The sequence below is a fragment of the Streptomyces sp. NPDC093591 genome (assembly GCF_044764885.1).
Taxonomy (GTDB): domain Bacteria; phylum Actinomycetota; class Actinomycetes; order Streptomycetales; family Streptomycetaceae; genus Streptomyces.
The window spans coordinates 57,160-172,502 of record NZ_JBIWIY010000023.1 but is presented as its reverse complement, the minus strand read 5'-3'; the positions used below and the strand labels follow the sequence as shown (position 1 = coordinate 172,502).

The 115,343-nt window shown below is 70.1% G+C and carries 96 protein-coding genes, 4 pseudogenes and 1 riboswitch (2 of these 101 only partly in view); of the genes and pseudogenes, 36 read left to right on the top strand and 64 right to left on the bottom strand.

Translation table 11 applies throughout. The features are described 5' to 3' along the window. Positions 1–585: the 3' portion of an SDR family NAD(P)-dependent oxidoreductase gene (locus ACIREI_RS39610; protein WP_403343927.1), read on the top strand. It extends 387 nt beyond the left edge of the window; 585 of the gene's 972 nt are visible here — the last part of the coding sequence; its start codon lies off the left edge, out of view; it ends in the stop codon at positions 583–585. A 128-nt stretch (positions 586–713) separates the two neighbouring features. Further along, on the top strand, positions 714–1,667 hold the full coding sequence (locus ACIREI_RS39605) for an alpha/beta fold hydrolase (RefSeq protein ID WP_403343924.1): 954 nt from the start codon (positions 714–716) through the stop codon (positions 1,665–1,667). A 666-nt stretch (positions 1,668–2,333) separates the two neighbouring features. Here the strand turns inward: ACIREI_RS39605 and ACIREI_RS39600 are convergent. Together ACIREI_RS39600 and ACIREI_RS39595 are read right to left on the bottom strand one after the other, a co-directional pair. Continuing rightward, the gene (locus ACIREI_RS39600; RefSeq protein ID WP_403343921.1) at positions 2,334–3,308 is read right to left on the bottom strand and encodes an NmrA family NAD(P)-binding protein; all 975 of its coding nucleotides are present in this window, start codon (positions 3,306–3,308) and stop codon (positions 2,334–2,336) included. Positions 3,309–3,392: 84 nt separating this feature from the next. Further along, the gene (locus ACIREI_RS39595; RefSeq protein ID WP_403343989.1) at positions 3,393–4,208 is read right to left on the bottom strand and encodes an oxidoreductase; all 816 of its coding nucleotides are present in this window, start codon (positions 4,206–4,208) and stop codon (positions 3,393–3,395) included. 94 nt (positions 4,209–4,302) lie between these two features. On the opposite strand from ACIREI_RS39595, the gene ACIREI_RS39590 reads away from it, so the two are divergent. Beyond that, complete coding sequence (locus ACIREI_RS39590) at positions 4,303–4,827, top strand: TetR/AcrR family transcriptional regulator (RefSeq protein ID WP_403343986.1); 525 nt, start codon at positions 4,303–4,305, stop codon at positions 4,825–4,827. Between the two features lie 25 nt (positions 4,828–4,852). On the opposite strand, the gene ACIREI_RS39585 is transcribed toward ACIREI_RS39590, so the two are convergent. The 4 genes and pseudogenes from ACIREI_RS39585 to ACIREI_RS39570 all read right to left on the bottom strand — a co-directional run bounded on the left by ACIREI_RS39585 (position 4,853) and on the right by ACIREI_RS39570 (position 8,820). Continuing rightward, complete coding sequence (locus ACIREI_RS39585) at positions 4,853–5,422, bottom strand: TetR/AcrR family transcriptional regulator (protein WP_403343919.1); 570 nt, start codon at positions 5,420–5,422, stop codon at positions 4,853–4,855. Positions 5,423–5,622: 200 nt separating this feature from the next. Then, a pseudogene (locus ACIREI_RS39580) lies at positions 5,623–6,920 on the bottom strand (SNG1 family protein). Then, entirely contained in the window at positions 6,917–8,041 is a 1,125-nt protein-coding gene (locus ACIREI_RS39575) for a 4Fe-4S binding protein (RefSeq protein WP_403343917.1), read from the bottom strand. The pseudogene ACIREI_RS39580 and the gene ACIREI_RS39575 overlap by 4 nt, the downstream one beginning before the upstream one ends. A gap of 152 nt (positions 8,042–8,193) precedes the next feature. Next, complete coding sequence (locus ACIREI_RS39570) at positions 8,194–8,820, bottom strand: TetR/AcrR family transcriptional regulator (protein WP_403343915.1); 627 nt, start codon at positions 8,818–8,820, stop codon at positions 8,194–8,196. A gap of 139 nt (positions 8,821–8,959) precedes the next feature. Between ACIREI_RS39570 and ACIREI_RS39565 the strand changes: the two genes are divergently transcribed. Beyond that, on the top strand, positions 8,960–9,889 hold the full coding sequence (locus ACIREI_RS39565) for a haloalkane dehalogenase (protein ID WP_403343913.1): 930 nt from the start codon (positions 8,960–8,962) through the stop codon (positions 9,887–9,889). A gap of 30 nt (positions 9,890–9,919) precedes the next feature. Next, positions 9,920–12,103 (top strand): MMPL family transporter, encoded by a 2,184-nt coding sequence (locus tag ACIREI_RS39560; protein WP_403343911.1) that lies wholly within the window; start codon positions 9,920–9,922, stop codon positions 12,101–12,103. 72 nt (positions 12,104–12,175) lie between these two features. Here ACIREI_RS39560 and ACIREI_RS39555 read toward each other — a convergent pair whose 3' ends face one another. Further along, a complete protein-coding gene (locus tag ACIREI_RS39555; protein ID WP_403343909.1) occupies positions 12,176–12,706 on the bottom strand; it encodes a hypothetical protein in 531 nt (176 codons plus the stop codon). A gap of 130 nt (positions 12,707–12,836) precedes the next feature. On the opposite strand from ACIREI_RS39555, the gene ACIREI_RS39550 reads away from it, so the two are divergent. From ACIREI_RS39550 to ACIREI_RS39535, 4 genes and pseudogenes are all read left to right on the top strand, one after another. After that, the gene (locus ACIREI_RS39550; protein WP_403343908.1) at positions 12,837–13,538 is read left to right on the top strand and encodes an SDR family oxidoreductase; all 702 of its coding nucleotides are present in this window, start codon (positions 12,837–12,839) and stop codon (positions 13,536–13,538) included. A gap of 31 nt (positions 13,539–13,569) precedes the next feature. Next, entirely contained in the window at positions 13,570–14,448 is an 879-nt protein-coding gene (locus tag ACIREI_RS39545; RefSeq protein WP_403343906.1) for an alpha/beta fold hydrolase, read from the top strand. Positions 14,449–14,479: 31 nt separating this feature from the next. Further along, positions 14,480–16,171, top strand: coding sequence for a CocE/NonD family hydrolase (locus ACIREI_RS39540; RefSeq protein ID WP_403343903.1), 1,692 nt, complete (start codon positions 14,480–14,482; stop codon positions 16,169–16,171). Positions 16,172–16,183: 12 nt separating this feature from the next. Then, positions 16,184–16,297, top strand: a pseudogene (locus tag ACIREI_RS39535) (alpha/beta hydrolase); the annotation flags it as partial. 222 nt (positions 16,298–16,519) lie between these two features. Here ACIREI_RS39535 and ACIREI_RS39530 read toward each other — a convergent pair. Both ACIREI_RS39530 and ACIREI_RS39525 read right to left on the bottom strand, forming a co-directional pair. Next, positions 16,520–17,356: an alpha/beta hydrolase gene (locus ACIREI_RS39530; protein ID WP_403343983.1), complete on the bottom strand. Its 837-nt coding sequence runs from the start codon at positions 17,354–17,356 to the stop codon at positions 16,520–16,522. A 203-nt stretch (positions 17,357–17,559) separates the two neighbouring features. Beyond that, positions 17,560–17,865 carry a nitronate monooxygenase gene (locus ACIREI_RS39525; protein WP_403343901.1) on the bottom strand — a complete coding sequence of 102 codons (306 nt, stop codon included), beginning with the start codon at positions 17,863–17,865 and terminating at the stop codon, positions 17,560–17,562. A gap of 312 nt (positions 17,866–18,177) precedes the next feature. Between ACIREI_RS39525 and ACIREI_RS39520 the strand changes: the two are divergent. Next, positions 18,178–18,813: pseudogene (locus ACIREI_RS39520) on the top strand (IS701 family transposase); the annotation flags it as partial. 11 nt (positions 18,814–18,824) lie between these two features. Here the strand turns inward: ACIREI_RS39520 and ACIREI_RS39515 are convergent. The 7 genes from ACIREI_RS39515 to ACIREI_RS39485 all read right to left on the bottom strand — a co-directional run bounded on the left by ACIREI_RS39515 (position 18,825) and on the right by ACIREI_RS39485 (position 30,056). Next, positions 18,825–19,409, bottom strand: a complete 585-nt coding sequence (locus ACIREI_RS39515; protein WP_403343898.1) for a DinB family protein — start codon at positions 19,407–19,409, stop codon at positions 18,825–18,827. A 129-nt stretch (positions 19,410–19,538) separates the two neighbouring features. Continuing rightward, a complete protein-coding gene (locus ACIREI_RS39510; RefSeq protein ID WP_403343895.1) occupies positions 19,539–20,636 on the bottom strand; it encodes an NmrA family NAD(P)-binding protein in 1,098 nt (365 codons plus the stop codon). A gap of 636 nt (positions 20,637–21,272) precedes the next feature. Beyond that, complete coding sequence (locus ACIREI_RS39505; RefSeq protein WP_403343892.1) at positions 21,273–22,523, bottom strand: TIGR02679 family protein; 1,251 nt, start codon at positions 22,521–22,523, stop codon at positions 21,273–21,275. After that, entirely contained in the window at positions 22,520–26,653 is a 4,134-nt protein-coding gene (locus ACIREI_RS39500) for a TIGR02680 family protein (RefSeq protein WP_403343889.1), read from the bottom strand. The genes ACIREI_RS39505 and ACIREI_RS39500 overlap by 4 nt, the downstream gene beginning before the upstream one ends. Further along, a complete protein-coding gene (locus tag ACIREI_RS39495) occupies positions 26,650–27,927 on the bottom strand; it encodes a TIGR02678 family protein (RefSeq protein ID WP_403343886.1) in 1,278 nt (425 codons plus the stop codon). Before ACIREI_RS39495 ends, ACIREI_RS39500 begins: the two co-directional genes overlap by 4 nt. Beyond that, on the bottom strand, positions 27,924–29,477 hold the full coding sequence (locus ACIREI_RS39490) for a TIGR02677 family protein (RefSeq protein WP_403343883.1): 1,554 nt from the start codon (positions 29,475–29,477) through the stop codon (positions 27,924–27,926). The genes ACIREI_RS39495 and ACIREI_RS39490 overlap by 4 nt, the downstream gene beginning before the upstream one ends. A 243-nt stretch (positions 29,478–29,720) precedes the next feature. Beyond that, positions 29,721–30,056, bottom strand: coding sequence for a hypothetical protein (locus ACIREI_RS39485; protein WP_403344000.1), 336 nt, complete (start codon positions 30,054–30,056; stop codon positions 29,721–29,723). Here ACIREI_RS39485 and ACIREI_RS39480 point away from each other — a divergent pair. From ACIREI_RS39480 to ACIREI_RS39470, 3 genes and pseudogenes are all read left to right on the top strand, one after another. Further along, positions 29,938–30,252: pseudogene (locus ACIREI_RS39480) on the top strand (ATP-binding protein); the annotation flags it as partial. The gene ACIREI_RS39485 and the pseudogene ACIREI_RS39480 sit on opposite strands and share 119 nt — an antisense overlap. A gap of 386 nt (positions 30,253–30,638) precedes the next feature. Then, positions 30,639–31,460, top strand: a complete 822-nt coding sequence (locus ACIREI_RS39475) for a competence protein CoiA family protein (protein WP_403343881.1) — start codon at positions 30,639–30,641, stop codon at positions 31,458–31,460. Continuing rightward, positions 31,354–32,118 (top strand): hypothetical protein, encoded by a 765-nt coding sequence (locus tag ACIREI_RS39470; RefSeq protein ID WP_403343997.1) that lies wholly within the window; start codon positions 31,354–31,356, stop codon positions 32,116–32,118. Before ACIREI_RS39475 ends, ACIREI_RS39470 begins: the two co-directional genes overlap by 107 nt. A 165-nt stretch (positions 32,119–32,283) precedes the next feature. Here the strand turns inward: ACIREI_RS39470 and ACIREI_RS39465 are convergent, their stop codons facing one another. Continuing rightward, the gene (locus ACIREI_RS39465; protein ID WP_403343878.1) at positions 32,284–33,006 is read right to left on the bottom strand and encodes a hypothetical protein; all 723 of its coding nucleotides are present in this window, start codon (positions 33,004–33,006) and stop codon (positions 32,284–32,286) included. A 111-nt stretch (positions 33,007–33,117) separates the two neighbouring features. Between ACIREI_RS39465 and ACIREI_RS39460 the strand changes: the two genes are divergently transcribed. After that, on the top strand, positions 33,118–35,661 hold the full coding sequence (locus ACIREI_RS39460) for a type ISP restriction/modification enzyme (RefSeq protein ID WP_403343875.1): 2,544 nt from the start codon (positions 33,118–33,120) through the stop codon (positions 35,659–35,661). 330 nt (positions 35,662–35,991) lie between these two features. On the opposite strand, the gene ACIREI_RS39455 is transcribed toward ACIREI_RS39460, so the two are convergent. The 10 genes from ACIREI_RS39455 to ACIREI_RS39410 all read right to left on the bottom strand — a co-directional run bounded on the left by ACIREI_RS39455 (position 35,992) and on the right by ACIREI_RS39410 (position 45,096). Continuing rightward, entirely contained in the window at positions 35,992–36,537 is a 546-nt protein-coding gene (locus ACIREI_RS39455; RefSeq protein ID WP_403343872.1) for a hypothetical protein, read from the bottom strand. Then, positions 36,534–37,715, bottom strand: a complete 1,182-nt coding sequence (locus ACIREI_RS39450; protein WP_403343869.1) for a helix-turn-helix domain-containing protein — start codon at positions 37,713–37,715, stop codon at positions 36,534–36,536. The genes ACIREI_RS39455 and ACIREI_RS39450 overlap by 4 nt, the downstream gene beginning before the upstream one ends. A 180-nt stretch (positions 37,716–37,895) precedes the next feature. Next, positions 37,896–38,066 carry a hypothetical protein gene (locus ACIREI_RS39445; protein ID WP_403343866.1) on the bottom strand — a complete coding sequence of 57 codons (171 nt, stop codon included), beginning with the start codon at positions 38,064–38,066 and terminating at the stop codon, positions 37,896–37,898. A gap of 43 nt (positions 38,067–38,109) precedes the next feature. After that, positions 38,110–38,322: a hypothetical protein gene (locus ACIREI_RS39440; protein ID WP_403343863.1), complete on the bottom strand. Its 213-nt coding sequence runs from the start codon at positions 38,320–38,322 to the stop codon at positions 38,110–38,112. Positions 38,323–38,517: 195 nt separating this feature from the next. Beyond that, a complete protein-coding gene (locus ACIREI_RS39435; RefSeq protein ID WP_403343861.1) occupies positions 38,518–39,612 on the bottom strand; it encodes a hypothetical protein in 1,095 nt (364 codons plus the stop codon). 31 nt (positions 39,613–39,643) lie between these two features. Then, on the bottom strand, positions 39,644–39,886 hold the full coding sequence (locus ACIREI_RS39430; RefSeq protein ID WP_403343858.1) for a hypothetical protein: 243 nt from the start codon (positions 39,884–39,886) through the stop codon (positions 39,644–39,646). Between the two features lie 34 nt (positions 39,887–39,920). Further along, on the bottom strand, positions 39,921–41,000 hold the full coding sequence (locus tag ACIREI_RS39425; RefSeq protein ID WP_403343855.1) for a hypothetical protein: 1,080 nt from the start codon (positions 40,998–41,000) through the stop codon (positions 39,921–39,923). 94 nt (positions 41,001–41,094) lie between these two features. Beyond that, complete coding sequence (locus tag ACIREI_RS39420) at positions 41,095–41,364, bottom strand: hypothetical protein (RefSeq protein ID WP_403343853.1); 270 nt, start codon at positions 41,362–41,364, stop codon at positions 41,095–41,097. 144 nt (positions 41,365–41,508) lie between these two features. Continuing rightward, on the bottom strand, positions 41,509–42,837 hold the full coding sequence (locus tag ACIREI_RS39415) for a class I SAM-dependent RNA methyltransferase (protein ID WP_403343850.1): 1,329 nt from the start codon (positions 42,835–42,837) through the stop codon (positions 41,509–41,511). A gap of 210 nt (positions 42,838–43,047) precedes the next feature. Then, complete coding sequence (locus tag ACIREI_RS39410) at positions 43,048–45,096, bottom strand: APC family permease (RefSeq protein ID WP_403343847.1); 2,049 nt, start codon at positions 45,094–45,096, stop codon at positions 43,048–43,050. Positions 45,097–45,601: 505 nt separating this feature from the next. On the opposite strand from ACIREI_RS39410, the gene ACIREI_RS39405 reads away from it, so the two are divergent. Beyond that, the gene (locus tag ACIREI_RS39405) at positions 45,602–46,273 is read left to right on the top strand and encodes a potassium channel family protein (protein WP_403343845.1); all 672 of its coding nucleotides are present in this window, start codon (positions 45,602–45,604) and stop codon (positions 46,271–46,273) included. Beyond that, positions 46,273–46,950 carry a potassium channel family protein gene (locus ACIREI_RS39400; protein ID WP_403343842.1) on the top strand — a complete coding sequence of 226 codons (678 nt, stop codon included), beginning with the start codon at positions 46,273–46,275 and terminating at the stop codon, positions 46,948–46,950. The genes ACIREI_RS39405 and ACIREI_RS39400 overlap by 1 nt, the downstream gene beginning before the upstream one ends. Before the next feature lie 192 nt (positions 46,951–47,142). Here the strand turns inward: ACIREI_RS39400 and ACIREI_RS39395 are convergent, their stop codons facing one another. The 7 genes from ACIREI_RS39395 to ACIREI_RS39365 all read right to left on the bottom strand — a co-directional run bounded on the left by ACIREI_RS39395 (position 47,143) and on the right by ACIREI_RS39365 (position 53,732). Then, entirely contained in the window at positions 47,143–47,874 is a 732-nt protein-coding gene (locus ACIREI_RS39395; RefSeq protein WP_403343839.1) for a DUF3159 domain-containing protein, read from the bottom strand. Positions 47,875–47,877: 3 nt separating this feature from the next. After that, complete coding sequence (locus ACIREI_RS39390; protein WP_301996244.1) at positions 47,878–48,276, bottom strand: OB-fold nucleic acid binding domain-containing protein; 399 nt, start codon at positions 48,274–48,276, stop codon at positions 47,878–47,880. A 77-nt stretch (positions 48,277–48,353) separates the two neighbouring features. Next, entirely contained in the window at positions 48,354–49,070 is a 717-nt protein-coding gene (locus tag ACIREI_RS39385) for a response regulator (RefSeq protein WP_403343836.1), read from the bottom strand. After that, positions 49,064–51,640 (bottom strand): DUF4118 domain-containing protein, encoded by a 2,577-nt coding sequence (locus ACIREI_RS39380; RefSeq protein WP_403343833.1) that lies wholly within the window; start codon positions 51,638–51,640, stop codon positions 49,064–49,066. The genes ACIREI_RS39385 and ACIREI_RS39380 overlap by 7 nt, the downstream gene beginning before the upstream one ends. A 190-nt stretch (positions 51,641–51,830) precedes the next feature. Beyond that, positions 51,831–52,589: a DUF3710 domain-containing protein gene (locus ACIREI_RS39375; RefSeq protein WP_403343831.1), complete on the bottom strand. Its 759-nt coding sequence runs from the start codon at positions 52,587–52,589 to the stop codon at positions 51,831–51,833. Between the two features lies 1 nt (position 52,590). Then, positions 52,591–53,151 (bottom strand): dUTP diphosphatase, encoded by a 561-nt coding sequence (gene dut / locus ACIREI_RS39370; protein WP_403343828.1) that lies wholly within the window; start codon positions 53,149–53,151, stop codon positions 52,591–52,593. After that, entirely contained in the window at positions 53,148–53,732 is a 585-nt protein-coding gene (locus ACIREI_RS39365; protein ID WP_403343825.1) for a PaaI family thioesterase, read from the bottom strand. Before ACIREI_RS39365 ends, dut begins: the two co-directional genes overlap by 4 nt. Before the next feature lie 58 nt (positions 53,733–53,790). On the opposite strand from ACIREI_RS39365, the gene ACIREI_RS39360 reads away from it, so the two are divergent. Continuing rightward, the gene (locus tag ACIREI_RS39360) at positions 53,791–54,252 is read left to right on the top strand and encodes a DUF3093 domain-containing protein (protein ID WP_403343822.1); all 462 of its coding nucleotides are present in this window, start codon (positions 53,791–53,793) and stop codon (positions 54,250–54,252) included. A gap of 120 nt (positions 54,253–54,372) precedes the next feature. Here ACIREI_RS39360 and ACIREI_RS39355 read toward each other — a convergent pair whose 3' ends face one another. The 4 genes from ACIREI_RS39355 to ACIREI_RS39340 form a co-directional block, all read right to left on the bottom strand. After that, positions 54,373–55,296, bottom strand: coding sequence for a hypothetical protein (locus ACIREI_RS39355; RefSeq protein ID WP_403343819.1), 924 nt, complete (start codon positions 55,294–55,296; stop codon positions 54,373–54,375). Between the two features lie 13 nt (positions 55,297–55,309). Next, positions 55,310–55,606 carry a DUF4193 domain-containing protein gene (locus ACIREI_RS39350; protein WP_005481602.1) on the bottom strand — a complete coding sequence of 99 codons (297 nt, stop codon included), beginning with the start codon at positions 55,604–55,606 and terminating at the stop codon, positions 55,310–55,312. A 405-nt stretch (positions 55,607–56,011) separates the two neighbouring features. Next, entirely contained in the window at positions 56,012–57,244 is a 1,233-nt protein-coding gene (locus ACIREI_RS39345) for a sensor histidine kinase (RefSeq protein ID WP_403343816.1), read from the bottom strand. Between the two features lie 6 nt (positions 57,245–57,250). Then, positions 57,251–57,904: a response regulator transcription factor gene (locus ACIREI_RS39340; protein ID WP_007385219.1), complete on the bottom strand. Its 654-nt coding sequence runs from the start codon at positions 57,902–57,904 to the stop codon at positions 57,251–57,253. Between the two features lie 417 nt (positions 57,905–58,321). Here ACIREI_RS39340 and ACIREI_RS39335 point away from each other — a divergent pair, with 417 nt between their 5' ends. Then, positions 58,322–58,495, top strand: coding sequence for a hypothetical protein (locus tag ACIREI_RS39335; RefSeq protein WP_164904867.1), 174 nt, complete (start codon positions 58,322–58,324; stop codon positions 58,493–58,495). Between the two features lie 61 nt (positions 58,496–58,556). Here the strand turns inward: ACIREI_RS39335 and ACIREI_RS39330 are convergent, their stop codons facing one another. Together ACIREI_RS39330 and ACIREI_RS39325 are read right to left on the bottom strand one after the other, a co-directional pair. Further along, entirely contained in the window at positions 58,557–59,372 is an 816-nt protein-coding gene (locus ACIREI_RS39330) for an inositol monophosphatase family protein (RefSeq protein WP_403343812.1), read from the bottom strand. A gap of 8 nt (positions 59,373–59,380) precedes the next feature. Continuing rightward, the gene (locus ACIREI_RS39325) at positions 59,381–60,508 is read right to left on the bottom strand and encodes a ferrochelatase (protein ID WP_403343809.1); all 1,128 of its coding nucleotides are present in this window, start codon (positions 60,506–60,508) and stop codon (positions 59,381–59,383) included. A 203-nt stretch (positions 60,509–60,711) separates the two neighbouring features. Here ACIREI_RS39325 and ACIREI_RS39320 point away from each other — a divergent pair, with 203 nt between their 5' ends. From ACIREI_RS39320 to sepH, 3 genes are all read left to right on the top strand, one after another. Then, positions 60,712–61,950, top strand: a complete 1,239-nt coding sequence (locus ACIREI_RS39320; protein WP_403343806.1) for an MFS transporter — start codon at positions 60,712–60,714, stop codon at positions 61,948–61,950. Continuing rightward, positions 61,910–63,229, top strand: a complete 1,320-nt coding sequence (locus ACIREI_RS39315) for a D-arabinono-1,4-lactone oxidase (RefSeq protein ID WP_403343804.1) — start codon at positions 61,910–61,912, stop codon at positions 63,227–63,229. The genes ACIREI_RS39320 and ACIREI_RS39315 overlap by 41 nt, the downstream gene beginning before the upstream one ends. 464 nt (positions 63,230–63,693) lie before the next feature. Then, on the top strand, positions 63,694–64,737 hold the full coding sequence (gene sepH, locus ACIREI_RS39310) for a septation protein SepH (protein ID WP_403343801.1): 1,044 nt from the start codon (positions 63,694–63,696) through the stop codon (positions 64,735–64,737). Between the two features lie 110 nt (positions 64,738–64,847). Here the strand turns inward: sepH and ACIREI_RS39305 are convergent, their stop codons facing one another. Then, positions 64,848–65,699, bottom strand: coding sequence for a sulfurtransferase (locus tag ACIREI_RS39305; RefSeq protein WP_403343798.1), 852 nt, complete (start codon positions 65,697–65,699; stop codon positions 64,848–64,850). 296 nt (positions 65,700–65,995) lie between these two features. Here ACIREI_RS39305 and ACIREI_RS39300 point away from each other — a divergent pair, with 296 nt between their 5' ends. Further along, the gene (locus ACIREI_RS39300) at positions 65,996–66,799 is read left to right on the top strand and encodes a VOC family protein (protein ID WP_403343796.1); all 804 of its coding nucleotides are present in this window, start codon (positions 65,996–65,998) and stop codon (positions 66,797–66,799) included. 62 nt (positions 66,800–66,861) lie between these two features. Here ACIREI_RS39300 and ACIREI_RS39295 read toward each other — a convergent pair whose 3' ends face one another. From ACIREI_RS39295 to ACIREI_RS39280, 4 genes are read right to left on the bottom strand one after another with little or no spacing between them, the layout of a single operon-like run. Further along, positions 66,862–67,509: a thymidine kinase gene (locus ACIREI_RS39295; RefSeq protein ID WP_403343793.1), complete on the bottom strand. Its 648-nt coding sequence runs from the start codon at positions 67,507–67,509 to the stop codon at positions 66,862–66,864. A gap of 56 nt (positions 67,510–67,565) precedes the next feature. Continuing rightward, positions 67,566–68,759, bottom strand: coding sequence for an alkaline phosphatase family protein (locus ACIREI_RS39290; protein WP_403343791.1), 1,194 nt, complete (start codon positions 68,757–68,759; stop codon positions 67,566–67,568). Between the two features lies 1 nt (position 68,760). Continuing rightward, positions 68,761–69,348 (bottom strand): DUF5998 family protein, encoded by a 588-nt coding sequence (locus ACIREI_RS39285; protein WP_403343788.1) that lies wholly within the window; start codon positions 69,346–69,348, stop codon positions 68,761–68,763. Positions 69,349–69,400: 52 nt separating this feature from the next. Continuing rightward, positions 69,401–72,250 (bottom strand): GNAT family N-acetyltransferase, encoded by a 2,850-nt coding sequence (locus ACIREI_RS39280; RefSeq protein ID WP_403343785.1) that lies wholly within the window; start codon positions 72,248–72,250, stop codon positions 69,401–69,403. A gap of 178 nt (positions 72,251–72,428) precedes the next feature. On the opposite strand from ACIREI_RS39280, the gene ACIREI_RS39275 reads away from it, so the two are divergent. After that, a complete protein-coding gene (locus ACIREI_RS39275) occupies positions 72,429–72,710 on the top strand; it encodes an HPr family phosphocarrier protein (RefSeq protein WP_016432192.1) in 282 nt (93 codons plus the stop codon). Between the two features lie 191 nt (positions 72,711–72,901). On the opposite strand, the gene ACIREI_RS39270 is transcribed toward ACIREI_RS39275, so the two are convergent. The 4 genes from ACIREI_RS39270 to ACIREI_RS39255 all read right to left on the bottom strand — a co-directional run bounded on the left by ACIREI_RS39270 (position 72,902) and on the right by ACIREI_RS39255 (position 77,717). Continuing rightward, positions 72,902–73,597 carry a GntR family transcriptional regulator gene (locus ACIREI_RS39270; RefSeq protein WP_403343782.1) on the bottom strand — a complete coding sequence of 232 codons (696 nt, stop codon included), beginning with the start codon at positions 73,595–73,597 and terminating at the stop codon, positions 72,902–72,904. Between the two features lie 186 nt (positions 73,598–73,783). After that, a complete protein-coding gene (locus ACIREI_RS39265; RefSeq protein ID WP_403343779.1) occupies positions 73,784–74,569 on the bottom strand; it encodes a M23 family metallopeptidase in 786 nt (261 codons plus the stop codon). Positions 74,570–74,582: 13 nt separating this feature from the next. Further along, a riboswitch (cyclic di-AMP (ydaO/yuaA leader) is annotated at positions 74,583–74,745 on the bottom strand. Positions 74,746–74,973: 228 nt separating this feature from the next. Continuing rightward, positions 74,974–76,362, bottom strand: a complete 1,389-nt coding sequence (locus ACIREI_RS39260; protein ID WP_403343776.1) for a M16 family metallopeptidase — start codon at positions 76,360–76,362, stop codon at positions 74,974–74,976. Then, positions 76,359–77,717, bottom strand: coding sequence for a M16 family metallopeptidase (locus ACIREI_RS39255; RefSeq protein ID WP_403343773.1), 1,359 nt, complete (start codon positions 77,715–77,717; stop codon positions 76,359–76,361). The genes ACIREI_RS39260 and ACIREI_RS39255 overlap by 4 nt, the downstream gene beginning before the upstream one ends. A gap of 478 nt (positions 77,718–78,195) precedes the next feature. On the opposite strand from ACIREI_RS39255, the gene ACIREI_RS39250 reads away from it, so the two are divergent. Continuing rightward, positions 78,196–80,652: a DNA topoisomerase (ATP-hydrolyzing) subunit A gene (locus ACIREI_RS39250; RefSeq protein WP_403343770.1), complete on the top strand. Its 2,457-nt coding sequence runs from the start codon at positions 78,196–78,198 to the stop codon at positions 80,650–80,652. Here the strand turns inward: ACIREI_RS39250 and ACIREI_RS39245 are convergent. Continuing rightward, the gene (locus ACIREI_RS39245) at positions 80,649–81,716 is read right to left on the bottom strand and encodes a CobW family GTP-binding protein (RefSeq protein WP_403343767.1); all 1,068 of its coding nucleotides are present in this window, start codon (positions 81,714–81,716) and stop codon (positions 80,649–80,651) included. The two genes, ACIREI_RS39250 and ACIREI_RS39245, sit on opposite strands and share 4 nt — an antisense overlap. Positions 81,717–82,106: 390 nt before the next feature. On the opposite strand from ACIREI_RS39245, the gene ACIREI_RS39240 reads away from it, so the two are divergent. The 3 genes from ACIREI_RS39240 to ACIREI_RS39230 all read left to right on the top strand — a co-directional run bounded on the left by ACIREI_RS39240 (position 82,107) and on the right by ACIREI_RS39230 (position 84,420). Continuing rightward, on the top strand, positions 82,107–82,586 hold the full coding sequence (locus tag ACIREI_RS39240) for a DUF6082 family protein (protein ID WP_403343763.1): 480 nt from the start codon (positions 82,107–82,109) through the stop codon (positions 82,584–82,586). 365 nt (positions 82,587–82,951) lie between these two features. Then, positions 82,952–83,188 carry a hypothetical protein gene (locus ACIREI_RS39235; RefSeq protein ID WP_403343761.1) on the top strand — a complete coding sequence of 79 codons (237 nt, stop codon included), beginning with the start codon at positions 82,952–82,954 and terminating at the stop codon, positions 83,186–83,188. A gap of 611 nt (positions 83,189–83,799) precedes the next feature. Continuing rightward, positions 83,800–84,420: a hypothetical protein gene (locus ACIREI_RS39230; RefSeq protein WP_403343758.1), complete on the top strand. Its 621-nt coding sequence runs from the start codon at positions 83,800–83,802 to the stop codon at positions 84,418–84,420. A gap of 133 nt (positions 84,421–84,553) precedes the next feature. Here the strand turns inward: ACIREI_RS39230 and ACIREI_RS39225 are convergent, their stop codons facing one another. Further along, on the bottom strand, positions 84,554–85,714 hold the full coding sequence (locus ACIREI_RS39225) for a citrate synthase/methylcitrate synthase (protein ID WP_403343756.1): 1,161 nt from the start codon (positions 85,712–85,714) through the stop codon (positions 84,554–84,556). Between the two features lie 109 nt (positions 85,715–85,823). On the opposite strand from ACIREI_RS39225, the gene ACIREI_RS39220 reads away from it, so the two are divergent. From ACIREI_RS39220 to ACIREI_RS39205, 4 genes are all read left to right on the top strand, one after another. Beyond that, complete coding sequence (locus ACIREI_RS39220; RefSeq protein WP_403343753.1) at positions 85,824–87,083, top strand: citrate synthase; 1,260 nt, start codon at positions 85,824–85,826, stop codon at positions 87,081–87,083. Positions 87,084–87,163: 80 nt separating this feature from the next. Then, positions 87,164–88,108 (top strand): sucrase ferredoxin, encoded by a 945-nt coding sequence (locus ACIREI_RS39215; protein WP_403343750.1) that lies wholly within the window; start codon positions 87,164–87,166, stop codon positions 88,106–88,108. Between the two features lie 224 nt (positions 88,109–88,332). Continuing rightward, on the top strand, positions 88,333–90,009 hold the full coding sequence (locus tag ACIREI_RS39210; protein ID WP_403343747.1) for an ATP-binding protein: 1,677 nt from the start codon (positions 88,333–88,335) through the stop codon (positions 90,007–90,009). Beyond that, the gene (locus ACIREI_RS39205) at positions 90,006–90,686 is read left to right on the top strand and encodes a response regulator (protein WP_403343744.1); all 681 of its coding nucleotides are present in this window, start codon (positions 90,006–90,008) and stop codon (positions 90,684–90,686) included. Before ACIREI_RS39210 ends, ACIREI_RS39205 begins: the two co-directional genes overlap by 4 nt. A 96-nt stretch (positions 90,687–90,782) precedes the next feature. On the opposite strand, the gene ACIREI_RS39200 is transcribed toward ACIREI_RS39205, so the two are convergent. From ACIREI_RS39200 to ACIREI_RS39190, 3 genes are all read right to left on the bottom strand, one after another. Then, positions 90,783–92,375 (bottom strand): cation acetate symporter, encoded by a 1,593-nt coding sequence (locus ACIREI_RS39200; RefSeq protein ID WP_403343741.1) that lies wholly within the window; start codon positions 92,373–92,375, stop codon positions 90,783–90,785. Beyond that, the gene (locus ACIREI_RS39195; protein ID WP_403343738.1) at positions 92,372–92,794 is read right to left on the bottom strand and encodes a DUF485 domain-containing protein; all 423 of its coding nucleotides are present in this window, start codon (positions 92,792–92,794) and stop codon (positions 92,372–92,374) included. Before ACIREI_RS39195 ends, ACIREI_RS39200 begins: the two co-directional genes overlap by 4 nt. A gap of 242 nt (positions 92,795–93,036) precedes the next feature. After that, positions 93,037–95,160, bottom strand: a complete 2,124-nt coding sequence (locus ACIREI_RS39190) for a type IIA DNA topoisomerase subunit B (RefSeq protein WP_403343735.1) — start codon at positions 95,158–95,160, stop codon at positions 93,037–93,039. Between the two features lie 447 nt (positions 95,161–95,607). Here ACIREI_RS39190 and ACIREI_RS39185 point away from each other — a divergent pair, with 447 nt between their 5' ends. Beyond that, positions 95,608–95,838 carry a hypothetical protein gene (locus ACIREI_RS39185; RefSeq protein ID WP_301996277.1) on the top strand — a complete coding sequence of 77 codons (231 nt, stop codon included), beginning with the start codon at positions 95,608–95,610 and terminating at the stop codon, positions 95,836–95,838. A gap of 124 nt (positions 95,839–95,962) precedes the next feature. Here the strand turns inward: ACIREI_RS39185 and ACIREI_RS39180 are convergent, their stop codons facing one another. Then, positions 95,963–96,823, bottom strand: a complete 861-nt coding sequence (locus tag ACIREI_RS39180) for a serine protease (RefSeq protein WP_403343732.1) — start codon at positions 96,821–96,823, stop codon at positions 95,963–95,965. 132 nt (positions 96,824–96,955) lie between these two features. Further along, positions 96,956–98,485, bottom strand: a complete 1,530-nt coding sequence (locus tag ACIREI_RS39175) for an RNA polymerase sigma factor (RefSeq protein WP_403343729.1) — start codon at positions 98,483–98,485, stop codon at positions 96,956–96,958. Here ACIREI_RS39175 and ACIREI_RS39170 point away from each other — a divergent pair. Further along, positions 98,427–98,648, top strand: coding sequence for a hypothetical protein (locus ACIREI_RS39170; protein ID WP_164904851.1), 222 nt, complete (start codon positions 98,427–98,429; stop codon positions 98,646–98,648). The two genes, ACIREI_RS39175 and ACIREI_RS39170, sit on opposite strands and share 59 nt — an antisense overlap. 264 nt (positions 98,649–98,912) lie before the next feature. Here the strand turns inward: ACIREI_RS39170 and ACIREI_RS39165 are convergent, their stop codons facing one another. The 5 genes from ACIREI_RS39165 to ACIREI_RS39145 all read right to left on the bottom strand — a co-directional run bounded on the left by ACIREI_RS39165 (position 98,913) and on the right by ACIREI_RS39145 (position 107,850). Further along, entirely contained in the window at positions 98,913–99,800 is an 888-nt protein-coding gene (locus ACIREI_RS39165; RefSeq protein WP_403343727.1) for a FadR/GntR family transcriptional regulator, read from the bottom strand. Positions 99,801–99,963: 163 nt separating this feature from the next. Then, the gene (locus ACIREI_RS39160) at positions 99,964–101,976 is read right to left on the bottom strand and encodes an ATP-binding cassette domain-containing protein (RefSeq protein ID WP_403343725.1); all 2,013 of its coding nucleotides are present in this window, start codon (positions 101,974–101,976) and stop codon (positions 99,964–99,966) included. Positions 101,977–102,143: 167 nt separating this feature from the next. Beyond that, positions 102,144–102,902, bottom strand: coding sequence for an NUDIX domain-containing protein (locus ACIREI_RS39155; RefSeq protein ID WP_403343722.1), 759 nt, complete (start codon positions 102,900–102,902; stop codon positions 102,144–102,146). Between the two features lie 131 nt (positions 102,903–103,033). Then, positions 103,034–104,953, bottom strand: coding sequence for a glycogen debranching N-terminal domain-containing protein (locus ACIREI_RS39150; RefSeq protein ID WP_403343720.1), 1,920 nt, complete (start codon positions 104,951–104,953; stop codon positions 103,034–103,036). Between the two features lie 1,082 nt (positions 104,954–106,035). Further along, positions 106,036–107,850: a DUF4192 domain-containing protein gene (locus ACIREI_RS39145; RefSeq protein WP_403343718.1), complete on the bottom strand. Its 1,815-nt coding sequence runs from the start codon at positions 107,848–107,850 to the stop codon at positions 106,036–106,038. Positions 107,851–108,196: 346 nt separating this feature from the next. On the opposite strand from ACIREI_RS39145, the gene ACIREI_RS39140 reads away from it, so the two are divergent. Together ACIREI_RS39140 and ACIREI_RS39135 are read left to right on the top strand one after the other, a co-directional pair. Beyond that, entirely contained in the window at positions 108,197–110,362 is a 2,166-nt protein-coding gene (locus tag ACIREI_RS39140; protein ID WP_403343716.1) for a RecQ family ATP-dependent DNA helicase, read from the top strand. Between the two features lie 456 nt (positions 110,363–110,818). Then, a complete protein-coding gene (locus tag ACIREI_RS39135) occupies positions 110,819–111,454 on the top strand; it encodes a hypothetical protein (RefSeq protein WP_403343713.1) in 636 nt (211 codons plus the stop codon). Positions 111,455–111,894: 440 nt separating this feature from the next. Here ACIREI_RS39135 and ACIREI_RS39130 read toward each other — a convergent pair whose 3' ends face one another. The 3 genes from ACIREI_RS39130 to ACIREI_RS39120 all read right to left on the bottom strand — a co-directional run bounded on the left by ACIREI_RS39130 (position 111,895) and on the right by ACIREI_RS39120 (position 114,012). Then, positions 111,895–112,536, bottom strand: coding sequence for a hypothetical protein (locus ACIREI_RS39130; RefSeq protein WP_403343711.1), 642 nt, complete (start codon positions 112,534–112,536; stop codon positions 111,895–111,897). Positions 112,537–112,604: 68 nt separating this feature from the next. Beyond that, positions 112,605–113,306, bottom strand: coding sequence for a ribonuclease HII (locus ACIREI_RS39125; RefSeq protein WP_403343709.1), 702 nt, complete (start codon positions 113,304–113,306; stop codon positions 112,605–112,607). Between the two features lie 82 nt (positions 113,307–113,388). Then, complete coding sequence (locus ACIREI_RS39120) at positions 113,389–114,012, bottom strand: TetR/AcrR family transcriptional regulator (RefSeq protein WP_403343980.1); 624 nt, start codon at positions 114,010–114,012, stop codon at positions 113,389–113,391. A 185-nt stretch (positions 114,013–114,197) separates the two neighbouring features. On the opposite strand from ACIREI_RS39120, the gene ACIREI_RS39115 reads away from it, so the two are divergent. Next, positions 114,198–115,343, top strand: the 5' portion of a protein-coding gene (locus ACIREI_RS39115; RefSeq protein ID WP_403343706.1) for an MFS transporter. It continues 402 nt past the right edge of the window; only the first 1,146 of its 1,548 coding nucleotides appear in the window; its start codon is at positions 114,198–114,200; its stop codon lies off the right edge, out of view.

Sequence of the window (115,343 nt, the reverse complement as noted above, 5' to 3'; positions counted from 1 at the left end):
GCCGTCAACCACTTCGGGCACTTCACGCTCGTCTGCGAGCTCTACCCCCTCCTCGCGACCGGTGCCGGTGCGCGCGTCATCGTCAACAGCTCCGCGGGGCACACCCTGACCGACATCCGCCGACAGGACCCGCACTTCCGCACCGGATACGACAAGTGGCTGGCCTACGGCCAGTCCAAGACCGCCAACTCCCTGTTCGCGGTGCGGCTCGACGCCCTCGGGCGCGACGACGGCGTCCGGGCGTTCGCCCTCCACCCCGGCAAGATCATCACTGGGCTCCAGCGCGAGATGACGCTGCAGGAGCAGATCGACCGCGGCTGGGTGGACGGGCAGGGCAACGTGATCGGCGCCGACTTCAAGACGCCCTCCCAAGGCGCCGCCACCGGCCTGTGGGCAGCCACCTCCGCGCTCCTCGACGGCCGCGGCGGGCTCTACCTCGAAGACTGCGACATCGCACGCGTCTCCCACCCTGCCGAGCCCATGGATGACGGCGGCGTCCGCGCGTACGCCATCGCCCCGGAGGCGGCCGCACGGCTCTGGGACCTGTCCGCCGCGGCGACCGGCGCCACCCCGATCCCTCGCTGAACCCGCACTTCACCCGGCACGCGTCCGAAACGTGAGGTCCGTCCGCCCGGCCAGGTTCGAACACCCGGGCAGACCAGACCCAGGAGGACGTGCCACGGCCCAAAGATCACAGCCGTACGCTCGTGCACATGATTCAGCATCGAACCGTCGACGTGAACGGGATCCGACTGCACATAGCCGAAGCGGGCGAAGGCCCCCTCGTAGTACTCCTGCACGGCTTCCCCGAGTCATGGCACTCCTGGCGCCACCAGTTCGGCCCGCTGGCCGACGCGGGCTTCCGCGTGGTCGCCCCCGACCAGCGTGGCTACGGCCGCAGCGACCACCCCGACGACGTCGACGCGTACAGCATCCTCCACCTGGTCGGCGACGTCGTCGGCCTCATCCACGCCCTGGGCGAGGAGACTGCGTACGTCGTCGGGCACGACTGGGGCGCGCCGGTCGCCTGGCACACGGCACTCCTGCGGCCGGACATGGTGCGCGCGGTGGCGGGCCTGAGCGTGCCCCCGCCGTCCCGGGGAGCGGAGCCTCCGCTGGCCGCCATGGACAAGATGTTCGGCGGCCGCTTCTACTGGAACTACTTCAACCGCCCCGGCGTTGCCGACGCCGAGTTCGCGAAGGACACGCGCACCACGTTGCGGAAGTTCTTCTACTCGGCTTCCGGCGACGCCCCCGGGGACGTCAAGCAGCCGCTGGTCGACCCCGAGCGGGGCTGGCTCGCGGACATGCCGGACCCCGAGGTACTGCCGTCGTGGCTCACCGAGGACGATCTCGACGTGCTGACCGAGAGCTTCTCCAAGGGCTTCACCGGCCCCCTCAACTGGTACCGCAACCTCGACCGCAACTGGGAACTGACCGCCCCGTGGCACGGCGCCGTCGTCACCGCGCCCGCCCTGTACATCTACGGCGACCGCGACCTCGTGCCCGCTTTCCCCGGCACCCCCGAATTCATCGAAAGCCTCCCCGCCCGCATGCCCAACCTGTGGCGCGAGCCCATCGAACTGACGGGTTGCGGACACTGGACGCAGCAGGAACGCCCGGACGAGGTGAACGCGGCGCTCATCGAATTCCTCAGGTTCACCTGACGCCAGGCCGGGCCCGGCCTGGCAGTTGGGGGCGACGAGGTCCATCCGGCTGCCAGGTGTGGCCGTGCGCTTGGTGCGCGGCATCGGACTGGGCGCGGCCATGGTCACGCTGGCGGGCGCCGCCTTCGTCGGGCTGAAGCCTCAGGAGATCCCCAGGGCTCCAGCATCAGCCGCGTGGCCCAGCAGGTCGGCGGCTCCGCGGGCACTGCGGCCCTCGCCATGATCCTTCAGCGCACCTCCACAGACGCCCACACGCCCGCTGCCCTGGCCTCGGGGTTCGGTGACGCCTTCTGGTGGGCAGCGGCGTTCACCGCCGCGGCTGTTCCGCTCTGCCTCCTGCTGCCGGCCCGCCCCAGCCCGAACCAGAGGTCCAGAGGGCCACGCCCGCCGAAGAGCCCACCGGAGCGTGAGCGATCGGGGCGTCTCAGGCCGGGCCGGTCGGGAAGAGCGCCGCGGGCTTCAGACCGCGGATGCGTTTCGTACCTGCGGACCGCGACAACGAGGCGGAGGCGGCAGTGCGGGCGGCGACGGTCCAGATTGCGGTGGTGAGGCCGTAGGCGTCGGCGAGGACTCCGGCGACCAGTGCTCCGACGGCGAACCCGCCGGAGTCCTCGAGCCGAAGACTCCGGCGGGGCGACCTCGTTCTGCTCCGGACCGCTCAGCGACTCAGGCAACCGCCAGCTTCTGGATGCGCGGGTGGTTCTCCAGAGCCCACCGCACGGTCTTCGCCGGGCGGCCGAGCAGGGTCTCCAGCTCGTCGGTGATACCGCCGTATCCTCCGCGGCCGATGATCCGGGTCAGGGTCTTCAGGTGCTCCGCGATGTGCGGGTACGCGGACATGTGGGTGTCCACGTAGGTCTTGTTCCAGGTTTCGATGTCTTCGGGAACATAGGTGACCGGGCGTCCCAGCACGGCCGCGAAGTCCTCCGCGATCCCGTGCATGTCCTTCAGCTCCGGGCCGGTGAGCGCGTAGGACCTGGAGATGTGCGGCGCCGGGTCGGCCAGGATCTTCGCGCACAGTTCGGCGACGTCGTATCCGGCGATGGGCGCGAGCCGGTGGTCGCCGAAGGGCAGGCGCAGTTCACCGTCGGCCAGAGTGCTCAGGGCCAGCCAGGTCATGATGGGGTTCTCGACGAAGAAGGCCGCCTGGATGTTGACGGTCGGGACGCCGGACCACTCCAGCACCTGCTCGGCGACCCAGTGGGCCCGCTGCTGCGGCGACCAGTTGGCGACGAGTCCACCGAGCCGCGCGCGCCGCTCTTCCTCCGGCGCGGTCATGTTGTCGAAGGTCATGAACGACTGCTCGTACTCGGAGATGTTGACGAACACCTCGATGTCGCCCTTGGCCCGCGCCGCCGCGGCCATCAGGCTGACGGCGTCGGTGTAGTACGGCGACAGGCTCATGCTGAAGTAGATGCGTCGCACGCCCTTCAGCGCGGCGGTCACGTCGGCGATGGTGAGCAGGTCACCGACGAAGACCTCCGCCCCGGCTTGGCGGAGCGATTCTGCGCGTTCGTCGTCCTGCCGCACGAACGCACGCACCGGGTGCCCTTGTTCGATCAGCATGTCGACCATCGTCCGGCTCACACCACCGATCTCGCCGGCGGCACCGGTGATCAGGATGGGGTTGCGCTCTGACATCAAGGTGTCCTCTTCTTGTTGGGGGGTGGGTCAGCTTTTCGCTGGTCAGGAGGCCCGGGGGGCGTTTCCGCGTAAGCCTGCGCGTCAGCCGGCCAGGCGGTTGATCTTGCGGATCTGCTTGTCGAAGGCCCGGGCGGGAACGAGACGGCGCAGTGTGCTCACCCGTCCGGCCGTGGGGCCGGCGGTGTAGCGCAGCTTCGGCCTGACGTCGGTCGCCGCCGCGACGATCGCCTTGGCGACGACGGCGGGGGCGTCGCCGCCCCTGACCGCCTCCGCCAGCACGCGGTCGACCGTCTGCCGCTGCTTCGCGTAGGCGTGCAGGGGCGTGTCCGGCTTCCCGCTGTTGGCCTCGAACGCGGTCCTGGTGTAGGCGGGTTGCACGAGAATCGACCGGACGCCGTACTCCCGGACCTCGTGGTCCAGGGACTCGGAGTAGCCCTCGATCGCGTGCTTGGAGGCGGCGTAGACGGCCATGTACGGCTGGGGCATGAATCCCAGTACGGACGAGATGTTGATGATGCGCCCGCGCCGCTGAGCGCGCATGTACGGCAGGACCTCCGTCACCATGCGCATGACCCCGAAGACGTTGGTGTCGAAGACGGCCTGGGCCTGCTCTACGGAGGTTTCCTCCGCCGCACCCGTCGAGCCGACGCCGGCGTTGTTGACCAGGACGTCGATCCGCCCGAACCGCTCGCTCACCTCCTGGACCGCCGCGGCGACCGAGGTGTCGTCGGCCACGTCGAGGTCGAGGAACGTCACACCGTCGAGCGGGGTGACGCGTGAGGTGTCCCGGCTCGTGCCGACCACGTCGAAACCCGCTGCTGCCAGTGCGAGCGCGGTTTCCTTCCCGATGCCGGATGAGGCACCGGTCACGAGCGCCACCGGCCGATCTGTTGTCATCATGACTCCCGCAAGCATTGAAAAACCGATCGGTTTCCATCACTGTAAACCGATCGGTTTCCGCATGCAAGCTCAGGCAGGGAGAAGGACGGCATTGGGCAGGATCAGTGCGCAGGAGAGGCGCGAGAGCGTCATCCGCGCGGCGATCGCCGAGTTCGCGATCGCCGGCTACCACGGCACCACCACCGCGGCGATCGCCAGGCGCGTCGGCGTCACGCAGCCGTATCTCTTCCGGCTCTTCCCGGACAAGAAGGCGATCTTCGTCGCCGCCTTGACTCGGAGCATGGAAGACACCCGCCTGGCTTTCGAGAGGGCGGCCGAGGGGGTGGAGGGCGGCGAGCGGGCCCTCCAGGCCATGACGAACGCTTACGTGCAGCTGATCTCGACGCGCCCCGAAACGCTCCTGATGCAGATGCAGGGATACGTCACCGTGGCGGCCGCCGAGGCGCAGGGTGATGACCTGATCGGCGAGGTCGTCCGGGCCGGCTGGATGAGGATCTGGGAGACCGTGCACCTGTCACTGGGGGCCGATGCCGACGACACCGCAGGCTTTTTCGCCTACGGCATGCTCGGCACCACTCGTGCGGCCATGGGGCTCCCCCCGAACGCCGTGCGGTGAGAGAGCGTTCCGGAGGGGTGATGCGTCAGCGCACGCCCGCCGCGTCGAGCAGAGTGATCACCGTGGGCGCGATGAGCCCTGTCAGCTGGTCCGCTCCGATGCCCGCGCGGGCGCTGCCCCCGTCGAAGACCAAGCTGAGCTGCCGGGCCAGCAGACCGGGGTCGCTCGCCCCGCCCTGCTCGGCCTCGGCGCGAAAGAAGGCGGTCAGGTTCTCCTTGACCCCATGGGCGACCCGACTCGCAGGGTGACTCTGGTCCTTGAGCTCGATCTGCGCGGCAAGGAAGGGGCAGCCGTAGAACTCGGGCGCGCCCGACTGCGATTCCACCTGTTCGAAGACATGCAGAATCCGCTCCCGGGGTGAACGGTCGTCGTCCGCCGCGGGCAGGAGTGTTGCCACGTAGGCGGAAGTACGCCGCTCCAGACTCGCCGCGAGCAGTTCGTCCTTGCTCTCGAACAGCTGGTACATGGAGCGCTTCGACACTCCCGCCGCCTTGCACAGGGCCTCGACGCCGATATTGACGCCGTCCCGGTAGGTAAGTGTGGCCGCCGCCTCCAGCAGCCGCTCCCTGGGGCTTTGTTTCACTTCGGTGGTCATACCGCGAGGTTAACCCAAAGGGAAGCAAAAGAAAACCGATCGGTTTCCCGGGTGGCGTCCTCGCGGAGGCTCGGCGACGGCCTGGGGGAAGGGCCGTCGCCGAGCCGTGATGGTGTGCGCGCCTGTCGTCCCCGGCAGGGCGGCACACACCGGGGCCACTCCGAGTAATGGCCCCGTCCCGGGGGTGCTGGGGGCTTTCGCTATGCCGGGGCCGCCGTCTTCTCGGGCGTCGTCTCCACCGGGATGCGGTGCAGCCCCTTGCGGTCGTACCAGCCGAGTACGGCGAAGCCGAAGAGAGCGGCCGCCACGAGGCCGGCGGCCATCATGACCCAGCCGCGGGTCAGACCCGCGTCGCCCTGGGCGTCGTAGTGAGGATCGAACGGATTCCGCCGGTGATCTGCCGCAGCGGCTCGAACTCCGCGAGGAAGCGGTAGAAGCCGGGCAGCGCCTCGATGGGGGTGGTGGCGCCGGCCGTCGGCACCGCCATCCCGATGAAGACCAGCGTGACCACCAGCATGCCGGGCGTGCCGAAGACGGCGAGGAGGGTGAGCGCTCCGATCACGGTGACGGCGATGGCGCACACCGAGTACAGCCACAGCAGCGGCAGATGGGAGGCGTCCATGCCCATGATGCCGACCGCGCCGGCCAGGACCAGAGTGCCCACCAGCAGGGACAGTCCGGCCATGAGGGTGCTGCTGATGGCGAGGGTCTGCACCCGGGTCGCCCGGATCAGTGGGCGGTGCAGGCGCAGTGGGCCCATGTCGTTGTGGGTGTAGCCGAGGGCGTGGTCGACCTGGCCGCTGATGACGTTGGCGGAGAGCATGCCGACGACCACCAGGGTGAGCGCGTAGTAGAACGCCGTCAGGCCCAGGCCGCTGTGCGAGTCGAGCGGATGGCCGTCCTCGACCGTGACGGCGGCCGGGTCGGTGAGCAGAACGCGTGCCGCGGCGGGCAGCTTCGCCTGCTGAGAGTCGGTCTGTGCGGTCAGCTCCCTGCCCACCTGAAGCGAGGCCTTCTCGGCCGCCTGGGTCGTCGCGGTCCGAGCCAGGCCGGAGCCCACGCTGCCGGCCGACTGGTTGGTCAGCACTGTCAGCGTCGGGCGGGCCGGGGTTCCGGTGGGCGACGTGCCGGTCAGTGCGGTGGTGGAGGAGGTGAAGTCGGCGGCGACGACGAGCGCGCCGAACAGCTTGCCCTCGCCGAGCTCCTCCTTCATCTCCTTCTCGTCCATCACTTTCCAGTCGATCTTGTCCCCGCTCGCGGTGGCCTTCTTGATCGACTCGGTGATCTGAGCCCCCAGGTTGACCTGCTTGCCGCCGACAGCGGCTCCCTTGTCCGCGTTGACCAGGCCGACGGGCAGCTTGGTCATGTGGCCGGCCGGGTCGATATTGGCGCCGACATAGAACACGGCGAACAGCAGCGCGAGTACGCCCGTGATGACACCGTTGGCGATCCACAGAGGTTTGGCGCGCAGGACGCGGAAGGGGTGAATGCCACTCATGGAGTACGTGTCTCTCGGTCGGTGGACGCGGAACGCTTCGCCGGGGGCTGCCATCCGCCGGTGACTTCCTTGACGGGCTTGTGGGGGAATCGGCGCTGGGCGTACTCCTGCGCGTGTGAGCCCGGCAGGACGTACAGGGTTTCCTTCTTGTCCTGGAGCGGTCGCAGCACGGTGTCCATGAACGACTTGCGGTCGTCCAGGTACGGGCCGAGGACGTCCTCGCCGGCGGGGCAGACGGCAAGGCAGTAGCCGGACTTGTAGCCAGGGGGCGAGGACAGGCTCTGCCACATGGAGGCGCTCTCGGCATCGGTGACCCGGGAGCGGTAGTCGGCGGCGTCCTCGCTGTCGGCCACGGTCTGGGCCCAGTCGGTGAACCCGCTCATGAACTCGCGGTAGTTGTGGGTGGTGCAGGCCAGCGCGTCGAAGGCGCCGTCCTTGGCGATGGCGCCGACCGGGCAGGCTGCGACGCACAGCTTGCAGTCGATGCAGGGGTTGTAGTCCAGCTGCTGCCCGTACTCGCTCACCTCCGCGTCCACCAGGACGGTGACCAGCAGCACGAAGCTGCCGAACTTCGGGTGGATGACGTTGCGGTGCAGACCCATCACGCCGAGTCCGGCGGCCACCGCGACCGTCTTGTGCGCCACCACCCAGATCCGCTCCCTGGGGAAGCGGTCCATCTCCTGCGGGAAGCCGACGGAGGGGTTGAGCGCTCGGTAACCGGCGTCCTGGAGCGCCTGGGTGACCCTGCGGGCGGCGTGGTTGGCCTGCTCGTCGGCCTGGTGGAACTCCTGGTTGGCCACACTGCGCGCCGGGGAGCGGCAGTTGTCGCGGTTCATCCGGACCGCCATCGCGATCAGGGTGCGGGTCCCCGGCAGCGCGGCCAGCGCGTACTCGCGCTCGCCGGCCAGATCGGGGTGGTCCAGGCTCACCGCGGCGGCGTCGTCCGCACCGGCCGCCAGGCACAGCTCGCGCAGCCATTCGGCGTCGATCACCGCCGGTGGGCGTGCCGCGTCACCGGCTGCACGCCGGGTGAGTACGGCCTGTACCGACGGGTGGGCGGCCAGCTTCGCCGGAAGCCTGGGACTGGGCAGTTGCCCCTCGGCGTCGCGCGCGGCAGTCATCCGTGCTCCTTGTGACTCGGGTCCGGAACCCGCCCACCCGCACGACGAGAAACCGATCAGTTTCATCACCGTAAACTGATCGGTTTCCGCATGCAAGACCGAGTTGCAAACCCCGAGTCGCGGGCCCGGGTCGCGCACCCCGCAGACAGCCCCTACAGGGCTGCGAGCCCCGCAGCCGACTCCCCGCCGTCCCGCCACCCCGCCACCAACGCCCGCAGTGCCCGCTCGTAGCAGTCGGCGACCGCGAGCTCCGGTGGCTCGTTCCCGGACAGCACCAGGGAGACCAGGCCGTGGGCCATACCCCAGACCGACAGCGCGATGACCTCGGGGTCGGACGCGGAACCGAACTGCCCGGCCCGCTGTCCGCGGCGCACGGCGTCGACGAGGGGCCGGTACGTCTCGACGACCTCACGCGGCCTGTCCGCATGGGACGGGCACTGGGCGCTGCGGTCGGAGAAGAGGATCGCGTAGAGGTGCGGGTTGGCCACGGCGTATTCGCGATAGGCCAGCCCGATACGGATCACATCACCGGCCGGGTCGTCCGTCGGGCGGACGGTGGCCAGGCGCTCGGCGAAGAGGCGCACGGCCTCCTGGTACAGGCTGCTGAGCAGACCGGCCTTGCTGCCGAACAGCGAGTAGACCGCCGTGGTCGAGGTCTTCACGTCCGCGGCGAGCTGCCGAAGGCTCAGCGCGGCTGTACCGCGGTCGAAAACCGTGGCGGCCGCGCGATGCAGGAGCCGGAGCCGCAGCGATTCGTCATGTGTCTTGGGTCTGGCCATGGCTCCAAGCGTATGACAACACCGTTACGAATCTGCCGCGAAGGCGGCAGGCCACATCCGTAGCTGGGCGAGGAGGCAGAGCCAGACGCCGGTAAACCGATCGGTGTCGAGCAATGAAAACACTGTTATGGTTTCTCGCATGGACATCGAACGCACACCTGACGAGCGCTTCGACGGCCTCTCCGACTGGCCGTACCGGCCCCGGTACGTCACGGTCGGTGAGGGCCTGCGCCTGCACTACGTCGACGAAGGGCCGCCCGACGGACCGGTCGTGGTCCTCGCTCACGGCGAGCCGACCTGGGGCTACCTGTACCGCCGGATGATTCCCGGCCTGGTGGCGGCCGGCCGACGCGTCCTCGTTCCCGATCTGATCGGATTCGGCCGCTCCGACAAGCCGGTCGACCGGGCCGCGTACACCTACGAGTCCCACGTGGCCTGGACCGGTGACTGGCTGGACCAGCTCGGCCTCACGGACATCACCTTGTTCGGTCAGGACTGGGGCGGGTTCCTCTTCCTCGTGCACGTCGGGCTCACCCCCGACCGTTTCGCGGCCGTGGTCGCCGCCAACACCGGCCTGGCCGCACCGGACGTCATGGCCTCGTTCACGCCGGAGCAGTTCGCGCCCGCGGCCGGTGCCTTCCTGCACTGGCTGGAGCAGTCCGAGTCATCGGACCTGACCGCCTCGTGGGCCGTAGGCAGCCCGGACAGCGCTCTCAACCAGACCGCCCATGTCCTCAACCCGGAGGACGCGGCCGCTTACGACGCTCCGTTCCCGTCCGATCGGCACTTCGCCGGAGTGCGGCAGTTCCCGCACCTCGTACCGCTCGACGCCACCGACCCGCCCGCCTCGATGCTGAGCCGCGCCTGGGCGGGGCTGACGGCCTTCGAAAAGCCGTTCCTCACCGCCTTCGCCGCACACGAGGACATCACGCGCGCCTTCGAGCAGGTCTTCCAGGAGCGCATCCCGGGCGCGAAGGGCCGGGGCCATCTGACGGTCCCCGACGCCGGCCACTTCCTGCAGGAGCAGCAGCCGGACCTGCTGGTCGAGGCGATCCTCAGCCTCGCCTGAAAACCAAGCAATTACCCAGGAGAACCACCCATGTTCGAAAAATTCGGGCGTCTGCTGCACCGCCGACGAAAGCCCCTGCTGATACTGACCGTGCTGTTCGCCGTCCTGTCCGGCGCCTACGGAGCCGGCGTCTTCGGCTCCCTGACACCGCTCGGCTTCCAGGACCCCGGCTCCGGCAGCGAGCGCGCGGCCCGGATCGCCGAGAAGGCGTTCCCGCAGCGGACGCCCGATGCGGTGATCGTCTACCGCGACGAGGACCGCACCGTCGACGACCCTTCCTTCCGGCATGCGGTCGTCAAGCAGGTGGAGTCCCTGCCGAAAGCGGACGTCACCAGCTACATGCACTACTGGCAGACCAAGATGCCGGCGCAGGTCAGCCACGACCGGCACGCCACCTACGTGGCACTGAACCTCCACGGCAGCAGCGAGAAAGCCAAGGAGGACGCGTACGAGGCGATCAAGGACAAGATTCCGGCACCCGGCCTGGAGACCCTCCAGGGCGGAACGGTGCCCACCGGCCACCAGGCCAGCGAGAAGATCGAACACGACCTGAGGATCGCGGAAATCATCTCGGCCCCCGTTCTCTTCCTGCTCCTGCTGGTCGTGTTCGGCAGTCTGACCGCGGCCTTCCTCCCCCTGATCGTCGGCGTGCTCTCCATCCTCGGGTCGATGGCCGTCCTGCGGACCATCGCCAACATCACCGACGTGTCCGTGTTCTCCATGAGCCTGGTCACGATCCTGGGTCTCGCGGTCGCCATCGACTACGGCCTGCTGATCGTGAGCCGCTACCGCGAGGAACTGGAGGCCGGCTACACCGGCGAAGAGGCGATCGGGCGCACCATCGCCACGGCCGGGCGCACCGTGGTGATCTCCGGCACCACGGTCGCGGCGGCGCTCGCCGGCCTGACCCTCTTCCCGTCGACGTTCCTGAAGTCGATGTCGTACGGCGGTGTGGCCGCGGTCGTGCTGGCGGTGCTCTTCTCGCTGGTCGCGCTGCCCGCGGTGCTCGCCGTGATGGGCCCGAAGGTCAACGCCTTCCCGCTGCGCCGCAAGAAGGCCGTGCGCGCGACGGCGGCGGGTGAGGGTTCCTGGTACCGGTTCGGGCACGGCCTGATGCGGCGTCGGTGGGTCGTGGTGGTGGGCGCGGTCGGCCTGCTGCTGACGCTCGCCCTGCCGTTCTCCAAGATCGAGTTCGGCTCCATCAACGCGCAGCAGCTGCCGAGCAGTTCCGAGGGCCGCCAGGTCTTCAACGCCATGGAGCACGACTTCGACGGCGACGCGGTGAAGTCCATCGACTCGCTGCTCGTGCTGAAGTCCGACGGGACCTCGAAGGAGCAGAGCGCGGCTCTGAAGGCGTACGCCGAGCGGCTCGGCGCCACCGAGGGCGCCACGAGCGCCCGGATCAGCGGCATCGAGGGCACCACGGCCCGGGTCTCCGTCACCTACGACGGCAATCCCATCTCGACCCACGCGCGCGACCTGGTGAACCGGATCAAGGAGGTACCGGCACCGCCGGGCGCCCAGGCCTACATCGGCGGCGAGTCGGCGATCTACGACGACACCCTGGACGCACTCGGCGAGACCCTGCCGTGGATGCTGCTCTACATCGCGGTGATGACGTACGTCCTGCTGTTCCTCGCGTTCGGCTCGGTGCTGCTGCCGCTGAAGGCGATCGCGATGAACATGCTGTCGCTGACCGCGACCTTCGGAGTCCTGGTCTGGATCTTCCAGGACGGCCATCTCAACGGCCTGCTCGGCTTCGATCCCACGGGCAACATCGAACCCAACATGCCGATCATGCTGTTCGCACTGATCTTCGGACTCTCCATGGACTACGAGGTGTTCCTGGTGTCCCGGATGCGGGAGCAGTACGACAAGCAGGGCGACAGCACGGAGGCCGTGGCGACCGGGCTCCAGTCCATCGGCCGGCTGGTCGTGAGCGCGGCGCTGCTGATGTGCGTGCCGCTCGCGGCGATCGGGATGAGCGATGTGCTGACCATCAAGCTGTTCGGCGTCGGCATGGTGTTCGCGGTCCTGACGGACGTGCTGGTCGTGCGCATCCTGCTGGGAACGGCCGTCATGAGACTGCTGGGGAGGGCGGCCTGGTGGGCTCCGGCACCACTGGCACGCTTCTACGACCGGTTCGGCATCAAGGAGACCGACGCGCCGGCCGACGACACCGCCGACAAGCCGGTCCCCGTCGGCGTGGGCTGACCTCTGCGAGCGGGGTGCCGGTGACACACGGGCACCCCGCCGGGGACTCACTCCGCCCGCCGTTCCGGAGGCTCACTCCGCCGACCGCTCCCCCGTCCCGCACGCACGGCGATCATGCCGACGATGGTTCGCGTCCTCCTGGGCCAGGCGCCGCAGAAGCCTGACGACCGGCTCGAACAGCACGGTGAGGACCACCGCCCGCTCGGCGAGGGCGATGCGGTCCTCGATCCCTTCGAACTGCGCGAAGTCCAGGTCCGCTGTGGAGGTGGCGAGCCGTGCGTAGGGGATGAGGTCCTCGGCCGTGTAGTCGGTACCGAGGCGGCTCAGCGCCGCGAGACTCTCGGCGAGTGCCGGACGGTGCGGTGAGGCGTCGGAGATCTGCCAGCCCATGTTCTCGATGAGAGCCTCGACCCGCGCGGCGGCTCCGCAGGGCGCCTCCCCCTGCCTCCCGTCCTCCGCCTCCATCTCACCCCCGACACCGTTCCGGAGTGGCTCTACGACACGGTCGGGAAACTCGGCCTCAAGCTCCGACTCGGCCTGGACGACGCCGACATCGACCAGGCCGGACAGACGGGTGGAGAGCTCACCATCCCCGGGATTCACGGATACGGAACGACACCCTGAAGCCACGACCCCACGCGACTGCTCCCTCCCATGAGCTTGCGCCCGGAAACCGATCGGTTTACCGTAGTGGAAACCGATCAGTTTCCAAGCGATTCTTGTGGAGGCAGTCATGACCGCTTTGAAGGGCGCCAACGTCTTCGTCACCGGCGGCAGCCGGGGCATCGGCAAGGCGCTGGTGGAAGAGCTGTACGCGCGCGGTGCCGCCAAGGTCTACGCCACGGCCCGCGACCCGCGCAGCGTTACGCACCCCGACGCGGTCCCGGTGGCGCTGGAGGTCACCGACCCGGCCTCCGTGGCGGCGGCCGCCGCTCAGGCGGAAGACGTCACCGTGCTGATCAACAACGCCGGTGCCGCGGTCGGCGCCTCCTTCCTCGACTCCCCGGTCGACGACGTACGCCGGGAGTTCGAGACCAACTTCTACGGCCCGCTGCTTCTCACCCGCGCCTTCGTGCCGATCATCGAGCGCAACGGCGGCGGCCACATCCTCAATGTGCACTCCGTGCTCTCCTGGCTGGCCCTCGGCGGCTCCTACAGCGCCTCCAAGGCCGCCCTGTGGTCGCAGTCCAACTCCCTGCGCCTGGAGCTTCAGCCCCGCGGCATCGCCGTCACCGGACTGCACGTCGGATACGTCGACACGGACCTGGCGGCGGGCGTCGACGCACCCAAGTCCAGCCCTCGTGACGTCGCCGCTCTCGCCCTCGACGGCATCGAGACGGGCGCGTACGAGGTGCTCGCCGACGACATCACGCGGCAGGTCAAGGCGGGCCTGGCCGGCGACCTGGCCGGGCTGTACGAGCAGCTGGCCAAGTAGGACAGGGAAGACAGGACAGGGAGACGGCGAGATGCCCAGCCAGGAGTCACGTCCCACGATTCACATCCCGGGGACCACCACACACACCATCGCCCCGCGCGCAGGACGTGCCGGCCGCGAGGGAACGCTCCGCTACCTCAAGGCGGGCAGCGGTGCCTCGCTGGTCCTGCTGCACACCGTGCGCACCCAGGCCGAGCACTTCCGTCTCCTCATCCCGCTGATCGCGGATCGGTACACCGTGTACGCCCTCGATCTGCCGGGGATGGGTTACTCCGAGATCGTGCCCGGGGCGTCGTACGACGAGCCCGCCATGCGCGCGGGCGTCGAGCGGCTTCTCACCGAACTCGACCTGCATGACGTGACGTTGGTCGGGGAGTCCATGGGGGCGGTGCTCGCCCTGACCACCGCGGCCGATCTCCCGGAGCGGGTACGGCGCGTCGTCGCGGTCAACACCTACGACTTCCGCGGCGGGATCGCCCGCTCCAGCCTCCTCGCCCGCGTGGTGGTCAGCGGTGTCCTCGCGCCCGGGGTGGGCCCGGTGATCGCGGGTGTGGAGCCCAAGCCCGCCCTCCGCGCAATCCTCCAGGGCGGCCTGGACGACAAGAGCGCGCTGCACGAGGACTACGTGGACGAGCTCCTCCAGGTGGGCAGCCGTCCCGGCTACCCGACCGTCGCCCGGGCCGTGTACCAGGCTCTGCCCAGCCTCATCGCGGCCCGCTCGCGCTACCCCGAGGTCAAGGCCCCCATCCACCTCGTCTACGGGGAGAAGGACTGGTCCCGGCCCTCGGACCGGGAGGCCAACAAGCGGCTGCTGCCGGCCGCCGACTTCACCCAGGTCCCCAACACCGGCCACTTCATCGCCCTCGAACGGCCCGACGTGCTGGCCGACCTGTTGAACGCGGTGGCCTGACCACCAGGACCACTGACCCAAGGAGCAGTGCGTGGCAGAGATACAGATCGAGTTCGATGTTCCGGCTGAGATGCGTGACGGCACGGTGCTGCGCGCGGACGTCTACCGGCCCGGCGGCCCGGGGCCGTGGCCGGTCCTGCTGAGCCGGCTGCCGTACGGCAAGCAGACGCCCATGATGACCAGCATGCTCGATCCGTTGGCGGCTGCCCGGCGCGGGTTCATGGTGGTCATCCAGGACACCCGTGGCCGGTTCGCCTCCGAGGGGGAGTGGGATCCATTCACGTACGAGGAGAGCGACGGCTACGACACCGTACGGTGGGCCGCCGCCCTTCCCGGCGCGAACGGCTCCGTCGGCATGATCGGCGGCAGCTATTTCGGCAACACGCAGTGGATGGCGGCGCTGTCCAAGCCGCCGGAGCTGAAGGCGATCGCACCGATGGTCACGTGGTCCGATCCGGACGACGGGCTGTGGACGCGCGGCGGCGCGATCGAACTCGGCCTCACCGTCCCCTGGTCCCTCCTGCAGGGCGCCGACACCCTGATGCGCCGTCACAGCGCGGACCTCGACGGGCTCGTGAGCGGCATCACCGGGCTCATACGCGATTTCGACGCCCTGGCGGACGGCAGTTACGGCGAACTCCCCGCCGGACGGTTCCCCGCGTTCGCCCGCCACGACCTGCCCGAACTCGGCTACGAACGCTCCCGCCGCGAGCCCGAGTGGGCGGCGTCGTGCCGTGTCACGGGCCGGCACGACGAGGTCGATCTGCCCACCTTCCAGGTCGGCGGCTGGTACGACGTCTTCAGCCAGGGCACGCTCGACAACTTCACCGCCATGCGCCGGGCCGGCCGGCCGGCCACGCTGATCATGGGCCCGTGGGCCCACACCAACTGGCGGCACGTGGTCGGGGACGTCAACTTCGGCTTCGGCGCGCACTCCGACTACATGGCCATGCGCGGGCGCCTGTCGGACATGCAGCTCGACTGGTACCAGCGCACGATCGGCGACGGCGAGGCACTGGAGCCGGACACGGGCAAGGTGCTGCTGTTCGTCATGGGCGTCAACCAGTGGCGCGAGGAGACGGAATGGCCCCTGTCGCGAGCCGTCGACACGGACTTCCACCTCCGCGCGGACGGACGCCTCACCCCTGAGCCGCCGTCCACCACCGAGCAGGCCGAGGAGTTCACCTACGACCCCATGGACCCGGTACCCACCACCGGCGGCGCGCTCCTCCTGGGCGGCGGGCTCCTGATGGCCGACGAGTCCCGGCCCGGCCCGCTCGACCAGACGGTCGTGGAGGCGCGCGAGGACGTCCTGGTCTTCACCACCGAACCCCTCACCGAGGACACCGAGGTGACCGGCCGCGTCAAGGCCGTGCTCTTCGCCGCCACGGACGGGTCGTCGACCGACTGGGTGGCCCGCCTGTGCGACGTCGACGAGAACGGCGTCTCCCGCAATGTGACCGACGGCATCGTGCGGGTGCGCGCGGCGACGCCGGGCGAGGCCGCCGAGCACGTCGTGGACCTGTGGTCGACCAGCATCGTCTTCCGGGCAGGTCACCGCATACGGCTCCAGGTCACCTCCAGCAACTTCCCCCGCTGGGACCGCAACCTGAACACGGGCGAGCCCGAGGAGAGCGCGACCACGGCCCGAGTGGCTCGACAGCAGGTCTTCCACGACTCCGCCCGGCCCTCCCGCATCGTCCTGCCGGTGGTCCCGGGCTGACAGGGACCGGCGGGCAGCCCCGTCGACCTCGTGGGCCATGACTGGGGCAGCGCCCTCACCGTCCGCGTCGCCTCGCTGCGTCCCGAACTGGCGAGGACCTGGGCCGGCGGAGACGAGGCGATCAGCCCCGCATGCCCGCCCATCACGCCGACCATCTCGCAAAAGTCCGGACCACGAACCTTGCCCTGCTGGACAGCGGTCACTGGCCGCAGCTCCAGCAGCCGCGGGAACTCGCCCCGGCTTAGTACTCCAGCCGGAGATGTGATCTTGCTGGTGGGGTGAGCCGAAGCGCGATAGGTGTCACCAAGGCAGCGTGTTGTCACAAGGACTCTCGACCCCTGTCAGCTGTCAGGCGGTGAGTGCCGTGCGCAGGGTGGTGGCCATCAGGTCGATGGCTTCCTTCCCGGCCGTTACCGGGCCGGTGTGGGTGAAGTAGTGGTCGGCGTCCTGGAAGCAACGATGGGTGACCGGAACGCCGGCAGCTTCCAGGGCCTTGGCATAGGCATCGCCCTCGTCGCGCAGGCGGTCGTTCTCCGCGGTGATGACCAGGGCGGGTGGCAGTCCGGCGAGGTCGTCGGCCAGCCCGGGCGACACCAGCGGATGGGCGAGGTCGGCGGGTTGCGGGACGTAGGCGGCGGTGAAGACCCGCATGAGCTGAGGGGTGAGCAGGGGCTTGGCGATGGGTGACTGCTTGGTGGCCGGGTCGGCGAGCTGGTCGAGTGGCGCGGAGTCGATGATCTGGAGGCGGGGCGTGAAGGTGCCGCGGTCCCGAGCCGTGCGGCAGACCGCGGCGGTCAGGTTGGCCCCGGCGCTGTGCCCGCCCACGGCGAGTCGCGAGCCGTCCCAGTTGTTGGCGGGGCCGTTCTCGGCCACCCAGGCGGTGACGTCGTATGCCTGGATGACGGGTACGGGGTACGGCCGCTGCGGGGCGACGGCGTAGTCCACGTTGATCACCACGCATTCAGCCGTGGCGGCTATGTAGCGGCAGATGTGGTCGTCCTGCTCGGGGCGAGCGACCACGAACCCGCCACCGTGGAAGTTGACGTACACGGGGGCAGGGGCTGCGGCGGCGGCCGGCGGGCGGTAGACGGTGCAGGTCACCGGTCCGGCGCTGGTCTCCACCCGGATGGCTTCCGTGCGCTTCGGGATGTCGGTGAAGCGCAAGTCCTTGTGCACGCGGCTCATCATTCGGCCCAGCAACAGCTGAACCCCTCTGGCCTGGATTCTGGTCCTGAATGACATGACTGACCCCATCGCTACAAACTTAAAGTAACAGGATTCCTGATAATGGAGACTCCTCGCTGATCACGCAAGGGGGAGCCACGAGCCGACTGCCGAAGGGTGGAGGGAAGCCCCCGGGCGTAGCGCCCCGCCTGTTCGTCCAGGCCTCATGTGGCTCCAAGCTCACCTGGCTGCGTCCATCGGAGGCAGCCGCGGCCGCAGCAGCGGCCTGAGCCCCGGTCGGGTCCGCTCTCCTGGCTCCGCACCAGAACGGTGTCGGCCATGGCGGCCACCGCGCCTGCGCGTAGCGCGGCCGTCACATCGGCGGCGGTGGCGATTCCGCCCGCGGCGATGACGGGCAGGGCGACCGCGTGGCGGACGGCGGCGACCAGGTCGGACAGCTGGACAGGGGCGGGCAGCCGGGCGGGGTGAGCGTGGCCGCGTGCCCGCCGGCGTCCGGGCCTTCCCGCCATACTCCATGGAATCGCCGGCCCCGAGATCCAGGGACTCTCGATCTTTGGTACTGGTGACAGAAGGGCCGTCGAATGAGCATTTGTGACAAGCCGAACGCCTCGTTGGCGCCGACCAGGCTGCCTCGCCCCGTCCTGTGGACCAGCTCATCCGGCTTCGCCGGTGACAAGCTCTGAGCTTCGGCGCATGGGGGCTGGTGGGGAGACGGCTGCAGCCACCGGTGATCATCGTCATGTGTGTGGACCAATGATCAAGCGGCGGCCGCGGGGCACAGCGTAGGGCCTGCCCGCTGGCAGGCGATGTTCGAGGGCTTGCTGGGACGGATCGCGGGCCGCTGCGGGCGGGTCGAACCCCGGTTTAGGGTCCGCCAGTTGGTGCTGGAGCTGCTGGCGGACCTGCCGCGCAAGAACTGCTGGACGATCGCCGAGCATGCCGGGGAAACCAGCCCGGACGGGTTGCAGCACCTGCTCGGCCGGGCCAAGGGGGACGCCGACCTGGTGCGGGACGAACTGCGCGCGTTCGTGGTGGACAACCTGGCCGACGACCAGGCCGTGCTGGTCGTCGATGAGACCGGCGACCTGAAGAAGGGCACCCACACCGTCGGCGTGCAGCGCCAGTACACCGGCACCGCCGGACGGATCGAGAACGCCCAGGTCGCCGTCTACCTCACCTACACCTCCCGGCACGGCCACGCAGGCATCGACCGCGCGCTGTGCCTGCCGAAGTCGTGGACATCCGACCCCGCGAGGTGCCGCCGGGCCGACATGCCCGACGGGGTCGGCTTCGCCACCAAGCCACAGCTCGCCGCGCAGATGATCGAGCGGGCACTGGACGCCGGCGTTCCGGCCGCGCGGGCGGCGGGCGACGAGATCTACGGCGACAACCCCCACCTGCGCGCTGTCCTGGAACGGCGTCAGCTCGGCATCATGCCGCACGAACATCAAGTCACGTGAGACACCCTCTAAGCCTTGATTGGTGCCACCGACCTGGCCGCCTGCTCGATCTTCGCGCAGTAGGCTGCACGGGCTTCCTCGTCGATCTGCTGCTCGTTTTCGGCGCGCACTCCGGTCCGGCCGTCGAGGCCCTCGCGCAGGATATCGGCGTGCCCGGCATGCCGGATGGACTCGCCGAGAACATGGACCATGATGGCGAACAGGTTCGTGTTGGGATAAGGCTCCGGCCACCACGGCACGTGGCCGGGAGCGTCGAGGGGAAGCTCGTTGATCGTCGCGTCCGAGTGTTCCCACGTGCGCCGGTAGAACCCGACGATCTGATCGCGGGTCTCGTCCTCGGTCGCCCACAGATCGCTGCCGTCGGAGTCCTGCCACCGGGGCAGCGGTTCCGGGGAAGGGCGGTCGAAGACCTCGCCGAAGTACCTGGCCTCGACGGTGGCCACGTGTTTGACCAGGCCTAGGAGGTTGGTCCCGGTCGCTGTCAAAGGTCGGCGGGCGTCGTATTCGGACAAGCCGTCGAGTTTCCAGAGCAGCGCCTTGCGGTCCCGCCGCAGTCTCCCGTGCAGGTTGTCTTTCGCGAATTCATCGATCATGCGGCATGAGCCTGCCATGGGCTGCTCGTGCTCTCAAGATCCCGTAAGTGGTCCGCAACGACTGGCAGAGCCGAGGCCTGGCCATGGCCGCCGCCCTGCGATACAGAGCACACCGTGAGACCGGTCCGTTTACAACTTTCCCGTCCTGAAGTCCGCGCTGCTCTTGAGGACCGCGGAGTCCATGCTCCAGTTCTCCGGCTGAACTCTTTCCCAGAGACTTCCCTTTCCGAGTTCCCTGCCCAACTGGTCCTCCCGACGGAACCACTGCTCAGCGCTTCTGATCCTGTCGGGGTGAATTTCGTCGAGCAGCGCGTAGTCCCTGGTGATGATCCCGTACTTCCACACATTCCAGAAGCCGGTGAAATTGTCACGGAAGCTCATGGTGCTTTTGTCGTCGGGGTCGGCGTTGTATCCGGCAGGGTGATCTGCGATCCCCGTCAGGTCCGGACTGTTCCAATATGCGTCCAGATCGGTGTCGATGTACTGCGCCGGATGTCCGGTGACCTTCTCGAATGCCGCGGCCATGTCGGCATAGGTCATGTGCTCGATGGCGACTTCGAGGTCCATGCCGTTGGCCCGTTCCGGGTGGTCGAAGAGCCAGCGGACATAGAATCCGCAATCATCCAGAGCCACGTGCGGGACCGCCCCCTCGCCGAGCGGGACTCGCCAGGTGACGACACCGTCCTCGACGGTGGGCGTCATGGGCGTGAGCGGCGAGATCACCATCTCGATATAGGGACCCGAGGTGAAGACCGCCGCCCCCATCCGGTCGCTGTTCTTTTGGTTCTGGAACAGCACCCATTCGGCCATGCGGCCCTTGCCGTCATAGTGGCCGGTGCGGAACCTGGAGTCGTAGCCTGATTTCTTGAGGGCGTAGTCGAGGTTTCCGTAGACGAAGAACTTGATACCTTCTTCGATCGCGATCTCATAAGCGCGGATGGCCCAGTAGGTTTCCGTTTTCTCGCCGGTGTTGAACCCATCGATATTGATGAACGCCCCGTCGCAGCCGCGAAATCCTTCGCGCAGTACGTCCTCATCGGCGAACGTCCCTTCGAGGATGGAGACGTTGCCGAGCGCGACAAGCGCCTGAGCTCGCGGCGAGCCGGCGTCCCGGGTGAGGACCTTGACGGAGTACTTCCTGTCGGCAACAAGAGCGCGGACTACGGGCATCCCCTGGGCTCCCGTGCCGCCGATGACGAAGATGGAGGAGGTTGCATGAGTAGGCATGGTTTTGACTCCAAGATGGAAACCGATCGGTTTCCAACACGGTACACCGATCGGTTTCCGCGCGGCAAGCGCCCGCGTCCGCTTCGTTCCCTGCGATGTCACGCAGACCGCGGTGGACCTGGCGAGCGAACGGGGCCCACTGCTCGTCGGCCACATGAACGGGCATGCCCGTGAAGCAGCCGAAAGGTCATTTGCGCAGCTCAGCAGCCCAGACCCAGCAAGCGCGGCAGGTCACGGACCTAGGGGTCCCTTCCGGGACATCTGACAAGCAAGAACAGGCGGCTCTGGTCTCAGCGTCGCCAGCACTCGACATGTCGCCGATTCCAGCCGACTTGAAAGTGCTCGAGCTGTCCAATGGACGCCTGACACCCCATCAGAAGGAGAGCGTCATTCCAGTGTCAGGATGTCGCCCGTAACGTCCGCACCGCATAATGCGCACACACAAATCCGCAGGTCAGGAGCCCTTTGCCGCTGGCTCAGGGATGGCAACGCACTCCACAATGCGTCATCGGAAAGACGTCACGATGCAAAAATCTTACATAATCGCAGTTCAAAGGCCGTTCTCGACGTAGCCGAAGGGCCTCTTGGGCACCCGGGGCGTCAGACAAGCGTCGGCGACCAGCCTGAGCAGCATCCTTACCGAACCGCTGCAGCGAGGTCTGCCAACAGGACGTCGGCCACCAGTTCCTCGACCACTGCGGTGCCATGTCCGGTCATGGCGCGGGTCAGTTCAGGGTCCCAGGGTGCCTCGGTGAGTCGGCCGGGCTGAGGGCCCTGCGGTGTGCGCGCGACCGCGACACGGTAGTCCGCGGCCGTCATGCGCCAGGGTCGGACCGGCGTCTTGTCCAGGAGATACGCGGCGATGCGAATGCCTTCTCCGTCGAAGTCGCCGTGGTACCGGAGGGTGGCGCCCTGGTCCGCGAGAAGGCGGAGGAGATGGATGGCCGCACTGTTGGGCCAGCCGGACGTGCACACGAGCGGCGGGCAGTCCGGGCCGAAGCGGCGTACTGCGAGAGCCAGGATGCTGGGATTCTCCACGGCGTGGACGACGGGCGCGCGGGCAACGGCCAGAGTGAACTCGCCTGGGGCGCGCAGTTGGGCGAGGGTCAGGCTGGCGGCCTGTCCGGCCTCGGCGCATACGCGGGACACACGGGCGAGCGGGCCGTCGCCGGACGGGCGCAGGCCGGCGACGAGAACAGTGGCGGACACATCGTCATCGGCGACACCCGCGCGAGTCCACAGGGCACGCCGTCCCGCCGCGGACTGAGGCGGGGCGGTGTCGTAGAGGGTCGCCAGGGCGCGCAGGACGAGGGTGGACAGCGGGGTGCCGTCGTCGAGTGCGTGTGCATGACCGTTCAGGACTCGGGCGGCGAAGACGGGCAGTGGCTCCCCCCGGGCGGGTAGCTCCCCGAGCACCGTGAGCGCGTCTGTGAGCAGCGACCGGGTGTGGTCCGGTGAGGCTCCGACCAACCCGGCGGCTCGGCAGGAGGCGACCCAGTCGGACAGCGCGGGCTGGGCCCTCACGATGTCGTGGCCGGCCAACCAGGTCCACAGCTCGGCGCGCTCGCCCTCTTGCCGGCGCCGTTCGCCCGCTCGGTCCCCGAGGGGGCCGACGAGTTCGGTGACGGTTTCGCGCACGGTGCGGCCGCACAGCTCGGTGACGGCTTCTTCCAGCCGGGCCAGGGCGACGGAGGGCCGGGCGTCCGGCAGCCGGTCGAGGCCGAGGAGGTCGGCGAGTGCTTCGCGCTGGGCGTCGTCGAGCGGTCCGAGGCGCACTCGTGTGACGGGGCGGCCGGAGGAGAGGCGGTCGTGGACCGTGTGCCAGAGCGGGCGGAGTTCTGGGCGGCGCAGGGTGCGTTCGCCCGGGGGCGGTTCCGGGTGGGTCATCCTGCCTCCAGGTCGCTGCCGTTCCAGACGAAGCGGGCGCTGGTGACCGCGTCGTCGTCCCCGTCGGTGAGGAGCTGGTGGACGGCGATGCCGGGCAGCTCGCCGTAGGTGCACCACTCGTGGTCGGAGGTGACCATGAGGTCCAGGTCGAGTGCGGTGAGCAGCGCGAAGACCTGTCCGCGGTTGACGGTGTCGACGCCGACGAAGACCTCGTCCAGCAGGATCGGCCGGGGTGCGAGGGGCACGGCCTCGTAGTGGGCGGCGACGGCGGCGAACAGCGGCAGGTGCAGTGCGATGGCCTTCTCTCCGCCGGAGAGCGCGCCGTGCAGCTTCTTGGTCAGCGGCTGCCAGCCGGTCCCGTTGGCCCGGTCGAGGCGGACGGTGAAGCGGTGCCAGGCGGTGTAGTCGAGTACTTCGCCGAGCTGCTCCTCCCAGCTCGCGGCAGTGTCGCTGCCCTTGGCCTCCTCGATACGGGCGCGGAAGAAGGCGTGCAGGGCCTCCCGGTCGGTCTCGGTGACCCGGCCGGGGTCCTTCAGCAGCAGCTGACGGGCGGTGCGGGTGGTGTCCGGGAGGTCCGGACGGACGTCCCACACGAGTTGGACGGCGACGTTGGAGGCGGTGCGGACCCGCTCCAGGTGCCCGTTCATGCGGTCGACGAGCTCACCGGCCTGACGGATGCGCGCCGCGAGGTGGCGGCGGATGTCGCCGGTGAGGATCTGGTCGAACAGGCGCCGCTCGGCGGTCGTGATGTCGTCCCGGCTGCGGTCGCGCTCCTGGGTGAGCGTGGTGAGCATCCCCGTCGCTCCCACGCGTACGCCGTCCAGGGTGGCGGTGAAGAGCTGGATGTCGTCGTCCGGTTCCAGGTCCAGGTCGGCGCGGGCGCCGAGGCGCTGACGGGCTTCGTGGACCGCTTCGGACAGGCGGGTCGCGGCGTCGCCCAGGTTGCGCGGGGCGTGCGGGATGCCGGGCCACTTCGCCGCTGTGGCGCGGGCGGCCTCCAGGGTGGCCTTGGTGCCGTCTGCGGCATCGAGTTCCGGTGTGATGCCGGCGTCCTCGGCCAGCCCGGCCAGGCACAGGTGCCGGAACCGCTGTGCCGCGGCGTCCCGGGTGGCGACGGCCTGCTCCCGTCGTTCGGCGTCCTGGCCGCTGGTGGCCCGGAGTTCTCCGATACGTCCTTCCAGGCGCAGCAGGAGATCAGCCGCCCGGCCGGCCTCCTCACGGCAGCGGCGCAGCTCGGCGCGCGCTTCGGCGACGCGTGCGACGATCTGCCGGTAGTCCTCGCCGACGGTGGCTTCCACTGCCGCCAGGCGCGCCTTCAGCCCCGCCGCCTCCGCTTCGGCGGCGGCCGCGCCCTCTGCCTGTTCCTCGGCTGTCCGACGCGATCGGTCTGCCTGTGCCGCCCTCTGGTGGGCCCGGTCGGCGGCGGCGGTCGCAGCGAGGCGGGCGTCCACCCAGCTGTCGGCTGTGTCCCGGAACCTGTCGATGGCGGAGGACAGTTCACGCAACCGGTCGCGGTCGGTGGGCAGCCCGTGTTCCGCGGCCCGGCGGTCGAGCGTGCGCAGAGCGCCCGCCACCTCGCTCTCGCACCGCGCCAGACGCCCGGCGGCGTCGCGTACGGCGTCGTCCCGAGCTGCCACCCTGTCCTCGGCGCGGTCCCGGTCACGCCGCCGAGCGTCGAGTTCCCTGTGGTCGGGGCGGGCGGCGCGATCGGCGTCCAACCGGGCGCGGCGAGCGGCGAGGCCGCGCAGGTGGTCGTCGAGTGCGGCGAGGGAGGCGTTCGTCTCGCCGATGCGGTCGGTCAGTTCGCCGATCTTGCGGTGCCGGGCCCGCTGCCGTGCGAGGGCACCGATGTGGGCCGGCTCCGGCTTGTTCCAGGTACCGGTGGCGAGCGCGAGGCGCCAGGCGCCGTCGGCGGAGATGGCCGCCGGGTGCCCGCCGGGCAGAGTCGCCCCGTACGCGATGCCGGCGAGGATGCGGGTCACGGTGTCGGCCGGGACGGGGATGTCCGCCTCGGGCTCCAGCACCTCCAGCAGGCTGGGCCCCGGCGCGGTCACGGCCAGGGCCGCATCGGCGCGGGTGTCGTGACCCGGCAGGGTGATTCCGTCGTAGGGGCTGACCCAGGCGTCCAGGAGGCCCGACGCCTCCAGCGCGGCCTCCACTGCGGCTTGCGCGGCGAGCGGGGCCCCTTCACGGAAAGCGACCAACCGCCACAGGGGTGCTCCCGCCGTAGCTGTGCGAACGGTGGTGCGGGTGGGCGGGGGCACTGGCGGCAGGTCGGTCTCGCCGCTGAGCCGTCGTACCTCCTCCTCAAGTCGCCCCCGCTCGTCCCGCAGGCCCTGACGTGCGGCTCGGGTGGTGGCCTCCGCCGTGGCGATCTCCTGTCCCAACGGGCGCGCGGCGGCTTCGGTCAGGGCCGTCACCCCGGCCTCATCCGCCGCTCTGGCCACCAGCTCTTCAGAGTCGGTGATACGCAGTTCCGCGCAGCCCTCGGCCCAGGCGAGCAGCCGCTCCGCCTGTGCGGCGAGGGCGTCGTCCCAGGCGCCGGCCGCCTCGTCCCGCCGGGTGATCGCCTCTGCGAGTCGGCCGCGGGCCTCGTCCAGCAGTTCCTCGGCGGCGCTTCGGTCGCGTACCGCGCGATCGTGCTCGTCGATCGCCTCGGTGACGAGGGTGACCTGCTGCCGTCGGGCGGTGACCGCGCCGCGCAGCAGCCGACGGGCTTGTCGCGCTCCGTTCTCGGCCATCGTGCGCGGGATGTGGGAGCCCTGGTCGCTTCCCGTGCTGTCGGGCAAGGCCACCGCGGGATCCGCTTCGAGGATGGTCCTCGCCTCGTGGTGGATGGACTCCAGCCCTGCCGCCCGGGCCGACCGGTGTGCTTCACCGGCGGCTTCGCGCGCGTGCTCGTCGAGTGTGCGGGCCTGGCCCGCCGCCTCGTCGGTGTGCCGCTGGTCCTCCTCCGCCTGGTGCCGAGCGCCCTGGGCGGCGGCTCGCTGCCGCCCGGCGGCCGCTGTCGCGTCTTCGGTACGACGGCGGAGCCGGTCGAGTTCCTCGCCCTGCTTGTACGCGTCTTGCTCGCGCAGGCCCTCGATGGTCTCCTCCAGGGCGTGTGCGCGCAGCTCCTGTTCCTCGCGCCGGCCCTGAGCCGACTCGCGCTCCGCCAGCGCCTGTTCGAGTTCCTCGGCGCTCTGGCGGGCGACGCGGGTGAGGTTGTCCATCTCGGTGGTGGCGGAGATCAGCGCGGCGGAACCGGCGCGCAGGACCCGTCGCGCGTAGGCGCGCTGCCGGGATGCGACGGTCTCGGCCGCCGTCACCTCGTCGTCGAGCCGCTTGAGGTGTTCGCGCTGCCGGTCCAGCCGCTCGAAGCCTTCGGCGAGTTCGGCGATCTCTCCCTCGCCCAGCGGGGGCAGGGCGCGGGAGAGCAGGGTGGAGAGCAGGGACGGGTCGAGCCGTTCGGACAGTTTGGGCTGGCGCAGTTGGAGCAGGGCGGACAGCAGTGACTCGTAACGCTGCTCTCCCATGCCGGCGAAGAGTTCACGCCGTACCGCGGTGCGGTAGTCGGTGGCCGAGGCATGGACGTCGCCGCGCTCGCGCAGGGCTTCGGCGAGGGCGGCCCGGGTCAGCGGCTGTCCCGCCTCATTGACGAGGAGCACACCCTCGGGGTCGGCGATTCTGGAGCCGGTGGTGAAGTAGTCGGCGTGCACCGTGCTGGTGTGCACGCTCGCCTGCAGGCGCGCCCCGCAGCCGAACCACCGCTCGGTGCCGTCGTCGCCGACCCGGCGGAACTCCATCCACACATACCCGACGCGGGTCTTGCCGGAGGCGCCCTCGCCCAGCAGGTTCCAGTGCATGGTGCGTTCCGAACCACCGAACGTGGACAGGCGGTTGGGGCGCAGGCTGGCGTCGAAGAGGAACGGCAGCAGAAGCTCCAGCGCCTTGGACTTGCCCGAACCGTTCTGACCGCGCAGCAGCAGACGGCCCTGGTGGAAGGTGAATATCTCGTCGTAGTAGCGCCAGACGTTGAGGATGCCCGCCCGGTGCGGCTGCCATCGGCTGATGGCGTCATCCATCGCCGGTGTCTCGTCCGGCTCGGTGGGCTCCGGCCGCCGCGGGAGGGGAAGCTCCGTGACACTCACTGCTGCTCTCCTCGACTGCCTTCCGGATCCGAACTCGTCGTCTCCGTCAGGCGGTAGCGGTACGCGGCCGGGCACGCGACGACACGGCCCCCGGCCCGGCGCGCCAGGCCGGCGTCACGCAGGACGCGTACGGCGTCGTCGGCCAGCCGGGCCGCACCGTCCTCGGACTGATACGCCCTGGCCCAGCGCGGGAAGCGGCGCAGCAGATCCGCTCCCGCCTCGGCGAGTTGCTCGGGGAGCAGCCCGGCGGGCGCGGCGCACAGCGGCTCCAGGAGGAGCAGCGCGGCGACCCGGGCGGTGGACGTGTCGTCGGGGAAGCGGACATCGGTGGCGAGCCCGTCCGGGTCCACGAGCAGGAAGCCCTCGGCCCGCTCCTCCAGGAGGAAGCCGGCCTGCTCGACCGAGCGGCGCAGGATCTGACGTCCGGTCAGGGAGGTGACGTATGCCAGCTCGTCGTCGGTGAGGTCCGTCCGGTACAGCACGGGGTCGTCGAAGAGGCGGCGCAGCACCGAGTGGCGCAGCCTCAGGTTCCGTTGCGCGTCCGTGGCGGCGGTCTCACCGTATGCCTCGTCCATCGCCCCGTCGGCGAGCGCGCCGCCGTAACGGCGCTCCCGTACGAGACCGGTGAGGAGCGACTCGAACCGTGTCGGCACCTCGTCCGGGGGTACGGCGAGCCGGGACGCGCCGACGGGCGCGGCGGGCAGCCGCATCAGCAGCGTGGTGTCCACCCGGTAGAGGACCTTGGCCTCCGCGGACTCGACGTAGGCCTCGGTGGTGCCGTCGACCGCGCGCAGCACGTCGTACGACTCCAGCAGCTTCAGGACGTCGACGAACGCCATCCGCTCCGGCTTGTGAACCGGGTCGAACGCGGCCAGCGCCCGGTCGGCCGCCGTGGCCTGCACGACCCGGTCGGCGAGCATGCCGATGGTCGTCATCGGCATCGACAGCAGTTCGGCCGCGGTCACGCACAGCAGCACGTAACGCCGGCGGTCGAACGGGGCCCGGCCGGAGCGTGCCCTGCGGGCCGGGCGGGAGCCGTCCGGGTCGGCGCGGACCTTGGTGAGGCGGGCGTAACCTCGGCGAGGCTCCACCACCAGGCTCCAGCCGCAGGTGTAGTCGAACCACTGGGTTAGCGGCTCGCGTCGGCGGCGTACGAGTTCGAAGCCGGCTGGGTCGACAGCCTCGGTCAGCAGAGGCCTGGCCAGCAGGAGACGGATGGCACGGGCGACTTCCTCCCGTTCCGCGGCCGCGAGTTGGTTGGCGAGGGTGCTCATCCGGCCGCCTCCCGCCGCGCGGCGCGGACGCTCCGCAAGGCGCTCGCTCCGCCCACCGCCGTGATGTGGACGGCGTAGTCCGGTCCGGCCAATGTGCCCTGCGCCGTACGCAGTACGGCGGTGCGCTCGTCGGGAGGCGGAGACAGCGCGATCTCCACCCGGCCGTCCCCGGTGATGGCGCGCCGCAGGCCGCTCGCGTCCGGGCGGGCGGACAGGGCCCGGCCCAGGAGGTCGAGCAGTCGGTCGAAGACGGCGGGATCCAGCGTGCCGAACGAGGACAGGCGGATGGGGCTTTCTGTCTCCAACGCCTCCCAGGCACGCGCGAGTTCCGCTCGCTCCGCGCGGGCCCGCTCCGCACGCTCGGCCCTGACCGCCGCGACGTCCCGCACCTTGGCCGTGCGGGTGAAGCGCTCCGTCCGTCCACTGGTCCGCAGCAGTGCCGACACCTCCACGGGCGGAGCCTCGGACCAGGAATGGGACGACGGGATCAACTCCGGGTCCGGGTGGGCGAGATGAGCGTGGCGCGCCGGGCCGAGCCCGAAGGCCGCCGACCACAGCCGGTGCAGGTCCTCCTCCGTGGGGGCCGCGGCGAACCAGCGCGCCAGCTCCCGGAAGTCCTGCGCCGCGCTGGAGGAGCGGCGCCGGGACTCGTTGATCCGCTCCAGAACTTGCAGAAGGGAAACGATGGCCCGCCGGGCGATGTCGTGCAGCTGCTCGATCCGGGGCCGTGCCCCGTCGTCCGGCAAAAACCACGCCCGCAGGCCCGCCCAGCGCGCCCGCCTGCTCTCCAGCCAGGCGGCCGCGGGATCCGCACCGGCCACCGGCGGCAGCTCGGCCCCGCGCAGGGCACGCTCGCGCAGCACGGCGGTCCCCCGCTCCTCCACCCGGGCCACGGCGGCGGCAACCATCTGCCCGCGCCGGTCGAGGTTGACCAGGAACTCCTGCAGATACGCGACGGTCGCGGCCTTGACCTCGCGGAACACCTCCAGATCCGCGCCCTCGGCGCGCAGGAGGCGCTGCAGTTCGCCGTTGAACGCCTTGGTGTTCTCCACCAAGGCCTCCAGATGCCCCTCCAGCTCGCGCAGCGTGCTGAAGATCCGGCGATCGGCCGAGGCGGGTTCGCCGGACAGCAGACAGAGCTCGTCCAGGCGGTCGGCGATGGCCTCCAGCACGGCCGTCTGCAGCGCCCCTGTGGAAGCCAGCACCTCAAGCGCGTGCCGTACTCCGGCGAGGGCGGCCTCGCCCCGGCGGGTGAGTGAGTACTGGAGGTTGCGCCGCTCGTACTCCTCGGCCGTCCGGTAGTTCTCCGCATGGTTGTGCACGACATCCAGAAGCTCCCACTGCACGAGTTTCCTGAGCGCCTCATGCAGGTCCTCGTCCTCGACCGCCGCCGCCCAGCCCACCGTGCGCAGCCGCTCGCGCACCGCGTCGAGCCCCAGCGCCGTCTCCAGATGCTCACCGGCCACGCCGAAGGCCTCCAGCACCGCCCCGTACAGATCGGACCTCTCCACCGTCGTGAACCGGAACATCTCCGGTGGCACCCTGCGCACGCCTGCGCCCCTCCTCCCCCAGCACCTCAGCGGCATCCGGAACTCCACCGTAGAGGTCGACTCCGACATTGCGGGGCGAGTCCCGGGCAACCGGTCCGGCACCGACACCGACAGCATCCGGGAGTGCGTTACGCCGGCGCCGCGGCGGCGCCTTCGGGAGGCGCGATGGCGGGCGCATTCGCCGCCGATACCGCTGCCGTCCTCGGCGTCCCGCGCCATCGGCCAGGTCTCACTGTTCTACGGCTACGACCCCGAAGAGCCTGCCGAGAAGCTCGGCTTTCGTCTCACCAAGAAGGGACTCGGCAAGGCCGTACCCGCATTCGGGATCGTCGTAGGCGGCACCCTCAACTGGACCACACTGGAGGGGATCGTCGACGCCGCCGAGATGGCGTACCGGCGGCGGTTCTCCTGGAGAAGTACCCGCATCTCGCCGACGAGGAGGAACCGGGATCGTTCATCGGTGACGACCCCGACGTACCGGACGACGCCGACGAGGAAATCAGCGTGCTCGCCGAGATCGTCGAGGCGGGTGGACCCGACCTCCACTGACCCCTTGTGCGTCCCGGTGGCGCGCGTCATCACGCGACCGCCGGGACGACGCGGCTCAGGCGAGCAGATCGTCGCCGAACTCGCCACCAACGCGGCCCTGCACGGCCGAGTGCACGGCCGCGACTTTCGGCTCGCCCTCCGCCTCGACACCACGACCGGGACCCTCCGCATCGCCGTCAGCGACGCTCGCGGCGACCAGATCCCCGTACTCGCGACTGCACCCCTCCCGGAGGAGAACCTCGAGTCGGGCCGCGGCCGCCTCATCGTCGCCGCACTCTCCGACCGCTGGGGCACGGAGCCGTACCCACCGTCGGCAAGACGGTATGGGCGGAAATCGACTGCCGCCCGACACACCGCCCCGAGGTCCGGTGACCACATTCGCCCTGTTCAGCCCCCAACTCCCACTCGAAGCGCTACAGTCCGGGCGGGGGCGCGTCGGCGACGGACAACAGCGTGGCGCGCGAGGGGATACACAGGGGTGGACAGCGTGAGCGACACGACGCCGGACGCGGACAACGACCGGGGCCTTTTCGACGACTTCGGTGCCTTCAGGACAAGGTCGGCCCCGGCCGACGTCGCCGGGCACGCGGCGCACTGACGTGAGCGCATGCCATGCCGTTCGAGGAAGACGACACCCGCAAGGTCCGTACCGCCGTCATCGGCCGGGCGGATTCCGACTGGCCGGTGTTCCTGCTGTACGACCACGACGAGTTCGACCGTTTCCTGCGCGGTCGGAGCCGCGACGACTTCTACTGCGGGACGCTGCTGGGCGGCTGCGGCGAGAAGCTCACCGCGAAACGGTACGTGGACAAGAAGTGCCACTTCGCGCACCGCTCTCCTGTCCACTGCGGCCGCACGGAGACCGGTGAGGCCAGCGCCGACCACCTCTACATCGGGCGGACGGTCGCCGACTGGCTGAGGCGGCAGGGGCAGCGGGCGGTCCAGGCCGTGTACAAGCCAAAGGGGCACCAGGTCCGAGACGTCGTCGACGTGTCGTACGAGGCTGGGCGCCGGCTCATACGCGTCCAGCTCGCCCGGCGCTCGAAGCGCGAGTGGCAGGAGGCCGACGCGGAGCTCCGGGTCCGGTACCAGGCACTCGACTGGCTGTTCGGGCCCGACAGCCTTGTCGCCAACTGGCAGATCGAGCGGCAGGGGTACGCCCTTCGTGTGCAGTGCCGGTCCCTCGGGGCGACCCGCACGGTGGAGATCGGCACCCAGTTCCCGGATCGGCCAGTGGAGTGGACCTCACTCTCGGACTGCATGCTCACCCCGGAAGGCATCGTCACCCCGAGTCTCCTCCACACGCCGAAGGGCATCGTTCCGCGCCATGCCGCCCCGCCGCAGCCCGCCCCACGCCCGTCCGGCCGCCGGTCGGCGCCGCGCGGCCTTCGACGCGCTGCTCGACCTGGCCCACGAGGCACGGCACGTCGATGACCTCGACGCCTTCGAGCAGAACTTGTTCCTTGCGCAACGAGCAGCCTGGTCGTCGGGGACCCGCGAAACTGTGCGCGACCTTACGGACTGGCTGGTGGACCGGCACGCCGACGAGCTGCTCGAAACCTGGGAGCGCCTGTCCACGCTCGCCGACCGGCTCAACAGCGAGGGAGACGACCTCCACCCGGACCAGCTACGCCGCGTCCTGCGGAACGCCGAGGAACTCGCCGGAGAGATCGGTGATGAACTGGCGGCGGAGCAGCTCGGCGACCTCGCACGCTGGCGCCGGCACCTGGCGCGGACCTCCGAGCGCCTCACGCTGGCGGAGATGCGCGGCCAGGCCGTCGCAGTCCCCGTTGCACTGCGGCGGGCCGCGCATGAGGGACGTACGACGACATGGGGTGACCTGGCCCTGCGGATCGGGGCTCCCCTCGCGGCTCTGCACCCGGACGACAAGGTCACCGTACTGGTCGAGGCGGACCGCGAAACACCGGACGACAGGCCGCTGCTGTCTGCACTGGTCACGGCCCACGGCGGCGACCGGCCGCACCCGCTCTACCGGCAGGTCCTTTGCCACCTGGACCGGCCCACTCCCCCGCCCGAAGGGCTCTTCATGCACTGGCGCATGGCACTGCGTCGACACTCGGAACAGTGTTGAAACGAAGGTGGCGCTGAGATCGTCCCAGTCCTCAAAGCCACACCTTGAGCAAGCTCGACAGATACCCCTATCACCCTAGATATCCAGCGTTTGCCGGTTACCTTGTCATGGGCATTCTGTATGGGTCTGATCACCGTGCGTGCGCACAGCCTTGGGGGGCCGATGTCACGAGGGGACGGCTGGACAGGAAGAGGCACCGCTGGATCGGTCGCCGACCTCGTCGCCCAGTTCGGCCGGGAGGTCAGAGCCAAGCTTCAAGGCCCCGCCGGCGCGGTCAGCAGCAAGGAGGAGAGCCTCACCGCACCGGTGGAGCACCTGTTGCGCGGCATGGCCTCTCGACAACGCATGAAGTTGATCGCCCACGGCCAGAGCCGTGTCAAACGACTGGGAATACGACCCGACTTCGCCATCAGCTCCGGTGGCAGGACTATTGGTCATGTAGAGCTGAAGCGGCCTGGCAGGGGGGTCGATCCACAGCAGTGGTCCGCGCGGCACCATGACCGGAAGCAGTGAGAGAAGATCAAGGCCCTGCCCAACGTCCTGTACACCGACGGGTACGACTGGGCGGTCTACCGTTTCGGCGTCCAAATTGGCCCTGTCGGGCACCTCATAGGGAATCTGGAGACCGGCAGCCGACAGCTTGCCGTCGCGGACGACGGATTCGAACGCGTCGTCACGCACTTCTTCACCCCGGCGCCACTCGCCCACGGCAGTATCGATGAACTGGTCAGGCGCATCGCGGGGATCTGCGCCCTGCTGCGCGACGAGGTCACAGAGCGCCTCACCCGCGAGGAACACGGGGAAGCCGACGCGGCGTTCTCGATTCTGGCGGGGAACTGGAAAGACCTCCTTTTCCCCGACGCACAGCCAGCGGAGTTCGCCGACCACTACAGCCAGACCCTGACCTTCGCTATCCTGCTCGCCCGCCTCGAACGCATCGACCTGCAGAAGCTCTCCCTGCCCGATGTCGCCGTCCGATTAGGGAAACGGCACTCCCTGATGGGCAAGGCACTGGCGGTGCTGACCGACGAGGCCCTCGACGATCTCCGAGGGGTCATCGACTCCCTGATCGACGTCATATCCGCCGTCGATCCGGAGATGTTCAAGGACGAGACCGGAGACGCCTACCTTCACCTGTACGAGGGCTTCCTCAGCGCCTACGACCCGGAACTGCGACGACGGACGGGGACCTACTACACGCCCGGCGAAGTAGTCCGCTTCATGGTCAGGTTCACCGACGAGGTGCTGCGCGACCGGCTCGGCCAAGAGGACGGGTACGGCAGTGAGGACGTGACCGTGGTCGATCCCGCCATGGGCACCGGAACGTTCCTCATCAACATCATCGACCACGTCGCCAAGAACTTCGCCTTGAAGTACGGCAGGACTCTCAAGGCCGGACTCCTCCGGGACCTCTCCAGGCGGCTCGTGGGTCTGGAGAAGCAGACCGGCCCGTACGCGGTGGCCGAACTCCGTGTGCACCATGCCTTCCAGGCCCATGACGCCGATGTCACAGGCCGCTCGCCCAGGCTTCTGGTGGCGGACACACTCGATGATCCATCCGTCGAGCATCACCTGGGCCTGATGTACGAGGCGATCGCCCGGCACCGCCGCATGGCGAACAAGGTCAAGGCCGACGAGAAGGTCATGGTGGTCATCGGCAATCCGCCCTACCTGCGGGGGGCGAAACAGTCGGGCGTCGGACGCTGGGTCACCGATGGCAACCCGAACGACCAAGGTCCGATCCTCGCGCGTTTCCATCCCGAGGACAACGGCCGTGTCGGATACGCCCTGGACAACCTTTATGTGTACTTCTGGGCATGGTCCACCTGGAAGGTCTTCGACCAGGTGTCGTCGTCGGGCACACCAGAGGCGCCCAGCGGAGTCGTCGCTCTCATCACCAACTCCGGGTACCTGGACAGTGAGGGTGCGGCCGGAATGCGCCACTACTTACGCGAGGCGGCTGACGAAGGCTGGGTCATCGGTCTCTCCCCTGAAGGTCCCTATTCCGATACGCGCACGCGCGTCTTTCAGGACGTGAAGCGCGAGGTCTGCATCGCCGTCTTCGTCCGTAGGGGATTCCCGGACCCGGGGCATCCGGCGCGCGTGTGGCGACTCGACGTACCGCCGGGAACGCGCGAGGAAAAGTTCGGCTGGCTTGAAGGGCTCAGCGTCGAGGGTCACCGTAACGGCATTTCCTGGCAGCTCTGTCCCGAGCAGTGGACCGCTCCATTTCACGTCACGGCCGCCGCTGAGTGGACAGCCATGCCCACCGTGGACGCGTTGCTCCCTTGGACGACCACCGGCAACACGAACAACCGCAATTGGCCCGTGTCACCCAGCCAGGACGTACTGGGAAAGCGCTGGCGTGCGCTCGTGCAAGCGCCGAAAGCGGCCAAAGCGACGCTGCTGAAAAGCACCGGCGACCGCCGTCCGGACAAGCCGGAACCACCACTGCCCGGCCAGCAGGAAAAGGGCAGCCTTGTCGAAGAGAAAGACACAGTGCCAGTCATCGTCCAGTACGGACGGATGACCTTGGACCGGCAGTACATCATTGCGGACCGGAGGGTGATCGACCGGCCGCGACCGGCCTTGTGGTTCGCCCACAACGATCGCCGTCAGATCTATCTGTCCGAACTTCACACAGAGTCGGGTCGCCCGGGCCCGGCGGTGAGCTTCACGGCCCTCATACCCGACGTGCATCACTTCAAAGGCACAGAAGGCGGCCGCATCGCGCCCCTCTACCGCCACCCGGACCTGGCCGAACCGAACGTGACGCCTGGGCTGCTTCAGTTCCTCACCAAGGCACACGGCGTGCCGGTGACCGCCGAAGACCTCCTCGCGTACATCGCAGGCATAGCCGGCCACAGCGGCTACACCCGTCGCTTCGCCGCGCACCTGGCTCAGCGTGGCGCTCGTATCCCGTTGACGCGTGACTCGGCCTTGTGGGCGGAAGTGGTGGAGGCAGGCAGGCGTACCGTGTGGATCCACACGTACGGTCAGCGTTTCGCTTCTCACCAGAACGACCGTCCGCCCGGGCAGACTCCAAGGCTGCCCCCGGGAGAGCGACCCGACTGCTTGACCACCATCGGAGAGGACAACGGGCTGCCGGACAGCATCTCCTACGACGCGAAGACGCGCATTCTCGCGGTGGGCAGCGGCTCCATCGGTCCTGTGGCGCCGGATGTCTGGGAGTACCGAATCGGCGGGGTGCAGGTGATCCGCAAGTGGTTCAGCTTCCGCAAGCGCAAGCCGGACGTGGAACGGCAGACCCCGTTGAACGACATCCTGCCTCCGACCTGGCCTACCCGATGGACCATTGACCTCCTGGACCTCATCAACGCACTCGGCCTCCTCGTAGCACTCGAGCCCGAGCAGGTCCAACTCCTGAACGCCGTCAGCAGCGGTCCGCTCATCACCACCGACGATCTCCGTGAGCAGGGCATCCTGCCCGTACCACCCCATGCCGCCAAGGAACCGAAAGCACCACGGAAGACTCGGCGTTCCCCTGGCCCTGGCCAGGAGACCCTCGACTTCCCGAGTTGACGCAGCCGTTGCGGGCCGCGCTCCTGGACGGCGCTCCCGCGCCCCCACGGTGGCCCCATGAACACCACCGCTCCTCACATCGCGGCCAACGACACTCGCGGCGACCGGATCCCCGTACCACCACGACGCCCCTTCAAGAGGAGGCCGAATGGGACCGCAGCCTCCTCGTCGCCACTCCCGCTCGCACCGCCCACCGGCAAGGCACTCTGGGCGGAACTCGACTGCGGTCGGCCCGCCCGCTGACCGCCCGCCGCATCCGCAGTCGGGCCCGGAACACATCTCCCTAGCCCGGCGTGCATTCCGCTACTCCTTGGCGCGCTGCGCGGCTCCTCAGTGCAGCAGATCCCCCGCTCTGGGTGGAACGCCTCGAAGGTGACGCCCAGACTGTCTCATCCTCAGCAGGAGGCCGTGGCCGTCGTCGGCCGGGACAAGGCCGTCCACCACAGCCTCCCGCATGATGTCGACGGTGTTCTTGACTCTGATGCCCTTGCGGTGCGCATAGTGGCCAGCTTCGCCGTCATCCGTGATCCACACCGAACCTAAGAACTCACTGCGGTGTTCGATGAGGACAAGCGTCTCCGCCTCACCCAGGTGTTGCCGGGGCCGGGACGGTGAGCCGGCGAAGACGACGCGACGGACGCGGTCCACCAGGGCTGTTTCAGCCAGGTCATCGATCTCGATTGGTGCGCCGAGCCATCCGCCGTCGGTCACCTGACTGAGCCTCGGCAAGTACTGCTTCGACTGCTCGGCCTCCGCCGCGACGGCCTCTGTCCAACGGCCGCGACCGTCAAGGATTTTCTCCAGCAGGCTCAGGCGGTCGACGGCGGCGAAGTTGCACAGCACCGTATTGTCGGGAAACCAGCAATGGCGCGTCATGGCTGAAAGACCAGGTCCTCTTCGCCGACGTCCGTACTGGAGATCCCCTCGTCCTGCGGGACCGGTTCAGGTTCGAGCATGGCCCGTACTCGGTCGACGTCCAAGCCCGTGTACGCGGCAAGCGGGCGAAGGGTGGTGTCTCCGGCCAGGTATGCCTCATAGAGGAGTTGGGCCGGCCGGAATGGCAGCCGTTTGGCTTGTGACCACGTCTTACGCGCCTCGTAGAGGTCGCTCTGTCCGGTCAGCCAGTGACAGGTCTGCGTCGTGAGCCCGCGGAGCCTGCTCGCCGTTTCCGGAGCGATGGCGCCGAATTGGCCAAGCCGTGCCGCGAGGGCGCTGGGCGACACCTGGAAACGCACGACCAGTCCGGTGAGTCGCTCGTCTGTGAGTTCGCCCTCCTGCAACGCCGAAACGATCTCGTCGCGGGGCATCAAGAGGTTGGCGGCGAACACGTTGGCGCGTACCTCGGTCAGGTCCTTCTGGTGCCCTGGGGAAAGATGGGTCTCCGTCAGGAGGTCCTGGGCGTCCATGGCCAGGATGTGTCCCAGTTCATGAGCGAGGGTGAAGCGCTGGCGGGTCGGCACATCGGTCAGGGCGATCATGATGAGCCGGAATCCGTCGGCTTGCCAGGCTGCACCGTCGAGTCCGTCGGGCAGGCCGACCTTTGCCACATCCAAACCGAAGGTGCCCTCCATGGCCTGGACCAGATCGGCGGTGCCCAGTTCGCCAACGCTCGGCGCACCCTCGACCCTGAGCCGGCCGAGCGCGTCCTCCGCCAAGGCCACCCCCTGATCGACGTAGCGTTTCAGGTCCGCTCGCACAGCAGGCAGCTCAGGCAGGTCGGGCGAGAGTCCGAGAAGATCGATCACCTCGTACGCCGTGGTGAACCGCTCGACCAGATCCTTCAGCCTTTCACGGCCCCGCTCGTCGACCGCCGGCGTGCTCGTGCGGGCCGCGAAGGCGGGGCGCTGCGGTTCACGGCCGGTCAGCAGCCAGTCCACGGTGGTGTTGCCGAACTCTGCGATTCGGGCCAGGTCGAGTGACGTGAACCTGCGGACGCCAGTCAGAGACTTCGAGAGCTTGTCGGACGTCAGCCCGATTGCTTCGGCGAAGGCCGCCTGGCTCACCGAGGCCGCCGTCATTACTTTGCGTGCACGATCGATTACGGACTCGCTCATGGATTAACCGTACGCAGCTGTTGCGAAAATCGCAACACGGGCAGTCGCCTGCGGGTACACTGCTGTCACGTCGCCCGACCACTCACCTCATGGCGGAATCGCTGCCCGGGCGACCACCAGCGGCCCGTCCGTGAACCGCAACCGGCATGCCCGCGATCACCATGGCCGGCCGGTTGCCGTTCACGTACTGTCCCCTGCTGTCACCCCGTGGAGCGCCACGCACTCACGGAGCAGCGGTTCCAGGCCCAACTGGGAGTCCTCGCGGTCGAACACCTGCAGCGCGTCGAGGCAGTTGCCGATCCACCGCGCCTCGTCCTCAATCTTGAGCGCGACAGCGGTCGCCGCGCCCACCAGGTCGAACGGGCCGTCCTTGAACTCGTTGTCCAGGGCCCGGTTATCCGGTCGCGAGCAGCGGGTCCGCGTACACGCCGGTCGCCTCGGCAAAGGCGCGGACCTCGACCCGGTCCGCGCGCAGGCCGGCCAAGCTACGCAACACCTCGTCGGGGTCACCGAGTTCGTCGTGCAGACGGTGTGCCCGGTCGACCAGGAGCGGCCAGCCGCCGGTCAGCTCGCGGAGACGGTCCAGGCGGTCCTCGGTGTGGAACATTTTGACGTGCTGGGCCCAGCCGCGCAGGCTGCACGTTGGCGATCACGTCGTAGCGGTGGTCGAGGCTCAGCGTGTCCTCGAAGGCCGCCGAGATACCGTCCCGGAGCGCGGCGTCCGACTCCACCACCTTGATGTCGGTGACCTCCACCGCGTACGGGGGTCCCTCGGCTCCACGCCGCGCCCGCTTGCGGTGCATCAGCTCGACCAGCCGGTGCCCGAACATCGCGAGCAGGAAGGGCTGGTAGGAGCAGTAGCCGAGCACCCGGTGGACGAGGTCCAGGTCCTGGAACTCGAAGCCGAGCGCTCGCATCGACTCGACCAGCAGCTCGGCGGCGTACTGAGGAGCCAGCGGACCGATGACCTTCGGAGTCTGGGCAAGGTGGCCGAAGGGGCCGTTGTTCGCGAGCTTGGAGAAGCGCTGCACGGAGTGCAGTCGGCGAAGACGACCTTGGCACGGTCCTTGGTGTCGGACCCGAGACCCTTGAGTTTCTTGGTCTGGTCGAAGCGGGGCGCGTCCGCCTCGAAGAACTGGTCGCACTCGTCGAGCAGGATGAGCAGACGGCGGCGCCAGTCCCCGTCGGGCCAGGTCCGGATGCCGGCGCGCACCCTTTCCGAGATCTCCTGCCGTGCCTCGCGCCCCTGCGACCGGTCGAGCACCTGCGCCTCGGTCAGCTCCCGGTCCAGGACGCTCCACAGCGCCTCCGGCTCGAGCGAGCTGCCCTTGCCGATGTTCTCCTGGTCAAGGTTGATGTACACCGCCTGCTGGTAGCCGGGGCGTTGCTCGGTGAACCGTTCCCCGGCGTCGGCGAGCAGTGCCGACTTCCCCAGACCCCGGCCACCGAAGATGACCTGCGTGCCGCGCGGGTCGAGGATGCTCTTGCGTTCGGCGTCACGGCCGTAGAACATCTCACCGCCGACCCGGCCGCGCTTCTCCCTGATGTACGGGTTGACACCGGAGAGCGGCAGCAGTGTCTGCGTGGCGGTGCTGACCTGGCGGTTGCCGCGGGCCGCGAGGTAGGCGAGGGCGGCGTCGTCCACTACCAGCAGCGGCTGCAACCAGCCGGAGCCGACGACGAGTTCGACGCGGGCATCACGGCTCAGCGTGCCGAAGGAGACGACGAGGAGGCTCGTCCCGCTAGTGTCGCGCTCCGCGAGGCTCATGACGACCTTGGCGGGCGGACGGCCCCAGACCATCAGCACGCGCAGGTTGCCACCCTGCTCCCTGATCTGCGAGCCGAACGCGGGTGCCTTCGCCCTGCCGTTGATCTCCACCTGGGTCACCTCGAACAAGCGGTACTCGCGCCGGTGCAGTGACCGCTCGTCAAGTGGGCCTGGCCTTCTCGGCGTCGTACCCGAGGAGTTTCAGGGCTGGAAGCAGCTGTCGCTTCGCGGACACCTCCAGCCGGTCCTTGCGCTCGGCGGCGGCCAGCGCGCGCCACTCCTCGAGGGCGTCGGCCGCCAGCGCCGCCTCGCCGGTGGAGAGACCGCCGTAGTCCAGGACGGGGACCATCGGGTGCTTGCCTCCGGACCGGACCAGGTCGACGAGTCCTGGTCGATGCCTCACGCCAGTCCGTCGGGCACAGCCGGGAAGAACTCGGTCAGGTGGGACTCGCCGGTCTCGATCTCCGGTACTGGCTCGCCGATCTCGAGGAAGTAGACGAGGTCGGCGGCGGTTGCCAGGCCTCCGGTGTCCAAGTGCCGCAGCACCTGGACGCACTCCTCTTCGGTGGGGTCCAGGACGTCGAGCCGGGCGCGGATCCGGTCGGCCGCCTGCTGCCGGAAGGCGGGCAGTCGCCGCGTACCTTGTCGAGCGCCCGACGCACGTCCAGCAGGTCGTGCCGGTCGGCGCCTTCGAGGCGGTCCTGGGCGTCGGCCGGCAGCTCCTGAAGGCCCAGGTCCTGGTCGTCGGTCACGGCACCGTCGGCGTGCGCGCGGTGCAGCTCGGCGACGAGTTCGCCGTGTGTCTTCCGCAGCTCCGTGCGCCGGACGGCCTCCCGGTCGTCGATCTCGGCGGCCTCGGGCGGGGCGAAATCGCCAGCCTGTGCGGCGGGCAGCATTCCTCGTCCGGCCAGGTCGACGATGGCCCGGGCCGCGGTGAAAGCGTCGTGGGAGAGCCGCTCGTCGAGGGCGTCCTGCCAGCTCCGGTCGACCGCGGTCAGCAGCTCGCCGAGCGGCGGTCGCTCGTCACAGGTGTCGCACACCTTCATCAGCTCCGCGTCCAGCACGCGTGCGGGGTCGACCGGATTGCCGGGATGCGTGGTCACGGTGTCCCCGGCCAGCAGAGCGAACAGCTCCTCCATCGAGGCGTGGGCCGCCCAGGCCGTCGCGGCCGAGACGGCGTCCGAGCGCCGCGCCAGCTGCGCCAGTGCCGCTTCCTTGCCGTCCAGCAGGGACCGGCGCAGGGAGGAGATCTCGTTGGCCGCGCGGTTGCCGTCGGAACGGTCGCCGCGGCGAGTGCCGTCGACCACCGGGCACCACTCCTTGACCAGGCCGACCGCTCGCTCCACGAGATGCACCAGATCCTGCCGCCAGGAGCCCTGTAGCGGCTTGCCGCTCGGCGAACGGTGCTTGCGGTCCATGCGGTCGATCTCGTTGTTGATCTCGGCGAGTTTCGACAGGCGCTCGGCCTGCTCCCGCACCTGCTGAAAGGCGTCGCGGTCGTCGCGGACCACGGTCATGAGCAGCGATCCGAGCATCCCGTCGGCTGGGGCCAGCCAGCGCTTGGCTATCTCCGTCGCCCGCGCGAACCGCAGCCTCTGCGGCGTGAGCAGGTCAATGGTCGCGCAGCTCCCGCAGCCGGGCCTCCGTCTCGGAGACGTCGGCCACCAGCGGGGAGGCGATCATCAGACCGCCGCTGAGCGCACGGTCGGCGACCGCGGCCGCCGCCTCCGCGAGCCGGTCCGGGAGCCGGGGCACCAGCGCCTTGAGCTGAGCGCCTGCCGAGTGGTCGCCGGTGATCAGCGCGGTGCGCAGCAGGGCGGGCAGCAGGAGGAGTTCACAGCCCTCGGTGTCGCGGCCCGCGTATCCGCTTATGCGCGCCAAGAGTCCCGAAAGCCCGGGCACCGTACTGCCGCTCCCACCAGTCACTCCAGCACAAATCCGCAGGTGAAGGCGTGTCCGAGAGGCTCGACCTGGTGGATACCGCGAAACAGGTCGCGCCTCACTAGCGCTACGCCAAACCGCAGGTCAGAGCCTCTTTCCCGCAGGCTCCAAAATCGCCACACACTCCACATGATGAGTCATCGGAAACAGATCAAACGCCCGCAACATCCGCACCCGATACCCCCCCTCCCGGAAGTACCCCAGATCCCGCGCCAACGCCGCCGGATCGCACGCCACATACGCGATCCTCCGCGCCCCCAGCGACGCAAGATGCGCGACCGTCTTCCGGCCCGCCCCAGCCCTCGGCGGGTCCAGGACGATCAAGTCCACCTCGGTGATACCGGTACGCGGCAGCACCGCCTCCACCTTGCCCTGCTCGATGCGTACGCGGTCGAAGTCGGCCAGGTTGTGCCGGGCGTCCTCCACCGCGCGCTTGCCGGATTCGATGCCGAGGACCGCGCCCTTGTCGCCGAGCCGGTCGGCCAAGGCGCCCGCGAACAGCCCCACACCGCAGTACAGGTCGAGTGCCATCTCGCCCTTGCGGGGCAGCAGGCCCTGCATGACCGCCGTCACGAGGGTGTCCGCCGCCTTCGGGTGGACCTGCCAGAAGCCGCCGCTGCCGACGCGGTACGTACGGCCGTCCGCGCGCTCGCGGACGAAGGGGCGGCCGTGGACGCGGTGGGTGCCGCCGTCCTTCTCGCCGACCCGCATCACGGAGACCGGCTTGTCCAACTCCACGATCGGCAGGCGCGCGCCAGGCCTCGGCGTCAGGATCACCTGCCGGTCCTGCGACCCCGTCGCCGCGATCGCCTCCACCGACGCCATGCCCGTCCAGTCACGCTTCTCGATGCCCAGCTCGCTGACGCCCTCGGCGGCGATCATGCAGTGGTCGATCGGCTCCACCTCGTGCGAGCGGTGCCGGCGCAGTCCGGCGTGGCCGTCGGCGTCGACCGCGTACTGCACGCGCGTGCGCCACTGCGGTACCTGCCCCGCGGGCAGCTTGTCTCCTTCGGCCGGCATCACCGTGCCGTCCCAGCCGACGTCCTCCGGCGTCAGCCCCGCGAGCCGCTGCAGCTGCTCGGCGATGACCTCGCCCTTCATCCGGCGCTGCGCCCCCGGCTTGGCGTGCTGCCAGTCGCAGCCACCGCAGCGGCCGGGGCCGGCGAAGGGACAGGGCGCCTCGATGCGGTCCTTGGAGGCCGACAGGACCTCCACCGCATCCGCGCGCAGGAAGCGGTCGCCTTCCTCGCCCTCGGTCACTTGGGCCACGACCCGCTCACCGGGCAGGGTGTGCCGGACGAACAGCACCTGGCCGGCGTCGGTACGGGCGATGCAGTGCCCGCCGTGGGCGACGGGGCCGACCTCGACCTCGTACTCCTCCCCCACCAGCGACTTCTTCGGTTCTGCCTGCATGGTGGGGTGACTCCAGATCGAGAAGGGATACGGCCGACGGCGCCGGACGGCGACGGTCGAGATGATGTCGAGCGGGCGGGTACGGCCCGACCGGCGGTCTCCAGAGGCCTGACAACAGCCCACCAGTCTACGTGCTCACGGCCATACTCCCCGCCGGGCCCACGTGCTCCCAGCCCCCGTCAACACCAAGGACCAAGCGCCGACGTCCCGTCAACGCTGAGCGTCCGTCTCCTTCGCCCGCTCCTGGGCCGGCCCCCGCCGCACCGATCCCGGCGCGTTCCATTCCTGCTGCTTGCGGGCCCGGGCCTTGGCCGCCTCGGACGACTGGAGCTGGTACGGCACGGACGTCACCATGATGCCCGGCGTGAACAGCAGCCGGCCCTTCAGCCGCAGCGCGCTCTGGTTGTGCAACAGGTGCTCGTACCAGTGGCCGACCACGTACTCGGGGATGATGACCGAGACGGCGTCGCGCGGGGACTCCTTGCGCAGGCTCTTGACGTACTCGATGATCGGCCGGGTGATCTCGCGGTAGGGCGAGTCGAGCACCTTCAGCGGTACGTCGATGCCGCGCCGCTCCCACTCCTCGCGCAGCGCCTTGGTCTCCGCCGGGTCGACGTTGACGCTGAGCGCCTCCAGGGTGTCCGAGCGCATCAGCTTGGCGTAGGCCAGGGCGCGCAGGGCGGGGCGGTGGATCTTGGAGATCAGGACGACCGAGTGCACGCGGGACGGCCGTACGCTGTCGTCGCTCGGGCCCTCGGGGGCGGCGAGTTCCTCGGAGACGTGGTCGTAGTGGCGGCGGATCGCCGTCATCGTGCCGTAGAAGATCACCATGCCCAGCAGGGCCACCCAGGCGCCGTGCGTGAACTTCGTGACGAGCACGACGATCAGGACGAGGCCGGTGAAGAAGGCGCCGAAGGTGTTGATCGCGCGGGAGCGGACCATGTGGCGGCGCTTGGCCTGGTCGGTCTCCGTCGCCAGGAGGCGGTTCCAGTGGCGGACCATGCCGGTCTGGCTGAGCGTGAAGGAGACGAACACACCGACGATGTACAGCTGGATCAGGCGGGTGGAATCGGCGCCGTAGATCCACACCAGGAGGATGGCCGCGCCCGCCAGGAGCACGATGCCGTTGGAGAAGGCGAGCCGGTCGCCGCGGGTGTGCAGCTGGCGCGGCAGATAGCGGTCCTGGGCGAGGATCGAGCCGAGCACCGGGAAGCCGTTGTAGGCGGTGTTGGCCGCCAGGAACAGCACCAGGGCGGTGGCTGCGGCGAGCACGATGAAGAAGAAGCTGCCCTTGCCGAAGACGGCCTCGGCGACCTGGGTGATCACCGGGTTCTGAACGTAGTCGGCGCCGACGGCGACACCGTCCCTCAGCAGGTCGACGGCCGGGTGCTCGGCCATACGGACCTTGGTCACCATGGCTAGGACGATGATGCCGCAGAACATGGTGACGGCCAGCCCGCCCATCAGCGCGAGCGTGGTCGCGGCGTTCTTCGACTTGGGCTTGCGGAAGGCCGGGACGCCGTTGGAGATGGCCTCGACACCGGTGAGCGCGGCACAGCCGGAGGAGAAGGCGCGCAGGAGAAGGAAGACGAGCGCGAAGCCGGCGAGTCCCTCGTGCTCCGGCTTGATCTCGTACGACGCCGTGGGCGCCCGCATGGTGTCGTCCAGGACCAGCCCGCGGAACGCGCCCCACGCGATCATGATGAAGACGCCCGTGACGAACACGTACGTCGGGATCGCGAAGAGGCTGCCGGACTCCCTGACGCCGCGCAGGTTCATCAGCGTCAGCAGCACGATCACACCGACCGCGCACTCGACCTTGTGCTCGACGACGAACGGGATCGCGGAGCCGAGGTTCTCGATGCCGGAGGAGATGGAGACGGCGACGGTCAGGACGTAGTCGACGAGCAGGGCGCTCGCGACCGTCAGACCGGCCTTGGGGCCGAGGTTGGTGGTGGCCACCTCGTAGTCGCCGCCGCCGCTGGGGTAGGCGTGCACGTTCTGCCGGTAGGAGGCGACCACGGTGAACATCAGCACCACGACCGCGACCGCGATCCAGGGGCTGAAGTGGTAGGCCGACACGCCCGCGATGGAGAGGACCAGCAGTACTTCTCCGGGCGCGTAGGCCACGGAGGACAGCGGGTCGGAGGCGAAGACGGGGAGTGCGATGCGCTTCGGCAGGAGCGTTTCCGCGAGCCGGTCGCTGCGCAGCGCGCGCCCGATGAGAATCCGCTTGGGCACGTCGGTCAGTTTGGACACAACAGAGAATCGTAGGCCCCCTGCCTGGGGCGGAGCACATCCGGGTGAAATCGCGCGCGGCGCGGGGGTGAATTCCGGGCCAGGCACGCGCCGGGGGCCGACCCCCCGGGCGTCCACATGCCTCCATGACCTGCGTCAGTACGCTCATCACATCCGGGAGCCCTCATGTCGCAGACGGCCGCTCAGCTCGTCGGTGCCCTCGCCTCGCTCGCCGGACTCGCCGCCCTGGCACTGGCCAGCCTCCGCAGCTTCAACCGCCGCTGAGGCGGCCGGTGGTCGCTTGAGGTGGGGCCTGGTCGGTGTGTCCGACCCTGACGTTACGGTGGACTGAGGCACACGCGAGCCCACGATCCGAATCGCGAGGGATCATCGACGGGATTCCCCGGCATGATGTGCCCAGCGGTCCGCGACCGGCCCGCGCCTGTTGCCCGGCGAACCGAGAGAAGGATATGAGCGCCACGTTCACGCAAGTCAGACGCCTAACGAGGAGTGCGGGGTAAGCGCCGTGCACATCGTCATCATGGGTTGCGGAAGGGTGGGCTCCGCTCTGGCCCAGACCCTGGAGCAACAAGGGCATACGGTCGCCGTGATCGACCAGGACCCCACCGCGTTCCGGCGGCTGGGCCCCGGGTTCGGAGGCCGCCGGGTCACCGGCGTCGGCTTCGACCAGGACACGCTGCGCGAGGCGGGCATCGAGGAGGCGGGCGCCTTCGCCGCCGTCTCCAGCGGTGACAACTCGAACATCATCTCCGCGCGCGTGGCCCGCGAGATGTTCGGCGTGGAGAACGTCGCGGCCCGGATCTACGACCCCCGTCGCGCCGAGGTCTACCAGCGCCTGGGCATCCCCACGGTGGCCACCGTCCGCTGGACGGCCGACCAGATGCTGCGCCGCCTGCTGCCCTCGGGTGCCGAGCCGCTGTGGCGGGACCCCACCGGTGGCGTCCAGCTCGCCGAGGTGCACGCCTCCGCGTCCTGGGTCGGCCACAAGATCAGCAAGCTGCAGGAGGAGACCGGGGTCCGCGTCGCGTTCCTCACCCGCCTCGGGGAGGCGATCCTGCCCACCTCGCAGACGGTGCTGCAGGAGGGTGACCTGGTGCACGTGATGATGCGCACCGACGAGGTCGACAAGGTCGAGGCGGCGTTCGCCAAGGGTCCCGAAGAGGAGGGCGGTCACTGATGAGGGTCGCCATTGCCGGTGCCGGCGCGGTGGGTCGCTCCATCGCGGGCGAACTGCTGGAGAACGGCCACGAGGTCCTGCTCGTCGACAAGGCGCCGACGGCCATCTCGGTCGAGCGCGTCCCGCAGGCGGAGTGGCTGCTCGCCGACGCCTGCGAGATCACGTCGCTGGACGAGGCGGCCCTGCAGCGCTGCAACGTGGTGATCGCCGCGACGGGAGACGACAAGGTCAACCTGGTCGTCTCGCTGCTGGCGAAGACGGAGTACGGCGTCCCGCGCGTCGTGGCTCGCGTGAACAACCCGAAGAACGAGTGGCTGTTCAACGAGTCCTGGGGCGTGGACGTGGCGGTCTCGACCCCCCGCCTGATGTCGGCCCTGGTCGAGGAGGCGGTGAGCGTCGGCGACCTGGTCCGCCTGCTCCGCTTCAGCCACGGCGACGCGAACCTCGTGGAGCTGACCCTGCCGGAGGAGTCGGCCCTGGCCGGCACCCAGGTCGGCGACGTGGAGTGGCCCCAGGACACGTCCCTGGTCACCATCATCCGCGGCAACCGCGTCCTGACGCCGTCCCGCGAGGACTCCCTGGAGGCGGGCGACGAGCTCCTCTTCGTGGCCGCGCAGGCGCGGGAGGAGCAGTTGGAGGACCTGCTGTCGGTGCGCCGCGAGGACACGACGGGCTGACCGACTCGAGGGTTACGACGACGAAGGGCGCCCTGCGGACTTGGGGGCGCCCTACGCCTTTGGACGGCAACGCTCACTTCACAGCGCCGGCCCAGGCAATTCAGCCCGTCCGGCGTTTGAGGACGAGGCCCGTTCAGGGCCGAAGCGGGGGCCTGGGGGCGGCAGCCCCCAGATGACGGCGACGCAGGACGCCTACTCGGCCGGCCTCGCGGCAGCCTCCCGCGCCTTCTCCTCCGCCTCCATCTCCGCGAACACATCGATCGGCGCCGGCGCCTTCGCCAGGAACACCCACGTCAGCCACACGGCCAGCAGGAACGGCGGAATCTTCAGAGCGACCAGCACCCACCCCAGCTGCGTCGTGTCCGCCCACCAGTACAGCGGGAAGAGAATCGCGCACTTGGCCAGCAGGATCGCGCCCCACGCGTAACTGGCCTTCGCGTAGGCCTTCTTGCGTCCGGGGTTGCGCTTGCGCCAGGAGAGGTTCTCCTTGAACACCGGCCCGAGGATCAGCCCGATCAACGGCACACCGCACAAGGTCGTGATGATGTACGCGAGCCCCAGCCCCAGCGTGTAGAGCATGCCGGGCAGATAGAAGTCCTTCGCGTTGCCGGTCATCATCGCGAACACGACACCGAAGGCGACACCGAAGACACCGCTGAACGCGTGCTTGACGGTGTCCCGCATCACCAGGCGCACCACCACGAGCAACAGGGACACCCCGAGCGCGGCGATGGCCGACAGGTGCAGGTCCTTGTTGATCGTGTAGATGGTGACGAAGAGCAGACCCGGCAGCACCGTCTCGATCATGCCGCGCATGCCGCCGAAGGCTTCGAACAGCGCGGCCTCGGTCACCGCCCGGGCATCGTGCTCGGCGTCCGCGCCGGTGTCGGTGGTGTCTTCAGTCGGCTTGTCGAGCGACGTCACCGGCTACTCCCGTCCGAGGGGTCTCAGTTCGTATTTCGGGTTGAACAGCACCCGGCGGCCTCGGCTCATGGAGACCCGCCCCGATGCGATCAGCCGGCGTCCCGGCTCTATCCCGACTATGGAGCGCCTGCCGAGCCACACCACGTCGAGGGCGGCGGAGCCGTCGAACAGCTCGGCCTCCAGGGCCGGGACTCCCGCACGCGGCCGCAGGGTGACCGTGCGCAAGGTACCAGTAACCGTCACGATCTGTCGGTCATGGCAGTCACAGATCTTGATGCATCCGGCCGTCTCGGCGTCCTCCCGCAGCTCCTCGGACTCCAGGTCCTCCTGCGACGAGGAGAGCCGGTCGAGCATGCGCCGGAACCGGCCCACCGACTTTTCGGAACGAGGAACAGCACTCATGTCTTGAAGCCTACCGGGGTGCACCGACACTCTCGTACCCCTGGTACCGACCCCGGAATCAGCCCGCTGTGACCAGCTCACTTCTCAAATCGATATCCCATACCCGGCTCCGTGACGAAGTGCCTGGGATGCGAAGGATCGGCCTCCAGTTTCCTGCGCAACTGGGCCATGTACACCCGCAGATAGTTCGTCTCCGTCCCGTACGACGGCCCCCACACCTCCTGCAGCAGCTGCTTCTGGCTGACGAGCCGCCCCGTGTTGCGGACCAGCACCTCCAGCAGATGCCACTCCGTCGGGGTCAGCCGTACGTCCTTTCCGGCCCGGTTGACCTTCTTCGCGGCCAGGTCGACGGTGAACTCCTCGGTCTCCACCATCACGTCGTCCTCGCCGCCCCCGGTCGGCTCGGCCCGGCGGACGGCGGCCCGCAGCCGGGCCAGCAGCTCGTCCATGCCGAAGGGCTTGGTGACGTAGTCGTCGGCGCCCGCGTCCAGCGCCTCGACCTTCTCGTCGGAGGAGTGCCGCGCGGACAGCACCAGGATCGGCACCCGGGTCCAGCCGCGCAGTCCCCGGATCACCTCGACGCCGTCCATGTCGGGCAGACCGAGGTCGAGGACGACCACGTCGGGGTGGCGGGTGGCGGCGAGTTCGAGGGCGGTGGTGCCGTCGTGGGCCGCGTCGACCTCGTACTTGCGGGCCTTGAGGTTGATCACGAGGGCGCGCACGATCTGCGGCTCGTCGTCGATCACCAGCACCCTCGTGGGGGCCTGGGGGGTTCCCCCAGTCGGGCTCAGCATGTGGCCTGCCTTTCGGGTTCCGCGGGGCGTTCCACTGACGCGCCCTCCTGGTCGAGAAGCTCCGCGCGCGCTCCCGCCGCCCGGAGGGTGAGGACCATGGTGAGGCCGCCGCCGGGCGTGTCCTCGGCGTTGAGGGTGCCGTTCATGGCCTCGGCGAAGCCGCGCGCGACGGCGAGCCCGAGGCCCACTCCGGCACCGCGCGGGGCGTCGCCGTAGCGCTGGAAGGGCGCGAAGATACGTTCCTTGGCCTCGTCGGGGACGCCCGGGCCGCGGTCGACGACCCGCACCTCGACCCGTTCGGCGATGGCGCTCGCGGAGACGAGGACGGCGCTGCCGTCCGGGCTGTACTTGACGGCGTTCTCGACCAGGTTGGCCACCGACCGCTCCAGCAGCCCCGGGTCCACGGCGACCATCGGCAGCGTCTCCGGAATGTCCAGCTCGACGCTGTCCTCCGGCACCCCGCCGAGCGCCATCGGCACCACCTCGTCGAGGTCGATCTCCCGGATCAGCGGCGTGACCGTGCCGGTCTGGAGCCGGGACATGTCCAGCAGGTTGCCGACCAGGTGGTCCAGGCGGTCGGCGCCCTCCTCGATGCCCTCCAGCAGTTCGGCCTCGTCCTCCTCCGACCACGCCACGTCGTCGGAGCGCAGCGAGGACACCGCCGCCTTGATGCCCGCGAGAGGCGTACGCAGGTCATGGCTGACGGCGGCCAGCAGCGCCGTACGGATCCGGTTGCCCTCCGCCAGCTCCTTGGCCTGCTCGGCCTCGCGCTGCAGGCGCTGGCGGTCCAGGACGACCGCGGCCTGCGCGGCGAAGGCGGCCAGCACCCTGCGGTCCTCGGCGGGCAGCACCCGGCCGGCCAGTGCGAGCGCCATGTGATCGCCGACCGGTACGTCCACGTCCGCGTCCTCCGGCCGCTCCGGCGCCCGCCCCGGGCCCACCCGGCCCGCACACGTCCACGGATCGACGTCGCTCTGCCGTTCCAGCAGCGCCGCCGCCTCCATGCCGAACGTCTCGCGGACCCGCTCGAGCAGCTCCTCCAGGCCGGTCTCGCCGCGCAGCACGTTCCCGGCGAGGAAGGAGAGGATCTCCGACTCGGCCCGCAGTCGGGCCGCCTGATGGGTGCGGCGGGCCGCGAGGTCCACCACGGAGGCCACCGCCACCGCCACGAAGACGAAGATCACGAGCGCGAGCAGGTTCTTCGGGTCGGCGATCGAGACGCGGTGCAGCGGGGGTGTGAAGAACCAGTTGAGCAGCAGCGAGCCGACCCCGGCCGAGGCCAGCGCGGGGTGGAGGCCTCCGAGCAGGGCCGCCGCCACCGTCAGGGTCAGGAACAACAGCATGTCGTTCGCGAGGCCCAGGTCGGCGTCGATGTGGGTCAGCAGCAGGGTGAGCAGCGCCGGACCGCCGACGCCGATGAGCCAGCCCCACATGATCCGGGACCGGCCGAGGCTCGCGCCCCGGGCGACGGGCAGCCCGCGTCCCTTGGCGGCCTCCTCGTGGGTGACGATGTGGACGTCCAGGTCGGGGCCCGAGTCCCGGGCGACCGTGGCGCCGACCCCCGGCCCGAGGACGTACTGCCAGCTCTTGCGCCGTGAGGAGCCGAGCACGATCTGAGTGGCGTTCACGCCACGCGCGAAGTCCAGCAGCGCCGCCGGGATGTCGTCGCCGAGGACGTGGTGGAAGGTGCCGCCCAGGTCCTCGACGAGGGTGCGTTGGACGGCGAGTTCCTTGGGTGAGGCGGAGGTCAGGCCGTCGCTGCGGGCGATGTACACGGCCAGCACCTCGCCGCCGGCGCCCTTCTCCGCGAGCCGCGCGGCCCGGCGGATCAGCGTCCGTCCCTCCGGCCCGCCGGTCAGCCCGACCACGATCCGCTCCCGCGAGCCCCAGATCGTCGACACCCGGTGATCGCTGCGGTACTGCTTCAGATACTCGTCGACCCGGTCCGCGACCCACAGCAACGCCAGCTCGCGCAGGGCGGTCAGGTTTCCGGGCCGGAAGTAGTTCGAAAGGGCGGCGTCGACCTTGTCCGGCCGGTAGATGTTCCCGTGCGCCATCCGCCGCCGCAGCGCCTGCGGCTCCATGTCGACCAGCTCGATCTGGTCGGCCCGGCGCACCACCTCGTCGGGGACGGTCTCCTGCTGCCGGACGCCGGTGATCGACTCGACGACGTCTCCGAGCGACTCCAGGTGCTGGATGTTGACGGTCGATATCACGTCGATCCCGGCGGCCAGCAGCTCCTCCACGTCCTGCCAGCGCTTGGCGTTGCGCGAGCCGGGGATGTTGGTGTGGGCCAGCTCGTCGACGAGCGCCACCTGTGGACGCCGCGCCAGTACGGCGTCGACGTCCATCTCCGTGAAGACGGCCCCTCGGTACCCGAGCTCGTTCCGGGCGATCTGCTCCAGCCCGTGCAGCATCACCTCGGTGCGGGTCCGGTCATGGTGCTCCACGAACGCCACCACACAGTCCGTGCCCCGCTCGACACGGCGGTGCGCCTCGGACAGCATCGCGTACGTCTTGCCGACGCCCGGTGCCGCACCGAGGTAGATCCGAAGCTTGCCGCGTCCCATGGCCCTATTGTCTTCCGGTCCCACTGCTGCCTGCGCAGCGTCGACCTTACGGCCAACAATCGCGACAAACGGGGCCTGATGCGGCGCCGGGAACGTCTTTGACGCAACTCTGACGGCTCCGCCGCGTGGACGCCCACGAACACGACAGGGCCGCACCCCGTCACGGGGTGCGGCCCTCGAAGCCGTACGACTACCGGACCTCGGTGATCTCCGGCCCTCGCTGGAGCTGGCCCATGCCGCCGGAGAAGCGTGAACCGGCCTCCTCCTGCTGGACGCCCTCGGGAACCATCTGGGCGTCGTTCGGCAGCTTCAGGACGATCGGATCGCGGGGGGCCATCGGGCCGTCGCCGCGGACCACGACCGTGTCCCGGAAGATCTGCTCGAGCAGACCGGCCGCCTGCGGCTGCACCGCGCCCTGGCCCGAGATCACACCACGCAGGAACCAGCGGGGGCCGTCCACGCCGACGAACCGCACTACCTGGAAACCGCCCGTGCCGTCCGGCAGCTGCACCGGCACCTGGGCCCGCAGCTCCCAGCCGAGCGGGCCCTCGACCTCGTCGATGATGCCACCCTGCTGGGTGATGCCGGAGCCGATCTCCTCGCGTACCTCGCCCCAGATGCCCTCGCGCTTGGGAGCGGCGAAGGCCTGCAGCTGGATGGCGCTGTCGCGCAGCACGACGGTCGCCGCGACGATCGCGTCGCCCGCGACCTCGACGCGCAGCTCCATGCCGTCGACGCCCGGCACCAACAGGCCGCCCAGGTCCACCCGGCCCTCGCCGGGGTCACGGACCTCGGAGCTGTCCCAGGGCCCGTCGGGCCGCGGTTCCGGCTCGAGCCGTACGCGCTCGCGCGTGCCGTCGTCGTCCGCCTCAGTGTCGATGTCGACGACCTGCTCGGGCTCGCCGGCCGCGTCCTCGGCGGCACCCTTCTTCTTGCGACGTCCGAACACGTCACTGTCCTTCCCGGTCGGATACGACCGAAGCGTATCGATTCCCACCCGTTGCGCCGCCGTCGGCGGCCTGACCGCTTGTTCTGCTTGTGCCGCCCACCGCGGCATGGCCGCCGGTGGACCCGAAGCCCCCTGCGGCCCGTGCCGAATCGGGAAGCTCCGCGACCTCCTGGAAGCGAACCTTCTCGACCTGCTGGACGACCAGTTGGGCAATCCGGTCGAAGCGCTCGAACCGCACGGTCTCATGCGGGTCGAGATTCACCACGATCACCTTGATCTCCCCACGGTACCCGGCATCAACCGTCCCCGGGGCATTCACCAGGGCGACACCGAGGCGGGCGGCAAGACCGGAACGGGGGTGCACGAAGGCCGCGTACCCCTCCGGCAGGGCGATGGACACCCCGGTGGGCAGTACGGCCCGCTCCCCCGGCTTCAGTTCACGGCTGACGGTGGTGCGCAGGTCGGCTCCCGCGTCGCCGGGGTGCGCGTACGTCGGAAGCGGTACGTCGGGGTCGACGCGCCGGATCAGCACGTCGAGTTCTCGACGGGGCTCACGGCTCACGGGTTCACCTCGAAGGCACGGGCACGGCGGACCTGGTCCGGGTCGTCCATGGCGGCCCGGATCTCCTCCGGGCGGCCGTTGTCGATGAAGTGGTCGACCTTCACCTCGATGAAGAGGGCGTCGGCGCGGACGGCGACGGGCCCGTCGGGGCCGCCGATCCGTCCGGTGGCGGTCGAGTAGATCTTGCGGCCCGCAACGGCTGTCACCTCGGCCTCCAGGTGCAGCACCGTGCCCACCGGAACGGGCCGCACGAAGTCGGTCTCCAGCCGCCCGGTCACGGCGATCGTGCGCAGCAGCCAGTTGAGCGAGCCGAGGGCCTCGTCGAGGGCGCTCGCGAGGACACCGCCGTGCGCGAGCCCCGGGGCGCCCTGATGGGCGGGCTGCACGGTGAACTCGGCGGTGATGCCGACGCCGTCACCGGCACGCGCCTGCAGGTGCAGCCCGTGGGCCTGCTCGCCACCGCAGCCGAAACACTCGCCGTAGTGCGCACCGAGAAGCTCGCCGGGTGCGGGAGCATCGGGGTGCCGGACCGGTTTCACGGCGTCGGCCGGAGGCTTGAGAGTTGCGGAAGTACCACTCACAGCCGCAGACCTTACCCGCGCGTCGGCGGGTTCCGGACACCGTGCCAAGCTTGGCTCCATGCAGCTCTCCGCCGCCCCCTACGAAGAACGCCTGACGGCCCCCCGCACCTGGTGGCTGATCTCGTTCCTGGTCGGGCTCTCCCTGGCCCTGATCCTCCTGCCCTTCGGCACGCTGCCCATGCTCGCGGGCCTCGCCGGCGGCACCGCCGCGGCAGCCGTCATGGCGAGCTCGTACGGCTCGGTCCGCATCCGTCTGGTGGGCGACTCGCTGATCGCGGGCGAGGCGAAGATCCCGGTGCGTGCCCTCGGCGAGGCACACGTCCTGGACCCGGAGGAGGCCCGCGCCTGGCGCACCCACAAGGCCGACACCCGGGCCTTCCTCCTCCTGCGCGCCTACATCCCCACGGCACTGCGCGTGGAGGTCACGGACCCCGAGGACCCGACGCCGTACCTGTACCTGTCGACTCGGGAGCCGGAGCGGTTGGCGGAGGCGATCAGGGCCGCGAAGGCCTCGGTCTAGCACACCAGAGCGGGCCCTCACCGGCCTGGTCAAGACTTGTGCTCACGGTGGCGAAAACTTGACCGCGGCACACCGAACGGCCTCTGCGCGACGGCCGTTGCGGCCTCCCCGGGCGGGATCTCAGCGGCCCCCGAGCTTCTTGCGCCCGCGTACCCGCCCGGCGTCGCCCATCTCCAGCGGTCTCGCCGGGCGCTCCAGCGCCGGCAGTTCCGGCAACTCGTCCCACGGCACCTGCATCTTGCGCAGGTCCGCCCGGATCCGTGCCGCGAGCTTCTTGGTGTCCCGGCGGTTCATGACCGCGCCCACCGCGGCTCCCACCATGAAGGGCATGAGGTTCGGCAGATTCCGGACCATCCGCTTCATGATCTGCTGACGCAGCTCCCGCTTCATCTGCCCACCGAGAGCGGCGTTCACCGTCGCCGGCTTCATCGGGTCGATGCCGCGCTCCTCGGACCACGAGGACAGATACGCGGTACTGCGGTCCTTCAGACTGCCGGGCGGGCGTACGCCGTACACCTCGTGCAGCTCGGCGATCAGCTTCAGTTCGATCGCCGCCACACCGGTGACCTCGGCGGCCAGCTCCGTCGGCATCGCGGGCGGCACCGGCAGCATCGCCGCCGCACCGACTCCCGCGCCGACCGTCGAGCTCGCGTTCGCCGCGCCTGCCACGAGTTTGTCCGCGATCTGCTCGGGCCCCAGGCCCGGGAACTGCCGGCGGAGGGTCGCGAGGTCGCGTACGGGGATCCGCGGGGCGTTCTCGATGATGCGGTCGGCGAGGTACCCAAGTCCGGCTCTGGCGCGGCTGCCGCCCTTACGGACGCCTTCGCGGGCCTTTTCCCGGATCACCGCCGCCCGCCGTCGAACGACGGGCGCGGCAACCTCGGCCGGCGCCGGGAGTCCGGCCCCCGACGTCGGTTCGAGCGAGGCCCCCGTCCCGGATGAGCCCCGCTCGTCGTCACGCGCGCCGTACGGGCCGTCGGACGGCCCTTCGTCCGCTCCCGACCGTCGGGAGCGGCGCTTCCAAGGAGGGGTCGAGCCAGTCATGCCCGACCCGACCTCAGTCGCAGTCGCGGCAGATCGGCTGACCGTTCTTCTCCCGGGCCAGCTGGCTGCGGTGGTGCACCAGGAAGCAGCTCATGCAGGTGAACTCGTCCTGCTGCTTGGGCAGCACCCGGACGGCCAGCTCCTCGTTGGAGAGGTCCGCGCCGGGCAGCTCCAGGCCTTCGGCAGCCTCGAACTCGTCGACGTCCACTGCGGACGTCGACTTGTCGTTCCGCCTGGCCTTCAGCTCTTCAAGGCTGTCCGAGTCGACGTCGTCGTCGGTCTTGCGTGGGGTGTCGTAATCCGTTGCCATGTCGCTCTCCCCCTCTGGGTGTCTGCGGTGTCTCCAGCGCACGTAACGCGTGAGAGGCCGGACTTGTGCCCGACCCGAGGCGGAGATTTTGCCTCACATCAAGGTCTGTTACTCAATCGACACCCAACCGGACTCCTCAAGAGTGATCGGCTTGGATGGCGAACGGGACCGTACACGGTCCTAATGCCGCAGTTCAAAGGCGTCTCACCGTGTACTTCCCGTGATCAGGACCCCCGAAAACCCGGATTTTCCCGGCTTTCCGACGGTCCGCATGATCACTGTCAGTAGATGGCCAGAAAATCGCCCTTGTGATCGATCACACACGGGGCTGCTCGCCGAGTGCCCAGAAAATTCCGCGCAAAGCGAACATCCCCGTATCTCCGTCGGGTGTCGGCGCACATGATCTCAGATCGGCAGAGTGACCCGCATCACGAGCCCTCCGCCCTCACGCGGCTGCGCCGAGATGTGCCCGCCGTGCGCCCGGGCCACGGACCGCACGATGGACAGTCCCAGGCCGACGCCCTTGTCGCTGCCCGTGCGCTCCGTACGCAGCCGTCTGAACGGCTCGAAGAGATTGTCGATCTCGTACGCCGGCACCACCGGCCCGGTGTTCGACACGAGCAGGACCGCCTGCCCGTGCTGGACATCGGTGGTGACCTCGACCCAGCCGCCCTCCGGGATGTTGTAACGGACGGCATTCTGCATCAGGTTCAGCGCGATCCGCTCCAGCAGCACGCCGTTGCCCTGGACGACCGCGGGCTTCTGCTCGCCGCGGATCACCACGCCCTTGGCCTCGGCCTCCGCGTGCACCTGGTCGACGGCCTGCTCGGCCACCTCCGCGAGGTCCACCGGTTTGCGCTCGACGATCTGGTTGTCGCTGCGGGCGAGCAGCAGCAGTCCCTCGACGAGCTGTTCGCTGCGCTCGTTGGTGGCCAGCAGCGTCTTGCCGAGCTGCTGGAGTTCCATCGGTGCGTTCGGGTCCGACAGGTGCACCTCGAGGAGCGTGCGGTTGATCGCGAGCGGGGTGCGCAGCTCGTGCGAGGCGTTGCCGACGAAGCGCTGCTGTGCGGTGAACGCCCGCTGCAGCCGCTCCAGCATCTCGTCGAAGGTGTCGGCGAGTTCCTTCAGCTCGTCGTCCGGGCCGTCCAGTTCGATCCGGCGGGACAGGTCCGAGCCGGCCACCGCGCGCGCGGTCCGGGTGATCCGGCCCAGCGGCGACAGGACCCGGCCGGCCATGGCGTAGCCGAAAGCGAAGGCGATCACGGCGAGGCCGAGGAGGGCGAGGAGGGAGCGGCTGAGCAGATTGTCCAGGGCGTGCCGGCGCTGCTCGTTGACGCAGTCGTTCATCGCGTCGTTGAACACACCGGCCGAGCCGCTTTCGGGCAGGTTGCAGGTACCGCTCGTGACCTTGCCCTCGACGATCTTGAAGGGGAGGTCGCTGCCGACGTTCAGTGCCTGCGCCGCCAGCAGATAGATGATCGACAGCAGCAGGATGCCGGCGATCAGGAACATGCCGCCGTAGAGCAGCGTGAGCCTTATCCGGATGGTCGGGCGCAGCCAGGGAAAAGGGGCCTCCGGCCTGCGGGGGTCCCAGGTGGGCTTCGGGGGCGCCTGGGGAGGCGCGGGAGTCGCGGCCATGGTCGATCAGATCCGGTAGCCGGAGCCGGGCACGGTGACGATCACCGGGGGCTCCCCCAGCTTGCGGCGCAGTGTCATGACGGTCACCCGGACCACGTTCGTGAAGGGGTCGGTGTTCTCGTCCCAGGCCTTCTCCAGGAGCTGCTCGGCGGAGACGACCGCGCCCTCGCTGCGCATCAGCACTTCCAGGACGGCGAACTCCTTCGGCGCGAGCTGCACCTCCTTGCCGTCGCGGAAGACCTCGCGGCGGTTGGGATCGAGCTTGATGCCGGCACGCTCCAGGACGGGCGGCAGCGGCACGCTCGTACGGCGGCCGAGGGCACGCACGCGTGCCGTCAGCTCGCTGAAGGCGAAGGGCTTGGGGAGATAGTCGTCGGCGCCGATCTCCAGCCCCTCGACGCGGTCGCTGACGTCACCTGAGGCCGTGAGCATCAGCACGCGCGTGGGCATGCCGAGTTCGACGATCTTGCGGCAGACGTCGTCGCCGTGCACCAGCGGGAGGTCGCGGTCGAGGACGACCACGTCGTAGTCGTTGACGCCGATGCGCTCCAGGGCGGCCGCACCGTCGTACACGACGTCGACGGCCATGGCCTCCCGGCGCAGTCCGGTGGCCACCGCATCGGCGAGCAGTTGCTCGTCCTCGACGACGAGTACGCGCACGTCGCTTGTCCTTCCTGTGTCCACCCGCGTAGCGCTTGTCTCGCCCGCGAGCAGGGGTGTTGGTCGGGTGTCTTGGCCTCCATCCTGCCCTTTTCCGCCATAAGTCGGCGGTAAGACGGGTGTGCGGCCCCTGAAGGACGGGTGTGAAGCCCGGGAATGCGAGATTTTCTCTTCCGGTTGAGGTTTCCGCGGAAGGGACCGGGGGGAGGACGGCTTTACACCCCGCGATCACGCTCTGCTCGTGCCGCACCACCATGCGGTACGAATCGATCCGCTTTCCGCAGAGCGGGCGTGGGTGTCCGGCACCGTCGCCGCCCGGCCAGGGCAGCGCTGGGCACCTATCGGAGACGTGATCGCCCCTTCCGAACGGCACACCCCCGTGCCACCGACCCACGACCCAGGACGAGGGGGCGCAGCATGGACGCATTCACCGCAGGACTTCTGCAGCGCATAAGGGCGACCGAGTCCGACCTGACGCGGGCTCGTGACGAGGGCGACGACTTCCTCGTCGAGGTGGAGCAGGGCGAGCTCGACGACCTGCGCCGCCTCGCCGCCGAGCACGGTGTGGAAGTCGGCGCGTCACGCGTCTGACGAGTACGACGAAGGGGCCCCGGCGAATCCAGCGCCGGGGCCCCTTCGCGTGCTCCCGCGATCAGTCGTGCCAGGCGCCGAAGTCCTCCAGGAGTCGTTGGAGGGGCTCGAAGACTCCCGGGGTGGCCGCCACCGCGAGGTCGCGTGACGGGCGCTCTCCGGGGCGTCCGCCGGTCAGGGCGCCCGCTTCCCGTGCGATCAGGTCGCCCGCGGCCACGTCCCAGGCGTTGAGGCCGCGCTCGTAGTAGCCGTCGAGGCGGCCGGCGGCCAGGTCGCACAGGTCGATCGCGGCCGAGCCGCCGCGGCGGATGTCACGCAGGAGGGGGATCAGCCGCTGCGCGACGTCGGCCTGGTGGGTGCGCACCTCGGTGACGTAGTTGAAGCCGGTCGAGACCAGGGCCTGGTCCAGGGGCGCGGTGGGCCGGCAGCTGAGCCTGCGTTCGCCGTCCCAGGGGCCCGTGGCCCAGGCGCCCATGCCACGGACCGCATGGTAGGTCTCGCCGCGCATCGGGGCAGCCACGACGCCGACGACCGATTCGCCGTCCTGCTCGGCGGCGATGGAGACGGACCAAGTGGGCAGGCCGTACAGGTAGTTGACCGTGCCGTCGAGCGGGTCGATCACCCAGCGGATGCCGCTCGTGCCCTCGGTGGAGGCGCCCTCCTCGCCGAGGAAGCCGTCGTCCGGGCGGTGCTCGGAGATCAGGTCGGTGATCAGTTTCTCCGCCGCGATGTCCATCTCCGTGACCACGTCGATCGGGCTCGACTTGGTCGCGGCGACCGCGAGGTCGGCCGGGCGCCCGTCGCGCAGCAACTCGCCCGCGCGACGGGCGGCCTCCCGGGCAAGCCGGAGCAGTTCCGAGTGCAGGGGGTCGGTCACGGGGCTCCTCACGCGTACGGGCTGTCGGCGCCCGCGGCGGCCGGCCTGGGGGCGCGGGCCGGGCAGCAGCCGATCGGACAGAGGTTGTGATCGGCGCCCAGCGCACCGAGGGCGCAGGGCGTGACCTCCTGGCCGCGCTCCACGGCGGCACGCTCCAGGACGAGGTCGCGGATCGCGGCGGCGAAGCGCGGGTCGTCTCCGACGGTGGCCGAGCGGCGCATCGGCAGGCCCAGCTCCTCCGCCTTGGCCTTGGCCTCCGTGTCGAGGTCGTAGAGGACCTCCATGTGGTCGGAGACGAAGCCGATGGGGGCGATCACGACCGCCGGGACCCCGGCCGCGTGCCGCTCCTCGAGGTGGTCGCAGATGTCGGGCTCCAGCCACGGGATGTGCGGGGCGCCGGAGCGGGACTGGTAGACGAGCTGCCAGGGGTGGTCGACGCCGGTGCGCTCGCGTACGGCGTCGGCGATCAGCCGCGCGACGTCCAGGTGCTGCTCGACGTACGCGCCGCCGTCGCCCTGCTCCTCGACCGGGCCGGAGGTGTCCGCGGCCGCGGTCGGGATCGAGTGGGTCGAGAAGGCGATGTGCGCGCCGTCCCGGACGTCCTCGGGAAGATCGGCGAGGGACTCGACCACACCGTCGATCATCGGCTCCAGGAAGCCCGGGTGGTTGAAGTAGTGCCGCAGCTTGTCGACCTTCGGCAGCTGAAGGCCCTCCGCCTCCAGGGCGGCGAGCGAGTCGGCGAGGTTCTCGCGGTACTGGCGGCAACCCGAGTAGGAGGCGTAGGCGCTGGTGGCGAGGACGATGATGCGGCGGCGGCCGTCGGCGACCATCTCGCGCAGGGTGTCCGTCAGGTACGGCGCCCAGTTGCGGTTTCCCCAGTAGATCGGCAGGTCCAGGCCGTGCTCGGCGAAGTCCTTGCGGAGAGCGTCGAGCAGTGCGCGGTTCTGGTCGTTGATGGGGCTGACTCCGCCGAACAGGAAGTAGTGTTCGCCGACTTCCTTCAGGCGTTCCTTGGGGATGCCCCGCCCACGGGTCACGTTCTCCAGGAACGGGATCACGTCGTCCGGGCCCTCGGGACCGCCGAAGGAGAGCAGGAGCAGGGCGTCGTAGGGGGTGGCATCGCGCGCGTCTGGCATGGGTCGATCCTGTCATTCGGTACTGACAGCCGGGAAACGGCGGGGTGACCACCCGGGTTCCCGGTTCGTCCGGCCAGGTGCGTTAGGGTCACCTAACTCGTAAGATGTATCGGCTGCCCTCACGCCTTACCGAGCCGCCCTTCGCCGCCCTGAGTCGCCTGAGCCGCCGCAGTCCCGCCCCTTCCGCCTGACCGGAGACCCCCGTGCCGAGCCCCTACCGCGCCCTGTTCGCCGCCCCCGGCACCAAGGGCTTCACCGCCGCGGGCTTCCTCGGCCGGATGCCGCTGTCGATGATGGGCATCGGCGTGGTCACGATGATCTCCCAGCTGACCGGGCGCTACGGCCTCGCCGGTGCCCTGTCGGCCACGATCGCGCTCTCCGCGGCGGTGGCGGGCCCGCAGGTCTCACGCCTGGTCGACCAGTACGGGCAGCGGCGGGTGCTGCGCCCGGCGACGCTGATCTCGCTCGTGGCGGGGGCCGTGCTGCTGTTCGCCGCGCACTACGACTGGCCGGACTGGGTGCTGTTCGTGGCCTGCGTCGGCATCGGCTGCGTGCCCAGCGTCGGGGCGATGACCCGCGCCCGCTGGGCCGCGCTGTACCGGGAGACGCCCCAGCTGCACACCGCGTACTCCTTCGAGTCCGTGATCGACGAGGTGTGCTTCATCTTCGGGCCGATCATCTCCATCGGCCTGTCCACGGCGTGGTTCCCCGAGGCCGGGCCGCTGCTCGCCGGCTGCTTCCTGGCCGTCGGTGTCTTCTGGCTGACCGCGCAGCGGGCCACCGAGCCCGCGCCTCATCCGCGCGAGCACCACGGCGGCAGCTCGGCTCTGCGCTCGCCGGGGCTGCAGGTCCTGGTGGCCACCTTCGTGGCGACCGGAGCGATCTTCGGGTCCGTCGACGTGGTCACGGTGGCCTTCGCGGACGAGCAGGGGCACAAGGGCGCCGCGAGCGTGGTCCTCGCGCTGTACGCGGCGGGCTCCTGTGCGGCGGGGCTGGTCTTCGGGCTGTTGCGCTTCAAGGGGGCGCCCGAACCTCGCTGGCTACTGGGCATATGCGCGATGGCCGTGAGTATGATCCCCCTCCTACTGGTCGGAAACTTGCCGTTTCTGGCCGTGGCGCTGTTCGTCTCGGGCATGGCCGTCGCTCCCACGATGATCACCACCATGTCCCTGATCGAAGAGCACGTACCACGCGCGCAACTGACCGAGGGCATGACCTGGGTGAGCACCGGGCTCGCGGTCGGGGTCGCGCTCGGCTCCTCCGCGGCCGGCTGGGTGATCGACGCGGCCGGTGCGGGCGCCGGGTACGGGGTTCCGGCGGTGTCCGGGGCCATTGCGGTCGCGGTCGGTTTCCTGGGGTACCGCCGGCTCAGCAGGCCGGCTCCGCGTCGGGGAGGCACCGTTGAGCAGCACAGCGAGCGGCAGGAACGGCACGTGGCGTAACTGGGGCGGCAACGTCGCCGCCCGCCCCGCGCGGGAGGTCACTCCGGCCTCCGTCGAGGAGCTGTCCGCCGCGATACGCCGGGCCGCCGAGGACGGCCTGAAGGTGAAGGCGGTCGGCAGCGGACACTCCTTCACGTCCATTGCCGCCACCGACGGCGTGTTGATCCGCCCTCAACTGTTGACCGGCATCCGCAACATTGACCGGAATGCCATGACCGTCACGGTCGAGGCCGGTACCCCGCTCAAGAGGCTCAACATGGCCCTGGCGCGCGAGGGCCTGTCGCTCACCAACATGGGCGACATCATGGAGCAGACCGCCTCGGGCGCCACCAGCACCGGCACGCATGGCACAGGCCGCGAGTCGGCCTCGATCGCCGCCCAGATCAAGGGACTGGAGCTGGTCACGGCCGACGGCTCCGTGCTCACCTGCTCCGAGAAGGAGAACCCAGAGGTCTTCGGGGCGGCCCGCATCGGCCTCGGCGCCCTGGGCATCGTCACCGCGATCACCTTCGCCGTGGAGCCGATCTTCCTGCTCTCCGCACGCGAGGAGCCGATGCCGTTCGACAAGGTCCTGGCGGACTTCGACGAACTGTGGGCCGAGAACGAGCACTTCGAGTTCTACTGGTTCCCGCACACCGGCAACACCAACACCAAGCGCAACAACCGCAGCGCGGGCCCCGAGAAGCCGGTGCCGCAGCTCCAGGGCTGGTTCGAGGACGAGTTCCTCTCCAACGGCGTCTTCCAGGCGGCGCAGTGGGTCGGCCGCGCGGTACCCGCCACGATCCCGGCGATCGCCCAGATCTCCAGCAAGGCGCTGTCCGCGCGGACCTACACGGACATCCCCTACAAGGTCTTCACATCGCCGCGCCGGGTGCGCTTCGTGGAGATGGAGTACGCCGTCGCGCGCGAGGCCGTCGTCGAGACGCTGCGCGAACTGAAGGCCATGGTCGACCGCTCCGGCCTCCGGGTCAGCTTCCCCGTCGAGGTGCGCACCGCCCCGGCCGACGACATCACGCTGTCCACCGCGTCGGGCCGCGACAGCGCGTACATCGCCGTCCACATGGTCAAGGGCACGCCGTACCAGCGGTACTTCACCGCCGCCGAGCGGATCTTCACCGCGCACGAGGGGCGGCCGCACTGGGGGAAGGTGCACACGCGGGACGCCGAGTACTTCGCCCAGGTGTACCCGCGCTTCGGCGAGTTCACGGCGCTGCGGGACCGACTCGATCCGGACCGCCGGTTCCAGAACGACTACCTGCGGCGGGTGTTGGGGGCCTAGCCCACGATCGACTCGTACCACCCGGCCGGCCAACTGCGCAGCCAGGAGCGGCGGGGGGCGAAAGCATTAGTTCCGTTTCCGGCGTTTGCGTGAAGTACGCCACGTTCAAGATCGGAGAACCGCTCAACCAACGGCCGGGTCCCACCCCTTGCCAGAACTTGAGCGGCGCGCCAATCCACGCACGTGGCCCAAATGGAGTACTGTTGCGAGCCCTGGGTCCGGTCTCCCGCCAGGGCGTCCGTGGCCTTCAAGGACCGCCGGGAGGGGGCTAGTTGCACAGGGTGACGGAGTTGGTCACTTAGCGTTGCGAACAGGTAACCGTGCCATAACGGCGATCCAGGGCCCGCGCCCGACACGCCGGGCAACTCGGCAAGGTTGTGGCAGGCTGCACCCGGGCAGGCCACACTCGACTAGCGGAAGCAGCGACGCACGTGACGTCGGCAGGCACCACCCGGGAGGTCCCCATGCCCGAACTGCGTGTCGTGGCCGTCTCAAATGACGGCACACGGCTGGTGCTGAAGGCTGCCGACGCAACGGAGTACACGCTTCCGATCGACGAACGCCTGCGCGCCGCTGTGCGTGGCGACCGTCCTCGCCTCGGCCAGATCGAGATCGAGGTGGAGAGCCATCTCCGCCCCCGCGACATCCAGGCGCGTATACGCGCTGGTGCGACCGCGGAAGAGGTCGCCCAACTCGCCGGCATCCCCGTCGACCGCGTACGGCGCTTCGAGGGCCCCGTGCTCGCCGAGCGCGCCTTCATGGCCGAACGGGCCCGCAAGACCCCCGTCCGCCGCCCCGGCGAGAACGCCGCCGGGCCGCAGCTCGGCGAGGCCGTCCAGGAGCGGCTGCTGCTGCGCGGCGCCGACAAGGACACCGTCCAGTGGGACTCGTGGCGCCGGGACGACGGCACCTGGGAAGTGCTGCTGGTCTACATGGTGGCGGGCGAACCGCACTCGGCGAGCTGGACGTACGACCCGCCCCGGCGGCTCGTACAGGCCGTCGACGAGGAGGCGCGCTCGCTGATCGGCGAGTCCGAGGATCTCGCCGCGCCCGAGCCCAGCTTCCCGTTCGTTCCGCGTATCGCCCGGCTTCCGCGCGAGCGCGGGATGGACCGTGCCCTCGAGACCGCTCGGCCGAGTCTGCCGGCCCAGGCCTCCGAGCCTGCCGAGGAGACCACGGAGGAACGGGACTCGCTGACCAGCCTGCTGGAGGCGGTGCCCAGCTTCCGGGGCGATCTGGTGGTCCCGGAGCGGCCGCCGGAGCCGGACGCCGAGGAACCTCCCGCCGAACCGGACGCGGAGGAACCTCCGGCCCCCGCCGCCTCGGCCGGTGCCGGTTCCGCCTACGCGGACGTCCTCATGCCCCGCTCCGTCGGCAGCCACCGCGACCGCCTCATCGGCGCCACGGACCGCCAGGCCGAAGCGGACGGCGTCCGTCCCGGTCGCCGGGCAGCCGTCCCGAGCTGGGACGAGATCGTGTTCGGGACGCGCAGGAAGAAGCAGGAGTAGGCAAGCAGGAGCAGTCGGTCATGCGGCCGTGTCGGTCGTACGACCGCACATATGACCGTACGAGGACGAGGGCCACGCCGCCTGCAGCATGGCCCTCGTGCTGTCCCCGCCTACTGCGGATCCGGGCCCACAGCCACCGGACGCGACGGATCCGACGACCACTCCGACCACGAACCGACGTACAGCCCGGCCGGAATGCCCGCGACCGCCAGCGCCAGCACCTCATGCGCGGCGGAGACGCCCGAGCCGCAGTACACGCCGACCTCCGTGCCCTCGGACGCGCCCAACGCCTTGAAGCGCGCCGCGAGTTCCCCGGCGGGCAGGAAGCGGCCGTCCGCGCCGACGTTGTCGTTCGTGGGGGCGGACACGGCGCCCGGGATGTGACCGCCGACCGGATCGATCGGCTCGACCTCTCCGCGGTACCGCTCCCCCGCTCGGGCGTCCAGAAGTACGCCCGACCGAGCGAGCGCCGCGGCGCCCTCGGCGTCGAGAAGGCCCGTCGCGGCCGGCTTCGGCTCGAAATCGCCCTCCGCCGGAGTCGGTACGGATGTCTCCAGCTCCCCCTGCCAGGCAGGCAACCCGCCGTCGAGGACCCGCACATCCGGGTGACCCGTCCAGTGCAACAGCCACCATGCCCGGGCCGCAGCCCAGCCCTGCCCGCCGTCGTACACGACCACCGGCGCCGACGACGACACGCCCGACCGGCGCATCGCCGCGCCGAATTCGGCCAAGTCCGGCAACGGGTGACGGCCGCGTGAACCGGGCGCGGAGGCCAGTTCCCGGTCCAGGTCGACGTAGACCGCGCCCGGGATGTGCCCGGCCTCGTACGCGGCCCGGCCGTCGAACGGCGGCTCACCGGCCGCCTTGGTCACGGTCAGCTGCCAGCGGATGTCCAGCAGCACCGGCGGGTTCTCGCCCGTCAGTTCGCTCGCGAGTTCGGATGCGGAGATGATGGCGTTCATGGTCACCATCCTTGCGCACGGGGTGGCCGCATCGCCCGGCTCCGGTTACTCTGCCCGCCGGACAGGCCCGATCACGAGGCGTACGGGATCGGGCACATGCTGTACAGCCGATCGACATCCGTCGGCAATCGCACGGAAACGGGCGGTAAATCGCACACCGGGCATCCTCCGGACGCCGCCCGTCGTGCGGCGGCGCGCCCGCAGCGCGCGCGGCCACGGGTGGTGCGAGCATCGGCTCGGGGGTCGGGACAGCGGAAGCGACGCGGCCCCCACGAGGGGCCGAGGAGAGAGTGACGATGACCGAGGCACGGGGGTCGGCCGGCCCGAACGGCGCGACGCACGCCCGGCACGCGCCCGGCACGCCCTGCTGGGTGAGCCTGATGGTGCACGGGATGAGCGCGACCCAGGAGTTCTACGGAGCGCTGTTCGGCTGGGAGTTCCAGCCCGGCCCCCAGCAACTCGGCCCCTATGTGCGGGCCCTGCTCGACGGCCATGAGGTGGCCGGCATCGGCCAGTTGCCGCCCGACCGCCACCTCCCCATCGCCTGGACGCCCTACCTCGCCTCGAACGACGTGGACCTGACCGCCGAGACGGTACGGCTGTGCGGCGGCACCGTCGGGGTGGGCCCGCTGGACGCCGCCGAGGCCGGCCGGATGGCGATCTGCTCCGACCCCGCCGGCGCCGTCTTCGGCATCTGGCAGACCGCGGCCCACCTCGGCACCACCGTCACGGGCGTACCCGGCACCCCCGCCTGGAACGAACTGCTGACCTTCGAGTCCGTGAACGTCGCCAAGTTCTACGAGGCCATGTTCGCCTACGAGGAGGAGCAGGTGGTCTCCGCCGACTTCGACTACGTCACCCTGCACATCGACGGCCGCCCGGTCGCCGGCATCTACGGCGTCGGCAACGCCCTGCCCCGTGATCGCGGCCCGCACTGGATGACGTACTTCGAAGTGGCCGACACGGACGAGGCGCTGGACCGGATCGTCGAGCTCGGCGGCCACGTCCTCAGCCCGGCCCACGACAGCGCCCACGGCCGCGTGGCGACGGTGGCGGACCCGGAGGGGGCCCGGTTCTCCCTGATCCAGGATCCGCGCTGACGGCGTTCAGGGCCAGTACGGGGCCGTTTGCACGCGTGGACCGCCGCCGAATGGGCCGCGGCTCAGGCCGGCTGCATCGGCAGGACGTCCGGGGACAGCGCCGCCGCCCGTGCGCTGGCCGCCGTCATGCGGCGGCGGTGGTGGCGGCGGCACAGGACCTCGTAGCCGACCGCGTCCGCCTGGTTGACGTCGCCGACGACCACCTGGGCCCCCTCGACGACCATCGCACCGCCTATCGTGCGGGCGTTGTGCGTGGCGCGGGCGCCGCACCAGCACAGGGCCTCGACCTGGAGCACCTCCACCCGGTCGGCGAGTTCCACCAGGCGCTGGGAACCGGGGAACAGCTTGGTGCGGAAGTCGGTCGTGATGCCGAAGGCGTAGACGTCGAGGCCCAGGTCGTCGACCACGCGCGCGAGTTGGTCTATCTGGGTCGGTGCGAGGAACTGGGCCTCGTCGGCGATGACGTAGTCCGCGCGGCCGCCCTGGGAGAGGTGGTCGACGAGGTAGGCGTACAGGTCCATGCCGTCCTCGATCTCCACCGCGTCCGTGACCAGGCCGAGTCGCGAGGACAGCTTGCCCTCGCCCGCCCGGTCGTCGCGAGTGAAGATCATGCCCTGCAGGCCACGCGCCGAACGGTTGTGCTCGATCTGGAGAGCCAGCGTCGACTTCCCGCAGTCCATCGTTCCGGAGAAGAACACCAGCTCGGGCATGGCGAGTTGAGCACCTTTCGGCGGAGAGTGCGGTCCACGGGAGCGCTACGAGGGTTTCAGGAGCGTACTTCGAGCAGGGGGACGAGCTGCTCGGCGGGGGTCATCGAACCGTGGTTGCCGACCATCGCCGATTCCTTCGGCTCCCGCTCGGACGCGATGATCAGGACGTCGTCCCGCGCGGCCGCGATCACGTCGCCGATGCGGTCGTGGACCCGCTCGTCGATCCGCGGCCCGAACCAGCCCGCCGCGATCGCCTCGTCCCGGGAGGCCACCCAGAACTGCTCGCCCAGCACCTCGCGCCAGCAGGTCAGGACGTCGTTCGCGGCACCGGGCACCGCGTAGACGTGCCGCGCCCGGCCCTCGCCGCCCAGCAGGGCGACACCGGCACGCAGTTCCCAGTCCTCGTCGAAGTCGAGGCGGTGCTGCTCGTCGAAGGGCACGTCGATCATGCCGTGGTCGGCGGTGACGTAGAGCGCGCTGCGCGGCGGCAGCTGCTCGGCGAGGCGCTGGACGAGCCGGTCGACGTACATGAGCTGACCGCGCCAGGTGTCCGAGTCGACGCCGAAGCGGTGGCCGGCGCCGTCCAGCTCGGCGTAGTACGTGTAGACCAAGGAGCGGTCACCCGCGGCCAGTTGCTCGGCGGCGAGGTCCATACGCTCCTCGCCGGTCAGGCGCCCGTGGAACGTTCCTCCGCTGAGCGCGACCTTGGTCAGCGGGGTGTTCTCGAAGGTGGGCGACGACACCTGGGCCGCGTGCACGCCCGCCTGGTGCGCCAGCTGGAAGACCGTGGGGTACGGCTGCCAGACGCGCGGCGACGTCCACGGGTTCCAGCGCAGCTGGTTCATCAGCTCGCCGGTCTCGGGGTTGCGCACGGTGTACCCGGGCAGGCCGTGGGCGCCCGGCGGCAGGCCGGTGCCGACCGAGGCGAGGGAGGTCGCGGTGGTCGCCGGGTAGCCGGCGGTGATCGGGCGTCCGGTGCCGCCGCGCGAGCTGCTCAGGAGCGAGGTCATGAACGGCGCCTCGTCGGGGTGCGCCTTGAGCTGCTCCCAGCCGAGTCCGTCGACCAGGAACACGCAGTTGCGGTCGGTGGGGGTCAGCTCGGGGATCGCGGCGGTCATCCCCGGTACGGCCATGCCGGCGGCCAGCGTGGGCAGCAGGTCGGCGAGCGAGCCGCTGCCGTACTGGGGGGCGGGCGCGGAGTCGACGGCGAGGGGTTCCGGGTGGGAGTCCCAGGTGGCGGGCTGGATCATCTCAGCGGGCGACGTCCGCGGTCGCCTCGGAGAGCGACTGCGCGAAGGCGAGGGCCTGGCGCACGGTCTCCGGGCCGTCGCCGGCCTCGCTGACGCGCAGGCTGAGGTCGTCCGCCGTCGAGTTGCCCGTGTAGCCGTGGTCGGCCTCGCAGTTGGGGTCGCCGCAGGCGGCGGGCTCCAGGTCGATACGGGAGACGGCGCCCCAGCCGATGGTCAGCACGACCTCGCGGGGCAGCGTGCCCGGCTGGTACTGCTCCGGATTGGCGACCACACGGCTGACCACCACCGACGAGATCCGGCCGAGCTTCACGGACTCCGTGGACGTGGTGGCGTACGGCGTCGGGGAGGTGCTGTCGGCGGCCTGCTCGTCGGTGTGGCTGACGATGAAGCGGTTGCCGGTGAGGACGAGGACGGTCACATGCCGCCGCACCTCGTTCTGGTCGAACGTCGTCTCCTGATGGACCAGGTACGACCGGATGGCGTCGCCGCCAACAGCGGCCTCCACCGCCTCGGCCACGAGGGCCGGGTAGTAGCCGCTGCGCTCGATCGCCGCACGCAGCCCCTGGGTCGTCGTACTGGTCTTGGCCATGACGCCCATCCTACGGGGGCCCACTGACTGCGAGGCACCGCTCGCCGCGGTCTCAGTACGTCGGGAGCGTCCTCGGTCCGAGGTCGTCGCGGGCGGGCGGTGGCGCGAGGCGTACGGAGGCGCCGAGCACGCTCACGCCGTGCGTGGCGACGACGACCGGCTCCAGGGTGACCGCGACGACCTCCGGGTGGTCGTCGACCAGCCGCGACACCCTCAGCAGCAGCTCCTCCAGGGCAGGCGTGTCCACCGGCGCGGAGCCGCGCCAGCCGAACAGGAGCGGTGCCGTCCGGATCGAGCGGACGATCGAGGTCGCGTCGCGGTCGGTGACCGGGATCAGCCGGTGCGCGGTGTCACCGAGCAGCTGCGAGGCGGCGCCGGCGAGCCCGAAGGACAGTACGGCGCCGGCCGCCGGGTCGATCACGGCCCGTACGACGGTGTCGACGCCGCGCGGTGCCATGCTCTGCACGACCGGCCGCAGCTCCTCCGGCCTGCCGAACAGCTCGGTCAACTCGGCGTACGCCCGCCGCAGTTGTTCTTCGTCGGCCAGGTCGAGCCTGACGCCGCCGAGGTCGGCGCGGTGGCGCAGATGCGGGGCGGTGGCCTTGAGAGCGACGGGGTAGCCGAGGGTGCGGGCGGCGTCCGCGGCGGCGTCGGGGGTGGGGGCGTGCAGGGCGCGGTGCACCTGGACGCCGTACTTGCCGAGCAGGTCACAGGTCTCGTCCGTGCCGAGGGTGAGCCCTTGCCCGCGCGCGAGCAGCCCGTCGATGAGCCGGGCGGCGCCCTTCTCGTCGATGTCCTCGTACTCCGGCACCTTCCCGGGGTCGGCCGCCTCACGCCGCCACTGCGCGTACTTGACGGCTTCGGCGAGGGCGCGGACGGCGCGTTCGGCCGCGGGGTAGGCGGGGATGAGGCGGGGGGCGTTCTCAGCGGGGTCCGGCCGTTCGGGGGGTGTCTCGGCCGGGAAGTCCAGGGGGCGGAACGGGTGGGTGGCGCGGAGCCCGACGCGGGGCGCCGTCCTGCCCGCCTGGGGTGCGGTGCTCGCCGCGGCCGACAGGGCCTCCGCCAGCCCGCCCAGCTCCACGTGCACCACGAGAACCGGCTTGCCCGGCACCGCCTCGGCCGCCGACCGCAGCGCCTCCGCCAGCTCCTCGTCCCCCGGCGACACCTCGCCGATCGCCGGGATCGCCGTCACCACCACCGCGTCGCAGGTGTCGTCCGCCAACGCGCGGGCCAGCGCCGCCCGGAAGTCCGCGGCCGACGCCCCCGTCGTCAGGTCCAGCGGCGGCAACGGCCGCAGCCCCTCGGACAGGCACGCGTCGTACGTCAGCAGCCCCAGCGACTCGGAGTTGCCCAGGATCGCCACGCGCGGCCCGGCCGGCAGCGGCTGACGCGCGAGCAGCAGCCCCGCGTCCACCAGCTCCGTGATCGTGTCCACCCGGATCACGCCGGCCTGCCGCAGCAGCGCGGACACCGTGGCGTGCGGCAGGCGCGTGGCCCGTACCGCATGCCCCTGTGGCGCCGCGCCACCGTGCCGCGCCCCCTGAACCACGACCAGCGGCTTCGCGGCCGCCGTACGCCGGGCGAGGCGGGTGAACTTGCGCGGGTTGCCGATGGACTCCAGGTACATCAGTACGACGTCCGTGTCCGGGTCGTCGTACCAGTACTGCAGGACATCGTTGCCGGAGACGTCGGCCCGGTTGCCCGACGAGACGAGGGTCGACACACCGGTGACCCCGGTGACCCCGCCGCCGCGCCGGTGGAGCCGGGACAGGAGCGCGATCCCGATGGCACCGGACTGCGCGAACAGCCCGATCCGGCCCGGGCGGGGCATCTCGGGCGCGAGGGAGGCGTTCAGCCGTACGTCGGGGGAGGTGTTGATGATCCCGAAGGCGTTCGGGCCGATGATGCGCATGCCGTACGCGCGTGCGTGCCGGACGAGTGCGCGCTGCCGCTCGCGCCCGTCGGGCCCGCTCTCGGCGTACCCGGCGGAGACCACGACCAGCCCCTGCACCCCGTGCTCACCGCACTCGGTGACCACCTCGGGGACGTACTCGGCCGGCACGGCGACCACCGCGAGATCGACGGGCCCTTCGATGTCCCGCACGGACCGGTGCGCGGGCACGCCGTCGAGCTCCTTGAGGTCCTCCGGGAACGCCTTGTTCACGGCGTACAGCGCCCCCGTGAAACCGGCGTCCCTGATGTTGCCGAGGACGCTGCGGCCCACCCCGCCGGGCGTGCGGCCGGTGCCGATGACGGCGACGGAGCCGGGTACCAGCAGCCGCCGCACGGACCGCGCCTCGGCGCGCTGCTCGCGCGCGTACTGCACGGCGAGCGAGCGGTCGGTCGGCTCCAGGTCGAACTCCAGGCGTACGACGCCGTCCTCGAAGCTGCGCTTCTGGGTGTACCCGGCGTCGGTGAACACCTTGATCATCTTGGTGTTGGCGGGCAGTACCTCGGCGGCGAAGCGGCGGATGCCACGCTCGCGTGCGACCGCGCCGATGTGTTCGAGGAGGGCGGAGGCCACGCCGCGCCCCTGGTGGGCGTCCTGGACGAGGAAGGCGACCTCGGCCTCGTCGGCGGGTGCCGACGCGGGCATTCCGTCGGCGCCGATCCGGTCGTAGCGTACGGTTGCGATGAACTCGCCGCCCACTGTGGCCGCGAGTCCCACCCGGTCCACAAAGTCGTGGTGCGTGAAGCGGTGGACGTCCTTCGCGGACAGACGCGGGTAGGGCGCGAAGAAGCGGTAGTACTTCGACTCGTCCGACACCTGCTCGTAGAAGCTGACCAGACGCTCGGCGTCATCAACGGTGATGGGGCGGATGCGTGCGGTGCCGCCGTCGCGCAGCACCACGTCGGCTTCCCAGTGGGCGGGGTACTCGTGCCGGTCCGAGGCGCTCTGCATGGGGCCCAGAGTACGGCTCGCGTCCGACAACGGCGCGAGGCAGTCTGTGGAGGACGTATGGCGGGTCGAGGCCGCGACCCGACGGTCACCTCAGGAGGGGCGTTTTGTCCCTCCCGGCATGCTTCACGGGTGTGGGAAACTGGTCTAGACAACCCTGAACACCGAAGGGCAGCATCACATGGCTGAGCGCCGCGTCAACGTCGGCTGGGCCGAGGGCCTTCACGCCCGCCCCGCTTCCATCTTCGTCCGGGCCGCCACGGCCGCAGGTATCCCGGTGACGATCGCCAAGGCCGACGGCAACCCCGTCAACGCGGCCTCCATGCTGGCCGTTCTGGGCCTGGGCGCCCAGGGCGGTGAGGAGATCGTCCTCGCCTCCGACGCCGAGGGTGCGGACGCCGCCCTCGACCGGCTGGCGAAGCTGGTCTCCGAGGGCCTCGAGGAGCTTCCCGAGACGGTCTGAACGACCTGAGCGGGACCGCCGAGCAAACGGTGAAGCCGCGTCCGCCTTTCCGGCCGACGCGGCTTCGCTGTTTTCGGGCAGGCGGCCACGCTTTTGAGGCGGACAGCCGTGAGAATTAACGGCCGCACCCGAAAAAGGGCAGCGGGAATTCCCCGCCACCGAATATCACCTCTTTGTATACGGCGCCCGTGTTAATGTCGCAGGCTCGGCATGTTTACGGGATGTTGCGAATTCCTCACACGCTCCGCGCGCTCACCGGTGGAACCGAACCGCAGCCGGTGCGCGGCGATCGCGCGTTCGGTGTGCACTGCCGTGATCGCACGGGCGCGTTCGCCGTCGCCGCGCGCCACCGCGTCCACGATCGCGCCGTGCTCGGTCCAGGACTCCACAGGGTTGACCGGCGCGTCCACCGCGTACATCCAGGCGATCTTGTGCCGCAGCTGGGTCAGCATCGAGGTCAGGGCGGGGCTGCCGCAGGCCTGGGCCAGCGTCTCGTGGAACCAGCCGCCCAGGGAGCGCAGATCCTCGCTGTTGCCCCGCCTGGCCCGCTCCTGGCCCAGCCTGACCAGGCCGCGCAGAACCTTCAGATGGGCCTCGGTGCGCCGCTGGGCGGCCCGTGAGGCGCCGAGCGGCTCCAGGAGAGTGCGCATCTCGAGCAGGTCGGCGGCCTCCTGCTCGGTCGGTTCGGCCACGCACGCGCCCGCGTGCCGCCGGGTCACGACGAAGCCCTCCGCCTCCAGGGTGCGCAGGGCCTCCCGCACGGGGACGCGGGAGACGCCGTATCGGCGCGCGAGGAGTTCCTCGGTGAGCCGGCTGCCGCGCTCGTAGACACCGGCGACGATGTCGTCCCGGATCGCGGTGCATACCGAGTGCGCCGGAATACGCATGACCGACCTCCGCCTTAATCCCCGTGAAACGTCGACGAATGACGTGTGTTCAGTGACTCTATTGCAACCTGCTGGAATTTCCGATGGCGGGTCGGAATCCATGGATATTTTTTGGACAGCCGGTCGTCCGAAACGCCGAAAGCCCCGGCTCGGGGAGCCGGGGCCCAAGAGGCGGAGCTTGCGTCGTCAGACGTTCACGCCGTGGGAGCGGAGGTAGGCGACGGGGTCGATGTCGGAGCCGTACTCCGCCGTCGTGCGGGCCTCGAAGTGCAGGTGCGCTCCGGTGACGTTGCCGGTGGCGCCGGACAGGCCTATCTGCTGGCCGGGGGTGACGGTCTGGCCCACCGAGACGCCTATGGAGGACAGGTGGCCGTACTGGGTGTACGTCCCGTCGTTCATCTTGATCACGATGCTGTTGCCGTACGACCCGCCCCAGCCGGCCTCCACGACGGTGCCCGAGCCGACCGCGTGGACGGAGGTGCCGCTGGCGGCGTGAAAGTCGACGCCCGTGTGGCTGCCGGAGGACCAGACGGCGCCGCCGGCCTTGTAGCCGGTGGAGACGTACGAGCCGGAGATCGGGGCGACGTAGGACAGCAGGCGCTGGCGCTCGGCCTCGCGGGCGGCGCGCTCCTTGGCCTCGCGCTCCTGCTTGGCCTTCTCGGCCGCCTTCTTGCGCGCGGCCTCCTCGGCGGCCTTCTTCCGGGCCGCGGCCTCCTCGGCGGCCTGCTCCTGGGCGGCGGCCTGGGCGTCGATCTGGTCGGCGATCGAGTCCTCGATCGTGACGACGGGGATGAGGCCGGTCTGCTCGGCGGCGGGTTCGGCGGCGAGCGCCGGGGCGGCGAGGGTGCCCATGACGCCGGTGGCGGTGAGAGCCGCGACGCCGGCCGCGCGGGCGGTGGAGCGTTCGAACCGGCTGGGGCGACGGTGCTTCCCGGTGGGACGGTTCTTCCCGGTGGCGCAGGTGAACGCCATGAAGTGGCTGGTCCTTTCCTTCCTTCTCGCCTACCGGGTTAGCTGACGGGTTCGGAGCAGGAAGGTCTCCTACGGACCCCCTCGCGGCTGCGCGGGCGTCCGATTCACCCCAGGGACTACGGTGGGTCCCCGGCTCCCCTGGCTCGCGCCGTACGGGGACTCGGCGATGGCTGTCCGGTGCCGCGGGCGCGGCGCACTGCCTGACGGACAGCCCGGAAGACGCTAAGCGGCACGACTTTCAATCCCCAAACGGATCGCGGCTTTTGTAGCGCATCCCACAGGCCAGACAGGCAACCTTTCCCTCAATTCGGGCATAAAGGGGCCCTGGTGGCTTCGAAGTCACCAAGGCCCCTTACGCGTGCGTGCCGTCGCCCGGCGCGGTGTCCGGGCGCGGTGTCCGCCTGCTACTCGGCTGCCACGACGGTGACTTCGCCGATGCCGAGGGCCTCGACAGGTTCCCGGATCTCGGCCGCGTCGCCGACGAGGATCGTCACCAGACGGTTCACCGGGAAGGCGCTCACGGCCGCCGCGGTGGCCTCGACGGTGCCGGTCGCGGCGAGCCGCTGGTACAGCGTCGCCTGGTAGTCGTCGGGCAGGTGCTGCTCGACCTGGTCGGCCAACGTGTTCGCCACGGAGGCGGCCGTCTCGTACTTCAGCGGCGCCACCCCGACGAGGTTCTGCACGGCGAAGTCCCGCTCGGCGTCGGTGAGCCCCTCATCGGCGACCCCGCGCAGGACCTTCCAGAGGTCGTCCAGCGCCGGGCCGGTGTTCGGGGTGTCGACCGAGCCGCTGATGGCGAGCATGGCCGCGCCCGTGCCGTCCGGGGCCGAGCGCAGGACCTGCCCGAACGCGCGCACACCGTAGGTGTAGCCCTTCTCCTCGCGCAGGACCTTGTCCAGGCGGGAGGTGAGGGTGCCGCCGAGGCAGTAGGTGCCGAGCACCTGCGCGGGCCACACGCGGTCGTGCCGGTCGGGGCCGATGCGGCCGATCAGCAGCTGCGTCTGCACGGCTCCGGGGCGGTCCACGATGACGACGCGCCCGGTGTCGTCCGCGGTCACCGGCGGCACGGGCCGGGGCTGGGCCGGGGAGCCGGTCCAGGCGCCCAGGGTGTCGCCCAGCAGGGCGTCGAGGTCCACGCCCGTGAGGTCGCCGACGACCACGACGGTGGAGGTGGCGGGGCGCACGTGCCGCTCGTAGAAGGCGCGCACGGCCGCGGAGTCGATGCCCGCGACCGTGTCCTCGGTGCCCTGACGCGGGCGGGACATACGAGAGGTCGCCGGGAACAGCTGCCTGGAGAGCTCCTTGGCGGCGCGGCGCGAGGGGTTGGCCAGCTCGTGCGGGATCTCGTCGAGCCGGTTGCGCACCAGGCGCTCGACCTCGGCGTCGTCGAACAGGGGCGCCCTGAGGGCGTCGGCGAGCAGGCCGAGCGCCTTGGGCAGGCGGGAGACCGGAACCTCGAGGCTGACGCGGATGCCGGGGTGGTCGGCGTAGGCGTCGAGCGTGGCGCCGCAGCGCTCCAGTTCGGCGGCGAACTCCTCGGCGGTGTGCTTGTCGGTGCCCTCGGAGAAGGCGCGCGCCATGATCGTGGCGATGCCGTCGAGCCCCTTCGGCTCGGCGTCCAGCGGCGTGTCCAGGAGCACCTCGACGGCGATGACCTGCTGGCCGGGGCGGTGGCAGCGCAGGACCGTCAGGCCGTTGTCCAGCTTGCCGCGCTCGGGCGCCGGGAACGCCCAGGGCCGGGCCTCGCCGGCCTGGGGCTGCGGGTGGAAGTCCATGCTGGCGAGCTCGGTCACTGCGCCGACTCCTCGTTCTCGTCGGTGGTCTCGGCTGCCTCGAGGTCCTCTGCCTCGGCTGCGGTCGGCTCGTACACGAGCACCGCGCGGTTGTCGGGGCGCAGGCGGGCCCTGGCCACCGCCTGGACCTCCTCGGCGGTGACGTCGAGGACGCGCTGTACGGCGGTGAAGGCGAGCTGCGGGTCGCCGAACAGGACCGCGTACCGGCACAGTTCGTCGGCGCGGCCCGCGACGGTGCCGAGCCGGTCCAGCCACTCGCGCTCCAGCTGGGCCTGTGCGCGCTCCATCTCCTCGGCGGTGGGGCCGTCCGCGGCGAAGCGGGCGAGCTCCTCGTCGACGGCGGCCTCGATGACGGGCACCTCGACATCGCCGGAGGTCTTCACGTCCAGCCAGCCCAGGGAGGGCGCTCCGGCCAGGCGCAGCAGTCCGAACCCGGCCGCCACGGCCGTACGGTCGCGGCGGACCAGGCGGTTGTAGAGGCGGGAGGACTCGCCGCCGCCGAGGACGGTCAGCGCCAGGTCGGCCGCGTCGCACTCGCGCGTGCCGTCCGCCGGGAGCCGGTAGGCGGCCATCATCGCGCGCGCCGGGACGTTCTCCTCGACGACCTCGCGCAGCTGCTCGCCGATGATCTCGGGCAGCGAGCCGTCGCGCGGCTCGGGCTTGCCGTCGTGGGCCGGGATCGAGCCGAAGTACTTCTCGACCCAGGCGAGCGTCTGCTCCGGGTCGATGTCGCCGACGATGGACAGGACGGCGTTGTTGGGCGCGTAGTAGGTGCGGAAGAACGCGCGCGCGTCCTCCAGGCTGGCCGCGTCCAGGTCGGCCATCGAGCCGATCGGCGTGTGGTGGTACGGGTGTCCGTCCGGGTACGACAGGGCGGTCAGCTTCTCGAACGCGGTGCCGTAGGGGACGTTGTCGTAGCGCTGGCGGCGCTCGTTCTTGACGACGTCCCGCTGGTTCTCCAGGCCCTCCTCGTCGAGCGCCACCAGGAGGCTGCCCATGCGGTCGGCCTCCAGCCACAGCGCGAGCTCCAGCTGGTGGGCGGGCATGGTCTCGAAGTAATTGGTGCGCTCGAAGCTGGTGGTGCCGTTCGGCGAGCCGCCCGCGCCCTGGACGAGCTCGAAGTGGCCCGTGCCCTTCACGCTCGCCGAGCCCTGGAACATCAGGTGCTCGAAGAGGTGGGCGAGTCCGGTACGGCCCTTGACCTCGTGACGGGAGCCGACGTCGTACCAGAGACAGACCGCGGCGACCGGCGTGAGGTGGTCCTCGGAGAGCACCACGCGCAGGCCGTTGGCCAGGCGGTGCTCCGTCGCGGTGAGGCCGCCGGATTGTGCCTCCGGTGTGGCCGTGTGACCCATGGGCAAGGTGTCCTTCCGGTCGCGTGCACTGCGTTGTGTCGAGCAGTTCGTGCTCAGTTCCTGCCACTGTATGCAGCGTCCGAAGGGTCGGCGAAGTTCCCGGTCAGAACGCCGTGTCCGTACGACGGCGAACGTGGGCCGGGAACGCGGAACAGGACGGCGCTCGGGCCCAGCTCGCCATACCCTCCCTCCTGTCCGCTGCCGCACGACTTCGGACGGTGCCCGGCGATCACTCCGGCGAGTGAACGGTCTCGCGGCGCGCGCTTGCCGTCGCGCAAGCGGCGCCTCGACCAGGGCGGTTGGCGCCCCGCCCCGCCCCTCCGTCGCGGGGAGGGCCCGGCGTCGGCGACACTTCTCGCACGCCGGGCGGGAGCCCAACATCGGGTCCTGGTCGGTGGTTGTCAGTGCCGCGGTCCACAATGGTCCGCGTCAGATCCCGCAAACGCTCGAGCGACCAGAACCAGAGGAGCCGGCAGCGATGGCCCGCCGCAGCACGAAGACCCCGCCGCCCGACGACTCGTACGAGGAGAAGATCCTCGACATCGACGTCGTCGACGAGATGCAGGGCTCCTTCCTCGAGTACGCGTACTCGGTCATCTACTCGCGCGCCCTGCCGGACGCCCGCGACGGCCTCAAGCCGGTGCACCGCCGCATCGTCTACCAGATGAACGAGATGGGCCTGCGCCCCGACCGCGGCTATGTGAAGTGCGCCCGCGTCGTCGGCGAGGTCATGGGTAAGTTGCACCCGCACGGCGACGCGTCGATCTACGACGCCCTGGTGCGCATGGCCCAGCCCTTCTCGATGCGCGTCCCGCTGGTCGACGGGCACGGCAACTTCGGCTCGCTGGGCAATGACGACCCGCCGGCCGCCATGCGGTACACCGAGTGCCGCGCCGCCGAGCCGGCGAGCCTGATGACGGAGTCCATCGACGAGGACACCGTCGACTTCAACCCCAACTACGACGGTCAGGAGCGGGAGCCGGTGGCACTGCCCGCCGCCTTCCCGAACCTCCTGGTGAACGGCTCGTCGGGCATCGCGGTCGGCATGGCCACCAACATGCCGCCGCACAACCTCGCCGAGGTCATCGCGGCCGCCCGCCACCTGATCCGCTACCCGAACGCGGATCTGGACGCCCTGATGAAGCACGTCCCCGGCCCCGACCTGCCCACCGGCGGCCGTATCGTCGGCCTCTCCGGCATCCGGGACGCCTACGAGACGGGCCGCGGCACCTTCAAGATCCGCGCCACGGTGTCGGTGGAGACCGTGACGGCGCGCCGCAAGGGCCTCGTGATCACCGAGCTGCCCTTCGCGGTCGGCCCGGAGAAGGTCATCGCCAAGATCAAGGACCTGGTCGGCTCGAAGAAGATCCAGGGCATCGCCGACGTCAAGGACCTCACCGACCGCGAGCACGGCCTGCGCCTGGTCATCGAGATCAAGAACGGCTTCGTGCCCGAGGCGGTCCTGGAGCAGCTCTACAAGCTGACGCCGATGGAGGAGTCCTTCGGCATCAACAACGTCGCGCTGGTCGACGGCCAGCCCCTCACCCTGGGCCTCAAGGAGCTTCTGGAGGTCTACCTCGACCACCGCTTCGAGGTGGTACGGCGCCGCAGCGAGTTCCGCCGCGGCAAGAAGCGCGACCGACTGCACCTGGTCGAGGGTCTGCTCACGGCGCTGCTGGACATCGACGAGGTCATCCGGCTGATCCGGTCCAGCGAGAACTCCGCGCAGGCCAAGGAGCGCCTGATGGAGCGCTTCTCGCTGAGCGAGGTCCAGACGCAGTACATCCTGGACACGCCGCTGCGCCGCCTCACCAAGTTCGACCGTATCGAGCTCGAGGCGGAGAAGGACAAGCTCAACGCGGAGATCGCGGAGCTGACCCGGATCCTCGACTCGGACGCGGAGCTGCGCAAGCTGGTCTCCTCCGAACTGGCCGCGGTGGCCAAGAAGTTCGGCACCGAGCGGCGTACGGTCCTGCTGGAGTCGGCGGGCAGCCAGGTCTCGGCGGTACCGCTGCAGGTGGCGGACGACCCGTGCCGGGTGCTGCTGTCCTCGACGGGCCTGCTGGCCCGTACGGCGAACGGCGACCCCTTCGCGGAGGACGGCGACGCGAAGCGCTCCAAGCACGACGTGATCATCTCGGCGGTCCCGGCCACGGCCCGCGGCGAGGTGGGCGCCGTGACGTCCACGGGCCGTCTGCTGCGGATCAACGTCATCGACCTGCCCCAGCTGCCGGAGACGGCGTCGAGGCCGAACCTCGCGGGCGGCGCGCCGCTGTCGGAGTTCGTCTCCCTGGAGGGCGACGAGACCCTGGTCTGCCTGACCACGCTCGACGAGTCGTCCCCCGGCCTGGCGATCGGCACGGAACAGGGCGTGGTCAAGCGTGTGGTGCCCGACTATCCGAGCAACAAGGACGAGTTGGAGGTCATCACTCTGAAGGAGGGCGACCGGATCGTCGGCGCGGTCGAGCTGCGCACCGGAGAGGAGGACCTGGTCTTCATCACGGACGACGCCCAGCTGCTGCGTTACCAGGCCTCGCAGGTCCGCCCGCAGGGCCGCGCCGCCGGCGGTATGGCGGGCATCAAGCTCGCGGAGGGCGCGAAGGTCATCTCCTTCACCGCGGTGGACCCGGCGGCCGACGCGGTCGTCTTCACGGTCGCGGGCTCGCGCGGCACGCTGGACGACTCGGTCCAGACGACGGCCAAGCTGACCCCGTTCGACCAGTACCCGCGCAAGGGCCGCGCCACCGGCGGTGTTCGCTGCCAGCGGTTCCTGAAGGGCGAGGACTGCCTGTCCGTGGCCTGGGCGGGTGCCGCACCGGCACGGGCCGCGCAGAAGAACGGCACTCCGGCCGACCTTCCGGAGATGGACCCGCGCCGCGACGGCTCCGGTGTGTCGCTGCCGAAGACCGTGGCGGTGGTGGCGGGTCCGGTCTAGACCTGCGGGACGTCGAGGTCCTGGTCCTCAGGGTCAGGGTCTCGCACGTAGCGGAGGACGCCCCACATGCCGTGCTCGTCGGCGCGTGGGGCGTCGCTCTTGCACGACTCCAGCTCCTTGGTCAGGGAGGCGGCATCGATGCCGGCGCCGATGAGGACGAGCTGGGTCAGGCGCGCGTCCCCGTCAGCCCACGGCTCCGGGTAGAAGCGCAGGAACCGCCCGACGGCGTGCACGGCGTAACGGTTCGCGGCGTCGTGCGGGCCGAAGTCGACGTACCCCTTGATCCGGTACAGCCCCTCCGGCCTGCTGTCCAGGAACCCCATCAACCGGCGCGGGTCGAGGGGGACTTCGGAGACGAAGGACACGCTGTCGTAGCCGGCGTGCAGGTGGCCGCTGTGATCCTCGTCGTGCTCATGCAGGTCGTCGAAGGACAACTGCCCGATGCGCTCTTCGCTGGGCCTGCAGTCGAAGAGGAACGCGGGGTCGATACGGCCGTAGGTGGCGGGGACCACGGCGGCCCGGTCGGTGAGGTCGCGGACCAGCCCGAGGACGCGCTCACCGTCGCCCGCCCGGTCGAGCTTGTTGACCACCACGAGGTCGGCGAGGGCGAGGTGCCGGTCGATCTCGGGGTGCTTCGCGCGCGTGTCGTCGAACTCGGCGGCGTCGACGACCTCGACGAGCCCGCCGTACACGATGCCCGGATGTTCACTGGCGAGCAGCATGCGCACGAGTTCCTGGGGTTCGGCGAGCCCGCTGGCCTCGATGATGATGACGTCGATGCCGGTGGACGGCCGGGCGAGCCGCTCCAGGTAGACGTCCAGCTCACTCGCGTCGACCGCGCAGCACAGGCAGCCGTTGCCGAGGGAGACGGTGGAGTCGCCGAGCGCGCCGGCGACGGCCATGGCGTCGATCTCGATGGCGCCGAAGTCGTTGACCAGCGCGCCGATGCGGGTGCCGCCGCTGCGGTGGAGGAGGTGGTTGAGGACAGTCGTCTTGCCGGAACCGAGGAATCCGGCGAGTACGACAACCGGAATCTGCTGCGGACCGGTACTCGGCTGGCTCAACGTGCGACCTTTCTCGCGCCGACGGGTGCACCGGCTCGCGGGGCGGCGCACGTACGAGGAATGAATGCCGACCCAGGATACGAGCCGGAAGAAACCCCGCGAAGTGAACGATTGTTAGCAGCACTTGCCGGGCAGACGTTGGGCAAGGCGCCGGAGCGTGCGACCCTCGCTTCCCTCCGTGCGCCTCCTCTCCGCCTCCCCGCCGATCAGAGCCGCTCGGCACTCTGGGAGACGGCAAGCGCCGCCCACCGCTCGCCGGTCCCCTCCAGTCGACCCGCACCCCGACGACCGGCGGAACGGCCGCCTGATTCGGGGGTTGACATGGCCACACGGAAGCGTTTTGCACGGAGGCTGGGTTCCGCCACGCTCACTTTCCTGGCTGCCACGAGCGTGCCGCTGGCAGCACATCAATGGCGGTCGGAGAAGGCACGTCTGCACGAGAGGCAGCTGGAGCTCGAGGAACTGGCCATCCGGCGAACGGCGCTGGCCCATCAGCAGCGCATGCACTGGGAGTTGCTGGTGAGGGCGATCGACGATCCCTCCCTCGCTGCCGTGATCGACACGTACGACCAGAGCATCCCGGCGGAGAGGCGCCGACAGTTCTTCTACGCCAACGCTTGGTACGTCCACCTCTACCACCTCTACCAGGCGGAGCTTCTGGACCGGGAGGAGCTGTACACGCGGCTGCGGGAGTTCTTCCAGAGCCCGGTCTTCCGCGAGTACTGGGAGGCGTCGCGGCACATGCGAGCCAGCCTGGACGAGTCGTCCGTGGAGGCCCAGCTCGGACACATGGTGGATGGGCTCGTCCGGGACCTGGACGAGTCCGACACGGATGAGTGGTGGGTTGTCGGGGATCCGCCGACGGACTGACTGGCCGGAGTGTGCAACGCAGGAGCCGACGAGGCATCCGTAGGCCTCCGCGCATCCCTTCGGGGCTCACAAGCCGCGTCCGTCACTGATGCTCTTCGGCCAAGAGGCAGGTCTTCAAGCAGGCTGAGAAATTCGGTGGCGGATCCACGCACGACGGCACGTCTCCTCGGTGCGCGTGTGCGCGGCTGGCGAGATCTCGCCAGGAGCCCAGCAACAACGAACCAACTCATCGCCGAGGTCAATCGGCACGGCGGCCAGGGTACGACCGGGTGACATTTCGCCAACGAGCCGCGAGGGGCTGAGAAACACCAGTAGCCTGCTCCCCACCAGTATGGCCAGCTCTTTGTTCCTAAGGACCGGTACCTTTGAAGATCGTGCGCCGCATCGGTGTGCCTCCCAGCGCCCGAGGCAGTAGTTCAGGAGCTACCTGCCCGGATGTGTTCGAACTCAGCGACGGCAACTTCGCCGTCATCGGCACCGAGGCCACCGAGGCGCTTGAGCCTGAACTGCCCGCGGACGCCGCGCGCGCCGAGTACGAGCGCATCGTCATCGTGAGCAGAGAGACCCTGATCCGCGCCAAAGCAGACATCCCCGACGCCTGAGGCCACCACACGGGTACGCGTCCACCCAAGACGCGTACCGTCACGCTCCCTGCCCGCGCGCAACCGTTGAGCGAGCTGGGCCACCGATCCGGCGAGCAACCGGCACCCCGTCACTGCTCGATCTTCACTGATGAGGCCTGGCGCCAGAACGGCACCAGGCCACACATATAACGGCGTCAGACCCACGTGCATCTCAATCTCCTCCGGCACCTTCACCAGCGGCCCCGCCACCTACCGCGCACCGGCCTGGTGGGCCCCATGTGTCTTGGTCCAGATGTCCAAGCGAGGCACGCCCAGACATCTCCGAACTCACCGAGGCGGCTTCGCCGTCATCGGGATCGAGGCTCACCGTCGGCCGGGCTCACGAACGTCGCTTGCTGCCGTGCAGCGACAACAGACCGCCGCTCCCCAGGTTTCCTAGGCCTGACGGGGAGCGGCGGAATACACCAGCAACTCCCATACCAGGAGCCAGTCCAGTGCTGTTCCAGCATGCCATCTCCCGGATGATCACCTGTGCAACCCCTCCCATCCTGTACTCCCTCAGCACCGCTCCCAGCTGCGCAAATGCCGTCCACCCCTGGGCAAGGCGCAGGTGTAATCTGCCCGTACGGGTGAGCCGACTGACCACGATCCTCACGCTCGTGGCGGTATTGGTGCTGACCCCCCACCACAGTGCGGACGCAGTATCCCCCCAGAGCGCTGCCACACCCAGCGCGGACGCCCCAGTGTCCGCAACACCGCCTTCCGCGCGGGACGCCGGCGGTACGGCCGACGGCGACTTGAACAGCTCGTGGACATGGGCTGCGATTTTCGCCGGTGTCGGTGTCGTCGTCACCTTGACTGCCCTGAGCGTCACGATCGTCCACCGCCGACGCGACAAGCTGGCCCAACTTCTCGAGCCGGTCGACATCCTGATCGACGACATAGCCGTCGCTGTCGACAAGCTGGCGAGCCTTCCGGCCACGCAGGGCGACATGGCCGACCTCGGCCAGCTACGCAGGCGCATCAAGCAGGCCGAGAAAACCTTTCACCGCATTCCGATCGGCGCTGTTGTGGCGGCCATCGAGGCGTACGAGAAGACGGCACTGCCCAACGACTTTGCGAAGCAGCTGGCCGAAGAGGCGGCGGGTGAGATCCTCGGCCTCTCCCGTCAGCAGGGTTCCAGAATCGAAGCCGTGCGGGCCGCGATCGACGCCGCCCAAAGCATCATCAAGGGGCTCCGCAAGGTATGACCGGGACCTACCGTCAACAGGGTGCCGGGCACGGCAGGGCTGTGGGCCCCGGCAGGCTTGCCCGCTGACTGCTGCTTTCGCACTGACCGCATGAGGTCCGACATCCCGAGCGCTGCCGGACCTCAAACGTGTCTCACGCCGTCGCCGACACCGTCGGCTGCGGCCCCACGTACCGCGCCACCGGCCTGATGATCTTCGAGTCCTGTGCCTGTTCCAGGATGTTGGCGCTCCAGCCCACGACCCGCGCAGCGGCGAACGTCGGGGTGAACATCTCCCGCGGCAGACCGCACAGCTCCATGACCACGCCGGCGTAGAACTCGACGTTCGTGTGCAGCTCGCGCCCCGGCTTCAGCTCGGCGAGTATCGCCTCCACGCGGCGTTCCACCTCCACGGCGAACTCGACGCGCGGGCCGCCGAAGCGCTGGGCGAGCTCGCGGAGCATCCGGGACCGCGGGTCCTCGGTGCGGTAGACGGGGTGACCGAAGCCCATGATGCGGTCGCCGGCGAGGACTCGCTCTCGGATCCAGGAGTCGATGCGGTCCGGGGTGCCGATCGCGTCCAGTGTGTCCAGCGCGCGACTGGGCGCACCCCCGTGCAGCGGCCCGGACAGCGCGCCCACGGCTCCGACGAGGCAGGCCGCGACGTCGGCGCCGGTGGAGGCGATGACACGAGCCGTGAAGGTTGACGCATTGAATCCATGATCAATGGTTGAGATCAAGTATTGCTCGATCGCCCGCGTACGCCGGGGATCGGGCTCCGATCCCGTCAACATGTACAGATAGTTCGCCGCGTACGACAGATCCTCACGCGGCTCAACAGGATCAAGTCCCCGGTCCAGTCGGTGCAGTGCGGTGAGCAGCGTCGGTACGACCGCGGCCGCGACGAGGCCGTCCTGGAGGCGCCGGTCGGCATCGATGTCGTACACCGGCCGGAAGCCCTTCGCCGCACCGAGCAGGGACAGCGCCGTGCGCAGACCGGCCAGCGAGCCGGACCGTCCGCCCGCAGCCGCGATCGCGGGCAGGGCCGCCCGCACCTCGCCGGGCAGCTTTCGCAGCGCGGCGGTCTCGGCGGCGAAGGCGGCGGCGCGTTCGGCGTCCGGCAGTTCACCGTGCACCAGGAGATGCCAGACGTCCTCGAAGGAGCGGGTCCGCGCGAGTTCGACGGCCGAGTACTGGCGATAGTGGTAAAAGCCCTCCAGCCCCCGCACATCCCCGATCTCGGTGTCGGTGACGACGACGCCCGCGAGACCACGGGGCACATCGACGAGCGCGGCTGCTGACCTGTTGACGGACATGATTCCTCCCTGGACTTGATTTCGACTGTCCATGCTTGACTATTTTCCTGTCAATATTGATTGAATCAATACATGGATCAATATGCCGCGTCCTGGATACGGTGACCCCATGCGCGATCAAGAACCCGACCCCGGCCCCGCGGTGCGACGGCTGACCACCCAGGAGGCCGCCGAGTTGCTCGGCGTGAAGCCCGAGACCGTGTACGCGTATGTGAGTCGCGGGCACCTCAGCAGCACCCGCGTGCCCGGCGGCCGGGGCAGCACCTTCGACGCGCAGGAGGTGGAGACACTCGCCCGGCGCAACAAGCGGGAGAGTGCGGGCGGTTCGGGATCGGGCGGTGAGCTGTCCGTGCGGACCCGCCTGACCTTCATCGACACCGACCGCTACTACTTCCGGGGCGTGGACGCGACCCAGCTGGCCACCCGGCATTCCTACGAAGAGGTCGCCGAGTGGCTGTGGACCGGCCGGTTGCGCCGCGGGGTCACCTTCACCGCCCCCGAGGCCTCCGTCGCGGCCGCCCGTAGCGCCGCCGACGGCCTGCCCGAGCACGCCGGCCCCACCGATCGGTTGCGGGTCGCGGCGATCGCCGCCGCGGCCGCGGACCCCCTGCGCTTCGACCTGTCCGAGGACGCCGTGCTCGGCACCGCGCGCACCCTCATCCCGACTCTCGTGGCCGCCCTCACGCCCGCGCGCTATGCCTATCGCGACGAGGGCTCACTCGCCCGCCGGCTGTGGGGGCAGCTGAGCGGACGCTCCCCCGACGACGCCGCCCTACGGGTGCTGGACACCGCACTCGCCCTGCTCGTCGACCACGACCTGGCCGCCTCGACCCTCGCCGTGCGGGTCGCCGCGTCGGCCCGCGCACACGCCTACGCGGCCGTCTCCGCCGGGCTCGGCGTGCTGGAGGGGCCCCTGCACGGGGCGGCCAGCGGCCTCGCCCACAAGCTGATCCTGGAGGTGCTCGACCGGGGCGACGCCGGGCCCGTCATCGCCGAGGAACTGCGGGCCGGCCGACGCATTCCGGGACTCGGCCACCGGCTGTACGCCGGCGAGGACCCACGCGCGCGTGTCCTGTTCGAGCTCCTGGAGGAGCTCCCTCGCTCCGCGCCGGCTCTCGCCGCGGCCCAGGACATCGTCGCCACGGCCGCCCGCCACACCCCGCTGCACGCCAACGTCGACCTGGCCCTGGCCGTGTTCACGGCATCCTCCGCCATGCCCGCCACGGCAGGCGAGACGATCTTCGCAGTGGCGCGTACGGCGGGCTGGATCGCCCATGCTCTCGAGGAGTACGGGGAGCGACCGCTGCGCATGCGGCCGAGCGGGCACTACACAGGTCCCAAGCCGCCTCAGCCGCTGCCCGAGTCCTGAGCAGAAGGGCTCGGCCCTTACCGGACAGGACACAGCCCCTCGAGAAGTCACCCGACCCAAGTCAGGTTAGGCTCACCTCTGTGAGTACGTGCTCAACCGTCTCGCAGGACCTCGACGAGCCCATCGCGGGGACCGCGGCGACCGCGACGACCTGGCTGCTGCTGGAGCAGCCCGGTCCGTGGGGTGCCAAGGCGCTCACGCAGAGCCACCTGGATCCCGCGCTGGGCCGCGCCCTGGAGGCCGCCGCGAAGGGCACGGGCGTACGCGTGGCGCTGATTCGCCGCCCAGGCCGGCACGCCGACTGCGGGACCCCCGGCGAACGCCAGGTCTACGCGGCCCACACCGTGCCCGGAAGCGTCTGGCTGCACGCCGCCACGACGCACGACCCGGAGCAGTTGCTCGACCTGGACTTCGCCGCCCTCGGCCTGGGTGACCACCACACCTTCGACTCGGCGCTCCAGGGGCGGCCCCACACAGGCGATCCGCTCGCGCTCGTCTGCACCAACGGCAAGCGGGACCGCTGCTGCGCACTCCTCGGCCGACCTCTCGCGGCCGAGCTCGCCGCCTCCGGCGTGGAGGGCGTCTGGGAGGTCACCCATCTGGGTGGACATCGGTTCTCACCGACATTGCTGGTGCTGCCGTACGGCTACGCCTACGGCCGGGCGCAGGCCCACGCCGTCAAAGAGGTCCTGCACAGCGTCCAGGAGGGACGGATCACCGTCGACGGGTGCCGCGGGAACTCCGCCTGGGAGCGACCGGGCCAGGCGGCCGAACTGGCCGTGCGCTCGGCTACGGGCGAGTACGCCGCGGAAGCGCTGCGCGTCGTACGGACGGACGGTGCGGCCCCGCGGTGGGAGGTGACGGTCGCCCACGTGGACGGGCGCCACTGGCGGGTCGTCGTGGCGCAGGGCACGTCCCTGCCGCCTCGCCCCGAGAGCTGCGGCACGTCGGTGCTCGGCTCGCCCGCGCGTATGGACGTGGTCGCGGTGCACGAGCTCACGGTGGCGACGGCACTCGCGAGTTGATCAGGTGGACGGAGTGGTTCCCGTCTTGATCAGGTGGACGGAGTGGTTCTGGTCTTGATCAGATACACAGGGCTGCTCGCGAGTTGATCAGACGCGGGGAGTGACTCCCGAGTTGATCAGACGCACAGAGCCATCCCACATGGACCGGCCTCCCGACACTGATCAAGAGATCCACGTCACACCTCACTACGGGGTTTCCCGCCCGCCCACGTACCGTCATGGGTATGAGCCCCACTCCCCCCGCACGTCGCCTGCGCCTCGGTCTGCCCCGGCGGATGTTCGCGCAGGTGCTGCTGATGCAGGTGGCGATCGCCGCGGGAGTCGCGGTGCTCGCGACCGGGCTGTTCCTCGCTCCGCTCAGCGACCAGCTGGACGATCAGGCGATGCGCCGTGCGCTGTCGATCGCGCAGGCCACCGCGGCCCAGCCGCAGATCGCCGAGGATCTGGTGAGCACACGCGCGACGGCCGACGGGCCGGTACAGCGGGAGGCGGAGCGGATCCGCAAGGCCACCAAGGCCGAGTATGTCGTCGTGATGAACCGGCGTGGCGTGCGCTGGTCCCACCCCACGCCTGGCGAGATCGGCAGGATCGTGTCGACGGACCCGGGTCAGGCCCTCGCCGGCCATGAGGTCATGCAGATCGACGACGGCACCCTGGGCCGCAGCGCCCGCGGCAAGGTGGCGCTGCGCGACAACGACGGCACGATCGTCGGGGCGGTCTCGGTCGGTATCGCGTACGACAGCGTGCGGGCCCGGCTGCTGCACGCGATCCCCGGGCTGCTCGCGTACGCGGGCGGTGCCCTCGCGGTCGGCGCGCTGGCCGCCTGGCTCATCTCCCGCCGGCTTCAGCGGCAGACGCGGGACCTGGCCTTCTCGGACATCTCGGCACTGCTCGCGGAGCGCGAGGCGATGCTGCACGGCATCCGGGAGGGCGTCGTGGCCCTGGACCGCGGCGGCCGTATCCGGCTCCTCAACGACGAGGCTCAGCGCCTGCTGGGCATCGGTGACGAGGCCGTCGGCCGGTCCCTCGACGAGGCGCTCGGCGAAGGCCGTACGACCGACGTGCTGGCCGGCCGGGTCACCGGCACCGATCTGCTCACGGTCCGCGGCCAGCGCGTCCTGGTCGCCAACCGCATGCCCACCGACGACGGCGCCGTCGCGACCCTGCGCGACCGGACCGAGCTGGAGCAGCTCGGCCGGGAGCTCGACTCCACGCGCGGCCTGATCGACGCCCTGCGCGCCCAGGACCACGAGCACGCCAACCGTATGCACACGCTTCTCGGGCTGCTCGAACTGGAGATGTACGACGACGCCGTGGAGTTCGTCGGCGAGGTGGTCGGCGATCACCGGGCCACCGCGGAGCAGGTCGCCGAGAAGATCCAGGACCCGCTGCTCGCCGCCCTCCTGGTCGGCAAGGCGACCGTGGCGGCCGAGCGCGGCGTCGCGCTGCACCTGTCGGACCGTACCCGGCTGCCGGACCGGTTGGTCGACCCGCGGGGCCTCGTCACGATCGTCGGCAACCTGGTGGACAACGCCCTGGACGCCGTCGCGGGCACGCCGCACGCGCGCGTGGAGGTCGAAGCGCGGGCCGAGGGACGCACCGCGGTCCTCAGGGTGCGTGACACAGGGCCGGGAATCCCCGAGGAGCACCGCGAGTTGATCTTTACCGAGGGGTGGTCCACCAAGAAGCCGCCGGCCCACCGCGAACGCGGTATAGGGCTCTCCCTGGTGCGCAGGCTCGCCGAACGGCAGGGCGGCACCGCGACCGTGGGCGAAGCGGCGGGCGGCGGCGCGGAGTTCACCGTGGTCCTGCCCGAGGCGCTGGCCGAGCCGCACCTGGAACCGGCCGCCCTCACCGTGCCGTCAGCCGCGCAGCGCACCGCCGAGGAGGAGTCGCGATGATCGAGGTCCTGGTCGTGGACGACGACACGCGCGTGGCGCGGGTCAACGCCGCTTACGTCGAAAAGGTGCCGGGCTTCCATGTCGCCGGCGAGGCGCACAGCGCGGCCGAGGCGCTTCGCCAGGTGGAGGAGCTGCCCCATCTGGACCTGGTCCTCATGGATCACTATCTGCCCGACGGGACGGGCCTGTCGGTCGTCCAGGAGATGCGCCGACGCGGCCTCCAGACCGACGTGATCATGGTCACGGCGGCCCGGGACGTGTCCACGGTGCAGGCGGCGATGCGGCACGGGGCGCTGCAGTACCTGGTCAAGCCGTTCGCCTTCGCGGGCCTGCGCGCCAAGCTGGAGGCGTACGCGGAGCTGCGCCGTACTCTCGACGGCGGCGGTGAGGCGGAACAGGCCGAGGTGGACCGTATCTTCGGCGCCCTGTCCGCTTCGTCGGAGCCCGACCTGCCCAAGGGGCACTCCCCCACCACGGCGGAACTCGTACGCCAGTCCCTGATGAGCGCCGAAGGCCCGCTGTCGGCCCAGGAGATCGCCGAACGGACCGGGGTGAGCCGCCAGACCGCCCAGCGCTATCTCAAACTCCTGGAACGCACGGGCCGGGCCCGCCTCACCCTCAAGTACGGCGACGCGGGCCGCCCGGAACACCGTTACGTGTGGGCGACCCGCGCCTGAGGCACGGCCCGTGGGGGCGGGGGAAGGAACCGTGCCACTCCTTCATACGGATGCCGGCCGCCCAATCTTCAGCCCTACGGCGGTGAAGGCGCCGCCCTAGACCGCCCCCGCCCCCGTCAGCGACCGCACCTCGGTCTCCGCGTGCTTGGCCTCGTCCGGCATCTCGGCCGAGGTGACCGTGCCGAGCCAGCCCGCGACGAAGCCCAGCGGGATCGAGACGAGGCCGGGGTTCTGCAGGGGGAAGTACTGGAAGTCGACAGCGGGGAACAGCGATTCGGGGCTGCCCGACACCACCGGCGACAGCAGCACGAGGACCACGGCCGGGATCAGGCCCCCGTACACCGCCCAGACGGCGCCGCGCGTGGTGAAGTCCCGCCAGAACAGCGTGTAGAGCAGTACCGGCAGATTGGCGGACGCGGCGACCGCGAAGGCGAGGCCGACCAGGAAGGCGACGTTCAGGTCGCGGGCCAGCAACCCGAGGGCGATCGCGACCACGCCGATGCCGACCGCGGCGATCCGCGCCACGGCCACCTCTCTGCGGGGCTTGGCGCGCCGACGGCGTAGCGACGCATACAGGTCGTGGGCCACGGAGGCCGAGGAGGACAGCGTGATGCCGGCGACGACCGCGAGGATCGTGGCGAAGGCGATGGCGGCGACCACGGCGAAGAGAACCGTTCCTCCGGTGGAATGCGCGCCCCCGCCGAGATCGAGCGCAAGCAGCGGAACCGCGGTGTTCCCGGCCGCGTTCGACCCGCGCACGGCCTCGGGCCCGACGATCGCGGCGGCGCCGAAGCCCAGGACGATCGTCATCAGGTAGAAGCCGCCGATGAGACCGATCGCCCAGACCACCGAGCGCCGGGCCGCGCGGGCGGTGGGCACCGTGTAGAAGCGGGACAGGATGTGCGGCAGCCCGGCGGTTCCCAGCACCAGCGCGAGCCCGAGGCTGATGAAGTCGAACCGGGCCGTCCAGTCCCCGCCGTACTTCAGCCCCGGTGCCAGGAACGCCTCGCCGTGACCACTGCGCTCGGCCGCCGTGAGCATCAGCCGGCCGAAGTCGCCGTGGAAGCGCACCAGGACGAGCGTGGTCAACGCGATGGTGCCGCCGAGCAGCAGGACCGACTTGACGATCTGGATCCAGGTGGTGGCCCGCATCCCTCCCCACGACACATAGATCACCATGAGCGCACCGACGCCGATGACGGTCCAGGCCCGCGCCGCCTCCCCCTCGCCTCCGAGCAGCAGCGCGACCAGGGTGCCCGCGCCCACCATCTGCGCCACCAGATACAGAACGGACACGGTGACCGAGGAAGTTCCCAGCGCGATCCGCACGGGGCGCTCGCTCATCCGCGCGGCGACCACGTCGGCGAGTGTGAACCGCCCGCAGTTGCGTACCAGTTCGGCGACGAGGAACAGCACCACCAGCCAGGCCACGAGGAAGCCCACCGAGTACAGCATCCCGTCGTAGCCGAAGAGAGCGATGAGCCCGGAGATGCCGAGGAAGGAGGCGGCCGACATGTAGTCGCCCGCGATGGCAAAACCATTCTCCATGGGTGAGAAGAGCCTGCCACCCGCGTAGAACTCCTCCGCCGAACCACGCCGGTTGCGGCTCGCCCATGTCGTGATCGCCAATGTGATCGCGACGAACAGGCTGAACAGGAGCAGCGCCAGAGTCTGATGGTCACCCGTCACGCGGCACCGCCCCTTGCGACGCGCGTCAACTCCTGGGTGTCCCAGCGCAGTTCGAGCGCGGCCCGATCCCGGTGCAGCCGCGCATGGCGGGCGTAGGCCCAGGTGAGCAGGAAGGTGCTGAGGAACTGTCCGAGCCCGGCGAGCATCGCCACGTTCACAGCGCCCGCCACGGGCCGCGCCATCAGCCCCGGCGCGGCCGTGGCGGCGACGACGTACGCCACGTACCAGGAGAGGAACACAACGACCGCCGGCACCACGAACCTGCGGTAGCGGCTGCGGACTTCCTGGAAGGCCGCGCTGCGCTGTACCTCGAGGTACACGTCACCGGCGACGGGCGGAGCGGTGTCGGGGCCGTCCGTGACGTCCGCCTCCCCCCATCCGGAGGCGAGGGCGTCGTACCAGGGATCGTCTGAGTACATGCCCAAGCATGGACAGAACGGAAAGATCCCCGACTCGGCTTCTCCCCGGGCTTCACTCCATCAGGTGATTCACCCGCCGAACCCGAACAGCGCGCACCACGGCAAGCCGCCGACGGCGGGCACGCCCCACGGGGGCCACCCGCACCCGACGACGAATGCCGTACGGGCGGTGCGGGCGGGTCCCAAAACAGATGCCGAAGGCGAACCGAGGCCGAATGGCCGGCCCAAGTCCAGCGCAGCGGCTACGCGTCGATACGCGACCGATCCAGCGTCGCCGCCGAGCTGGAGATGAACTCCTTGCGCGGCGCCACGTCATTGCCCATCAACAGATCGAAGACCCGCTCGGCGGCCTCCAGGTCGGTGAGGCTGATCCTGCGCAGGGTGCGGTGGCGCGGGTCCATCGTCGTCTCGGCCAGCTGGTCGGCGTCCATCTCACCGAGACCCTTGTACCGCTGGATGGAGTCCTTGTAGCGGATGCCCTTGCTCTGGAACTCCATGAGCTTGTCGCGCAGTTCACGGTCCGAGTACGTGTAGACGTACTTGTCCTGCCCCTTCTTGGGCTGGATGAGCTCGATCCGGTGCAGCGGCGGCACCGCCGCGAACACCCGGCCGGCCTCGATCATCGGCCGCATGTAGCGCTGGAACAGCGTCAGCAGCAGCGTCCGGATGTGGGAGCCGTCCACATCGGCGTCGGTCATCATGATGATCTTGCCGTAGCGCGCCGCGTCGATGTCGAAGGTCCGGCCGGAACCTGCTCCTATGACCTGGATGATCGCCCCGCACTCGGCGTTCTTGAGCATGTCGGTCACAGACGACTTCTGGACGTTGAGGATCTTGCCTCGGATTGGCAGCAACGCCTGGAACTCGGAGTTCCGGGCGAGCTTGGCGGTGCCGAGCGCGGAGTCTCCCTCGACGATGAACAGCTCGCTGCGGTCGACGTCGTCGCTGCGGCAGTCCGCGAGCTTGGCGGGCAGCGACGAGGACTCCAGCGCCGTCTTCCGGCGCTGCGCGTCCTTGTGCTGACGGGCCGCGATACGCGTGCGTGCGGCGGCGACGGCCTTCTCCATGACGACCCGGGCCTGGGCCGCGGCGTCCCGCTTCGTGGACGTGAGGAACGCCTTGAGCTCCCTGGAGATCACGGTGTTCACGATGCGCCGGGCCGCCGAGGTGCCCAGGACCTCCTTGGTCTGGCCCTCGAACTGCGGCTCGGCGAGACGGACCGTGACGACCGCGGTGAGGCCCTCCAGGGCGTCGTCCTTGACGATGTCGTCCTCGGCGACACGCAGCAGCTTCTTGGCGCGCAGCACCTCGTTCATGGTGCTGGTCACGGCTGTCTCGAAGCCCGCGACGTGCGTGCCGCCCTTGGGGGTGGCGATGATGTTCACGAACGACTTCAGGGTCGTGTCGTACCCGGTGCCCCACCGCATGGCGACGTCGACGTCGAGCTCGCGGGTGACCTGGGTGGGGGTCATCTGGCCATGCTCGTCCAGGACCGGGACCGTCTCCTTGAAGGTGCCCTGGCCACCGAAGCGGAGGACGTCGCAGACCGGCTTGTCGGTGGCCAGGTACTCGCAGAACTCGCTGATGCCGCCGTCGAAGCGGAAGGACTCCTCGCCCTTGCTGCCGCCCTCGCCGAGGCCGAACTCGTCACGGACGACGATGGTCAGGCCGGGCACCAGGAACGCGGTCTGGCGGGCGCGCTGGTGCAGATTCTCCAGGGACAGCTTGGCGTCCTTGAGGAAGATCTGGCGGTCGGCCCAGTACCGCACGCGCGTGCCGTTGCGGGTCTTGGGGATCTTCTTGGTCCTGCGCAGGCCGCCCTTGGCCTCGAACTTGGCGTTCGCGCCATCGGCGGCGAAGGCTCCGGGCACGCCCCGCCGGAAGCTGATGGCGTGGGTGTGGCCGCTCCGGTCCACCTCGACGTCCAGCCGCGCGGACAGGGCGTTCACCACGGAGGCGCCCACGCCGTGCAGACCGCCGGACGCGGCGTACGAACCGCCGCCGAACTTTCCGCCGGCGTGCAGCTTGGTCATGACGACCTCGACGCCGGACAGACCGGTCTTGGGTTCGACGTCGACCGGGATGCCCCGGCCGTTGTCCCGGACCTCCACGGACCCGTCGTCGTGGAGGATCACCTCGATGTGGTCGCAGTACCCGCCGAGGGCCTCGTCGACGGAGTTGTCGATGATCTCCCACAGGCAGTGCATCAGACCGCGGCTGTCGGTCGACCCGATGTACATGCCCGGGCGCTTGCGTACGGCCTCGAGCCCCTCGAGGACGAGCAGGTGCCGCGCGGTGTAGTTGGACCCGTCCCGGTCTGCTCCTGCCAGCAGCGCTGTGGACGGCACGGACGTCTCGGCGGTCACGCGGTTCGCTCCTCGCTGAATTTCATAGGGGGCCCCAGTGGGTAAGGGCGCGGCTTCGGTCGCCGTCAAGAGGGTACCGAGGCCTGGTAGAGCCGTTGTAACGCCACCCTCGTGTGGGACACAGACTAGTCCAGAGTCGCATGCGTGTTCGATCCCTCGATGGGGTGAAGTACATATCACGTTCCCTTCCAGGCATGAACCATTTAGGCTCCGGGCACGTCCTCATGAACAAACCGGCAAGCCAGCCGGCAGGACCCGACCATGACCGACAGCGCGAAACCGTAAGCACGACAGATACGCAATACGGCACATTCGCCGCCAAACCGGCAGCAGCCAGCCGCCCCGGAAAAAAATTTCTCTCTGGGAGAAGCCGCGAGCGGGAACGTTTTGGGGCTGGTTGGATGTTGACCCTGGTACGACAGCTCGTCGAGCTAGAGAAGAGGCGACGTGACTACTGTTCTGACCCCCGCGAGCCCGCTGACGGCCGCTGACCGCTGCGACCGCTGCGGCGCACAGGCGTACGTGCGCGTTGTCCTGCTCAGCGGCGGAGAACTGCTCTTCTGCGCCCACCACGGCCGCAAGTTCGAGCCGGAACTCAAGAAGATCGCCGCTGAGATACAGGACGAGACGGAGCGGCTGACGTCCGTTCCCGCATCGACGTCCGAAGAAGAGCGCTGACACCTCGCCACGACGAGCCAGCTTCCGGCACAGGCCGGTCGACGGGCGGCCGCCCCTGACGGCAGGGGCGGCCGCCCGCGCTCATACCCTTCGGGCCCTCCTCGTGCGCCGAGGGCCCAGCTCCTCAGCCACCCGCTCGGTGATCGCGTGCCCCTGCGGCGCGCCACCCCATCGTCCGCACGGCGTCGGACACACGCGTGTAGACGCCAGGAGTACCCGCACGACCACAGCCGCTCCCCCAGGAAACGAGTCCGATCAGCTTCCCCTGGGCGATCAGCGGCCCTCCGCTGTCCCCCTGACAGGCGTCCCGGCCTCCCTCCTGCTCCCCGGCACAGACCATGCTGTCGGCCAGGTACCTTCCGCTGCCCCCGCCCGGATACGCCGCCCTGCACAGAGCATCGGGCAGCACATGCACGCGCGCGGCACGCAGGCTGCGCGCGTAGTCACCCGCACCCGTGATGTCCCCCCACCCGTAGACCAGGGCGGCCGTGCCCGGCACATAGGCGGGATCGCCGGCCCGCGCCATCCTGATGACCGAGCTTGCGGGAAGTGGCCGAGCGAGGGTGACCACGGCAAAGTCCCCCGCGTTGGTCACACCGTCGTAAGCAGGGTTCACCCAGGTGTCGCGGACGCGGATCTCCTGACCCCCGTTCGACAACAGATCCGTACGGCCGGCGATGACAGTGAGGTCGCGCACCCGGTCCGGCGGCGAGCCCAGGACCTCCTCGCTCATGCAGTGGGCCGCGGTGAGCACGGTGGACCGGCCGACCGCGACCCCGACACAGAACTGACCCGCCCGCGTACCCCCGAACCGGTCACGACTGGCCAGCGCCACGGTCCACGGACTCTGGGAAACATCGACCGGAAACCCGCCGACGACGACACTGTCGGCAGCCACTGGGGCGGCGGACACCAACGGTATGGCGGCTGCCACAGCCGCCAGAGCAAGCGGCCGGGTCAGCGCCCGGGTAAAGGGACGGCGCATGACGCTCCTCACTCTTGGGTGGTCATGGGAAACCCAGAGTGATTCAGCTCGCCGCACCCCGCACCCGCGCGACAGCACGAAGGCCCGGTCCCCACTCGGTGGACCGGGCCTTGTGTGTCGTACGGGTGCGACCTAGTCGAGGTAGTCGCGCAGCACCTGGGACCGCGACGGGTGGCGCAGCTTCGACATCGTCTTGGACTCGATCTGGCGGATGCGCTCGCGCGTGACGCCGTACACCTTGCCGATCTCGTCGAGGGTCTTCGGCTGACCGTCGGTGAGACCGAAGCGCATGGAGACGACGCCCGCCTCGCGCTCGGACAGGGTGTCGAGGACGGAGTGCAGCTGCTCCTGGAGGAGCGTGAAGCTGACCGCGTCGGCCGGGACGACCGCCTCGGAGTCCTCGATGAGGTCACCGAACTCGCTGTCACCGTCCTCGCCGAGCGGGGTGTGCAGCGAGATGGGCTCGCGGCCGTACTTCTGGACCTCGATGACCTTCTCGGGGGTCATGTCGAGTTCCTTGGCCAGCTCCTCCGGGGTGGGCTCGCGGCCCAGGTCCTGGAGCATCTGGCGCTGCACACGGGCGAGCTTGTTGATGACCTCGACCATGTGCACCGGGATACGGATGGTGCGGGCCTGGTCGGCCATGGCGCGGGTGATCGCCTGACGGATCCACCAGGTGGCGTACGTGGAGAACTTGTAGCCCTTGGTGTAGTCGAACTTCTCCACCGCGCGGATCAGACCGAGGTTGCCCTCCTGGATGAGGTCCAGGAAGAGCATGCCGCGGCCGGTGTAGCGCTTGGCCAGGGAGACCACCAGACGGAGGTTGGCCTCCAGGAGGTGGTTCTTGGCGCGGCGGCCGTCCTCGGCGATGATCTCCAGCTCGCGCTTGAGCTTCGGTGCCAGCTTGTCGGCGTTGGACAGCTTGTCCTCGGCGAAGAGGCCGGCCTCGATGCGCTTGGCGAGCTCGACCTCCTGCTCGGCGTTGAGCAGGGGGACCTTGCCGATCTGCTTCAGGTAGTCCTTGACCGGGTCGGCGGTGGCGCCGGCCGCGGCGACCTGCTGCGCGGGCGCGTCGTCCTCGTCCTCGTCGGAGAGAACGAAGCCGGCGCTCTCGGCACCCTCGGGCTCGTCGCCGGGCTTGGTGTCCTCGAGGACCTCGTCCTCGACCAGCTCGGCGTCGTCCTTCTTGGCGGTGGTCTTCTTGGCCGCCGTCTTCTTGGCGACGGTCTTCTTCGCGGCCGCCTTCTTGGCGGTCGTCTTCTTGGCAGCGGCCTTCTTCGCGGGGGTCTCGTCCTCGACGGCGGAGTCGGCGGCGGGCGCCGCCGGCGTGGCGGTGGCGGTGGCCTTCTTGGCGGTCACCGTCTTCGCCGCGACCGTCTTGGTGGCGGTGCGCTTGGCCGGACTCTTCGCTGCGACGCTCTTTCGGGTGCGCTTGGGCTCCGCGGCACTGACCATCAGCGTCACACCCTCTTCCTCGAGGATCTGGTTGAGGCTGCGCAGTACGTTCTTCCACTGAGTGGCCGGGATCTGGTCAGCTTCGAAGGCCCGACGCACATCGTCGCCGGCGATCTGCCCCTCAGCCTTTCCCCGCTCAATGAGAGCCATGACAGAGACGGACTCGGCGATCTCCGGCGGGAGCGTACGGGATGTGCTGGCCGACACGAACAACCTCTCGGAACGTTGGAAAACGGCTTCCGGCCCCGTCCACGGCGGACAGGAGCCGACCACCGACCTGGGGATTGGGCCGACGGTGCGGGCGGGGGCCGGGAAGATGCACAGCGCCTTGAGCGGCGTCCGTATTCCCTCCTCGGCTGTCACCTCTTAGGTCATCGCGTTGTTTCCCCGAGCGTTACGCCCAATCTGCGTGGCCCGAGTCACATCTCGTAACCGATCAAAAGCTGACAGATGATGACAGAAGCAGTCGCCCACGGCTTCGATGATGCACTGTACGGCGATTCGGCCGCCCCATTGCACCGTCGGACCCGCAAGATCCGTGCTGGATCTTGCGGGTCCGACGGGTGGGGGTGCGCAGACCGGGAGATGCCACAGGAGGGGGAGGCATCCTCAGCCGCGCGACCCAGGGGCGCGGTCAGTGCTCGCGGGGTGCAGGCACCACGCGCTCCACCTCGGGGTGGACGGTGAGCAGGTGACGCATGGCCGTTTCGGCGGCGGCACCGTCGCCGGTGGCCAGGGCGTCGACGATCCTGCTGTGCTGCGCCAGCGAGGTCTCGTTCGGCCGGTCACAGCCCGTGACAGGGCCGCCGGAGACCTGGAGGGCGGCCGAGACGATCCCCGACAGGTGCTCCAGCATGCGGTTGCCGGCGACCTGGATGAGCAAGCTGTGGAACTCGGTGTCGGCACGGGAGAAGGTGAGGACGTCGCCCTGCCCCATCGCATGACTCATGATCTCGACCATGTCGGCGAGCCGCTGCTGGACGTCGTCGCGCCCGTGCCCGGCGGCGAGGCGGGCGGCGAGCGGCTCGATCGTCCAGCGCAGCTCGCTCAGCTCCCGTCGCTGATCGTCGCGCTGCGGCCCGAAGGCCCGCCACTCGATGATGTCCGGGTCGAGGAGATTCCAGTCGCTGACGGGGCGCACGCGCGTGCCGACGTTCGGGCGGGCGCTGACCAGGCCCTTGGCCTCCAGGACGCGGAGCGACTCGCGGACGACGGTGCGGGAGACCTCGAAGCGCTGGCCGATCTCCTCGGGCACGAGCGGACGGTCGGCGCCGAGGTCGCCGGAGACGATCATCTGGCCGAGCTGTTGGACGAGTTGGCCGTGCAGCCCGCGTCCGCGGCTGCCCGCGGCGCGCCGGCCGACACGGCCCAGCTCCGGGTCCGCGCCGTCCCAGGCAGGGGCTCCGACGCGGTCGGCGACGGGGGCCTCGGCGTAGGGGTAGCGGTCGAGTTCGCCCGGGCCGACGAGACCGGAGTCGGTGGCGCGGGCGGCGGTCATCATGGTGTGCGCAAGGGTACTCACGGATCCTTTGTCGGCGCCGTCCCCAACTCCCTTGAGGTCTTTGGTGAAAAGCACACGAAAGGGTGATCGCTCACCCCGTCGCAATTGACGCCTTATCGGAAAGAAATGGGCTCTCCCCGGGGAGTTGTGCACACGACGGGACCCAGAAGCGCAGGGGCGGTCGTCATCGGACCCGGCTCCGCACGGTCGTGAGGAGATAAGCGCAGAGCAGCGTGGCCAGCGACAACGTCAGTGCGCCGCCGACGGGTTGGGCGATCACGCGCGCGACGGCGGCCAGATAGCGCTCTCCCCCGAACGGCCACTGCGACAGGAGGACCTCACGCAGCCGCAGGGGAAACCCGGCCGCCGTCCGCACAGACGGACCCTCCAGCACCTTTTGTACGAGGGGTACGACGACGATGGGCACGGCGACCACCGCCGCGAGCCCGGCCGTGGTCGACCGGAACAGGCCCGCGGCCAGCACGCCGGCCCAAGCGCACCCGATCACGAGGCCGGTCCAACTCGCGCTCAGCGAAAGCCAGTCGGCGGGAACTTCCGCGAGCTCCCGTCCGTAGACGAGATAGAGCACTTCGGCATTGCAGCCCACGGTGAGGAAGGCCAGAACCAGCGCGGTGGCGGAGGCGACGAGGAGCTTCGCGGCCAGGAGCCCCAGCCGACGGGGGACAGTGCCGCGATCCGCGGCCAGGGCGGGGTGGCGGAACTCGTCGCCGAACGCGATCGCGCCGAGCAGCCCGGCGCCGAGCGCCGCGGGCGGCAGCGGCAGCTCCTGCGGCCACGCGACCAGCAGGCGCGGCTGCGGAGTGTGTCCGACACGGGCCAGCAGTACGGCGGTGAGGGCGGACACCACCAGTACGGCGGCGCCGGTGAGGAACCCCGTGCCGACGCCGGCGGCGCGACGGAGTTCGTAGCGGAGGGGCCGGAGGGGGCTGGGGGCGGGGCGGACGGAGATGGGAGGCGGGAGATCGGGGAGGGCTTCGACAGCGGGGGTGGCCGCCCGCGAACCGGCGGCCTGGGACGAAGGCCGATCGTCTGGGAGTGCGTCAGCGGGTCGCGGCTCGCCCGTGGGCGCCTGCGGGGCCTCTGCTGAGGCCTCCTGCCCAGCGGCCGTGACTGGCTCTCCGTCCGGCGTCAGCGGCGCCTCGGGGGTTGCTGGGCGCTCGTCGGCCGGGGGCACCCCGTCGTCCGCCACCGAGGGCGTGGGGACCGTGTGCCCACCACCGCGGGCTGCGACCCACTTGCCGTTCGTCGTTTGCCGCACGTGGTCCGACCGCGGCCCGGTTGAGGGGTCCTGCTCGGGGCCAGGCCCCATGTCGCCGATTTCGTCGGCGAGTTGGTGCACGAGGATTCCGTGACGGAACGCGGTCTCGCCGACGTCGGCGCACGTGCTGCCGTACACCGAGAGGCAGTTGCCGCTCTCGCGTACGACCTCGATGGAGCGCTGTGCCGTGCGTGCCTCCTTGGTGAGCAGCGCGGCGAGGCGGGAGGCGTGCGGAGTACGGACGGCGACCCGGGGGCGCAGTCGGGTGCGGGCGAAGTCGGCGGCGTCCAGGTCGGCCACGAGTCTGCCCTGCTCCAGGGCGACGACCCGGTCGGCGGTGCGCGCGGCCGCCTTGGGGTCAGCCGTGGTCAGCAGGACCGTGCCGCCCTGGGTCGCGTGCGCGCGCAGCATGCCGTACAGCCAGCGGCACTCGCGGGCCGAGAGCCCTTCCGTCGGATCGTCGAGCACGAGTGTGTGCGGGTCGGCCAGCAGCACACAGGCCAGACCGAGGCGGCGGTCCATGCCGCGCGAGAGCGTGTCCAGGCGTTCGTCGCGCAGGCTGACGAGACCGACCACCTCCAGAACCTCGTCGGCGCGTCGTGCCGGAACGCCGGCGGCGGCGCACAGCATGCGCAGATGGCCGCGGACCGTGCGGGCCGGATGGCCGGGAACATCGCCGAGGAGCACACCGACCTCGCGCGACGGGTGGGCGATGCGATGGAGGGGACGGCCTCTGAAGTAGGTGATCCCACGGCCCTGTTGGAGTTCGAGCATGAGTCTGAGCACCGTCGTCTTGCCTGCTCCCGGCGCCCCGAGCAGCGCGGTGACACGTCCCGCGTGCGCCTCGAAGGAAACGTCGTCGACGGCGGGAGGAAGCTCCTTGCGAGGGTTGCTGGTCAGTCCGATGGCCTGGATCACTCAAAGCAAGATAGCGCGCTATGTCCGTTTTTTCAGGCAGCGCACGGCCCGCTCCCTGCGCAGATCGGCTCGCTCGGACCCCTGTTCGCCCTTCGTCCGCGAGCACGACCGGTGTCGTCCGGTCCGGCCCAGCGCCCCGGCTCGGCATCCCGGCCGGGACTTTCGCGTCAGACCTCCGGGCGCAGCATCGGGGGGTTGAGCAGCGTGGCTCCGCCGGCCCGGAAGAGCTGGGCGGGGCGGCCGCCCTGGCGTGTGGTGGTGCCTCCGGTGGGCACGAGGAAGCCCGGCGTGCCCGTCACCTTGCGGTGGAAGTTGCGGGGGTCGAGCGCCACGCCCCACACCGCCTCGTAGACACGGCGAAGCTCGCCGACAGTGAACTCGGTGGGGCAGAACGCCGTGGCCAGTGAGGAGTACTCGATCTTGGAGCGGGCGCGTTCCACGCCGTCGGCCAGGATCTGCGCGTGATCGAAGGCGAGCGGCGCGACCGGTTCGCCGTCCCGGCCGTAACCGCCCTGCTGCAGCAACTCGTCGACCGGCGCCCAGCGGGCGTTGCTGGCATCGCCTCCCGCGCGGGGTGCGGGCAGATCGGGCGCCAGCGCCAGGTGCGCGACACTGACCACCCGCATCCGGGGGTCGCGCTTGGGGTCGCCGTATGTCGCGAGCTGCTCCAAGTGTGCGCCGTTGTCCTGCGCGGGAACGGAGGGGTCGTGGGCGCGCAGCCCGGTCTCCTCGGCCAGCTCACGCGCGGCGGCCTGCGCCAGGTCCTCGTCGGCCCGCACGAACCCGCCGGGCAGTGCCCAGCGCCCCTGGAACGGCGGTTCGCCCCTGCGCACCGCCAGCGCGCACAGGGCGTGGCGGCGCACGGTCAGCACGACCAGATCCACGGTGACGGCAAAGGGCGGAAAGGCTGACGGGTCGTAGGGCATGCGGCGATCATAGTCGTCTGCCTGACGATAAACACTCCAGTTCGTCAGCCCCATCGGTGGCTGATCCAATTCGGCCCGAAATCAGCCCAACCACCCCGGTCGCTTGTCGTGCCGTGCGGCGTCGTACGAGGTCAAGCTCGCAATTGCAGGCCGTCGGCCGCCTCCTCGACCATGGCGAGACCCAGTCGGCTGACCCGCACCGAGAAGGGGGCGCCGGCGACCCGAAGGCCCGTCAGGACGATCTCGCCCAGCGGCGCACTGCGCACGGGCCGCAGGGTGACCGTCCCCGCGGGGGAGTCCGGGCGGACGCCCGCGAGCGTGGTCAACAGCAGCACCCCGGCTGCCGCTGCCGTGGCCGCGGGGCGGCAGGCCGCCGGATGCGGGAGGGGAGCCCCTTGATCAGTGCGCCGCTCCCCCGCGTACATCTCGGGCAGCCGATGACCGAACGCCTCTGCCGCGCCCAGCAGGCCCCGCAGCAGCGTGCTCGCCTCCTTCTCGTAGTCGGCTGCCGCCAGGCCCGCGACGGCGAGCGCCGTCTCGTGGACTCGCACGGCACCACTGCGGTGGCCGAAGGGGTTGTGCCCCGCCTCCTTCGCGCTCAGCCCGCGAAGCCCCCATCCCGAGTCCATGGCGGGCCCGCCGAGCAGCCGGGCGAGTTGTTCGGTCTGCACCTTGTCGAGCAGACCGGCGGCCTGCTCTCCCCCACCCAGCAGGCCGGTGTCGAGGAGGTGGACGGCGGCGGCGCCGAGATGCGGCACGTGGTGTCCGTCCGGGGATCGGGCTGCCGCGGGGCGGCCGCCGCCCACCTCGTCGATCCAGAAGTCCGCACGGAACGCCGCCCGCAGGGCGCGGGCCCACTGCCGCAGTTCGACACCGCCCGGTCTACCGCAGGCGTCGAGGAGATCGGCGCCGAGCAGTGCGGCACGGTGGGCGTGCGCCTGGGTCTCGCAGCGGACGGGTCCGCCGGAGCGTGGGTCCCGCAGATACGTGCCGTCGTCCGCACTCATCCGCAGCCAGGTCAGACACCGCTCGGCCGCCGGGAGGAGTTCCTCCGTCTCCGGTTCGGAAAGCCCCCAGCGCCGGGCCTCCGCGAGCAGCACGGGGAAGAGCAACGTGGCTTCCGTGCCGGTGCAACCCGGTGGCAGATGCGGACCCGCGTCCCGTATCGGCCCGGGGATCATGCCGGACTGCGGTCCCTGGCCTCGGAGTTGGGTGCGGGCGAGGGTGCGCAGCGTGCCTACGGCGAGCCGGGTGCCCAGGGGCAGGGTCATCCGGGCCGCGGCGAGGGCCTCGGCGGGGGCCAGGCCGCAGCGCCACGGCACCCCCGCGGCCAAGTGGGTGTCGGCTGGATGCGCGGGGTCCCGCAGCAGGAGGGCCTGGAGGTCCTCGATGCTCGTCCGAAGCAGCGCCTCCACCCTGGGATCGTCACCGGCTGCCCGCGCGGGAGTCAGCGGGCTCGTCGCCGCCCGGCCCACGGCCCGCAGGGGTCCCGTCCCGTCCGGACGCACGCGCAGTTCGATGCTCGCGCTGCCGCCCGGCGGCAGTATGAACTCCCAGCGCAGCAGCCCCGCGGAGGCCAGCGCGTCGGCGGGCGACGGGTCGGCCGTCACGATCGAGTTCCCATGGGCGGACGACCAGCGCAGGCCGGAATCGTGGACCGTGGCCGACAGTTCCGGTCCCGACTTGCCGCACGCGATCGCCCCGAGGTCGGCCAAGTCCGTGCCCAGAGCGACCTCGACCGGCACACGCAGCGGGCGGACGGCCGCACTGTGCAGCGTGATCCGCTCGGTACCGTCCGCGTGACGGGTTCGCTCGACGACGACGTCCGGGTCCGGGCCCGCCTGCGGGGAAGTACGCAGCGTGCCCACGAAGCGGGCACGGTCGGCCGCTGTGAGCCGGGCTTGGACCGGGAGCGGCTCGCGTCCGGCCACACGGATCTGACAGCGCGAGAGCATGCGTCGGCCCGCACGGTAGAACCCCTCGAGCCCCCGGCCCGTCAACTGCCCCTGGTCCGTCGAGATGGCGAGGCCCGGGAGGGCCACGCAGATCATGGCGTCGTGCGTGGGCGGCAGATCGGCCGACCGGCCAGCGGTCGACGGCTGAGCGGATGGGGTGCCCTGAGGCGGGCGGGAGCGTCGTGCGTGGTCGGCGGGTGGCGGCGGCTTCGAGCCCTGGCTCGGGGGACACGACGGTGAGGGACTCCTCCTTGTCGGCTGAACAGGGAGCCCGGCCTGTCCTTCCCACCGGTAGGAGCGACTGTCCTGGCCCCCCGTCGGCCGCCAGACAAGGGGAGGGCTCCGGTCCGCCGATCGGGCAGAGACCCGCCCCTGCCCCGCCGAGGCCGCCGGAGACCAGCCTTCGCCGACCTGCGGGGAACTGCTGGTGGCCTCGCTGAGAAACCCGGACGTGTCACGCTCCGCTCCGGTGCCGATGGGGGACAGCTCCGTATCCCGCCTGGGTGACGGTACGGGACCACCGGTTGTCGAGCGATCGTCGCCGGCTGGGAAGGCGGGGGCTGGGAAGGCGGGGGCTGGGGAGGCGGGCCCCGGGGAGGCGGGGGGCGGCTGGGGCATGGGACGGCTTCCTCTGTGCTCGTTGCGCCTCGGGCATGTGCGGCGCCGGCTGGGGGACCCGGGGAGACAGGGGTGGTGCGGCGGTACATCCAGTCCAGGCGTTCCGCCACTCAGGTGAACGGGGAGGGACTCCTCCAGGTCACGCCCGTGATGGGGTAACCGCGCTGAGCGGTCACCGCGTTCACCGAGGTCGCCATGGAGACTGAGGTCCTGCGGAGCGCCGAAGCGCCCACGGGGTCGGTGCCGTTCTCGGTACGAGCTTTGGGGCGGGATTTGCCGGTTGTGGCGACTGGGGTCACGGGGTTGCTCGTATGGAGTTGGATCATGGAGCTGCTCGTGGGTACCCGGCCCATGGAGCAACTCGCGGGCACCTGGAGCATGGAGCAACTCGGGGACACCGGGAACACGGAGAAACTCGTGGACACCACAACGGACGCCGCTCCCCTGTCGGTGCTCGCGCCTCGGACCGCGACTGCCGTCACCTCCACGGCATCGATCAGTGCGCTGCCCGCTACGACCGCCGCCCCGACACCATCGGTGAGTGCTCTGCCCGTAAAGGCTCACGCCTCCCCCTCGGCGGAGGCGTTTCCGGGACGCACACCGTCCGGACGGGTCCCGCTCCGACGCGCAGTTCCCTTCCTTGCGGTGTGGGGAGACGTGCTCTTCGAAGTAGGCGGAACCACGCTCCTCGGCGTGCGCGCAGCCGTGCCCTTGGAGATACCCGCGGCCGTGCCACCAGGCCGCGGGGCACCGGGATGCGTGCCTGCCGGGGTACGCGGGCGCGAGACGCTCGTAGCTCGCTCTCGCCCGGTGCCCCTTGCGGAGCGCGGGATACGGCCGGCCGAACCTACATCGTGCCGAGACCGGCGGCGATCGCCCGGATCAGACATCGGCTTGGATTCAACTGCCGCGCTCTGCCCCGGTTCTTCTGCGGCCGTCGGCCTGTCGAGCCGACCGGCACCCATCCCCTCACGGCCCACGCGTTCGGCGCGCAGGCAACGGCGAATCGACTCGGGATCCAACCCCTCGTTGCAGGCCTGGTGCAGGAGGCGCGCGAAGAGGTAGTCGGTGTCAGCGCCGAGGGCCATGGCAAGGGCTTCTCGGGCCTCCAGATCGTCGCCGGTGGACCAGGCGACCCACCCGGCGAGGGTGAGGGGCGGCGCGGCGTACTCGCGGTACGGTCCGACGCAGCGGCGGGCCAGCGCTCGCCAGAGCCGTAGGGCCGGGCCGGCCTCGTCACCCTCCATCCACTCGGCCGCGCGATCGCGGGTCGAGCGGTCCTGCAGGCCCAGGATGAGCCTCGCGGCTTCGTCGTGTCCGAGCAGTTCGTCGTCACGGAGATCCGCGGTGAGCGTTCCGGACACGGGCGGGGCCGCGGCGAACCGGTCCAGGAGCCGCTCGGCGAGCTCCAGAGTCTCCTCGGCCACGCCTGTGCGTGTCGCGTCGTCGAGGATCCTGGGGACCAGCGCCATACCGACGGTGTCCAGGGCGATCTCCTGTTCCAGGGCGGCGGCGGTCTCCCAGGGCAACAGCCTTGCCTGCAACTCACGCAGCGTGCCGCGCACCTGAAGCCCGGCGTAGGTGGCCGCGGCGGCCAACACGGACGTGCCTGGCAAGCCCATCGGCTGACCCTCGGGCGGGCAGCACTCCGCCTTGTCGCAGCAGTACGACCAAAAACGACCGTCGGAGATACACAGGGCCTCGATCACCGGGACGTCCAGGTTGCCGCAGGCGACGCGCATCTTCTGGGCCAGTGGCCGCAGCCGTTCCATGACCTGTCGGCCCGTCTCACCCTTCGCCGGTTCCTGGCAGAGGAAGGCGACCATCTGCTCGGCAGGGGCTCCCCTGCGCTCGCTTCCGCTCACCAGCCCGTGGGCCAGCTGCCTGGCCGCGGCGTCCCAGTCGTCCGTACTCGCGGGAATGCCGAGCCGGGCCCTGCCACCGAACCTGCCGCGGCCATCCCTGTCGTGCAGAGCGACGAGCACGAGGCTGTCCTCGGGGCGGTACCCGAGGAGATACGGCACTGCGTCGGCCAGCTCGGCCGGGGTGCGCAGGGTGACCTGGTGCTCGGCCAGGTGGCCTTCGTAGGCGGTGCAGTCGGGTTGGTCCGCTTGTTGCGCGAGCCCTGGGTGCTTGTCATGTCCAGCCCGCACCTCACAGCTTTGCTGCGCCCCGTGCGCCTCGTGCACCTCCTGCGCCTCGTGTACCTCCTGCGCGTCAGGCACGTCGTGCGTGTCACGCCCGTCATGCACGCCAGGCACGCTCGGCCCGCCGGATACATCGTTCGGTTCGATTGCCCGTGGGGCGAGGTGCTGCTCACTGCCCCCGTTGCCGTCATTTTCGGGAGATCCAGTCGCTTCGCTGTGGTTCGTCATGCGCAGACGATCTCGCGGATCACGAGCTTCCGCTTTGCCCTGTGGATAAGTCCGATCAGGGACACGACAGCACGGCACAGCGAGGGTCGACCGCCGCTCCCCCACCCGGCCGCGACCCCTGCCCTGGCACTGGTTCCCTTCCGGCCCTGGCCCTGGCCCTGGCCCTGGCCCTGGCCCTGGCCCTGGCCAGCAAGGGTCAGCCGCACTACCACTACAGCTGTGGCGGCACCCGCCCGCCAACCCCAGCCTCCGCAACCTTGGGCCCGCCGCACGCCGTCCGGCCCGAAATCCACATGCCACCCCCGCCCGGCCCCCTCTGTCAGTGGCGTCCTGTTGTATGGGAGGCATGGAGCACACGAGCAACGCGGATCTCCGGGCGGCCGCCGACGCGGTCCTCGCACGCCTCGTCGGGGACACCACCGGCGCGGCCCGGCTGCGTGAGGACCAGTGGCGGGCGATCGAGGCACTGGTCGCCGACAGACGGCGGGCCCTGGTCGTGCAGCGCACGGGGTGGGGTAAGTCCGCGGTCTACTTCGTGGCCACGTCGCTGCTGCGGGCCAGTGGCAGCGGACCGACCGTGATCGTCTCCCCGTTGCTCGCGCTGATGCGCAACCAGGTCGAGGCGGCGGCCCGTGCCGGGATCCACGCACGGACCATCAACTCCTCCAACACCGAGGAATGGGACACCATTCAGGACGAGATCGCCGCAGGCGACGTCGATGTGCTGCTGGTCTCCCCGGAACGCCTCAACAACCCGGATTTCCGCGACCAGGTCCTGCCCAAGCTGGCCGCGGCGACCGGTCTTCTCGTGGTGGACGAGGCGCACTGCATCTCGGACTGGGGCCACGACTTCCGGCCCGACTACCGGCGACTGCGCACCATGCTCTCCGACCTCCCGCCCGGCGTTCCCGTACTCGCGACGACTGCTACCGCCAACGCACGGGTGACCGCCGATGTCGCCGAGCAACTCGGCACGGGGGGCACCTCGGACGCTTTGGTGCTGCGTGGACCACTGGACCGGGACAGCCTGAGCCTGAGTGTGCTGCGACTACCGGACGCCGCGCACCGTATGGCATGGCTCGCCGACCACCTCGACGAACTACCGGGCTCGGGGATCATCTACACGCTCACGGTGGCCGCCGCCGAGGAGGTCACGGCCTTCCTGCGGCATCGCGGTCACACGGTCGCCTCGTACACCGGCAAGACGGAGAACGCCGACCGTCAGCAGGCCGAGGACGACCTGCTCGGCAACAAGGTCAAGGCCCTGGTCGCCACCTCCGCGCTGGGCATGGGCTTCGACAAGCCGGACCTCGGCTTCGTGGTGCACCTCGGTTCGCCTTCCTCTCCCATTGCCTACTACCAGCAGGTCGGCCGCGCGGGCCGCGGCGTGGAGCACGCCGAGGTGCTCCTCCTTCCAGGCCAGGAGGACGAGGCGATCTGGCAGTACTTCGCCTCGCTCGCCTTCCCCTCGGAGGACCTGGTGCGCCGTACTCTCGACGTCCTCGCGCGGGCGGAAAGGCCCCTGTCGCTGCCCGCCCTGGAGCCCTTGGTGGAGCTTCGCCGTTCCCGCCTGGAGACCATGCTCAAGGTCCTCGACGTGGACGGAGCGGTCCGGCGGGTCAAGGGCGGATGGATCGCGACCGGACAGCCATGGACGTACGAGGCCGAGCGGTACGACTGGGTCGCTCAGCAGCGCAAGGCCGAGCAGCAGGCGATGCGCGAGTACGCCTCGACGACGGGCTGCCGGATGGAGTTCCTGCAGCGTCAGCTGGACGACGAGGGGGCCAGCGCCTGCGGTCGCTGCGACAACTGCGCGGGGGCGCGCTTCACCGCTGATACTTCCCCGGTTGCGCTGGACGCCGCGCGCGTCGACCTCGGCCGGGCGGGAGTCGAGGTCGAGCCGCGCCGCATGTGGCCGACCGGTCTGCCGGCGATCGGCGTCGACCTCAAGGGACGCATCCCGGCCGGTGAACAGGCAGCTCCGGGGCGGGCGTTGGGACGACTGTCGGACATCGGCTGGGGCAACCGGCTGCGACCGATGCTCGCACCCCACGCCCCGGACGGGCCCGTGCCCGACGACGTGGCCAAGGCGGTCGTGGGTGTACTGGTCGACTGGGCGAAGGGACCGGGCGGTTGGGCCTCCGGGGCCCAGGACGCCCCACCGCGCCCGGTCGGCGTCGTCACGGTCGCCTCACGCACGCGCCCACAACTGATCAACTCACTGGGCGCACGCATCGCAGAGGTCGGCAGACTCCCACTACTGGGCTCGCTCCAATACACCGGCGAGTCACCACAGGCCTCACGGAGCAACAGCGCCCAGCGTCTCAAGGCACTGGACGGCTCGCTGACCGTGCCGCCCACCCTGGCATCGGCCCTGACCGAGACCCGGGGGCCAGTGCTGCTGGTGGACGACTTCACCGAGACCGGGTGGACCCTGGCGGTCGCGGCCCGCATGCTCCGACGCGCCGGTGCACAGGGGGTTATGCCGCTGATCCTGGCCATGCAGGGGTGATCGGCCTGGCCATGCCGGAGTGATGGTGCCGACCGTGCCGGAGTGATGGTCCTGGCCGTGCAGGTTGATCGCATGCCCGTCGCGCGCATGGCGCACGGAATACGCGCATGTCACACGGGATACCCGTCCGAGACATCCGCCCTAGACTTCCGTGCGGCACGAACCCCAGCCCACACTGGATCACGCTCGGGCCCCATGCATCAACGCCGCGCGACCTGGTGGTGCACGGTCATCCCGCGCGTCGCACGGTGACGCAGTGGGTAGGGATATAACCCGCGCACCACCAGATATCGGTCGGTGGCCCCAATTGCTCGTTGCCGCATTCAGGTTCGCCAGGAAGAATTGAAGTCCGCTCCCCGCACGGCTCGTCCGTGATCCGGTAGGGCTCTGCTGCGGTGTGCGCTCCCCCGAATCCGACCTCGCCCGCAGTGTGGGCGCGTAGCCGAAGGGAGGACCGTGACCTTCGGATTCGCTCCGTCCTCCGCGGCATCCATGTCGACGTCAGCCGACCTGTCCGCCGCATCCGCCAACCCCCTGGCCCGCATGCTCGAACCCGCGGAGTGGGCTGCCGCGGGAATCCCGCTGCTGCGCAACCCCCGCGAGGTCGTCAGCGGTCTGCACTCACGGCACCGCCCCGGGCCGGCGACCGCGATCGTGGCCGTGCTCGACGCGGACGAGCGGCTGCGGGCGAGCGCCTCCTTCACCCGCCGCCCGGCTCCGGCCGACGGCTGGATGTTCCGCAACGCGCTGCTCGCCCAGTTGCGCCGCGTCATCCCGCACGACCTGCGGCGCCGAACTCCGGTACGCACCGCGGTACTGCTCTACTGCCGCGAGGGCGACGCCCGTTGGACGGAGGAGGACGGTGCGTGGATGTGGGGACTGCGTGACGCCTGCACCCTGCACGGCCTGCGCTGCGGGGCGTACATCACGTTGACCCGTGACGGCTGGCAGGTCCTCGGCGAGGGACGCGGCGGCCGCCGGCCCAACGCCGACTCATCGCCGGAGCCCTTCGCCACATCCGAGTCGCCGCCCCCGCTGCCACGCACCGGCGGCGCGGCCTCGGAGGTCCTGCGGCGCGCGGCGGCTCGCTGAGGGCACTGACAGGAGTTCCCAGCCGGACGGCAACGGCACAGTGACGCCGTACTGAGTGCGCGACACGACGGCCCGGCTACGACGGCAAGTCCGCCGCGCCCAAGCCTCCCCCAGCACCACGAGCACCCTGCCGGGGAACCCGCCCAAAGGGACGTGGACCGCGACAGCTCACTAGATGAACCGGTCGCGCTGTTTCCCTCGCAGGCACATTCGCAACGTCGTACGCCACGCAAGTCGCGCCGGCCACGCGTCCTGACGTCCCACGGCCATGCTTCGGCAGGACGTGGGCACGCCCCGAACCAACGGAGCCTGCGCACGGCGAACGCTCCGCGTGTCCGCGCACGCTGGATGCCCCGCCGTGCGGACGCCGCCTCAGAGGCGCCTTCTCCCCGGTGTCCTGCGGAGTGTCCCCCACAGGAGCCACACGAGCCGGAACCGGCTCAGACGCCCGCGCCCAGCACCGAGTTGATGCGCTGCGGGTCGCCGCAGACGATCAGCAGGGCACCTGCCTGGCCGAGGGCCATGGGCAGGGCGGTGGCGGCAGCGGTGTCGGGACCGCCGTTGACGGCGACCACGACCACGGGACGCGCCGCGGCACGGCCCGCAACGGAGGCATCGGCGTAGAAGACATCGTCACCCGCGTCGTGCTGCGCCCAGTAGGAGCTTTCGCCGAAGGACAGCTCATGGGCGGCCCATGGGTGCAGTTCACCCGTGGTGATCACCAGCACGTCGCCAGGGGCACGACCCGACTCCAGGAGCAGGTCGACGGCTTCCTCGGCAGCGTCGAGCGCTCCCTCGGGCGAGGCCGGGATCAGCTGGATCTGCGGGGTCGCCGCAGCCGGGGCTGAGGCGGCAGGGGCAACAGGGCCCGACGGTCCGGGCTTGGCCACGGCCACGTCACGTGGCGCACGTTGCGCCGGCGGCGCGGGCCGCGGGGGCCCGGGTCGGCCGGGACGCGACGGAGCCGCGGGACGGGGGCCGGGTACGGGGCGGGGGGTCGGCGCAGTGCGGCCGCTGGCCGGAGTGGCGCGGGGACCCTGGGCACTCTCGTGAATCTGAGGCTCCTCGGGAATGAGAGGCATGAGCTGATGTTTATCAAACGCTGGTACGGCTCGCATCGGCGGGTGGCACACAAGTGCGAGCGGAATCGTCAGAAATCGAAGCCGAGCTGCCCCTCGATCTCCGGAACGCTTCCTTCCACCCAGCTGCGGACCTTCTTGAGGTGCCGCCACTGAGGCAGCGCATCAAGATACGCCCACGACAACCGGTGGTACGGGGTGGGCCCCCGCTCCGCCAGTGCGGCCTTGTGCACGGGCGATGGATACCCGGCGTTGTCCGCAAAACCGAAGTCTGCATGGTCGATACCCAGTTCGGCCATCATTTTGTCGCGCTGAACCTTGGCGATCACCGAGGCCGCCGCGACGGCCACGCACGACCGGTCCCCCTTGATCACCGTACGGACCTTCCAGGGCGTCCCGAGATAGTCGTGCTTCCCGTCGAGGATCACGGCGTCAGGGCGAACCGGCAACGTCTCCAGAGCGCGCACCGCCGCTAGCCGCAGCGCGGCCGTCATCCCGAGATCGTCGATCTCCTCCGGCGAGGCATGCCCGAGGGAGAACGAGGTCACCCACGTCCGCAACTCCTCGGCGAGCTCGGTGCGCCGTTTGACGGTGAGCAGCTTGGAGTCGGTGAGACCTGTGGGAGGCCGGCGCAGTCCGGTGACCGCCGCGCAGACGGTGACGGGGCCGGCCCAGGCACCGCGCCCGACCTCGTCGACACCGGCAATGATCTTCGCTCCGGTCATGGCTCGAAGGGAGCGCTCGACGGTGTGAGTAGGCGGTTCGTACGGCATGGCGCCCTTAGCGTACGCCGCCCGGAACCTGCTTCGACACCCTGGTTCACCGAAGCAACCTCCAGGCGGATACAGCGATGGTTCAGAGACCTGCCGGACGGAGCAGTGGAACCATCAGCTGGTCGATCATCTCCTCCAGATCCCGATCATTCCATTCGCTCGCGCACATCTTTGATCGGTACATCATCATCGCCGGAATGGCATCGAAGACGTAACTGTTCGCCGCGTCGGCTCGCACCTCTTCCCGCTCAATCCCGCGGGTGATGACCTCACGGAGCAACCTGATCGTCGGCTCCACGACACCCTCGAAGATCACCCCATGGAAGCGTTCGGCCTGGAGCCTGTCGCATTCGTGAATCACCGATCGCAGGGCGAAACCGGGGCGCGAGAACATCGCCTCTCGCGTCTGCCGGCACAGTTCGAGCAGATCCTCACGCACGCTCCCCAGGTCGGGAGCGGTCTCGAAGCTCGGCAGTCCGGCACGCAGCGCATCGGCGACGAGGTCCTCCTTGGACGGCCAGCGGCGATAGACGGCGGCCTTGCCGGTCTGGGCGCCGGCGGCGACACCCTCCATGGTGAGGCCGTTCCATCCGACGGTGCTGAGCTGTTCCAGCGCAGCATCGAGGATCGCGCGTTCGAGTACGGCGCCGCGCCGACGGAGGGAGGCCGTCCGAGCGGGGGCGGCCGTCCAGCGCGAGGTAACCATCTGAGCATCTCCAACGAACAAGGGGAGCGGGGAACCGGGGACAGGGGCGCACCGCGCGGCAACTGCGGAGGATTCAGCGCGCGATGACACCAGTAGTGAACGCTTGCGTTCACTACTGGGGACTCACTACGGTTGACGCGACAGTGAACGCGAGCGTTCACTAAGGCACTTGTGGGGGACCCATAGTGACAACCTCTCAGTTGATCAAGGACCAGAAACCAGGTGCGGCTCGCCGGGAGGGGCATCCCGGCATCGCGCTCACCGTCATCGCGGCCTGCCAACTCATGGTGGTACTCGACGCGACGATTGTGAACATTGCACTCCCGCACATTCAAGACGCGCTCAAGTTCAGCACCACCGACCTCACCTGGGTCGTCAGCGCCTACACACTCACCTTCGGCGGTCTGCTGCTTCTTGGCGGCCGCGCCGGTGACATCCTCGGCCGCCGCCGGGTGTTCATGGCCGGCATCCTGCTGTTCACCCTCGCCTCGCTGCTCGGCGGACTCGCCCAGGAGCCCTGGCAGTTGCTGGCCGCGCGCGTGCTCCAGGGGGTGGGTGGCGCGATCGCCTCGCCCACATCGCTGGCGCTGATCACCACCACGTTCCCCGAAGGCCCGGAACGCAACCGCGCGTTCGGCGTCTTCGCCGCCGTGTCCGCAGGCGGTGGCGCCATCGGTCTGCTCGCGGGCGGCATGCTCACCGAGTGGCTCGACTGGCGATGGGTGCTCTTCGTCAACGTGCCGATCGGCATCGTGATCGCTGTGCTCGCGCCGCTGTACATCAGCGAGTCCGAACGGCACAGCGGCCGCTTCGACATAGCGGGCGCACTGACCTCCACGGCGGGCATGGCATCCCTGGTCTACGGCTTCATCCGTGCGGCGGACGAGGGCTGGCGGGACAACCTGACCATCGGGTCCTTCGGCGCCGCGGTGGTCCTGCTGCTGGCCTTCGCGTTCATCGAGTCGCGGGCCAAGGAGCCCATAACCCCGCTCAGGATGTTCGCCGACCGCAACCGCTCCGGCACATATGTGATCATGCTGAGCCTGGCTGCGGCGATGTTCGGGATGTTCTTCTACATCGTGCTCTTCGTGCAGAACGTGCTGCAGTACAGCCCGATCGAGGCCGGTCTCGCCTTCCTTCCGGTGACGGTCGTGATCGGACTCGGGGCGGGCCTGTCGCAGCGCTTCCTTCCGGTACTCGGCCCCAAGCCGTTCATGCTCGTGGGCTCGGCGCTCACGGCGATCGGGCTGGCCTGGCAGACCCTGATCAGCGCCGACAGCTCGTACGTCGGCGGAGTACTCGGACCGATGCTGGTGTTCGGCTTCGGCATG

What these genes read in the sequence shown, in the direction of transcription:
- ACIREI_RS39605 (WP_403343924.1), top strand. Translation starts at nt 714, where the DNA reads ATGATTCAGCATCGAACCGTCGACGTGAACGGGATCCGACTGCACATA.
- ACIREI_RS39600 (WP_403343921.1), bottom strand. Translation starts at nt 3,308, where the DNA reads ATGTCAGAGCGCAACCCCATCCTGATCACCGGTGCCGCCGGCGAGATC.
- ACIREI_RS39595 (WP_403343989.1), bottom strand. Translation starts at nt 4,208, where the DNA reads ATGACAACAGATCGGCCGGTGGCGCTCGTGACCGGTGCCTCATCCGGC.
- ACIREI_RS39585 (WP_403343919.1), bottom strand. Translation starts at nt 5,422, where the DNA reads ATGACCACCGAAGTGAAACAAAGCCCCAGGGAGCGGCTGCTGGAGGCG.
- ACIREI_RS39575 (WP_403343917.1), bottom strand. Translation starts at nt 8,041, where the DNA reads ATGACTGCCGCGCGCGACGCCGAGGGGCAACTGCCCAGTCCCAGGCTT.
- ACIREI_RS39570 (WP_403343915.1), bottom strand. Translation starts at nt 8,820, where the DNA reads ATGGCCAGACCCAAGACACATGACGAATCGCTGCGGCTCCGGCTCCTG.
- ACIREI_RS39565 (WP_403343913.1), top strand. Translation starts at nt 8,960, where the DNA reads ATGGACATCGAACGCACACCTGACGAGCGCTTCGACGGCCTCTCCGAC.
- ACIREI_RS39560 (WP_403343911.1), top strand. Translation starts at nt 9,920, where the DNA reads ATGTTCGAAAAATTCGGGCGTCTGCTGCACCGCCGACGAAAGCCCCTG.
- ACIREI_RS39550 (WP_403343908.1), top strand. Translation starts at nt 12,837, where the DNA reads ATGACCGCTTTGAAGGGCGCCAACGTCTTCGTCACCGGCGGCAGCCGG.
- ACIREI_RS39545 (WP_403343906.1), top strand. Translation starts at nt 13,570, where the DNA reads ATGCCCAGCCAGGAGTCACGTCCCACGATTCACATCCCGGGGACCACC.
- ACIREI_RS39530 (WP_403343983.1), bottom strand. Translation starts at nt 17,356, where the DNA reads ATGAGCCGCGTGCACAAGGACTTGCGCTTCACCGACATCCCGAAGCGC.
- ACIREI_RS39525 (WP_403343901.1), bottom strand. Translation starts at nt 17,865, where the DNA reads ATGGCGGGAAGGCCCGGACGCCGGCGGGCACGCGGCCACGCTCACCCC.
- ACIREI_RS39515 (WP_403343898.1), bottom strand. Translation starts at nt 19,409, where the DNA reads ATGATCGATGAATTCGCGAAAGACAACCTGCACGGGAGACTGCGGCGG.
- ACIREI_RS39510 (WP_403343895.1), bottom strand. Translation starts at nt 20,636, where the DNA reads ATGCCTACTCATGCAACCTCCTCCATCTTCGTCATCGGCGGCACGGGA.
- ACIREI_RS39505 (WP_403343892.1), bottom strand. Translation starts at nt 22,523, where the DNA reads ATGACCCACCCGGAACCGCCCCCGGGCGAACGCACCCTGCGCCGCCCA.
- ACIREI_RS39495 (WP_403343886.1), bottom strand. Translation starts at nt 27,927, where the DNA reads ATGAGCACCCTCGCCAACCAACTCGCGGCCGCGGAACGGGAGGAAGTC.
- ACIREI_RS39485 (WP_403344000.1), bottom strand. Translation starts at nt 30,056, where the DNA reads ATGACGCGCGCCACCGGGACGCACAAGGGGTCAGTGGAGGTCGGGTCC.
- ACIREI_RS39475 (WP_403343881.1), top strand. Translation starts at nt 30,639, where the DNA reads ATGCCGTTCGAGGAAGACGACACCCGCAAGGTCCGTACCGCCGTCATC.
- ACIREI_RS39470 (WP_403343997.1), top strand. Translation starts at nt 31,354, where the DNA reads ATGCCGCCCCGCCGCAGCCCGCCCCACGCCCGTCCGGCCGCCGGTCGG.
- ACIREI_RS39460 (WP_403343875.1), top strand. Translation starts at nt 33,118, where the DNA reads ATGGGCAAGGCACTGGCGGTGCTGACCGACGAGGCCCTCGACGATCTC.
- ACIREI_RS39455 (WP_403343872.1), bottom strand. Translation starts at nt 36,537, where the DNA reads ATGACGCGCCATTGCTGGTTTCCCGACAATACGGTGCTGTGCAACTTC.
- ACIREI_RS39450 (WP_403343869.1), bottom strand. Translation starts at nt 37,715, where the DNA reads ATGAGCGAGTCCGTAATCGATCGTGCACGCAAAGTAATGACGGCGGCC.
- ACIREI_RS39440 (WP_403343863.1), bottom strand. Translation starts at nt 38,322, where the DNA reads ATGTTCCACACCGAGGACCGCCTGGACCGTCTCCGCGAGCTGACCGGC.
- ACIREI_RS39425 (WP_403343855.1), bottom strand. Translation starts at nt 41,000, where the DNA reads ATGACCGTGGTCCGCGACGACCGCGACGCCTTTCAGCAGGTGCGGGAG.
- ACIREI_RS39415 (WP_403343850.1), bottom strand. Translation starts at nt 42,837, where the DNA reads ATGCAGGCAGAACCGAAGAAGTCGCTGGTGGGGGAGGAGTACGAGGTC.
- ACIREI_RS39400 (WP_403343842.1), top strand. Translation starts at nt 46,273, where the DNA reads ATGAGGGTCGCCATTGCCGGTGCCGGCGCGGTGGGTCGCTCCATCGCG.
- ACIREI_RS39390 (WP_301996244.1), bottom strand. Translation starts at nt 48,276, where the DNA reads ATGAGTGCTGTTCCTCGTTCCGAAAAGTCGGTGGGCCGGTTCCGGCGC.
- ACIREI_RS39385 (WP_403343836.1), bottom strand. Translation starts at nt 49,070, where the DNA reads ATGCTGAGCCCGACTGGGGGAACCCCCCAGGCCCCCACGAGGGTGCTG.
- ACIREI_RS39380 (WP_403343833.1), bottom strand. Translation starts at nt 51,640, where the DNA reads ATGGGACGCGGCAAGCTTCGGATCTACCTCGGTGCGGCACCGGGCGTC.
- ACIREI_RS39360 (WP_403343822.1), top strand. Translation starts at nt 53,791, where the DNA reads ATGCAGCTCTCCGCCGCCCCCTACGAAGAACGCCTGACGGCCCCCCGC.
- ACIREI_RS39355 (WP_403343819.1), bottom strand. Translation starts at nt 55,296, where the DNA reads ATGACTGGCTCGACCCCTCCTTGGAAGCGCCGCTCCCGACGGTCGGGA.
- ACIREI_RS39350 (WP_005481602.1), bottom strand. Translation starts at nt 55,606, where the DNA reads ATGGCAACGGATTACGACACCCCACGCAAGACCGACGACGACGTCGAC.
- ACIREI_RS39345 (WP_403343816.1), bottom strand. Translation starts at nt 57,244, where the DNA reads ATGGCCGCGACTCCCGCGCCTCCCCAGGCGCCCCCGAAGCCCACCTGG.
- ACIREI_RS39335 (WP_164904867.1), top strand. Translation starts at nt 58,322, where the DNA reads ATGGACGCATTCACCGCAGGACTTCTGCAGCGCATAAGGGCGACCGAG.
- ACIREI_RS39325 (WP_403343809.1), bottom strand. Translation starts at nt 60,508, where the DNA reads ATGCCAGACGCGCGCGATGCCACCCCCTACGACGCCCTGCTCCTGCTC.
- sepH (WP_403343801.1), top strand. Translation starts at nt 63,694, where the DNA reads ATGCCCGAACTGCGTGTCGTGGCCGTCTCAAATGACGGCACACGGCTG.
- ACIREI_RS39305 (WP_403343798.1), bottom strand. Translation starts at nt 65,699, where the DNA reads ATGAACGCCATCATCTCCGCATCCGAACTCGCGAGCGAACTGACGGGC.
- ACIREI_RS39300 (WP_403343796.1), top strand. Translation starts at nt 65,996, where the DNA reads ATGACCGAGGCACGGGGGTCGGCCGGCCCGAACGGCGCGACGCACGCC.
- ACIREI_RS39295 (WP_403343793.1), bottom strand. Translation starts at nt 67,509, where the DNA reads ATGCCCGAGCTGGTGTTCTTCTCCGGAACGATGGACTGCGGGAAGTCG.
- ACIREI_RS39290 (WP_403343791.1), bottom strand. Translation starts at nt 68,759, where the DNA reads ATGATCCAGCCCGCCACCTGGGACTCCCACCCGGAACCCCTCGCCGTC.
- ACIREI_RS39285 (WP_403343788.1), bottom strand. Translation starts at nt 69,348, where the DNA reads ATGGCCAAGACCAGTACGACGACCCAGGGGCTGCGTGCGGCGATCGAG.
- ACIREI_RS39280 (WP_403343785.1), bottom strand. Translation starts at nt 72,250, where the DNA reads ATGCAGAGCGCCTCGGACCGGCACGAGTACCCCGCCCACTGGGAAGCC.
- ACIREI_RS39275 (WP_016432192.1), top strand. Translation starts at nt 72,429, where the DNA reads ATGGCTGAGCGCCGCGTCAACGTCGGCTGGGCCGAGGGCCTTCACGCC.
- ACIREI_RS39270 (WP_403343782.1), bottom strand. Translation starts at nt 73,597, where the DNA reads ATGCGTATTCCGGCGCACTCGGTATGCACCGCGATCCGGGACGACATC.
- ACIREI_RS39265 (WP_403343779.1), bottom strand. Translation starts at nt 74,569, where the DNA reads ATGGCGTTCACCTGCGCCACCGGGAAGAACCGTCCCACCGGGAAGCAC.
- ACIREI_RS39255 (WP_403343773.1), bottom strand. Translation starts at nt 77,717, where the DNA reads ATGGGTCACACGGCCACACCGGAGGCACAATCCGGCGGCCTCACCGCG.
- ACIREI_RS39250 (WP_403343770.1), top strand. Translation starts at nt 78,196, where the DNA reads ATGGCCCGCCGCAGCACGAAGACCCCGCCGCCCGACGACTCGTACGAG.
- ACIREI_RS39225 (WP_403343756.1), bottom strand. Translation starts at nt 85,714, where the DNA reads ATGTCCGTCAACAGGTCAGCAGCCGCGCTCGTCGATGTGCCCCGTGGT.
- ACIREI_RS39220 (WP_403343753.1), top strand. Translation starts at nt 85,824, where the DNA reads ATGCGCGATCAAGAACCCGACCCCGGCCCCGCGGTGCGACGGCTGACC.
- ACIREI_RS39210 (WP_403343747.1), top strand. Translation starts at nt 88,333, where the DNA reads ATGAGCCCCACTCCCCCCGCACGTCGCCTGCGCCTCGGTCTGCCCCGG.
- ACIREI_RS39205 (WP_403343744.1), top strand. Translation starts at nt 90,006, where the DNA reads ATGATCGAGGTCCTGGTCGTGGACGACGACACGCGCGTGGCGCGGGTC.
- ACIREI_RS39195 (WP_403343738.1), bottom strand. Translation starts at nt 92,794, where the DNA reads ATGTACTCAGACGATCCCTGGTACGACGCCCTCGCCTCCGGATGGGGG.
- ACIREI_RS39180 (WP_403343732.1), bottom strand. Translation starts at nt 96,823, where the DNA reads ATGCGCCGTCCCTTTACCCGGGCGCTGACCCGGCCGCTTGCTCTGGCG.
- ACIREI_RS39170 (WP_164904851.1), top strand. Translation starts at nt 98,427, where the DNA reads ATGACAGAGACGGACTCGGCGATCTCCGGCGGGAGCGTACGGGATGTG.
- ACIREI_RS39155 (WP_403343722.1), bottom strand. Translation starts at nt 102,902, where the DNA reads ATGCCCTACGACCCGTCAGCCTTTCCGCCCTTTGCCGTCACCGTGGAT.
- ACIREI_RS39150 (WP_403343720.1), bottom strand. Translation starts at nt 104,953, where the DNA reads ATGATCTGCGTGGCCCTCCCGGGCCTCGCCATCTCGACGGACCAGGGG.
- ACIREI_RS39145 (WP_403343718.1), bottom strand. Translation starts at nt 107,850, where the DNA reads ATGACGAACCACAGCGAAGCGACTGGATCTCCCGAAAATGACGGCAAC.
- ACIREI_RS39140 (WP_403343716.1), top strand. Translation starts at nt 108,197, where the DNA reads ATGGAGCACACGAGCAACGCGGATCTCCGGGCGGCCGCCGACGCGGTC.
- ACIREI_RS39130 (WP_403343711.1), bottom strand. Translation starts at nt 112,536, where the DNA reads ATGCCTCTCATTCCCGAGGAGCCTCAGATTCACGAGAGTGCCCAGGGT.
- ACIREI_RS39125 (WP_403343709.1), bottom strand. Translation starts at nt 113,306, where the DNA reads ATGCCGTACGAACCGCCTACTCACACCGTCGAGCGCTCCCTTCGAGCC.
- ACIREI_RS39120 (WP_403343980.1), bottom strand. Translation starts at nt 114,012, where the DNA reads ATGGTTACCTCGCGCTGGACGGCCGCCCCCGCTCGGACGGCCTCCCTC.